Here is a 115,343-nt window from a genome sequence, read left to right as displayed (position 1 = left end):
GGTGCTTCTTCTTTGTATGCTTGTAATGCAGCTGCCAGTTTTCGACCTGCATCTTTACGATCTTTAAACATCTATTGTCCTTTAAACTCAAATTGTGCTAATGAAATAAAATTAAAATTCCATAATTCATGCCATAAACCAAGATTAATTCACCATTAAAATTTTGATATTTACGGTAAAGAAAAACTACTAAGAAAACACCAAAACCCTCAAGTATAGCTTTATAAAGCTGAGATGGATATATTATGCTGCGTTAGCGACAGCAGACTTTGCCTCTTTAGACATTGAGTATTCACTCATACTATGTCAATCTTAATGACACATGATTGTAAAATAGAGGATATTCAATGACTCACCCCTAAGTTTCTTTGTTTTAAGTAGGCATTGTGCCATCATGCTACACTAGTACCTTATAATTCAAAGAGAAAAAGTGCATTACTTGGGAGAAGTTTCTTCTGCGATGGCAGACCATTCAGAAAGATTAGCTGGAATATTTTCAAGTTCATTTTCGAGTTTGTCCCATTCCACATAATCGGTATTAAACCCGCTGACATCTGCGGCAGCTAGTTCAGCACTTTCATATTCACCAAGCAATTCTTCACCTATCCAAAGCTGATAAAGCAAATGACTTGTCTGCTGGATTTCAAAGGTTCCGATGTCTGCGTTGTAAATATATCTTTTCATGTAGTGCCTCCATAATTTTATATAAAGAACCTCTCTAAAACCTGAGAACGTACATGGTTTTTAGAGGTACCCTAAATTTATTTTAGCACAAACATAATACATTACGCTGAAAATTCGGTAAAAATACTCTTGACACCTAGTAAAGATAAAGAGTGAAGTATCCCTTTAGCTTTACAGTTTGCAAGAATCATTTGTGCAAAAACGATTTTCTATGCCGTCACTACCGCCAAAAGCGTTCCAGTCTATCGATGGCATCTGAGATTCATTCACAGTGGCATAACGGCTGACTTGAACTGTAAATTTGCGCTAGAAAATTTATTAGTTCCAAGGTTTTGTTAGGTGTTTATCTTAGCAACAAAACTTCTCTTTAGGAAACATTGTTTACTAAATATTTACCTTCATGTATCTGAGCTATAACATTTTGTTTTATCTTTGTAGATGAAGTAAGTGGGTTATAAGTCACTTGAATGATTTTTGCACCTTTTGATTTTAAGTACTCTTCAACAGCGATATTATGTGGTTCACTTCCCCAATCTTCTCCTATGACAAAAATATCAACATCTAATTTTTCACAGTTTGACACATATTCAAGTGTCTCATATGATACAACATCATCAACACATTTTAAAGCTTTTAACATCTCCATTCTCTGTTGTAAGGGGATAACAGGGATATTTCTTTTGTATGAGCCTACTACTTCATCAGAAGCGACACCTACCACAAATGTATCACCTAATGTTTTACAATATTCCAACAAAGCCAAATGACCAACATGTAACAAATCAAAAGTACCAACAGTATATACAGTCATAATTTAATCTCCTTTAGTTCATAACTAACTTGACACGCTTCTGCACAACAGAGTCATCAAAATATTATTAAAATTATCTTTTTGGATAAAACGAGAGAGCATTCACTATATGAAGTTAAATATAGTCTATGAGGTCAGTTAGTAATATGATTTAGGGTATAATACCATTATTATACTAAATAATTAGCATAATTTTAACTTATTTATTTCAAAGGACTTTTTTTAATGCCAAAAACACAACAACCAACTATTCTTTCTTATGTAAAAGACCTTCCAAACCTTTTATCACTCTCAGGATTAGCCTGTACACTACTTGCTATTTATTCTTCTATTTTAGGTTACTACTCTATCGCTATGATTGGAATGGTTTGGGCTGTTGCTTTTGATTGGGCTGATGGATTAGTGGCTAGAAAACTAAAAGGTAGAACAGAAACAGATGCTAAATTTGGTGGACAACTTGATGTTCTTATAGATATAGTAAGCTATGGCGTTACACCAGCCATTTTACTTTTAAGTTATGGACATTTTGAGCCTATATATCTCATAGGTGCTTTTATCATGGTAGCAGCAGCAGCTATTCGTCTTAGTTACTTTAGCACCTATGGATTAGCAGGTGGTACAAAATATACAGGTCTTGCTCTCGATAACAATAGTTTGATTTTAGTTTTTATATTTTTATTTGAAAGCTTTTTTACACATGAAGCTTTTTCCATAGTTCTATACATTAGTGGTGTTGGACTTGCCATTTTAAATGTATCTGAAATTAAAACACCAAAACTTTCAGGAAACCCTAGAAATGTTTATCTCTTAGGAGCTTATACTCTTGTAATAACAGCTATTTATGGCTTACAATTACTATAAAAAGTAATTAAAAAAAGGAAAAAAATGAGTAAAAAAGAAGATTTTTTAAAGATGATGGATTTTAGACATGCTTGTAAACTATTTGATGAGACTAAAAAAATAAGCAATGAAGATATGCACTATATCTTAGAAGTTGGACGAAAATCACCCAGCTCTTTTGGTATGGAAGCATGGAAGTTTTTGGTTATTACCAATGATGAATTGAGAGAAAAATTAAAACCATTTTGTTGGAATCAACCTCAAATTACAACTTGCTCACATTTAGTAGTTGTATTGGCAGGAATTGAAACTTTAAAAGTAGAGAGTGGAGTTGTTCGTTCACAGCTTATGCGTCGCAACATGCCAGAAGATAAACTAGACTCTTTTATCAAACTTTATGCCTCACATCTTAGTGATGTTTTAAATGATGATGATAAAATATATCAATGGAGTGCAAGGCAAACTTATATAGCAGCTGCAAACATGATGAGTGCTGCTGCATTTATCAAGATTGATTCTTGCCCCATAGAAGGGTTTGAAAAAGAGAATGTGGAGAAGGTTTTAGAGCTAGATACAAGCAAGTTTCAAGTAGCTATGATGCTCCCATTTGGATATAGAGTAAATAAACAGTCAAAACAATTAAGATCAGATTTCCAAAGTGTGGTAGAGTTTATAAATTAGTCAAGGTTTTTATGGCATTGAAAATTGATAGTTTGGATTAAGCATATTTTTATTAAAATAAGTTGCCCTCTCAAATTCAATTACATTAGTTCCTATATGAGGAACTAATGGAAACATCAAAGCTAAATCTTTAACTATCGTTTTTGATAAATTTAATTTTTGTTCAATGCTTCTACCCTCCATAATATTTGCAAATATATGAATAAAATTTTCTTTTTTATCTCCTGTCGAGTATTTTTTAAAACTATTTACTCTTACTTTTATATCATTTTTATTGAATAGTTTAGTAGAGATAGCTGATGTATGGACTTGTTTTATTACCTCATCTTCCGAGTGTAACTTTAAAATATTTTCTGAACAATCTATTACAAAGTGCGGCATAGTTTTACTCCTTTGTATTGGTTTATTTATGTGTCATTTAACGGGGGCGCGGGTCACTGACTCCCAAATGAAAAATTAAAATTTTTCATTTGGGTGCTCTGTGCAACCGCTTGTTATCTGGCGCTGTGCGACAGATGACCAGTGGGCGTTTAGCCCGCGCCCCCGTTATCCGGTCACGCAGTGAGCGGATAACGTTTATCGTGAGCAATAATTTTCCCGCTAGGGTAAATTATTGCTCTCCTCGTACTTGTTAGCTTTTCTAGCCAAGTATGTTCTTTCGTAACTTTTCAGCTAAAACATCTGCTTGTTCCATTAAGTCAAAAATTTCTTGTTTTACTTTTAAAAATGATTTGTACTCATTAGGTGTTTTTTCTTTTAAAAGGTCTAAATCTATTTCTTTTGCAAACTTCATTTGATATCTAGAAAGTAGTTCAATTAATTCATCTTTATCAAAATGTATCTTATCGTATTGATTAATAAATTTGTCAAATTCTTTACTACCTTTTTTAGAATTACAATTTTTACAACATGGTACCAAATTGCCAATTTGGTGCCCAAAACCTCTAAGCTCTCCATTCTTTACTAATCCAACAAGATGATCCCATGTTTCCGCTTCATTGTTACAGAATACACACTTTAAATCTTTATTTGGATTTTGCTCTAAAAACTCTAATGCTTCATTTATCTTTTTTTCATCATAATTATCACTTGGTGCGATTGCTGATGCAAATGCATGATTTATTGTTGTACGTCTTTTGCCATAAACTGAGTAAGTGTGTAAATGGCGTTTAATATCTTCTTTTTTCATAATGTTCCAATGTTAAGCTAACGTTTGAATATAGCTAATAAATTGCCGCTAGGTAATTTATTAGCTACTATGTTTTGTTAGTCTTATACAGTTTAAATAAATAGTTCCGGATTAGAATTTTTATCATAAATTGCATTAATTATCTTATTTTTAATTACACCATCTTTTTTCTTTATTTCCAAGTCAAGATATATTATTTTACCCATATTTTCAAATAATAAATTTTTTCTCATAGTGTCTAACTCATTATTTTTTAATTGAATTGAAAAATCTTTACCTGCTTTATTAATTAACCAAAATGTAGTTAAACTACGGCTTTCACTGGCACCTTTTACCCCATCAACCATATATAGTCCCTTTATATTTTCTGTTTCTATTACAGGTTTGATTTTTAGTTCTTTTGCTTGTTCAGATGTGATAACTTCTTCTTGAGTTTTTAATGTATTGTTTGGATATGAATAAAGAGGTTTATGTAATGCTTCTTGTTTTTTTCTATCAAACTTATTATTGAGTAGATTTTTTTGCATATCCTTGAAAGTACTATAAAGTTCTTTTTCTCTTTCTATATTTGCTATAGGTACTGTTACTTCAATTTTCTTTGTTTCAATATTCTCAAATGTATCAGCTAGTTTATCGATTGAAAGATAACCAGCGATAATAAGAGCTACTAATACTACTTGTGTGCCATTCATCTTTTGTACTCCTTCTTTTAATAAATCATTAAAGTTGTCAATCTTTTCAAAAGCGGTTTGAATAATATCACTTCCATCATCAATTTTAAATTTTAAGCTTAATGCTGATTTCTCTTCATCGGTTAAAAAAACTAAATTTTCTTTTCTACCTGTAATTGCTAAATAAGCATAAAAAACACTCTCTTGATATTCAGATAGCATTTCTATATATGGTGTCGTTAATTCACCTTTTAATATAGGGTCTTCATATAAAATTTTAAAATTTATCTTTTTTACTATTTCTTCAGCTGATATATCATTTTCAAGATAAGTTTTTAATAATTCTTCTATACTCTCAATCTCTTGTTTTTTCATGGACACCCTTTTAATATATTTATGTTTGTCGACTAACGGGGGCACGGGCTAAACGCCCCCGTTATCCGGTCACGCAGTGAGCGGATAACTATTTATTCAACGGACATTCTATCTAAAACAGTTTTATAAATCAAATTTAACAAACATTATATTTGCATGTTAATTATCAAAATTATTGCATTTTGTCATATTTTCGATAAATATTTTAAATAATAGCTATTATACTTAAAAATAAAATGTGTTTTTGTTCTAAAAAAAGCAAATAGTAGAACAAAGTGTTCGTTGATTTTTTGATTATTCTAATAAAAACACATTTAGTTCCTTAAAAAGGGAGGTATGTTTTGAGTGCAAAGAAAAAATTGCTTGATATCGTTCGTGAAAAAATTCGTTTTATGCATTATAGTATTTCAACCGAGAAAACTTATATACATTGGATAAAGCATTATATACTTTTTCATAACAAAAAACACCCTATAGATATGGCAAAAAAAGAAATAGAAGAGTTTCTGACCTTTTTAGCTGTTAAAAAACAGGTTAGCCCTACGACACAGAATCAAGCATTTAGTGCCATTTTATTTCTTTATAAAGAAGTGTTAGGGCTTGACACTGTAGAATGGAACATACAAGCTTTACGAGCGCAAGAGAGGAAGCATATTCCAGTTGTACTTACAAAAGAAGAAGTACAGAAAGTTTTACAAAACCTCACGGGTATCTATAAATTAGTTACAACTTTGATGTATGGATGTGGCTTACGTATGAGCGAGGTATTAAATATACGTATTAAAGATATTGATTTTGGATTTAACAAACTTTACATTTGGGATTCCAAATCATTAAAAGACAAGACTATACCTTTACCGTTAAAATTAAAAGAGGAACTTTTAGTTCAAGTACAACGAGTACAGGATATACATGTAAAAGACCTTGAAGATGGCTATGGCAGTGTTTATTTGCCTTTTGCATATGAAAAAAAGTACCCAAATGCAAAATATGAAACAAAATGGCAGTTTTTATTTCCGATGAGAAATATTTCTAAAGATCCTAGAAGTAATCTAAAAAGAAGGCACCATATCCATCCTCAAACGCTCGGACGCAATATTAAAATCGCATCGAAAAAAGCAAATCTAAATAAGCGGGTGACTTCGCATATATTTAGGCATAGTTATGCAACTCATTTATTACAGACCGGCATAGACTTAAGGTCAATTCAAGAGCTTTTAGGGCATAAATCTGTAGAAACTACTATGATTTACACGCACCACACTTTCGCTTTAGCGACGGTGGTATCGGCATTTAGTGCCAGACACGTTGTAAGCGAGATGAACAAAGCAAAACTCATAAGTCCATTAGACTTTTAAAAGGCAAAGAAAATGATAGAAAGATTTTACTTAAAAGATTACTTGAGTTTTAAAGAGACAGAATTAAATCTGCAAAGCGGATTGATTGTTTTTACTGGACCAAGTGGGAGCGGGAAATCTATACTTATGGAGTCTATTTTAGCTTCTGTGGGTGGAAGCTCTTGTGATGCTGCTTTGTGCGAGTCTTGTGTTACATGGGATATTGATGAAGAGAGTACGAGCATAGATAATGACGATGTCAATGTATTTAAGCACATCAAAAAAGAGAAATCCCGTTACTTCATAAACAATCAAAGCCTTTCCAAAAAGTCCATTTCTGCAGTTGCTTCAAATTATTTGAGGCATTTGAGTTTGAAAGATTTCAGTGATTTTGAAAATGAAAATCTGCTTGGCATTTTAGATAAGAGAGCAGGGGCGAAGTCTCAAAAAGTTGCGAAGTTAAAAGAGAGCTATCAAAAGAGCTTTTTGGAGTACCAAGAGGTAAAAAAAGAGTTACATGTAATAGCTGAGGAAGAGAGAAAAATAGTTGAACTTAAAGAGTTTGCAGCCTATGAGATAAAAAAAATACAAGATATAAATCCGACTGCCGGAGAAGATGAAGAGCTTTTGCAAATCAAAAAAGAACTTTCTAAAAAAGAAAAAGTTTTAAGCAGTATAGAGTCTGCGAGTGAAATTTTCAATTATGAGCATTTGGTTTCTTCTGCATTAGAGGCTTTGGATGAGCAGAGCAGTTTTTTTGATGATGCTATGAATGAGCTTCGAGAGATTTTTGAAAGTGCGCAAGAAAAATTTTGTGCACTTGATGAAGTTGATGTAGAAGAAGTTCTCAACCGCATAGAAGCGCTTAGCGGGCTTAAACGAAGGTATGGCAGTATAGAAGAAGCGCTGGAGTACAAAAAGCAAAAAGAGACAGAACTTGCCAAATACGAAAATATAGAAGTCGCAAAAAATGACTTACATGTAAGGTATGAAGAACTCTCTACTCTGGTACAAGAGCTTGCAAATGAACTTAGCAGCCTCAGAGCTAAAGCATTGCCTGCTTTTATAAAAGATTTGAACAGATACTTAAATAATTTATATTTACGAGATGCCAAAATTCATATCCGTAAGACTGAGTATGATATACATGGACAAGACAAGTTAGAGATAGAACTTGACGGCGTAGAACTCTCAAAAATCAGTACAGGTGAATTTAACAGGCTTCGCTTGGCAGTTCTGGCATTAAAGTCAGAGTTTATGAGCAGCAACGGCGGTGTGTTAATGCTAGATGAGATAGATGCAAACCTTAGCGGTGAGGAGTCTATGAGCGTGGCAAAAGTTTTAAAACAGCTCTCAAAACATTTTCAAATTTTTGTTATTTCTCATCAACCGCAGCTTACTTCTATGGGCGATCAGCACTTTTTGGTCTATAAAGATGGTAAAATATCAAAAACAAAAGAGCTTAGTATGGATGAACGTGTAGATGAAATAGCCAGAATAATCAGTGGTGAAAGCATCTCAAATGAAGCCAAAAAGTTTGCAAAAGAGCTGTTGGAGGCAAGTAAATGTGTTTTATAATTTCAGTTGTAGGACTGTTTTTAGCATATAATTTTTACAATGCCGGCAATATGCTTTTAGCAGGCGGTTCTGTTTTAGTATCTGCAGTTTTTATATTTTTGATGATACGAAATATATTACATGTAAAGAAAAAAAGAGAAGAAAAAAATGATAATTGATACACATATACATTTGGATGATGCAAGATATGATGAAGACTTGAATGCAGTACTAGGGCGTGCCAGAGAGGGCGGGGTCAAGCGTTTTATCATTCCCGGAGCTGATTTAAGCACTTTGGAAAAAGCCATTAGCATCGCTGAGCGTTATGATGATGTATATTTTGCAATCGGAGTGCATCCTTATGATATTGAAGGTTTTGACATAACATACTTTGAAAAGTATGTCGGGCATGAAAAGTGTGTGGCTATTGGCGAATGCGGCATGGATTATTTTCGCCTTGAAGGCAGTGATGAAGAAAAAGCACAAGAGAAAGAAACACAGGCAAAGGTTTTTGCAGATCAAATAGAATTTGCCAAAAAACACAAAAAACCTTTGATAGTCCATATTCGTAACGCTTCACATGATTCAAAAATGATACTTTTAGACCATAATGCAGGCGAAGTCGGCGGTGTTTTACACTGTTTTAATGCGGATGATGAGCTGTTGAGTCTTGCAAATGAGAATTTTTATTTTGGCATAGGCGGTGTTTTGACCTTTAAAAATGCCAAAAAGCTTGTAAATATTTTGCCCCACATACCAAAAGAGAAGCTCATTATAGAAACTGATGGACCTTATTTGACTCCTACACCACATCGCGGAGAGCGAAATGAACCGCTTTATACAACTTTTGTGGCACAAAAAATGTCAGAAATTTTAGAAATCTCAAGAGAAGAAATAGAGAAAATAACTACAAAAAATGCCCTGAAACTCTTTCATATGTCTTAATATTAGATCGGATACAACTTTTTTTAATACTATTTTAGATAAAATAGCATATATTAAAAAAAATTAAAACTAAAAAAGTTGTCTATGATTAAATATATATTAACCTTATTTTTCCCGTTATTACTTATGGCTAATTTGACGTATGAGTCAAATTATAATAAAGAGCTGGCACTGTTAGACTCGTTGGATATAGAACCCTCATTTTTATATGATCCTATTATGAACAAGATGAAAGCCAGGACATTATCAAAAAACAAACATTTTTTCAAGGCGATGGAAGAGGCATATTTGTTTATTCCTGCGATTAAAAGCACTCTTTCAAAATACAATGTTCCTCAAGAATTTCTATATCTTGCTATGGCTGAATCAAACTTTCATACAAAAGCTTACTCTCGCAAAAGAGCAGCCGGGTTATGGCAGTTTATGCCGGCAACAGGAAAACTTTTTCATTTGAAAATAGATGAGTATGTAGATGAAAGACGTGATTTAATCAAGTCAACTGAGGCAGCGGCAAAGTATCTCTCAGCACTTCATGAAAGATTTGGTAAGTGGTATTTGGCTGCCATCGCATATAACTGCGGTGGCGGTGCGCTGAACAAGGCAATCAGAAAAGCAAAAACGGATGATCTTTCTGTACTGCTTGATGCAAGAAAGCATTATATTCCAAGAGAAAGCCGTTATTATATACGAAAAATAGTTGCGTTGGCACTAATAGGCAGTGATGAGCAATACATGCTGCACAGCGAGTATGAGTACCTTTTAAACCGTGCTAATGCTTATTCCATTGCAACGATTAAACTGCCTAGAGGGGAGTCATTAACACGACTTTCAAAGCTGATTCACATTCCGCTCAAAGACCTGAAAAAGCTTAACAGACATTTGAAATATGACTTTGTTCCACCTTATTCCAAAGGCTATGATGTATATATTCCTTATATTAAACTTGCGGAATATAAACAAAAATATTACAAAGAGCCTATGCAAAACTTTTACAAGGTGCATGTAGTGAGAAATGGTGATAACCTTTCTCGCATCGGCAAAAAATACGGTGTTTCATACAAGGTTATTAAAGATTTTAATAAATTGCGAAGCAATCGTTTGAGAATCAGACAAAAATTAATCATTCCTATCGCAAAAAGAAGCAGGCATCAGAAATTTAAAAGTAAATACTATTATATGGTAAAGAGAGGAGACTCTTTAGAATCCATTGCCAGAGCACATAAAATCAGTATTAAAAATATACGCGCGCAAAACAACATTAAAGGTTCTTTAATCAGAGTCGGGGAAAGGTTGAAACTGTATGAATAAATTATTTCTTTTTTTAGTAATCGGCGCTGTTTTATTTATGAGTGGGTGTAGTACGAGAGGTTACAGCGGCTACAGACATTACAAATATTCTGAACCGACCTATTACAGTGATGACAAAAGTGTGTACAGGTCGACATATGACAAAAAAAAATATTCACATCCGACGATGCGTCCTTATGTAGTGCATGGTAAACGTTACTATCCGACAGTTGTCAGTGTCGGCGACAGGTTTCGAGGAAATGCAAGCTGGTACGGTCCTAATTTTCATGGAAAGTTTACATCTAACGGTGAAAGATACAACATGTGGGATATGACAGCTGCACATAAAACACTGCCGATGAATACAATCGTTAAAGTTATAAACAGAAGAAACGGAAAAAGTACGGTTGTACGCATTAATGACAGAGGCCCTTTCGTCTCTACAAGAATTATAGATCTCTCAAAAGCTGCAGCATCAAAAATCAACATGATAGGTACAGGAACTGCTCCTGTAACCTTAGAAGTACTTGGTTTTACAGGAAAAGGTAAAAGTAAAATTCCCAGTACACGGCAGTTGAAAAAATCACCAAAGAGTGTCGCTTTGAGTGGGTTTGCACTGCAAATTGCATCTTTTTCAAATATTAGCGGTGCAATAAAGACACAAGAAAAATACAATAATACAGACGGATACACAACAGTCATTAAAGATATGCAAGGTGCAAACGGCAGAATGTTTAAAGTCTGGCTTAAAGGCTTCAAAAGTGAACTGGAAGCAAGAGATTATAAAGCAAACGGCATATTTAAAGGTGCATTCATAGTGAGAGAGGATTGAAAATGATTACAAAAACAAGAACAACCAAAGAGACAGATATTACAGTGGCACTCGATATAAACGGTACTGGTAAAAGCAATATAGACACAGGTGTCGGCTTTTTAGACCATATGCTCGAGAGTTTTTCCAAGCACTCTTTAATTGATTTGGATATTACATGTAAAGGTGATACACATATTGATGATCACCACAGCGTTGAAGATGTCGGAATTGTTCTGGGTTCGCTGCTTGCACAGGCGATTTACCCTGTAAAAAATATGGAACGTTTCGGGAGTGCAAATATTGTTATGGATGAAGCATGTGTCTCTTGTGATTTGGACCTAAGTAATCGTCCTTTTTTGGTGTATGAGCTTAATGTCAGCGGAAAAGTAGGGCAGTTTGACACTGAACTTGTCGAAGAGTTTTTTCGTGCCTTTGCGCTCAATGCGCGAATCAGCATGCACATTATAGAATGTCGCGGTAAAAATAAGCATCACATCATCGAAGCAGCGTTTAAATCAGTTGCCGTTGCCATAAGACGTGCAACTGCAAAGAATGAAAGAGTCGGCATACCAAGCACAAAAGATGTTTTATGATTAAACTTATAGTTTTGGATGTTGATGGTTGTTTAACTGATGGTAAACTTATATACTCAGCAGACGGATTTGAAAGTAAAAATTTTAGCGTAAAAGACGGGTTAGGCATAACAACCTGGATAAAAACAGGAAACCATGTAGCCATCATTACAGGAAGAAATTCTCCTATAGTTGAAAAAAGAGCCAAAGAACTGGGTGTACAACATCTGCACCAAGGTATACGAGATAAATACAGGGTTATAAAAGAAATTGTCGAGTCACTTGGTCTAAAATTTTATGAGGTTGCTGTGATAGGGGATGATTTGAATGATTACAATATGCTTTCTCTTGCCGGTAGAAGTTTTACACCGAGTGACGGGCATAATGAAATTAAGAAACTTGTCAATACCGTACTCTCTAAGAGTGGCGGCAACGGCGCGGTAAGAGAGATGATAGATATTTTGGTCGAAGAAAATGATCAAAAAGAAGAATTTTTATCTGTATGGCTGTAAGGAGTAGGTTATTAACATCAATATATTTTTAACTTTTGTTATCAGCATTTTATTGGTAATATTTTTTATGTTTAAGCCAATGGACATAAAAAAACAGCACTTTAAAGATGTTCCTTTGTTTGAGTTGAGTGATTTTACTATGTATGAGCTCAACCCTGAAGGTTTGACTACAATACTGCTTGGCAGTAAAGGTACAAGATATGCCGACAGATACACAATCAAAGATATGGACTATACCGATAATTCAAAAAAATATATTGCCAATATGATTTCTGATTTTGGTGTATATAAAAATGAAATCGTGAAGTTAACCGGTCATGTTGTTTATGTACGGGAAGATGGGCTTACTTTTAAAAGTGAAAAAGCAACGTACAACAAAAAAACAGCAGATGTGATAAGTAATACAAAATACATTGCTTACTTGAATGATAATAATGTCATTGGAAGTTACATTAAATACAATAACATTTCTAAGAAAATTTACTCTAAAAATGTCATTGCCAAATATCAACTAAAAGAGGGAAAATAGATGAAATACCTGCTAATACTAACGTTTTTACTACAAACTGCACTCTTCTCACAAGAGCTTAAAATTAAAGCTGATGAGTTTAAGGGAGATCAAAATAAAGGTATTTCAATTTTTACCGGACATGTCAGAATCAAAAAAGTCAATGATGAGTTAAATGCTTCTAAAGTGACTGTGTATACAGATAAAAAAAATAAGCCTACAAAATTTGTAGCGGTAGGAGATACCTCTTTTAAAATACAGACAGAGCAAGGAGCACACTATAGAGGTGTTGCTCAAAAAGTCATCTATCTGCCTTTAAAAAAAGAGTATCATTTTTTTGGCAATGTGCACCTGAAACAACTTGATGACAAAAAAGAAATTTTCGGTGACGAAGTGATTTTGCAGGCAATAGACGGTAAGGCCTATGCAAAAGGTGTTGAAAAAGAGCCTGTTATTATGATATTTGATATAAAAGATGAAAAGGAAAAAAAATGATAGACATTGTTGATGCAAAGTTTATAACATCGGCTCCGAATGTCAGTGCAGCACCAGAATCTGAGGAACAGAATGAAGTAGTGTTTATGGCACGCTCAAATGTTGGAAAAAGCTCACTTCTTAATGCCTTGACAAACCATAAAGGACTGGCAAAAGTCTCTTCAACACCGGGGAAAACAAAACTTATAAACTATTTTGACGTTACTTTCTTAGATAGGGATTCTTCAGAAAAAATTGTTGCCAAATTTGTAGATTTACCTGGTTTTGGTTATGCAAAAGTTGCTAAATCTATCAAGCATGACTGGGAAAAAAATTTGACAGACTATATTTCAAACAGAGAAGAAATTAAAATTTTTATCCATCTTATAGACTGTAGGCATCCACATCTTGAGATTGATACTTCAGTGAGTGATTTTCTTTTTAGAACTGCCAGAGAAAATCAGTATATACTGCAAATTTTTACAAAGATAGACAAACTTAATCAAAAAGAGCAAAATGCACTGCGAAAAGAGTTCCCTAATGCTTTAATGGTCTCAAGTGCGAAAAAAAGAGGTATTAGTAAAATTGTCAAAGTAGTTTATGATATGTTACAAGAGAGCGTGGATGAAGATTAATTATGTAAAAGCAAAACTCTATGATATTGAAAAAATGAGAGAATTAGTGCTGCCTGAAGTGCAAAGCGGTGTTATTTTAGAAAGAAGTGAAGATGAAATTGCAACAAATATCCGTTCGTATACTTTGGCTTTTTCAGATGCACAGCTTGTTGGTTTTACGGCACTGCATATACATACAAAATACCTTGGCGAAATACGTTCACTCATTGTAAAAGAAGGCTTTCGAGGGCAAAAAATAGGAGAAACATTAGTAGGTTATGCATTGGATGAGGGTAAAACACTTGGTCTTCAAAAAGTTTTGAGTTTAACCTACAAGCAGTCTTTTTTTGAAAGACTCGGATTTGTAGAAATACCAAAAGAGTCCCTCCCCGAACATAAAATTTGGGCTGATTGTATTAAATGTAAACACTTTCCGATATGCAACGAAGTATCTCTCATCAAAAACCTATAATCCCATTCCTTTATATAATACTGTTTGTATTATATGACAGTCTGGGCAGTATTTATCCATTTTTACCACCACTGCTGGCAGTATTGTATGTGCTCTTTAGCAGGGCTCTTGACAATAATGATACTGTTTCAATTTTTCTTATTGTATTGTGTCTTGTAGTTTTTGAAGCAAATTACGGCTATATCCTTTTAAGTTCAGTTGTCTATTTTTATATAGTATACAAATTTATTATGCCAAAAATTATTCAAAACTCTAGTTGTGCTACATGTATTCGTGCTGTAACTGTTATACTTATTTATCTGGGCTTTTTCTTATTTTTAACTTTGCTGTCAAATATTTTTTTATTGCCACAACCAAGTATTAATTACTATATAATATACTATATAGTAATTGAATTCTTTTTGGTGAGTCTGTTATGAAAATAAAATTTATTATTTTTGTTTTTATATCAATCTGGCTGGCATTAATTGTGCGTGTCTTTTTTCTGGCCATTCAGTCAAACAGCTATTATTCAAGGCTTTCACTGCAAAACACCATAAAACATGAGCAGATTGCACCAGTACGGGGTGAAATAGTAGATGTGAAAAATCGACCTATAGCAATTAATAAACTTGGTTTTAAGATAGAACTAGCACCTCATTTACTGTTGAAAAAACATAAGAATGAATTTAATGATGAAATTGCTTTTTTACTCAAAGCTTTCCCTTTATTGAATAAAGAAAAAATCATTAAAAATTACAAGAAAAAAGACTCTTTTTATAATCATGATTTTATCGATGTTGTGCATTTTATACCTTATGAAAAGATGATGCCTGTTTACTCGATGCTCAATTTAAGAAAAAATATTAAAATTGTTCCTGCACCAAAAAGATACTATCCATACAAAAATATTGCTGCACATATGATAGGCTATGTTTCTCGTGCAAATCAAAAAGATATAGACAAAGATCCATTACTTGACCTTATAGGCTATACTGGTAAAACAGGTCTTGAAAAATATTATAACTCTTATTTGCAAGGGACGCCGGGAGAAAAAGAGATAAAAGTGAATGCGAACAATCAAGAGGTTGAAGAGTTAAGTTATAAAAGTCCCGATGAGGATAGAAAATTAAAACTCAATCTTGATATGGAACTGCAAAAGTATATTTCTAAACTTTTTGAAGGTAAAGTAGGCGCAATTATCATCATGAATGTTGACGGTTCTGTTTTAGCAGCAGGAAGTTACCCAAATTATGATTTAAATATATTTGTCTCAGGGATGTCATATAAAATGTATGATGAGCTCTCATCAAGCCTTGACCATCCTTTTACCAATAAAATGACGCATGGTTTATACCCTCCAGGCTCAACAATTAAACCTCTTTTAGGATTATTATATATAAGTACAGATTTAAATGAGCATTGGAGTGTTGATTGTCGTTCAAATCTAAAACTAGGCGGAAGAATTTTTAGATGCTGGAAGAAAAAAGGGCATAGACATACAGATATAACAAAAGCCATACGTGAGAGTTGTGATGACTTTTTTTATAAAGGCAGTCTTGTTTTGGGAAACAGAAAAATGAGTGCAGGGCTCAAGCGTTACGGTTTTGGAGAAAAAACAGGTGTGGATTTACCAAATGAATTTATAGGAGTTGTACCATCACGTGAGTGGAAATTAAGAAAATACCATAAAATATGGAGTATCGGAGAGACGGCCAATATGGCAATCGGGCAGGGAGATTTTCTTACAACTCCCATACAAATTGCTCGAGAAACGGCGCTTATTGCAACAGGGAAATTGCCCACACCGCATTTTATACAAATGATTGGTAATGAAAAATATAAAACTACGTATACAAATGTGCTGAACGGGATTGAGTTGAAAAAACTTCCTATTATTCAAAAAGCGATGTATGAAGTATGTAACTCTCCTCATGGAACTGCCACTAATTATTTACATTCAAAGGTCGTGTTAGCCGGTAAAACAGGTACGGCACAGGTTATCGGGATAAAGCAGGATATTAAAAAAAGAAAGCAGGAGCATGAGCTTTCCTATTATAAAAGATCACATGCATGGTTTACTACATATGGACCATATAAGCATCCTCAATATGTTGTGACGGTTATGGTTGAACATGGCGGGCATGGCGGGCATGCGGCGGGTTCTATCGTTTCTGATATATATAACAAGCTTTTAGAGCTTGGTTATATAAAGAAAAAGTAGCTTTTAAACAAACGCGTTTTGAATAAAAAGAGCTAAAATCGTAAGAAGAAATATACCACCGGCTTTATTGTAAAGTTTGTTTGCCAAAACAAAGAGCAATGCGATTGATGCTGCAGCTAAAATGAGCATATCGAATTTTGTAGCTGCAAGGTTTACGCTGAGTGGATTTAAAAGCGCTGCACCGCCTAAAACCATAGAAAAATTGGCTACATTTGAGCCTATAATATTTCCTATGCTCATCTCCGCATGGCCTTTTTTTACAGCAACAAGTGATACTACGAGTTCAGGCAAAGAGGTACCCAAAGATATTAAAAACAAACCGATAATCCATTCGCTTACATGTAAGCTTCTTGCAATATTTGTACCGCTTTCAACAACGAAATTTGCTCCGCCAATTGTTAAAACAAAACCGATTCCAAGTAATACAATACTTTTAGACCAGTTAAACTTTTCTTTTTCCAGCTCTTCGTCAATTTCAATTTCCAGCTCTTCTTTGTTACTGCCAAATAAAAATATAAGATAAGAAACCATCATAAGTAAGAATAAAGCACCGTCAATGCGGCTGATCTTTCCATCCAGTGCCATAATAAAAAAGATAACCAAAGGCACTATAACCCAGGCACTGTCTTTGGAAAAAAGGTCTCTATCTGGGTTCATTGATTTTGCTATCATGAAAACGACACCCAAAACCAAAGTAATATTAAAAATGACACTACCAACAACATTGGCAACTGCCATATCGCTTTTTCCGTGTGCCGATGCTACCATTGAAGCTGCCATTTCCGGCAGGGATGTGCCAAAAGCCACCAAAGTCGCACCAATAACAAAATGTGAAATATTAAAATGAAGAGCGATTCTTTCTGACTCTTTAATGATAAAATCAGCTCCGTAAATCAAAGCAGCCATTGCGGCTATAAATATAACGTAATCCATTATTATCCTTGCGTTCTGACTATTAAACTCTTGGGAAGGTTAAATTCATTTATGAGTCTCTCTTCTTCTTGTCGCATTTGACCATTGTCAATTTCATGATCATATCCGAGTAGATGTAAAAGTCCGTGTATAAAAAGCAGTGTAAATTCATCTTCTTGTGCATGACCTAGCTCCTTAGCTTTTGCTATAACTAAATCTTGTGACACAACAATGCTTCCAAGAGGACTCATAGGCATCTCTTCATAAGGAAAACTAAGTACATCAGTCGGCTTGTCTATATTTCTGTATTCTTTGTTGATTTGTTGTATTTCATCATTTGTAGTAACAACAAGTTCAATATCTTTGTCTGTTACGCTTGAGGCAATTTTTTGGAGTAATGTGTTGTTTACTTCAAATGAAGTTTTATTGTCAATATCTATCATAAGTGGAATTATAGCAGATGTGAAATCATCTGCCAAGCAAGAGGAGGAATTTAACCTGTAATGTTTATATTTTTTCCTACACCTGTTTTTTGTGCAGTTATTTCTTGTGATTGTTCCTGTGCATCCTCTAATACTTTAAGTACTTGCTGAGCCTGAACATCTTGTGCTTTTTTCAGAATGTCAACTTGTCCTACGCCACCGGATGAACTTTGTGTTGAAGATGATACTTCCATGATTATCTCCTTATTATCTTTATTGCAGAGTATATAACTTAATTCTTTTAGTTAAGATTAAAAAAAATATTTAGTTATGGTAAAATTTTATCATGAAAAAAGAAAATAAAACAAATAAAAAAGCCGTATGTATCATGAGTGGGGGTATGGACTCTACTTTAAGTGCTTATATGATGCAAAATGAAGGTTATGAAATCATAGCAGTTCACTTTAATTATGACCAAAGAACGCAAACAAAAGAACTTGAATGTTTTGAAAATATATGCGCGAGCTTACATGTAAAGCAAAAATATATTTTGGATTTGGACTTTTTTAAGCAACTGGGCGCTTCAGCATTAACAGATAAAACAATAGAAGTTCCGACTCAAGGCATAGAAGAGGGTGTACCCGTGACCTATGTACCTTTTAGAAACGGTATTTTTTTATCGATGGCAGCTGCAATAGCCGAAAAAGAGAGTGCCCAGATAATTAGTATCGGTGTAGTCGAAGAAGACAGCAGTGGTTATCCTGATTGCAGGGAAGAGTATATAAAAGCGATGCAAAATGCTATTAATCTAGGGACAAAAGAAGAGACAAATATAGAAATAAAAATGCCTTTGGTGCATCTCAAAAAATCTCAAATCGTGCAAGAAGCATTGAAGTTGAATGTTCCTTTGGAATTAACTTGGAGCTGCTATAAAAATGAAAAGAAAGCCTGCGGTATTTGTGACAGCTGCAGACTTCGCCTAAACGGCTTTGAAACAGCAGGTGTGACTGATCCGATTCCTTATGAATAAAACCATTACATGTAAAGAGTTAAGTGCAGAGTTAGTGTATGCTCCAAAACTCAAACACAGTTATATTAAAGTAAATCATGACTCAAGCATAGTTATAAAAACACCATATAAGCAAGAACGCTACGCAGTGGATTTTTTTCATGAAAAAGAGCTGTGGATTAGAAAACAGCTTCATAAAAATTTTCTCAATCAGCAACTACAGGTGAATTTGGAAGATGAAGTAATGATATTTGGTGAAATTTATAGTATAGACAGTAATGAGGCGGAGTATCTGCGGGCTAAACTCCATCGTCTGCGTACTAGTGAGCCAAAGAGAGTGTTGTCTGCTTATGATGATTTTTATAAATATATTTCTCATGAATATCTGCCTCAAAGAGTACAATACTTTGCAAATATAATGAATTTGGATTATAAGGTTTTAAAATTTAGAAAGATGAAAAGCAGGTGGGGGAGTTGTAGCTCTTCAAAAGAAATCACGCTTAATACGCAGCTGATGAAAGTCCAAAAAGAACTTGTTGATTATGTAGTAGTTCACGAGCTTGCACATCTTGTACATATGAACCATTCAAAACGTTTTCACGAACTGGTTGAAGCGTATTTACCTCATTCAAAAACTCTCAGAAAAAGATTAAAAGATATCCGCTTACCTGCGTAAATAATTTTTATGATATTTACTTGAAGGAGACCAAAGCATCCATCCGTTTGAGCCTATGTCTTGGGCTGCTTTTATCTGTTCTTGAATCTCTTTTCTTTTATACTCTTTTTTTGTATGTGTATAGTCTTTAAAGTATTGCAGCCAGGGTCTTATTCTATTGCTTGGCACTCTGTCTTGAATATTTTTTATACTTCTGTATATAACTTCATAAGGATGTTCTGCCGGATATTTAAAATAAAAAGAACCACTTGAAAATCCTGAGGGGTAAAGCATTGGGCAAAGGTAATCTGCATGCGCTGCTAGTGATGAAACAGTTTGCCCTATGCCGTTATCATCTTTTGACCAGCAGATGTTACCATATGTGTCAACCGATATAAATACACCATATTTTCTCAATCTTTTTTGTGCCCGGTCTAAAAAAACTTCTATGGCTTTTGTGCGATTAGGCTGATTGCATTGTTTTGAAAATTTAAGTCCCTTTTTTGCCGGAAATCTGATATAGTCAAAGTTAATTTCATCATAACCGACTTTTGCCGCTTCTTCGGCGATAGATATTGCGTAATTATGTGAGCGCTTATCAAACGGATCAACCCAGGCCATATTGTCATGATTTCTCCATATGCTGTTATTGGTGTCTCTTTTTATAGCATAATCAACATTATTGGATGCCTGAAGTTCATCTTTAAAGGTAACGATTCTGGCAATAGTATAAATATTTTTTTCTTTCATAATTTTCATGAATTTTTTAATATCTCTGTTTGTGCGTTTTTTGTAGGCACCATAGCTGTTTGCCTGCTTAAATCCTGTCCAGAATGATGTTGAGCCATATTCATTTTTCACATCGACAACAAGTGCATTTGCCTGGGTTTCATCTATGAGTTTAAGTATTTTTTTTAAGGTCCCTGAATTATTGCTTGCTCCCCAAAAAGTGAGGTAAAGCGCTTTTACCGTAATGGGAATAAGTTTTATAGTGGTTGTATTTAAATCCGATGAAAACGTATAGGGTCTGTATCCGTACGCTTTAATATGATATGTTTTTTCTTTAGAGTTTATAAAAAAAGAGCCGTTTTCATCACTTTTTATTGAGAAAGAAGAATCACTGATAATCACAGCATTGATTGGCTGTGATGTATTTGCATCAATAAGCCTGCCTTGGAAAGATGCGTATGCCAATGTCGTAAATAAAAATGTTAAGAACAGTAATTTTTTCAATAGAATCTCTTTAGATGATTTTTTGAAATACTACTATCTTTAAGCAAATAAAGAGCCTAAACTATCTGATATTTAAAAAATAACCCAAACTTGCATCACTCCACTCTTTGGAGAGCTTTAGATGTGCTTTTATTGATGCATAAACTTTCGCAAAGTCATTGTTATCAGTACTTAAATCAGTTATGACTTCTTGTAGGGCTTTTTTACCTGCTTGTGTTACATCATCGGGAAATTTTGCAAGTTTTACATCCAGGCTTTTGAGCTTTTGTAAGGCATGTATATTTTCATAATGAAATTCTGTTGCCATATTTGCATTCATTTCGCTTGATGCAACTTCAATCATTGACTGATGCTCACGTGCTAGTTTATTCCAAGTATGTTTATTGAATGTTAACTCAAGCACAGAACCGGGTTCGTGCCATCCAGAGTAATAGTAGGGCGCAACTTTATAAAAGCCCATTTTGATGTCAAGCGCAGGGCCTACCCACTCGGTCGCATCAATAACACCGCGCTCCAACGAAGTATAAATTTCTCCTGCAGGCAAAAGAATAGGGTTAACACCCATGCGTGAAAAAACTTCTCCGCCAAGACCAGGAATACGCATTTTGAGCCCCTGCATATCTGCCAAAGAATTGATGGGTTTTCTAAACCATCCGCCCATTTGAATATTTGTATTTCCGCCTAAAAACGGATGCAAGTTATACTTTGCATACTGTTTTCTCCATAAATCCATGCCTCCGCCGTAAAGCATCCATGAGTTAACTTCTTCTGCTGTAAAACCAAAAGGAATGCCGCTGTAGAGTGAAAAAGCAGAATTTTTACCCTTCCAATAATATGGCCCAGAGTGAAAAGCATCTATTTGACCGCTGGAACAAGCATCAAAGACCGCTAAAGCAGGAACAAGGACATTTTTAGGATAAATTTTGATCTCTAATGTTCCACCACTTATTTCTTTAACACGTTTTGCAAACTTTTCAACACCCGTACCCATTATAGGAAAATGTGCGGGCCAGCTTGTTGCTAGTTTTATAACTGTTTTTTTATTTTTATTAAAATGAATATTTTTTACAGTATCGCTGTGCTTTTGAGGGTGTTTTGAATAGTCTATAGCAACATGCTTGCCCTCATTACAGCCATTGAGTGCTATGGCTGCAGAAGCAACAGTTGCCGTACTTAAAAAATCTCTACGATTCATCTATTTGTCCTTATGGTTTTGTTTGTTAAAAATCCAAAGTTAATTGTGTCTGTCTGGTTAAAGGTTTTTCCAATAAAGTTTTATCTGCACCAACAATGAGGGCAAAATGAAAATTACTTGATTGCAAGATATTTTTTATTTCATCTTTGTTTTTATAAATAAAAATATTTTCATGTTCTAAAGTGCCTGCATCAAGTGACTGTTTACATGTAAAGGGAATAATATAAATAATCTTTGCCCATGTAGCCTGTTTTTGTAAAAAGCTTATTTCATTTTCTATTAAAGAGGTGCTTTTTTCAAATATTAATACCTTATCACTGGTACCAAAATCTTTTATTTCAAAGTTTTTGTTTGTAAAAACTGCTTCGAAATGGTCTATCGGTGTAAATTTTCTCAATCTGAAATTGATTTTTAAAATTTTAAACAAATAAAGCAGCTGTTCAAGATAAGGCATAAAAAATGGCGAAACAAGTTGCCTTTCATAAAATATATTGTCATATATAAAAGATGTCTCAAAAAGAGTCTGTTCAATAATATTTATATTTTGTGCCTTATTTTTTGGCAGTTCTTTAATATTTGTAAACAAATCCGTGGAAGTCAGAGCAGGACTGAACAGGACGGTAGAACCATTTTGTATACCAGACAACTCTTTAAAAATAGTCTTAATGTCACCATCTAAAGCAATAAAATTTGGTTCTGTAACAACTTGCAGAGCAAGTTTGAGTATGATTTCATCACAGGCATACACTGATATTTCTTTATTAATAAGTTCAAAACGCAGAAGACGTTTTAGGGTGTCTTCAAGATCTTTGACTTTTATCCAGGCTATTTCACTGTCTGTTATTTGTGTAGGTTTATCAAATACAACACCGTATGCACCATTAAAAATGGCATCTTTTATAGTACTTTCATCAAATGCGATAAAAAGATCACCTCTTCTTACAGCTTTTGCATCAAAAACAATGTTATTAAAACTATTTACAAAAGGAGTGTTTATTAACTCTCCATGTGTAAGTGCTAGAGTATTTTCAAGTCTCATCCAATAGGTGTGCCTGCTTTTTTAGGTTTTTCGGGTCTTATTAAACATAAACCATCTTCATCTTTAGCAGCAAGAAGCATGCCTTCACTAATCATGCCCATAAGTTTGGTAGGTTTTAGGTTCGCTACGACACATACTTGAGTATTCATTAAATCATTAGGAGAATAAAACTCTTTTATTCCTGCAACAACCTGTCTTGGACTTTCTTCGCCCAAATCAACCTGCAGTTTTAAAAGTTTTTTACTTTTTGGTACTTCTTCGGCTGCAACAACTGTCCCAACTTTTAAAGATGTTTCAAAAAACTGGCCAATCTCTATAAGATTATCATCTTCTTTTTTTGTCTCTTTTACTTTGTTGTTAGAGTTTTGCTCTTCTTTTATTGTTTCAGGTTCAGCTTTTGGAGCTTCTTGCATTAAAGGCTCTTCAACACGAGGAAAAAGAGGCGGAACTTTTTTGATATTAAATAATTTTAATAGCTTTTTATCAATGATAAGCTCTTTATAGCTTGCATTATTTATTTCAAAAGAAAGTGCATCGGCAATAATGTTCGTTGTGTTTGGCATAATAGGGTGCAGCATGACAGCAGCTTTTGCCAAGATGTTTGCAACTACAGCGACGGTAGCGAGTGCTTCATCTTTTTGGTTGTTTTTCATTTTCACCCATGGCTCATACTCTTGAATAACACCGTTACCGATTGCAAAGAGTTTCCATAGCTCTTCAAGGTATCTATGTGTTTGTAAATTTTCCATAAAGCTATCAAGAGAATTAAGAACTGTATTCATTTGAGTAATTTCTTTAGCATGATATTTTTCTACATCAACACTGTCTATCTCAAAATCAGAATATTTTCCGCTCATACCAATGATACGGTTAAGAAGATTCCCCAAATCATTAGAGAGTTCCGAGTTAATTCTATCTATAAATGCTCTTTGCGAAAAATCACCGTCTTGCCCAAAAGGAACCTCCCGTAGCATAAAGTAACGAAGATTTTCTACACCGTAGGCATCTGCAACTTCTTTTGGAGAGACGACATTCCCTTTAGATTTACTCATTTTTTCACCATCGCGTGTCCACCAGCCATGTGCACCTATATGTTTTGGCAGTTCTAAACCAAGACTCATTAAAAATGCAGGCCAGTAAATAGCATGAAAACGAAGTATATCTTTACCTACAAAGTGAATATCTGCCGGCCAATAGTTCATTTTTGCTTCATCACTGCCATATCCTAGAGCAGTAATATAGTTTAAAAGCGCATCAAGCCAAACATACATAACATGCTTGTCATCCCCAATACTTTTGGGCATTTTTACACCCCAGCTAAATGATGTACGTGTTACAGAAAGGTCGCGAAGACCACCTTTTACAAAGCTTACAACTTCATTTGCGCGAGAGCGGGGCATAATAAAATCAGGATGATTTGCATAATGCTCTAACAGCTTGTCTTCATAGTTGGAAAGTTTGAAAAAATAACTCTCTTCTTTTACTATACTGGTAGCTCTTCCGCAGTCAGGACAAAATTCACCGTCTATAAGTTGCGTCTCCGGAAAAAATGTTTCACAGCTCACACAATAGTGACCTTCGTAGAAATCTTTATAAATATCGCCTTTTGCATACATAACTTCAAAAGCTTTTTGCACACCTTTTTTATGGTCTTCATCGGTTGTACGTATAAATTTATCATAACTGATACCAAATTCATCCCAAAGGTTTTTAAAAGTTGCACTGATTTCATCTGCAAACTCTTGTGTAGGTTTACCGGCTTTTTCTGCGGACTCTTCTATTTTTTGTCCATGTTCATCCGTTCCTGTTAAAAAGAAAGTATCCTCACCTTTGAGTCTTTCATAGCGTGCCATAGTGTCTGCGATGAAAGTCGTGTAAGCATGCCCAATATGAGCCTCTCCGTTGACATAGTATATAGGTGTTGTTATGTATTTACTCAATTTGTTTTCCTGTTAAATATTTAATGTATTTTATCTAAAATGTTTTATATTGCCAATAGTATTAAAATTCAAATCCGCCTGTTTCGCCTTTTGACATACTGTTATAAACGGCTTTGATATATTCATCTCGTAATTCACAACCAAAATAGTGTTCGCATACGCTACAGCTTTTATGGCTTTTTTGTTCTTGACACGCTTGAACTTTTTGTATCATCTCATCAAGATATAATTCAAACTTATCTTTTGGCTTCTCATGCATTCTTTGCATATACCTCTTTTACTCTGTCAACTTCATATTTTGAACCAAAGAAACATGGAGAAGTGTCATGAATATGTGCATGACCAAGACTCATAAGCTCATTTTTACCATCTATGGCTTCACCACCAGATGTTTTATATACAAAGGCAAAAGGGAAAACTTCAAAAAGGCGGCGAAGTTTTCCTTTTGGTTTATCACTTGTAGCAGGGTAACTGAAGAGTCCGCCGCCTTTAAGAAGAATTTGGTGCAAATCAGGAACCATTCCACCTGAATATCGAAGACGATACCCCTCGGCAAAAAAGCCGTCTATCATGGCTTTATGGTATTTTTCCCAGTTTTGTTGTGTTCCACCTGGAGCCATAATCTTGCCTTTTTCACCAAGTCTGATTTCTTTGACAAATTCAAACTCACCAGCCTGTAAAAGATACAGTTTTGTTTTGTTTTGAGCAAAGACCATTTCAACTCGCGGACCATATACTACATAACATGCAGCTACCATTTTTTCCGTCCCAAAAGCACCTTCATAAATACCAAAAATTGAACCTACGCTAAGATTTACATCAATTAATGATGAACCATCAAGAGGATCGTAAGCTATAAAATACTTTCCGTTTGCATGTAAAACTTCTTCATGCTCTTTTTCTTCACTGGCTATCGTATTTATAGAAGAAACTTTTGAAAATTCTTCTTCAATAATCATATCACACTTAATATCAAGCTCCAGTTGTGTTTCACCCGAGCTGTTTTCCTGCTGTGAGTAACCTATGTCTTTTACGTCTATCGCATCTTTAATTCTTTTTGCACTTTTTTGAATTGCATCAAATATATCTCTCATTTATGTTCCTTTTTAAACTTTTTTTGCATTTTTCAGTATCCATGATATAACTTCATCCGTAGAATTTAAATTTAAAATATCTACCTCTTCAGGCAGCGTGTATGCACTGATGTTGACGCTTTCATCTATTGCCAGCGCATCCATATACGGAAAATAATCTTCGTCAATACTATTTCTAAATATACTTATTCGAGGCAGGGGTAAATTTTTTAATCCTTCAACGAGCAAAATATCAAAACTGTGAAACATACGTATCATTTCATCGAGCTCTGCATGACGATGTGAAAAATATGTTGTTCTACTTGGCGAAGTCACTATAACTTCAGCACCTGTATCACTAAATTTGTAACTGTCTTTACCCTGAACATCAAATCTGGCTTTATCTTTTGGATCATGCTTTATAATAGCCACTTCCAAATGATGTTCATGAATAAGTTTTCTGGCTACTTTTAGTATTAATGTTGTTTTACCGCTGTTGGACGGTCCTGTAAATGCAACTGCTAATCTTTTTTTCAATGTATGACTTTTGTTTAAATTTTAAGATATTAGACTTCCTGAATAACCTAACTATATCTCAGCATTTTATAGAGAGTTTTAATCAAGGCAGATGTTCTTCAGCGTAGCCGTAGCTACGGTGAAGGTTATCTAACGCAGAGTAAAGCTCTCTATAAATTGCCCAAAGGGAGAGATAAAAAAAGCGAACTTGCACAAAACTTTTTCTCACCGTAGCTATGGCTACGCTTTAAAAAAGTTTTATACAATTTCATCTTTTTTTCTTCCCTCTGAGATATATTTAGGTTATTCAGGAAGTCTATTATACAAAAGAAGAGTTTAATAAGATATAATTCTTTTAAAAAATAAGGCTGAAAATGAAATTTTTATTACCAATATTATTATTAATGATAACTTTTTGGGGATGTGCACAAAAAAATGCTTTTGAAAGGTTTCACATATCAGAGTCTCAAGAGTTAGCTGAAGATAATATTCAGAGCAGTAAAGTTATTAATAAAAAAGCTGAAGTTGTCGGTATCATCACAGCTGTATATTTAAACAAAATAAATCCAGAATTATATAGTGATCATGAATATTTTTATGTATATTTGTATGCTAAAAACAAAAATGATGCAATCAACTTTTCTTTAAATGGTATGCCTGCACTTTTGGCGGAAGAATTATCTGCTGAAAATGAGTTTACAGCACTGACTTCATTTAAGTCAAAATGGAATAAATATTATCTTGTCGGTTTTGCAAAGCAGCAGGGAACTTTGAACTTGAAGGTTCAAATCGGAAAAAGTTCCGCTGCATTGGTCTTTAAGCAAGACCGGTAATTTAATACAGTATAGATCGAATAATAACTATAAGTACTTGTAAGGCTATAATAATAATCAGCGGTGCAAAATCCAGACCATTGAGGTCTGTTCGTATAAATTTTCTCACAAACGCATATGCCGGGTTTGTGACTCTATAAAGAAACTGAACAATAGGATTGTATGGGTCAGGGTTCACAAAACTAAGCAGTGCTGCTATAATAATCACCCAAATATAGACATTTATCAGTCCTATGAAAATTCCGCCGATTCCTTGTATAATTTCAACTAATGCGCTCATTTGACAATCTCCTTAATATAGTTTTTAAGATATTTATATACTTCTGCAACATCAGGTCCATTCTTAGCATTTGTAAGTAAGATGCGAAGGGGTTTAGAAAAGTTTTTGCCCTTTAGTCCTGTTTCTTTCAATATATAATTTTTGAAATCATCATATTCTTCAAAATAGGGTGCATCTTTAATTGTTTTTGCCATAAGCGCAGTTTGTTCTGTAAACTCTTGGGGAATATCTCTTTTTGCAAAAATCGGTGCAACTTTTTCCTTGAGTTCTTTTGTTGTACCTGCTTCTTCCAGATAAATACGCGCAAGTTCGCCTATTTCTGCATCAGCAAAACCCACATAACGCGATAATTCTGTTGCATCAAGATTTTTTAAATGTTCTTTGTTAATGTGTTTAAGCATATCTAAATCAAAACGGGCAGGGCTTTTTGAAATTTTGTCTAAATCAAACCATTCTATTGCTTCTTTTACAGTAAATATCTCTTTTGGGGGCTTGTTTCCGATTAATATTAAATAATTTGAGATAGCCTCAGGCAAATAACCTTCTTCTAAAAGCCATTTAACACTTAATATATCATCATTTAAGATCATAGGTAAATGTGCATATTCCATTTTTTTATCATATCCAAGCTGATTCCTTACATGTACCTGTTTTGGGCTGTTGTCTATTTGGTCTTCACTCTGAATGATGAGAGAAATATCACTCAGCATATCATCAACAGCACAGGCAAAATTATAAGTAGGTGTTTTGTCTAGTCGCATTATTATAAAACTATCAACGGCATCAGGATCAAAACTAATTTCACCTTTGATGTGATCTTGAATAACAATAGGTTTTTCTGGACGTGCTATTCTAACCGTAAAAGGGGCAGTGTTGTCTATAACGAGTTCCGGCGGGAGGTTTCTGCAGGCATCATCGTAGCAATAGGCTTTTTTAGCTTCTTTTGCTTCATCACACTTTTTTTCTAACCACTCGGGTGAACAAAAACAGGCAAAAGCTTTTTTTTCATGTAAAAGCTGCAGTGCCATGGCTGAATGAAAACGAAAATTTTGACTTTGATAAATAACTTGAGAGTACTCAATGCCAAAAAGTCCTAAAATATCCAGTATTTCCTGGTCTTTGCCTTCTATATTTCTCTCTTTGTCTGTGTCTTCTATCCTGACAATTAAATCTTCATTTTTTTGTTTTGATACAATATAGTTTAAGAGAGCAACTCTTAGGTCATCTATATGCATATCACCAGTAGGGCTGGATGCAAATCTTAGCATTAATATTCCTAGGTAATTTTTTTGTAATTTTAACAAAAATTTGATTAATTATAAGCTCTAGTTTGATAAAATACAATCCTTATAATAAAGGTTTAGTAATAATGAACAAGAAAAAAGATTTTTTACGTACGATAGTTGAAAATGATTTAAAATCAGGTAAATATAAAGAGATAGTTACAAGATTTCCACCGGAACCTAATGGTTTTCCTCACATTGGACATGCGAAATCCATATCTATAAATTTTGGTATCGCTCGTGATTATAATGGTCACTGTAACCTAAGAATGGATGATACCAACCCAACCAAAGAAGACACAAAATATGTTCACGCTCTTGAAGATGCAGTAAAATGGCTTGGGTTTGACTGGGGTGAGCATCTATATTTTACTTCTGATTATTTTTCTCAGATACATGATTATGCTATCAAGCTTATCAAAATGGGTAAAGCTTATGTTGATAGTCTTTGCGAGGATGAAATACGCGAGTATCGCGGAACTGTTACGCAACCGGGTAAACGTAGTAAATTTGCACAAAGAAGTGTAGAAGAGAATCTAGATCTTTTTGAGAGAATGAAAAACGGTGAATTTAAAGATGGTGAGCATGTTTTGAGAGCAAAAATAGATATGAGTGCAGCCAATATGAAAATGAGGGATCCTCTTTTATATCGTATTAGACATGCTCATCACTTCAGAGCAGGAGATAAATGGTCAATCTATCCAATGTATGATTTTGCACACTGTTTATCTGACTATATAGAGGGCATCACACACTCAATTTGTACATTAGAGTTTGAAAATAACCGTGATATTTATGACTGGGTATTAGATACTCTTGAACTAAAACCGCCTCGTCCTTATCAGTATGAATTTGCACGACTTAATATTAACTATACAGTCATGAGTAAAAGAAAACTTTTAGAACTGGTTGAAGGTGGATATGTGAGTGGATGGGATGATCCTCGCCTTCCTACGATTGCAGGGTACAGAAGAAGAGGTTACACCCCGGAGTCCATTTTAAACTTTTGTGACCAAATCGGTATAGCAAAAGCGAACTCTGTGGTTGATGTCGCACAGCTTGAGTTTTGTATAAGAGATGGTTTAAATCCAAAAGTGCCTCGAGTTTTGTGTGTTCTTGATCCTCTTAAAGTAACGATTGAAAATTATGAAGGCTCCGAGGAGCTTGAAGCGCCATACTATCCGCATGATGTGCCAAAAGAGGGCTCAAGAAAGATACCATTCTCAAAAGAAATTTATATTGAAAAAGATGACTTTGCAGAAAACCCTCCAAAAGGTTACTTCCGTCTTACACCTGAGCAACCTGTAAGACTCAGACATGGTTATATTATTAGTTGTAAAGAGGTCATCAAAGACGAAAACGGAAATATTACAGAAATAAAAGCCGAGTATTATCCTGATTCTAAAAGCGGCGCTGAAGATACAAGCGGCATAAAGGTAAAAAGTGCGATTCAGTGGGTGAGTGTTGCAGATGCTAAAAAAGTAGAAGTACGACTCTATGACAGACTCTTTAAAAACGAAGCACCGGAAGGGATTGAAGATCTTAATCCAAACTCGCTGCAAATTATCAAAAATGCATTTATCGAACCTGCTGTCATCACTGAAAAACCTGATGAAAGATTTCAGTTTGAGAGACAAGGATATTTTTATACCGATCCGATTGATTACAGTGATGAGAATCCTGTGTTTAATAAAATCGTAGGTCTGAAAGATTCTTGGGCAAAAAAGGCAAAAACAAAGCAGACTGCACCTAAACCACAGCCTAAAAAAGTGCAAGTAGACGGTGAAGTTGCACCTATGACTGATGAGCAAAAAATATTGTTTGAAAAATATACTAATGAACTTAGGTTAAACAGCGAAGTATCGAATACTTTAGCTCGTGATAAATTTCTATCAAACTTTTTTGAAGATGCTCTGTGTGCTTTTAACTGCCCTGTCAGTATATCTAACATTGTGGTTAATGAAGTAGCTAGAGAACTAAAACAAGCACAAGCAGATGAATTGAAATTTAGTGCAGGGCACATATCGCAACTTGTAAAAATGATTGATGCTGATACTATCTCAAGTAAAATTGCAAAACAAGTGTTTGAAGAAATGGCTAAGACAGGAGAAAACCCGACACAAATAGTTAAAGCTAAAGGACTGGTGCAAATAAGTGACCCAGCTAAAATTTCTCCTATTATTGATGAAATAATTTCAAATAACCCAGACAATGTTGCCAAATTTAAAGCAGGAAATACCAAACTATTGGGCTTCTTTGTGGGACAAGTGTTAAAAAAGACAGGCGGCAAAGCAAACCCAAAAGTTGTAAATGAACTTGTTGCACAAAAGTTACAATAATTACTTCTAAAGGCTAGTGTTTAACTGGTCTTTATTTAAATCCCATCAACATTTCAGATTTGAGTTATATATTTATTTAAATGATTTTATGATTATTTTATTGTAAGAAAGTGGTGACCCCGAGGAGAATTGAACTCCTGTAACATGGATGAAAACCATGGATCCTAACCGCTAGACGACGGGGCCACATGCTCAACGTTTTGTTGAGCCGAAATTATATAGACAATATCCTTAAAAAAAGATAAAATCCATATGTTTTATTAACTATTCATAAAAACTGCGAAGAGCTCTAATAATGACAGCATTTTTAGAAATACTTTCAGCTTTTGCATTGTCATTAACTGTTTCATATAAATCTAAAGGAAGAGAGATTGAAAATGTTTTTGTTTCTATTTTTTTCTTTTTCGCTATCATAGAAACGACATTGCCTAAAAGCTCAATAATTTTTTTTGTATCAATAGGTTTTTGAATAAAGCTGTTGACACCAACTTCAATTGATTCAGAAATTTTTTCCATATCATTACTTGCAGATATAACAATAATGATTTGATTAGGATTAATCTCACGGATTTTACGAGAAAGTTCAATTCCGTCCATTCCTGACATGATGATATCCACAAATATTACATCTGGTTTCATCTGCTCATAAATCTTTAATGCTGTATCTCCGTCAAAACATGATTCTACTTTTGCAAAAAAGTTTTTAAAAGTAGAACTTAAAAGCTCATTGGTTACTTTTTCATCTTCTACAACCATCGCTGTAAGTTTTTTTGTTTGTTCGGTTAGTTGAATTAAGTCTAAATTACTCATTGTATATCCCTATATTTTAATTTGTTATATTATACACTACAAATAGTTAATAACGCTAACATTTATAAACAATATTATGAATTTGTTTTAAATTGTTCCAGCCACTCTACATCAGATTCACTATTTTTTTCTTTTTGTGTTAGCAAAGAATCTATTATACTGATGAGTGTTTCTTCATCCATAAAATTTAATAAATCAGGGTTAATTGAGGTAGGGCGTACTCCATCATAGCTGTTTAAAAGATTTTGTATATCTTTAATGAGTTGTTCTTTTTTTTCCATTTTATTTTTACTCCCAGGCTTCATCGAAGCTCATATGTTTGTTTTGTATATTGTTTACTAACTCAACTAAACCCGCTTTTTTCATCACTTGTTTTGCCTTTTTTGGCCAAGACTTTCTGTAGTTAAAAGAGTTTTTAACACCACCTATCTTGTCAATAAACCTGCTGTTTGTATTCATATTAAATAATATATTTTTATTATTATCTGCAACTAAGGTTTCAAGCCATATTTTTGCATTTTTAAAGGCTTTTATGTTTGATTTTTTACATATCCATCTTGTAGCAAAGTCATTTAAACAAGCATTGTGTGCCTGGCATCTGAGTTTTTCATTATATTTTAATAATTCAAGATTTTTAACAGTTCCTGCATATTGCATAGGTCTATAGTCTTTTTTCAAACTTTTATGGCGTTTTTTATAGTCTAAATCGGCTTTGGTGTGTTTTTTAATCTCATTTTTATCAAAGAGTATCTGCTGTTTTGATTTAGAGTAGGGTAAGGTAAGCGCCGGAAGCTCGGGGTCGCTTTTAAATGCTCCCAGACTCATAATATTTCCTGTAATTTGACAAACATAACCTCTGCCGTATCCAGATTCTAAACCGGCGATAGCCAACAGTGATGCTGCAGGAAGATTGTGTTCTTTTGATATTTTTATAGCTATTGGTGTGATTTCTTTATAAAACTTTTTGACATGGGGGTACTTTCTGTAGCTGTAAGAGCCTGCATCCAAAGAACTTATTATAAGCAGTATGCTAAGCACGATATATCGTATATTATCAGTATTATATGTTTTGGTTAACATAATGTAAATTCTCTTGAAAAATTATCTACTCTCTTGAGAGTGTTTAAGGTATAAGATAAGCCGAGTTTTGTGTGATAGCATTAATCTACTGCACATCTTGCGTTGTGCCTCTAGCGAAACAATAGCATTGTAAGACGCTAACCATTTGTTTCTTGCTGCCATGTTGGGTTTACAAGCTCTCTATATTGCTATAAAGACTGGTGGTCTCTTACACCACCTTTTCACCTTTACTACATAAAATGTAGAAGTCTAATCTCTGTTGCACTTTCCCTCGCATTACTACGGCCATTAGTTAAATGGAACACTGTCTTACAGCAGCTCGGACTTTCCTCTTGAAACTTGTTCAAGTTACTATCTCTTATACCTAATGCAATTATACTGAATTGTCATTTATTATGCCAATTTTATATATTAACAATCGTTCACATCAGATAGTTTTCATATGAACAAGTGTTCTTTTTGTTTCAGTATATATTAACGTTTGTTCATATATAATTCTATTTGTATTAACAATTGTTCATATACTAAAAAAGGAGTACAAATGCCTGAAAACAGGGATATCATCAAAAGAAGTGGAACCAAAGAGAAGATACTCAAAGTGTCAACAGCCCTCTTCTCTCAGTACGGATACAAAGGTACAAGTGTCAGAAAAATAGCATCTGAAGTAGGCATTAGAGAAAGTGCCATATATAACCATTATAAAAATAAAGAAGAGATATTTTTAGAGGTTGCAAAGAATATCTTTTCATCTCCCTTCTCTTTTAGTGATGAAGAAATACAAGAATTAGCGTTGAGAGGAAAAGCATTTTTACAAAAATATACTATGCAGTATAAGATGCTCACATTCGATAAGAGCAACGAAAATATGTTTAGGTTACTCATGATAGAGCTTATGCAAAATAAGAGCCTTAGAGAGCAGTTTATAAGCGAGTACCATGACAAAAATATTAAATTGCTCTCAGGAGCATTCTTTGTTATGATGCAAAACTCTTTAATCCGCTCTTCTGATCCAATGCTTATTGCTTATGAATTTATCAGCACCCTATTCTATATTCGACTACAAGTTACTTTATTGAGATTTGATGCGCATTCTACTAATGCACTTGCAACACAATTTGAAAAACATGTAGATTTTTTTTGGGAAAGTATAAAAATCTAATACTATAAAATATTAGATACTAATTAATATTAAATTGAGGATTAAAAAAAAGCAGTTCTCAGAAGAGACTGCTTTTTGATATAAATGCAAAAGTCAACTAATTATTTAGTTCCCATTGCATCTAGTGCATATGCTTTACCGAGTGCATATGCTTTTATATTTGCTTCATGTACTTTTTTAGGAACTTTAGAAAGCATTGTTTCTACTAAAGACTCTTCTGGAAGTACACCAGTCATTGTATTTGTAATTGCAAGAGCAACAACAGATTGAGTAATAACATTACCAACCTCTTCTTTTGCAATTGTAATAATAGGAATCTCAATAATTTCCCAAGTTTTTCTGTCTTCATCAGTTGGGTGAACAAGATTTGGATCAACAACAATTTTGTTACCTGGTCTTACACCATTTTTAAATTGGTGATAAGAAACATCTGCAACAGAAAGCATGAAATCAATCTCGCCTTCATTTGCATACGGATAACGAATTTCTTCATCATCAAGTGTAATATCAACAACTGTTGCACCACCACGCACTTGAGAAGTATAAGTAGCAGTTTTTAAACCATAACCACCATTCTTAATTTTACAAGCAGCCATAATTTCACCGGCAAGAAGAACACCTTGTCCACCAACACCAGTAAATCTTAAAGTATGTCTCATTTATAACTCCTTATATTTTTTTCTCAAAATCAGCTTGAGTGATTTTAGCACGTTGACCTTGTGCAGCCATTTGAATCTCTTTATACATATCGCAGTATTCTTCTTGTTCAACTTCTCTTAATACACCAGTTGGAAGTATATTTTCTTTTTCAACTTCATCTTCAAGAGCTTCCCATTTTTTAAGTGGTAAAGTGATGTCATCAATCCATTTCAAATTGTCCATTGCTGAAAGCATTTTATTTTTACGACCAAGATTAATGTGACAATTAGAAAGTACTTCAATAAAACTGAAACCCTTATGAGAAAAAGCTTTTACAAGAATTTTTTCTAATTTTTTAGGGTCTGTCATTGCTTCACGAGCAACAAAAGAAGCTCCTGCCCCAATTGCCAAGTTAGAAGCGTTAAAAGTCGGATCGATATTACCATTCTTTTGAGAAACAGTCCAAAAACCACGAGGTGTAGTTGGAGATGTTTGAGAGTTTGTAAGGCCATAAATAAAGTTATTGATTAAAATGAAATTCAAATCAATATTTCGACGACAACCATGAATGGTGTGATTTCCACCAATTGCAAGACCATCACCGTCTCCTGCAACAACGATTACATTTGCATGCGGCTTAGCAAGCTTAACACCTGTTGCATATGCAACAGTACGACCATGCGTTGTATGAACAGTGTTACAATCTATGTATGAAGAAAAACGGCCAGAACAACCAATACCAGATACAACACAAACATTGTCCATATCCCAACCCATTTTCTCAATAGCACGGATAGTTGCTTTTAAAATAACACCATCACCACAACCCCAACACCATAGTGTCGGCATCTTGTTTACACGTAAATATTTATCATAATTAAATGCCATTAAATCATCTCCTTAACTTTTGCTACCATTTCAGCAGGTGCTATTGGGCGACCATTTGCTTTTAGTAAAGTAGTAAAATCATTACGCTTAATAACGCGTTCAATTTCTTTTGAGTACTGACCCATATTAAGTTCAGTAACCATAATTCTGTTTTCGAATTTCTTACCAATCTCTTCTAGTCTTTTAATAGGAGATGGCCACAACATAATTGGTCTAAATAGACCAGCTTTAATACCTTCTGAACGAAGTTTTTTAACAGCTTCATAAGCACCAAGTGCTATTGAACCATAAGCGATGATACAAACATCTGCATCTTCCAAATCAACTTCTTCATAATCCGGTAAATCATCAAGTCCATTATTTTCTAAATGTACAGTGTTTATTTTACCAACTAAACGTTCAATATTGAATTCACATTGTGCAGCATCTTCTGTCGGGAAGCCTTCATCACCATGGTGAAGACCAGTAATGTGATATTTATATCCTTCAAACATAGGATTAAGTACAGCTGGTTTATTCATAGGCACATCATAAGGCTTATAATCAGACGGATTACCATGAAATTTTTCTCTATCTATAATTGAACTTTCAATCTCTTCAGTATCAGGAAGCATCGCTTTGCCATGCATGTGCCCAATTGTTTCATCTAAAAGCATAAATACAGGAGTCATATATTTTTCAGCTAAATTAAATGCACGAACACTTTGTGTATAACACTCAGTTAGTGAACCGGCACATAAAGTAATTGATGCATAATCACCATGCGTTGGGTATTGTGCTTGACCAATATCTGCTTGAGAAACACGAGTTGGAAGACCAGTTGATGGGCCACCACGCATTACATTGAAAATTACCAATGGAATTTCAGCAATAAAAGCAAGACCAATTTGTTCAGCTTTGAGTGAAATACCAGGACCTGAAGTCGCAGTATATGATTTTGTACCAGCCATAGAAGCACCAAGTGCAGCGGAAATACCGGCTATTTCATCTTCCATTTGTATTGCTGTTCCGCCAACTTTTGGTAACATATCTGAAGATACATGCATAATCTCTGATGATGGAGTAATCGGATATCCTCCAAAAAATCTAGCACCAGCTTCTACTGCAGCTTTTGCTGCAAGTTCATTACCAGTTGAAATTACTTCTCTTGCCATTATTTAGCTCCTTCTTCGTCTAAAGACATATAATTATTTGCGACAATCGCAGCTTGTCTAGCTTTTGACTCATCTGTTAGTTTAGCAAAGCCTAATCCAGCAGTTTTTAACTCTTTTCTATCAGCCACATAAATTGCAAAATCAGGACAAGACAATTCACATTCCATACATCCAATACAAGCTTCTGGATGATCAATAGAAATCATTGCTCCAAGTGTAGATGTTTTTTCATAAACCATTCCAAGTACACCTGAAGGACATACTGATACACAAATATCACATGCTTTACAGTTGCTTGTATTAACCCATACAGGTTGATCGCCTGGGTTTTCAGTTTTAAAAGTTCCCATTTATTCTCCTATTTTTAAGATACAAATTAACTTTGTATACTACTTTTTATACTCAAAGAGTATCTAAGTTTTATTAATTTTATTCTAAAATGTGCTGATGACGCTCCGTTAGTAACAAAAGTGTTACATAACGAGGCTCACACAAGCTAGAATTTCAATAACTATTTAGCAGCCAACACTTCTGCAACAGCTTTTCCAATTTCAGCAGGAGAAACAACTACTTTTACACCAGCTGCTTCTAATGCATCCATTTTTTCTTTTGCAGTTCCGGCACTTCCAGAGATAATGGCACCGGCATGCCCCATGCGTTTGCCTTTAGGAGCAGTTTGACCCGCAATAAATGCAACAACAGGTTTAGTTATTTGTTCTTTAATAAGTTTTGCAGCTTGAATTTCAAGATCCCCACCAATTTCACCAATCATAACGATTGCTTCAGTTTCTGGATCTGCTTCAAACATCGGTAAAATTTGCTTGTATGAAAGACCAATAATCGGGTCTCCACCAATACCAACTGCAGTTGTAATACCAAAACCTTCTTTAACAACTTGGTTTGCACCTTCATACGTTAATGTACCAGATTTAGAAATCAATCCGACATTTCCTTTTTTGAAAATCATACCAGGCATAATTCCGATTTTACACTCATCAGCAGTAATAATACCGGGACAGTTTGGCCCTATTGTTTTCATATTATGTTTTGTAGCATATTGTTTAGCATACATCATATCTTTAACAGGAGCACCTTCTGTAATAATTACAGCAAGTTCAATTCCAGCATCAGCAGCTTCCATTACGGCATCTGCAACAAATGCAGGTGGAACGAAAACCATAGAAACAGTAGCGCCGGTAGCATCTACTGCATCTTTAACAGTATTAAAAACCGGTTTACCAAGATGTGTCTCACCACCTTTGTTTGGCGTTACGCCGCCAACAATCTTTGTACCATAATCAATACATTGCTCAGCATGAAAAGTACCCTCTTTACCAGTAAAACCCTGAACGATAACTTTTGTATCTTTATTTACTAAAATAGACATATTTTATAACTCTCCTTTTGCTGCAGCTACTGCTTTTGCAGCACCGTCTGCTAAATCTGTTGCAGCAATAACATTAGCAATATTTGCATTTTTAAGAATTTCTGCTGCTTCTGGTGCATTTGTACCATCAAGACGAACAATAACAGGAACATGAACATCTACAAGTTTTGTAGCTTCCAAAATTCCGTTTGCAATACGGTCACAACGTACAATACCACCGAAAATATTTACAAAAATAGCTTTTACATTTGGGTTTTTCAAAATAATTTCAAAACCTTTCGCAACTGTCTCAGCATTTGCTGAACCACCAACATCAAGGAAGTTTGCAGGTGTTCCACCCATATAGTTAATAGTATCCATAGTACCCATCGCAAGGCCGGCACCATTTACCATACAACCAATCTCACCATCAAGAGCGATGTAAGAAAGACCATATTGACTCGCTTCTCTTTCATCCGGGTCTTCTTCAGATATATCTCGCATATCTTCGAGTTCAGGATGACGCCCAAGAGCTGAATCATCAAATCCCATTTTACCGTCTAGTGCAATAAAATCCCCTGCTCCGGTTTTAATCAATGGATTGATTTCAATCATTTCTGCATCTTTATCCATATAAACTTTATAAAGTTTAGAAGCAAAATCAATCATTTTACGTTGTTCGTTTTTATCTGTAATTCCAAGACCAAAAACTAATTCACGACCGTGAAATCCCTGAAATCCAATAGAAGGATCAATAGTCACTTTAATGATTTTTTCCGGAGTTTTTTCCGCAACAGTTTCAATATCCATACCGCCTTCAGTTGAAGCCATAATAATAGGCATCTCTTGTGCACGGTCAAGTACTACAGAAAGATATAACTCATCTTTAATATCTGCACCCTCTTCTATATAAACTTTTTGTACAAGTTTACCTTCTGGTCCTGTTTGGTGAGTTACAAGTGTCATTCCTAAGATTTCGCCTGCTAACTCTTTTACTTCTTCTATAGATTTTGCAAGCTTAACACCACCGCCAAGTCCGCGTCCTCCAGCATGTATTTGTGCTTTTACTACCCAAATGTTTCCACCTAATTCATGTGCAGCTTTTACTGCTTCATCTGGTGTGTTTGCCACCATACCTCTAGGTGTTGGAACACCATACTGAGCAAAAATCTGTTTTGCCTGATATTCATGTATATTCATCTATTCTCCTTGTTTTAAATTGGGGATGTTTAGGCCTTGGGCGCTATCATTTCTTCTGGTTTTACATATTCGTCAAACTGCTCAGGTGTCAAAAGACCCAGTTCAACAGCTGTTTCTTTCAATGTAGAGTTATTTGCATGCGCAGTTTTTGCAATTTTAGCTGCATTTTCATATCCAATATATGGGTTAAGAGCAGTTACAAGCATTAATGAATCATGCAGATAGTGATCTATTTTACTCTCAACAGGTTTAATACCTACAGCAGCATTGTCATTAAATGAAACGATAGAATCACTTAAAAGACGCACTGATTGTAAGAAATTGTAAGCAATAACAGGTTTAAAAACATTTAATTCAAAATTACCTTGTGAAGCTGCAAAACCGATTGTTGCATCATTACCCATAACTTGACAAGTAACCATTGTTACTGCTTCGCTTTGTGTAGGATTTACTTTACCCGGCATAATAGAACTTCCAGGTTCATTTGCAGGAATCTCAATTTCACCTAAACCACAACGTGGTCCAGAAGCCAACCATCTTACATCATTTGCGATTTTCATCATATCTGCTGCCAGCGCTTTTAGGGCACCATGAGCAAAAACAAGTGCATCATGTGAAGTAAGTGCATGAAACTTGTTTGGTGCAGTGATAAAATCATGACCAGTAAGTTCACTTAATTTTTTAGCGACTCTTTCGCCGAGCTCAGGGTGAGCATTCAATCCTGTTCCAACTGCAGTTCCGCCAAGTGCTAATTCTCGAACAGCTTCAAGTGAATCTTTAGCCATTTTTTCACATTTGTTAAGCATTTCAACCCAGCCGCTTATTTCTTGACCAAGCGTTAAAGGCGTTGCATCCTGTAAATGTGTACGACCAATTTTTACGATATCTTTAAAAGCTTCACTTTTTGCTTGAAGCGTAGCTTTAAGTTTTGCAATAGCTGGAAGCAGCTGCTCTTCAACAGCGATAACAGAAGCTACATGTAAAGCAGTTGGATATGTATCGTTTGAAGATTGAGATTTATTTACATCATCATTAGGGTGAACAAGCTTTTCTTTTGTAAAATCACCGCCAAGTATTTCAGTAGCACGATTTGCAAGCACTTCGTTGTTGTTCATATTTGATTGCGTACCTGAACCTGTTTGCCATACAACTAGAGGATAATTTCCGTCAAGTTTACCTGCTAACATATCATCAGCAGCCTGCGCAATTGCATCGGCTTTTTTAGCATCAAGTTTTCCAAGGTCTTTATTGACAAGTGCTACTGCTTTTTTCAGGTATGAAAATGCACGAGTAATTTCATATGGCATTTTTTCTTCACCGATTTTAAAGTTTTGAATACTTCTTTGTGTTTGAGCTCCCCAATAAGCATCTTGAGGTACTTCAATTTCTCCCATTGTGTCTTTTTCTATACGAGTTTTCATTATTTATTTCCCTTCAAAAAATTTATTTTTATTTAAAGTATCTATTAAATCTTGAACAGATTTACAAGATTGAGCAAACATTGCTTTTTCTTTTTCATCAAGAGTTACTTCGATGATTTTTTCAGCACCTTTGGCACCAAGCATTACAGGAACACCTGAAACAACATCACTGTAACCGTATTCACCCTCTAAACATACTGCACACGGATGAATCTGTTTTGTATCTTTAAGTATCGCATCTACCATAATTGCTGTTGATTTTGCAGGAGCATAGTATGCTGAGCCTGTTTTTAAATAACCGACTATTTCAGCACCACCATGGCGCGTTCTGTCAACAATTTCAGCTATTTCATCATTAGTAAGTACATCCGAAAGAGGAACACCTGCTACAGTAGAATAACGAGGAAGAGGCACCATGTCATCTCCATGACCGCCCATAACCGAAGCACGAATCTGTCCACCGCCATATCCAAGCTTTTCTTGAATAAATGCAGCCATTCTTGAACTGTCAAGTATTCCAGCCATTCCTATAACACGGCTTCTATCAAATCCACTCTCTTTGAGTGCTACATATGTCATAGCGTCAAGTGGGTTTGAGACCATAATTACAATTGCATTTGGAGAATACTTTGCAATACCTTCAATTACCTCTTTTGTGATTTTTGCATTTATCATCAGTAAATCATCACGGCTCATACCCGGCAGTCTTGGACTGCCTGCAGTTACTACAACGACATCACAATCAACTAAATCAGACATCTCTTCAGCAACACTTACTACAGTATGACTTCTTACAGCAGAAGCTGCCTGGGACATATCAAGAGCCTTTCCCTTTGCTACATCTATCTTATTGTCACGAAGTATAATTTCATGACATGATCCAAGCATTGCCAGAGAGTAAGCTACTGTTGCGCCAACATTACCAGCACCTACTATCCCTACTCTTTTTCCTTGACTCATATATGCTCCTTAATATTAATTACTATGATGACTAATAAGATACACTTAAACAACATGTGCGAACACATAACACTTAAGTATACTAAACATCATTGTAAGGTGTGTTAATTTCACCTTTTATATAAAGCTTTATACAGGCTGTATATAAAAAGTGAAAACTACATGCACAAAGCATGCAGTTTCAATTAATTAAAGAACTATATAGCATCAATAATTGCATTAAGTGTCGCAGATGGACGCATAGCATTTGCAGCTTTTTCATCATTTGGATGGAAATAACCGCCAATATCTTGAGGTTTTCCTTCTGCAGCTGCTAATTCAGAAAGAATTTTTTCTTCATTTTTAATAAGTTCCTCTGCTATTGGAGTGAATTTATCGGATAAAGCAGTATCAGCAGTCTCTATGCTGAGTGCCTCAGCCCAGTAACGTGCTACCCAGTAGTGAGATGCCTTGTTATCCGGTTCTCCGCATTTTCTTGAAGGTGCTTTATCATTATCAAGGTATCCTTCGTTTGCTTTATCAAGACCTTCTGTTAATGCGCCGATTTTGCTGTCTTCACTTTTTTGATACATCATTCTAAGTGACTCAGCCAGCGCCAAGAACTCACCCAGTGAATCCCAACGTAAGTGACCGCACTCTAAGAATTGTTCAACGTGTTTTGGAGCTGATCCGCCTGCACCTGTTTCAAAAAGACCGCCGCCTGCTAATAATGGAACAATTGAAAGCATTTTTGCAGATGTTCCAAGCTCTAAAATCGGGTACATGTCAGTTAAATAATCACGAAGAACATTACCAGTAACAGAAATTGTGTCTTTTCCGGCTCTTACTCTTTCGTTTGTAAATCTTGTAGCTGATGCAATATCCATAATTTTAAGGTCAAGACCTATTGTGTCATACTCATTAAGATATTTGTTTACTTTTTGAATCATTTGTGCATCATGTGCTCTCTCTTCATCTAACCAGAATACCGCAGGGTTTCCTGTAAGACGAGCTCTCTCAACTGCTAAACGAACCCAGTCTTTAATCGGGATGTCTTTTGCGCGGCTCATTCTCCAGATATCACCTTTTTCTACTTCAAAACTCATAAGCTCGCTTCCATCTTCGGCTGTTACAGTTACAGTACCGTTTTCTGCCATTTCAAAAGTAGTCGGATGAGAACCGTACTCTTCTGCTTTTTGTGCCATAAGTCCAACATTTGCCACATTACCCATAGTTGTAACATCGTATTGACCATTTTTAACACAGTCAGCTATCATCTCTTCATAAAATACACCATAAGTAGAATCAGGAATAACTGCAACACACTCTATCGCGTCACCTTTACGATTCCATTGTTTCCCGCCTTCACGAACAACGACAGGCATAGAAGCATCAATAATTACGTCATTTGGCGCATTGAAGTTTGTTGTACCTTTATCCGAGTCAACCATTGCAATTTCCGGGTTATCAGAATCAACCACTGCTTGAAAAGCCGCTTTGATTTCTACTTCTTTTGGATGACCTGCAATTTTTTTCTCTAAATCACTCATACCAAGGTTTGGATTTACTTTTAATTCTGCAAATACGTCTGCATATTTAGTAAATGCATCTTTGAAGAATACTTCAAAAGCATGACCAAACATAATAGGGTCAGAGATTTTCATCATTGTTGCTTTTAAGTGAATAGACCATAAAACACCGTTTGCTTTTGCATCATCGATTGTTTTTTGGATAAATGCACGAAGTTTTTTAGCTGACATAAATGTACCGTCTAAAATCTCAGCATCAAGCGCATCAATAATTTTAAGCTCTTTACCATTCAAGGCAATTGTAACTTTTTGAGCTTTGTCTACTGTTACAGACTTTTCATTCCCATAAAAATCACCGTCACCATTCATGTGAGCAACATAAGCTTTTGAGTTTTCAGAAAATGCTTTTAGTCTGTGTGGATGCTCTTGCGCATACTTTTTAACTGCATGTGCTGCACGTCTGTCAGAATTTCCTTCACGAAGAACAGGGTTAACTGCAGAACCAAGACATGTACTATATTTTGCTTGAGTCGCTTCTTCTTCTGCATTTGTAGGATTTTCAGGATAATTAGGAATATCATACCCTTGAGACTGAAGTTCAGCGATACAATCTTTTAATTGACCGACAGAAGCCGAAATGTTTGGAAGCTTAATAATGTTAGCTTCCGGTTTTTGTACTAATTCACCTAACTTAGCTAATTCATTTTCAGCAAGACCCATTGCCGCTAAAACTCTACCTGCCAGTGAAATATCACTAGTTACTACTTCTACACCTGCTTCTTTTGTAAAAGCATTTACGATTGGTAAAAGTGAATATGTTGCTAAAGCCGGAGCTTCATCAATTTTTGACCAAATAATTTTTGACATGTTCTGTCCTCGTGATTAATATTTTTTATTCACAAATTTCTACACTTTATGAATTTTACAATCTAAATAATAACACTAAGATAAGTAATATTGGTAAACCCGGCGAAAAGATTACACTATATTTCTATTTTGTTTCATTTTGTAGCACGCCTAATATTACGTAAATGTGTAGAATAGTTACATGCAAAATCATGCATTCCATTTTTAGATTTCATAAAATAGAGATAATTTGTTTTTTTAGGGAATATTGCAGCCTTAATCGCTTCTATGCTCACATTACACACAGGTGTGTCTGGAAGTCCTCTGTGCTTGTATGTGTTATAGGAAGTGGTGTCGTTTTTAATTCTATACGATGTTACTCTTTGATGAGAATATTTGCCGTAATTAAGTGTTCCATCCATTTGCAGTTTCATTCCTTTTTTTATTCTATTATATATAACAGAACTCACAAGAGGCATTTCGGCTGTATTGGCCGATTCTTTTTGTATTACAGAAGCTATTGCTACATATTGAAACCATTTTTTTTCATTATAGGTACCAAAAAACTTTGCAGAAAGCTCTTTCATTTTTTTATGTGAGATATTAAGTAACACCCTGATAAGTTCTTTTTCTGTAATTCCCACAGGGAGTTTATATGTATCTGGGATAAAGACGCCCTCTTTTACTGGTGCATACCTCTCAAATTCATTTTGCAGTTTCGTCCTGTTTAGATGCAAATTATTTGCAAGTTGATTTAAAAAGACATATGTGGTTTCACCAGGAATTAATGTTACATTTTGTAAGGCTGCTTTTGATGTTGTCAGTTTGTATAGAAAATCTGCTTTGGTATTACTGTTTGTCTGCATGTCTATCCATCCGCTTTGGGGGGAACCAAGAAGCCTTAATATAAAAGAATCAATTTTACAAACATCGTAATTTTTAGACTGCAATTGTGTTATAATTTTATTAATAGAACCTGCAGGAATGTAGAGAACTTTTGGTGTGTAAATAGGTTTATTAAGGTAATACATGAGAGATAAAACAATCACGAAAATTATTGCTAAAACATATGTAAGTATAGTAAGCTTTTTTACTTTCATGTTTATTCTCTTTATTGGTTTGTTTATAGTTTTACAAAACGGATTATATCTTGATAATGTTTCCATATCAAATATTCATGCAAAAAATATTTATATCAAATGGGATAACAAACTCAATGTCTCTGTGCAAGAGTTAAAAATTGATACGACAAACAGTAAAATTCAACATCATACTACCTTTAAAGAGATTAGCAAGTCGCTTAAAGTCATTTCACAAACTACAAATTGGTTTCATTCTATTGTCATCGCCAATTTACATGTAAACAATGCTTCGGGTTCATTTAAATATACAAGTGACAATCAAGGCTTTCTGGTTATTAAGTCTCCTACTTTGAATTTAGAGTCAAAGATTTATTTTAAATCGCATCTGTTAAAAGTTTCCATAGATAATTTCACAGATAAAAAAAGAGCATTGCAGGCAAAAGGCATTGTTATTTTTGATACAAATGCAAAAAAAATATATACAGAAGTAAATCTTGATATTCATAATGACACGAACCTGACTTTTTATTCTGTAGCAGATTCACAACGCCTTGTATATAATGTTCACAGCAATAAAAGTATATCTGATATATCCTACTTAATTAAAATGGCACATTTACCAAAAGAAGTTATATATTGGGCATATACCGCTATTAAGATGCAGCATTTGGATATTGAAAAATTTAATGGTTTTATGGATTATACTGATTTAGAAAATGCCTATAAAAATATCTATATCAAAGCGGTTGGAAAAAAACTCACTTATGCTTATAATCCAAAACTTGATGCCGTACATACACAGCAGACTAACCTTGAGTTTAAAAACGGTGTTTTATATATAAGACCGCAGAAGCCCTCCTCTTATGGTATGAATTTAGACAAAAGCTGGCTGAAAATAGATTTTAGCAAAAAAGAAGAACTTCTGACGCTGCATCTATTATTTGACGGCATGCTCAACAAAGATATGCTACATGTATTAAGCACCTACGACATAAAACTGCCTTTTTTACAAAGAAAAGGCAAGGTTGATACAAATCTCATTATAACAGTTAATCTGCGCACGATTAATGTTGATGCAAAAGGCGACTTTTATACAAAAAAAGCAAATTTTGATTATCTTGGTCTCAACATAGACATTTATGACACACATATACATCTTGATAATTATGATGTTGCGATAGATAAGATGAATGCACAATACAAAGATATTGCTCAAGCTGATGTACATGTAACCTTTAATGCAAAAAAATCTACCGGAATTATCAATCTTGATTTTCATAAAATACAGACGCATGATTTGTCACTTATAACAGACAAAATACCTCTGCATATTGCATACAATATTGATCCCAAACAAGATACCATTGACATTCAAAAATCTCAATGGAAATACAAAAACAAGCAAGTGACGCTCGATAAGCTTTTGGTTGATTTTGATTTAAATACTCTTAGGGCAAAAATACCTGTAACATTTTTCAAAGTCGACAAAATGGCAAATGGATATGCTAACGGAATGATTCATCTAAAAACAGCGCAAATGAATTTGGATGTAGATTTACTCAAATTAAAATACGGCGGCGTGGAGTTGTCCCAAACTGTCACGCCGTTAAAAGTAACATATAATAAGTTTTTATCAGTTTCTTCTAATGCTGATATCTATTTTAGTGTGAACGGTTCAGAATATAAAGCAAAAGATTTTTATATCAGTTTTGAGAAAGAAAGCGTTTACTTAAAGCATACGCTGCTGAAAATAAGCCAATATATCAGTACGAAGATTTATGCCAATTATGATTTTAATTCTAAAAAAGCGCATATAAGCTTGAGCGATTTTATACTAAAAAACCCAGACACAGGTGAGGTTTTGTATGAAAATAACAAAATATTGCTTGGCGGACATATTGATGGTGAAAATATTACAATTAATTCAAAAGAGCTGGATGCTACGTTTGTTTCAAGCAGTGAACAATGGAGACTGACGCTGGGTTCTCTTGCAACTATAGCAAAAAAATCACATTTTTTAGAAAAATATAAACTTAATGAGGGAGAAATCAGTTTTTATAAAAAAAGTGATGCCCTGTATACTCAGTTTAATGCAAATATACGCTACCCTTATTGTTTACTTGTTAATAAAGATAAAAAAATTACCCGCTATAGCATTTCGGGAGAGATTACCAAAGAGCATAAAATTTATCTCACTGTGAGCAAAAATATCAATGTAAAAATAAATAAAGAGATTAAAATAAAAATGCATGATACCGGCTTAAATATTGATGCAATCATTGATTTTACGAAACAAATAGTACAGTCAAGTTCAGGTAAAAGCAAATTGAAGCTTTCAATAGATGCAATAAATTCGTATCTCTATCTCGGCAACAGGAGATATGTTATTTCTGATGCGATGCATCTACAGTATTATAATAATATTTTAACAACACAGCTTATGCACGAAAAGGGTAACACAGGATTTAAACTAGAAAATAATACATTTCATTTATATGGGAAGAATTTTAATGATAAATTCATGGAAAAACTCTTTGTTTTGTCTAAATTCAGCGGTGGAAGTTTAGACTTTTCTATAGATGGTACACTTGATGATTATAAAGGTGTTTTTTACATGTATGACACTACAATGATTGACTACAAACTTTTAAATAATGTTTTGGCATTCATCAACACTGTCCCCTCTCTTGTTACTTTTTCACTGCCCGGTTACAACAAAAAAGGCTTACATGTAAAGAACGCATATGTGAAGTTTCATGCAAAAAAAGGTGTTTTTGACATTTCAGATATTTATCTTGAATCAAAAGAGATGACAATTTTGGGCAAAGGCACTGCAGATATTGAAAAAAACAGTATCGACCTGACATTGAATCTAAAAACTGATTTGGGAAGCAACTTATCAAAAGTACCTCTGGTAGGATATATTATATTCGATGGAAAAAATATATCGACTACTTTAAAGGTAACAGGAAAACTCGATGACCCAACTGTAAAAACAATGCTTGCAAAAGATATTGTCGTAGCGCCTTTAAATATTATAAAAAGAACACTTACCCTTCCGTACGAACTTATTAAAAAACTGTATTAAAAAATATTATTCATTTCTCAATACAGTTAATATATCTACTTCACTCGCTTTTTTAGCCGGATAGTAAGAAGAAGCGATGACTATACCAAAAGCGCCAAGAACGATGAAACTGAAATCCTGCAGTGTCAAGTCAAGAGGAAGCCTTGATGTTGGATAAACATCTTTAGGTAAATGTACAATATCAAAAGTGCTGAGGACCCATATGCCGCTGAGACCCAGAACAATACCGGCTAAAATCCCTGCAATACCGATAACAATTCCAAGATATAAAAAAACTTTTTTAATTTCAGATGTTGTTGCGCCCAATGAAAGCAAAAGTGCAATCTCACCTCTTCTGTTCATAACAGTCATTAAAAGAGAAGATATTATATTGATAGAAGCAATGAGAATAATAAGCATCAGTACGATAAAAAGCGATGTTTTTTCCATCTCCAAAGCAGCAAAGAAATTCACATTATCTTCCCACCAACCTTTAATTGTAACACTAATAGGTAGTTCTTTTTTAATTTTTAATATATCAGCTCTGGGGTGTTTTGAAAATATATGTATACCGTCATACTGATTGGCAGCCATATGCTCTATCGCCTGCATGGATTCTAAAGTTGTATATGCATATGCTTTGTCATACGCAGAAAGTCCTGAATCAAAAACTGACTTGACTTTGAATCGTTTAATCTTTGGAGTAACAGAGAGTCCTCCCGGTTCTACATTTGTAAATATATACATAAGCTTGTCATTTTCATGCAGATTAAACTCTTCTTTTAGACTTTTTCCTATAAGTACATCAAATTTTTTAAATGTATGCCCAGTTATAGCCTTGGCAAGGACCGAATTAACCTTAGCTTCATCTTCAAAATTGACACCGAAAAGATAACCGCCTTCGAGTTTTGAACCACTTCTTGCCATTACTGAAGATTGTATATAAGGACTAAAATACAAAGAGGGAAATTTTTCTTCCAAATCTATAAGCAGATTGTTATTTACTGCACCGTAAAATTTAGGAATTATTGTTAAAGGATAGTTCATAACGGTAAGTTTGTCTTTGAACTCTTTGTCAAACCCATTCATCAACGCCATGGCAATAAGCAACACCATAACACCCAGCGTAATACCTATAAAGGCAAGGAGCGCTGAAATAAAGATAAAAGGCTGGTCTTTGTCAAAGCGCAAAAACCTTTTTACCAGATAAGAAACTATTGACTTTTTCAAGAAGCAAAAACACCTTTTTTAGGACCGCTTTTACCGCAGCATTGTTTATACTTTTTACCACTTCCGCATGGACAAGGGTCATTTCTTGCAATTTTTTTAGTTACAACCAAGTCATCTTCAGCATCTATATCTACATTGTCATGGTGATTGAGTCGCATTAATGCTTCTTGTGCTTTTTTCTCCTCTTCTAACTGTTTGGAGATTCTAGCAGCTTCTTCTTCTGGTGATTCCATCTGGAATTGTATAATCTGCAAGGTTCTGATGGTATTGAATTTTATATCATTAATCAATTCACCAAAAAGACTGAAACTCTCTTTTTTATACTCAACCAAAGGATCTTTTTGGTTGTAAGCACGTAAACGAATACCTGTTTTCATATTATCCATCGCATATAGGTGCTCTCTCCATGCATTATCTAACTCTTTAAGATAAAACTCTTTTTCTATATCTTTTCTTGTTCCATCATCCAATACACCCATTTTTTCATCATAAGCAGTTTTTAACAGTTCTACAATTTTAGCATATAATTCTTCATACTCTAAATCGTTAAGCTCTGCTAGATCTAAATCAAAGTTTGTCTCTTCTTTAATGAGCTGTGCTAATTTTTCAAGATTAAAGTCTTCTTTATCTGCACCTGCAAATATATCTGAGAGCGCTAAAAGATTGGCAACATATTCTTCTCTAATTTCATCAACTTTTGCACCAATGTCATAATCATCACTTAAAAGTTGATTTCTGAATTTATAGACGATTTTTCTTTGCTCATTTGCAACATCATCATATTCAACAATCTGTTTACGCCCTTCATAGTGCATATTTTCAACTTTTTTCTGTGCTTTTTCAACTGCACGGGTTACCATTCTTGACTCTATGTATTCACCATCTTCAACACCAAGTCTTTCCATAATAGACTTGATTTTATCACTTCCGAATATTCGCAAAAGATTATCTTCCAGTGAAAGATAAAATTGTGTTGTTCCCGGATCACCTTGACGTCCTGAACGACCTCTTAACTGGTTGTCAATACGACGGTTCTCATGGCGCTCCGTTCCTATTATGTATAAACCGCCAAGATCTTTGACTTCTTCGCTTACTTTAATGTCAACACCGCGTCCTGCCATATTTGTCGCAATTGTTACAGCACTTTTGGCTCCGGCAGACTTAATGATTTCACCCTCTTGTGCGTGATTTTTTGCATTAAGTACTGTATGGGCAATTTTTTCACGTTTAAGCACTTCATGTAAAACTTCAGATTTTTCAATAGAAGCCGTACCTATAAGAATCGGTTGTCCTGTTTTGCTGAGTTTTTTTATAGTCTCTATAGCAGCGCCGAATTTTTCTTCTTCAGTTTTATAAATAAGGTCATTTAAATCATTTCTGGCAATTGGAATATTTGTAGGAATCGAGACAACATCCAGGTTGTAAATTTGCGCAAATTCTGTTGCTTCAGTTTCAGCAGTACCTGTCATACCTGCGAGTTTATCATACATTCTAAAGTAATTTTGAAAGGTAATGTCTGCAAGAGTCTGTGTCTCTTCTTTAATTTCAACACCCTCTTTTGCTTCGAGTGCCTGATGAAGACCCTCAGAAAAACGGCGTCCCTCGCTTAATCTTCCGGTAAACTCATCTACAATTACCACTTCACCGTCATTGACAACATAATCAACATCTTTTTCAAACAGATGATTTGCTTTTAGAGCCTGGTCAAGTGCATGCGGCAGTGAAGAATTTTCTGCACTGTAAAGATTTTCAACACCGAAAAGTTCTTCGGCTTTAGTAATACCTTCTTCTGTTATTAATACAACTTTGTCTTTTTCATCAACAGTAAAATGCTTATCTTTGTTTAACTGCAGTGCAATTTGGTTTGCACGAACGTAATCCTGCATATTTCTGTTTGTTGGACCTGAAATAATCAAAGGTGTTCTGGCTTCATCAATTAAAATAGAATCCACTTCATCTACGATAACAAAATTATGTCCACGCTGTACCATTTGATCTTTTGAGTAGCTCATATTATCGCGTAAATAGTCAAAACCGAATTCATTATTTGTACCATAAGTTATATCTGCATCATAAGCAGCTTTTTTCTCAACAGGGTCGTGCATATCCTCTAAGATCGTTCCTACACTATAACCAAGAAAGTTATAGAGTACGCCCATCTCTTTTGCATCGCGGGAGGCCAGATAATCATTGACTGTTACCAAATGAACACCCTTGCCTGTCATTGCATTAAGAGTAATTGCAAGTGTAGCCACTAAGGTTTTTCCCTCACCGGTTTTCATTTCGGCAATTCTACCCTCATGTAAAACCATACCGCCTATGAGCTGTACATCAAAATGACGCATATTTAATACACGCTTTGAGGCCTCTCTTGTTATGGCAAAAGAGTCGTACATAACATCATCTAAACTCTTTTCACCGCTTATTATACTTTCTCTCAAGTTGTTAAAAGCTTCTTTAAGTTCATCGTCACTTAAAACTTCATATTTACTTTCAAGATCATTAATCTTTTGAACTTTTTTAGTATATTTTTTTAATTCTCGGTCATTTGCAGTACCAAATACCTTACCCATGAATGCTTGTAGCATTTGCAACCTTATTATTGTTACTATATAATTTATACCAATCCCAGCTAAAAGGATGAACGTAAAACAGATATATTGTACTGGAGTACAAGGCGAAAGTTTGCAGAAGCTACTAGTAGCTTCAAGAACTTTCAACGAAGTAATCTGGTGCAATATATCTGCCCTTTGGGTAAAAGATAAGTCATCATCTGACTGCGTTAGAGAACTTTGAAGCTACTAGTAGCTCCTGCAATTCTCTGCCTTGCAGCTAATAACTTATCTTTTATTTTACATTCATCCTTTTAGCTGGGATTGGTATTACTATATAGTAATCGCTGAAATTGTTCTTATTTTATCACATTAAATCTAATAAATAGTATAAATGAATAATTTGCTATAATTTCTAAACAAAGGATACAAATGAAAAGAGTAATTTTAGCTGCATTATTGGCAACATCAGCCTATGCAACCCTAAATAATATAAATAGTTTTGAAGCTGATTTTTTACAAAATATCACAGATGATAAAGGTGTCAAAATTACATACAGCGGACATATAACAGCCTCAAAGCCACGATATGCATTATGGCAGTACCATAAACCGATTCAAAAGAGTGTTTATATTCTGCCAAATAAAATTATTGTAATTGAGCCAGATTTAGAACAGGTTATCATTAAACATCTCAATGAAAATTTTGATCTCTTTAAAATTATTCATAATGCAAAAAAGATTGATAAAAACAAATATTTGGCAAAATTTAAAAATAAAGAATACATAATAAAAATAGAAGACTCTAAAATAAAATCTATTTCCTATAAAGATGAGTTGGATAATGACATAAAAATAATGTTTAAAAATCAAGAAGAAAATAAAAAAATATCGAAAGAAAAATATATACCTCATATTCCGGATGAATATGATATTGTAACAGAGTAATAAACGGACAAAGTCCGTTTATTGCACTGTGAATTTAGTTCATTTCTGCATACAGCTAGTTAAGCTTATAATCTTTGATAAGGTTGAAGTTAAGATATTTATAGATATCATCCTCTTTACCTTCGATTTTTTTCGTTAATGCCAAATATTCTTCTTTTGTTGGAATTTTTCCAAGAAGTGAACATACGGCTGCAAGCTCTGCAGACCCAAGATAAACCTGTGCACCTTTACCTAAACGGTTGTCAAAGTTACGAGTAGATGTTGAAAATACAGTAGCGTTGTCAGCAACACGTGCTTGATTTCCCATACATAATGAACATCCAGGGATTTCAGTACGCGCACCCGCTGCACCAAAGAGTGCATAATAACCATCTTCTACAAGTTGTTTTTCATCCATTTTTGTCGGAGGACAAACCCATAAACGAGTAGGAACAGGACCTTCACCTTTTAGTACTTCACCCAATGCACGGTAGTGACCGATATTTGTCATACATGAACCGACAAATACTTCATCAATATTATGCGGACGTTTGCCATCTGCTAAGATTTCAGAAAGTGTTGCAACATCATCCGGATCATTAGGACATGCTAAAATAGGCTCTGTAATTTGATCTAAATCAATCTCAAGTACTGCAGCATATTCTGCATCATTGTCCGCTTCCATAAGCTCTGGTTTTTCTAACCACTCTTCCATTTTTGTAATACGACGACGAAGTGTTCTGTGATCTTCATACCCTGCTTCAATCATCTGATCAAGTAATACAATGTTTGATTTTAGGTATTCAATTACAGGTTCTTTGTTTAACTGTACAGTACATGCAGCAGCAGAACGTTCAGCTGAAGCATCAGAGAGTTCAAATGCCTGCTCAGCTTTAAGATCAGGCAGACCTTGAATCTCTAAAATACGTCCGGCAAAAATATTTTTCTTACCTTTTTTCTCAACTGTTAAAAGGCCCTCTTTAATTGCTTGATGGGGAATGGCATTTACAAGGTCACGCAGAGTGATACCCGGCTGCATTTCACCTTTAAATTTCACTAAAACAGACTCAGGCATCGTAAGAGGCATAGAACCAGTTACTGCTGCAAACGCAACGATTCCAGAACCACCAGGAAATGATATACCAATAGGGAAACGTGTATGGCTGTCTGCTCCGGTACCAACAGTATCAGGAAGAACCATTCTATTTAACCATGAGTGAATAACACCATCACCCGGACGAAGTGCAACACCCGAACGGTTTGCTATAAAGTCAGGTAAAGTATGGTGCATTTTTACATCAGACGGTTTTGGATATGCAGCTGTGTGACAAAATGATTGAAGTACAAAATCAGCATTAAAACCAAGTGCTGCAAGTTCTTTAATTTCATCTCTTGTCATTGGACCAGTTGTATCTTGAGAACCAACAGTACTCATTTGCGGCTCACAATACATACCAGGACGAACACCGTCAATACCACATGCATTTCCAACCATTTTTTGAGCTAAAGTATACCCTTTGCCTGTATCTTCCGGCTGATCAGCAGTTAAGAAAATATCAGTTGAACCCATACCTAAAACTGAACGGGCTTTAGTAGTCAAACCACGACCAATAATTAATGGGATACGTCCGCCTGCACGAACTTCATCAGTAATAGTGTTTGGATTTAATTTAAATGTAGCAATGCACTCACCATTTTTATGTGCTTCACCTTTATATGGATAGATATCAATAACATCACCCATTTCCATTTGTGTTACATCAAGTTCTAATGGTAATGCACCTGAATCTTCGGCAGTTGCAAAGAAAATCGGAGCAATTATTCCACCAAGGATAACACCACCTGTACGTTTGTTTGGAACACCAGGAATATCTTCACCCATATGCCACTGTACAGAGTTGATACCTGATTTACGACTAGAACCAGTTCCTACAACATCACCAACATAAGCAACAGGATGACCAAACTCTTTAAGTTTGTTAATAGTTCCTATAGGATCTTCCATTTTTGCCCCAAGCATAGAATTTGCATGAAGAGGAATATCTGAACGAGTAAACGCTTCAGAAGCCGGAGACAAGTCATCAGTATTTGTTTCACCAGGAACTTTAAATACTGTTACAGTGATTTTTTCAGGTAATTCAGATTTGTGAGTAAACCAGTCAGCATTTGCCCAAGCAGTTAAAACTTCACTCGCAGCAGTAACACCTTTTTTATGTAACTCTTCAACATCATTAAATGCATCATAAACAAGTAATGTATTTGAAAGTGCTTCAATTGCAGCTGCTACAACTTTAACATTTTTAGATGTCAATGAGTCAATCATTGGCTTAACATTGTAACCACCAAGCATAGTCCCAAGCATTTGTACAGCTTTTTCCGGCGGTATAGCAGCTACATGATGTTCTTCACCTGCTACTTCGTTTAAAAAAGCGGCTTTTACATACGCAGCATCATCCACGCCTGGAGATACACGGTTTTCCAAAAGGTCCAGCATCTCTCCAATATATTCGCCTGTTTTAATGAATTCTATAACTTCTACTGTTTGTTCTGCAGTTAAAGGTAATGAAGGTACACCAAGTGCCGCTCTTTCTTCTACGTGTGCCTTATAAGCTTCTCTAAATCCCATAATATTTCCTATTGTCAGTTTAATTTGCAGATATTATAGCCAAAAGATAAGTAATGATTTTAATGGTGTTACTTATGTAAACACTTATATTTTGTTAAATTCATTTATTGTGAAAAAAAGTAACACCTAAATATTACGCTTAGCTATTTCACCGCAAATTATTTCTCTATCGCTACCAATATAGTTGTTTTTTAACCATAAAAGATAAGAATCAGGCAATTCATTGTATGGCATGCCTTTGTATTGTCCAAAATTAATTCTTACACTGTTTTGTATATTAGCCACAGCTTCTCGTGTAGTAGCTTCTACATGTAAAGTTTGCAGCAGTCTAATAAATTCTTGATACTCTAAATTTTTTCTAATAGTAAATGTATATGTATCAAAATCAAAATATCCCTTTCTTTCACTAACAAAATGTTCAATCTCTTGAATCTGCCGTACACTTAGCATTTCCAAGTTCTCTACATGCACACTGAAAGAATTTTTGTGTTTTGTAAATGTAAAATAGGGTTTGGACATTATAAAATTTCTCTCACGCCTTTTGTATTTGGCGAGGAAAGAATACCCTCGTGTTCTAGCTGTTCTATAACCCTTGCCGAACGGTTATAACCGATTTGTAATTTTCTCTGCAGATAAGAAATAGATGTCTTTTTATCATTTAAAACAACACTTTTTGCTTCTTCAAAAAGAGGATCCAACTCTTCATAACTCTCACCGGATGCAGAGGAGTTACCGCCCTCACCATTTGTTTCTTCAATAAGAAAGCTTTTATCATAATTCGGTTCTCGTTGTGCTTTTATAAAATCTACAATTTTTTCTATCTCTTCTTCTGTTGCCCATGGAGCATGCAGACGCACCAGTGCAGGTGCGCCCGGAGGTGTAAAGAGCATGTCACCACGACCAAGTAACGATTCTGCTCCCATTTGATCTAAGATAATCTTTGAATCTATTTTTTGCCCTACTCTGTATGATATACGCGAAGGAAGATTCGCTTTTATAAGCCCTGTAACAACATCTACAGAAGGTCTTTGTGTCGCAATGATTAAGTGAATACCACAGGCACGTGACTTTTGTGCAAGTCTTGCAATGGAAAGTTCCACATCTTTACCACTTGTCATCATCAAATCAGCCAGCTCGTCAATAATAACAACAATATAAGGAAAATGCTCACCGCCCTCACGTTTTACTTTTTCATTATAGTTTTCAATATTTTTCGTTCTACTCTCTGCCATAAGTTCATAACGGCGTTCCATCTCATTAACCATATTATTGAGTGAAATTATCGCCTGTTTCGGTTTTGTAATAACAGGTGTGAGTAGATGCGGTATATCATTATATATAGAAAATTCCAGCATTTTCGGGTCAATCATTAAAAGCCGTAGCTGGTCGGGAGAATTTTTATATAAAAGTGAAAGTATCATAGCATTGATGCCAACGCTTTTCCCGCTTCCCGTAGTTCCCGCTATAAGCAAATGCGGGAGTTTCTTCAAATCTGTAACAAAAGGCTTGCCTACAATGTCCTTTCCAAGGGCTATGGTAAGCGGTGATGCAGAATTTTTAAAGAGTTTATCATCTAAGAGTTCACGCAGGTAAATAGTGTCTACTGTTTCATTTGGAATTTCTATTCCGACGACATCTTTTCCCGGAATCGGCGCTTGAATACGGATAGTTTCTGCTGAGAGTGCCATTGCCAAATCATCCTGCAAGTTGAGTATTTTACTTACCTTGACATTGGCTGCGGGTTTAAATTCAAATGTAGAGACAACAGGACCAGCATATGTACGCACAACGTCACCTTCAATTTTAAAGTGTGCCAGTTTTTCTATAAGATATCTGATTTTTTCATCTACTTCTTTTTCATCAACATTGTGTGTTGTTTTATTGGGCTTTTGTAAAAAATCCACAGAAGGCAGTTTGAAATTTTTAGGTTTTTCTACTTTCCCTTTTTCAATATTTGCCAATAGTTTTGCATTTTCTTCAAGTTCATCGACAATTACAGTATTTTTATGCTCTTTGACATCAGCGGCAATATCTAATATTGTTTTTTTGGTATCACTTTTTTCGTCTATTATACCAGTACTTTCATCTTTTGTATCAGTTTCTTTTGTATCAACTTTTTTTTCTTTTCTTAAGTATGCCGGCTTATCTATCTCTTCTTCAAGCATCGGCTCTTTTATTTCTGTTTGCACTGTAGTCTGCGTTGTGTCTGCACTCTCTTTCTCAACGGAGGCAAGAGCTACCTGCGATTTGTTTGATTTGAGTGAAGATACGAGTACATGTAAGATTTCCGAACTGCTTTTATCGAAAAGAATAACCATAGCAACGGCTGTAATCATAAACCAAAATACCCATAATCCAAAAACACCGATATATGGAGATAAAAAGTCTACAAAATCCGCACCGAACTTTCCTCTATAGTTATTTGTTACGACTAAAGCCTGTGCAATCAATGCAGAACATAAAAGTAAAAAAGAAGCAATAGTTACTTCTGCTTTTCTAAATCCAAAGGATGTATCTTTGTATAAATAATACAAAGGTGCAAGTAAAATAAACAAATAGACAAAAGAAATATATCCAAAATAGAGTTGATTATATGAAGAAAAAGTAGCACCGTAACTACCCATTAAACCTGTTGAACCAAAGAGAGTCGAAAAACCAAGATAGATTAATACACCAAAAATAATAATAAACGCAGTATCTTTCAAATTAGAGAACCTTTATAATAAATGAATTGATTTTTTATAAAGAAAGTATAGCCAAAAACGTTCCATAAAGGAACTATAAATAATTCACAAGACTTAACTGTGAAACTTTTCCTACTGTTGAGAGCATTGCCTGGTAATTCAGATTTAATTGCTGTAACTTTAGAGATGCTTCAGCAACGTCAGTATCTATTACTGATGAACGAAGGGTCATTGTGCTTATTTCAAGTAATTGAGACCTTTCTAAAGAACTTGTCAAAGTATTTGATTGTGCACCTACTGTAGAATGACTTCTTGAAATATGTGATTGCAGTTTATCAAGCATTGCTATTGCATTTTCTATCCCTTGATTTCTCATTGTACCGCTTGAGCTGTCAGGGTAAAGCTTATGATCTTCCACCGCTGTAATAGCTTCATCAAGATTTTTGAAAAAGTCAGTTTTTGGGTCAATAATTGTCAGGGCATTGTTGGCATTAAAAGACATTACAGAAGAAGGATTGGTAAAATCACCACTATTTGCATCATAGATAGCGAGTGAAGCGTTTGTACTACTTGCTGTTAAATCAGTAAATTCAATTTTACCATCGTATGAGAGTTTTGTATTTCCCACGACATTTGACTGTTTGATTGCAGCGTCATAGTCTGTTGTTGTATTTGTTGTTGCCGGCAGAGTATTGGTTGCTGCCATATTCACAACATCCATCAGTTGTTGATACGTCATTTTATCTGCATCTACTGCTGCTCTTGGAGTTTCCATATTGAATATATCATAATTTGTTGTACCACCGTCTAAGGAAAATGTAGAACCTGCACTCTTAAAATCAATCGTTGCAGTATAGCTATTTCCATTGACATCTTTTCCATTTAAATTAAAAGTAGTACCATCAAGCGTGCCTGCAGTTCCCTGAGACAAATCTGCTACTTCAGAAATTTTTGTTGCAGCAGTAGCAAATTCATTAGAATTTTTTAAAACCTGAGAAACATTTGAACTCAGAGTTGAACCATCCTTTACAAAACTTGTTCTGTCATACAACAAACCGTCAATATTGCTTATACTTGTAGCTGCCGATGCGTAAGGCGATTTTACAAACTCTTTGACATATAAATCATTCGCAGGAGGCGTTGTAGGGTTTATGATTTCAGCGAAATTTGTTTCACCGCCATCCAAGTTGCTGATTTGTCCAGCAGTTGCATATACGGCATCATTAATGTCTGCCTCATCATTTCCGTCGCTTTGATCAAAATCAACCGCTCCGACCATATGAAAATCAAGTTTTGAAGAACCCTGCAGTTTATCTTCTATGGTAATCTGCCCGTTGCTGTTTAATCCGACATTAACTATTTGAAGATTGGAAGTATTTCCATACGCCTTACCAATTCCATTTAAAAGATCATCAATTTTATCACTGTCTTTCATATCAATCTGTTTATTGAATGATGTGCCGTCACTTTTTACACCGCGAATGTAAAAATGATGTTTTTGTGTTGCAGTGTCAACAGTAGAGTCGGTATCACCCATTAAATCCCTGATAGTGTCATCCTTGGTAATTGTTGCGAAGCTACCATTTTCAGCACTTGTTGCAGTGAATTCTGGATATTTTTTACTTAAATTTTCCTGTATTACATTTGTTGTAACATTTCTTCGAGTAAGCCTGTCTTCGCCTAAAAAGAGTTCTGAGCCTGTAAGATTGTATTTTTGCGTAGAATTGGAACCTAAAAAAGAATTCATACCGGCATCATTACCGTGATAAACACCATTGTCGTCTATAGGTCGTGTATTTACAGCAGAACCGGAAAATAAAAACTGCCCGTTTATAGAAGTATTTGCAAGATTTTTAAAATGCTTTTCCAATCCTCGAAGCTCGCCGGCTATCGCATCAAGCGAATCGTCACTATGCGTCCCGTTTGCAGCATTTACAAGCAGTGTTCTCGTTCTATTCATAGAAGTTTCAAATTCATTGAGCACAACATCTGTTTGATTAGAAACTTTATAACCGCTTTCAGTACTTTTTTTAACCTGTCCAATGGTGACAAGTTCATTATCCAGTCGCATTGTTTCAGTAAAGGTTTTTACATCATCTTTTGCATATTGGATTTTTAATCCTGAAGCAATCTGTTTGTTTACATCAAAAAGTTCATTATTTATTTTTAAATTATTTGTACCATATAGGCTGTTGTAGTACATACTTGATGTTACACGCATAATATCTCTCCGCTTACAGATTATTGTCTAGTTCTTTAATATTGCTAAAAGTATAGCAATAAAAGTTCCATATATTCATATAATCGACCAAATATTATTTACTTTTAAGTAAATTATCACTATCATTTCGACTTCAACAACTGATTTAGCCAGAGTGATGGAACGGTATACATAGCGGATTCAAAATCCGCCGCCTCACGGCTTAGGGGTTCAAATCCCCTCTCTGGTACCATTTTACAGTTGTTAGTTCTCATAAATGAGAGATAATCATGTTATTTATTAAAATAATTTTTCTACTCATCTTCCCTATACTTATTTTTGCAGCAAATAATTTACAAAGTAATTATTTTATAAAAAATGATTTTATTATGCTCTCCGATATTATACATGTAAACAAAAAAGATGATAAAAAACTTTTCAATATAGACAAATATAGACATTCTAAACGAATAAAAAGAGACAAACTCCTAAAAATACTTCAAAAAAACGGTTACAGCAACTATGCCTCAAAACACAGTTATATCCAATTTACAAAACGAAGTCCTATCGACACAACACTTATACAAAACAGTATAAAAAAACTCTATACTCAAAAATATAAAACCATAAATATATCTTTAATTACTCTTGTTCCTACACGCTACCTGGATAAACTTCCTAAAAATTACAGTATACATTTTAACAAAAGAGCCCATTTGTCAAAAAAAGGTGTTTTGTATATAAAAACAGATGATAATAAAAAGATATTTTTTAATTATCAAATTCTCGCTGCCGTTTCTGTTTTAACAGCCAGAAATAACATTAAAAAAGATAGCGAACTCAGCAGTGTAAATACACGAAAAAATAGTATAATACTAAATAAATTTAGAGCAATGCCTCTGCAGGGGTTACATGTAAGCAGGTACCAGGCAAAACATAATTTAAAAGCCAATGACATTATAACTAGTAGAGATGTAATAGGTTTATATTTAGTTAAACGAGGCTCAAATGTCAACGTAAGCCTGCAAAATGCGGGAATAGATATCTTTTTCTCGGCAAAAGCGCTTCAAAATGGCAGACTCGGTGACAGTATCAGTGTTATGCAAAAAAACGACAAAAAATTAAAAGTTGTTGTGGTTGGAAGAAATAAAGCAGAGGTAAAATGAAAAAAACAAAAATAGTAGTTGCAGTCAGCGGAGCGAGCGGTGTGAATCTTGGTATAAAAATGCTTCATCTGCTTCCTGAATCTGTCGAAAAACATTTTATAATGTCGCAAAACTCCAAGACCGTACTTTCCCATGAAATGCATGATGTAACGACACATGACAATAAAAATATATCTGCTTCTATCGCTTCGGGATCTTTTGGAATTGACGCTATGATAATCGCTCCGTGTTCGATGAATACACTCGCCAAAATAGCCTGCGGAATCGCAGATAATCTCATTACACGATGTGCCGCCGTGATGATAAAAGAGCAAAAAAAGCTTATATTAGCACCAAGAGAGATGCCTTTTTCTGCTATTACTTTGGAAAATATGCACAAACTCTCAAGTCTGGGAATCATTATTGCACCGCCTGTTATGGCTTATTACTCGCAACAGCAGACTTTAGATGATATGGAAAATTTCATTATCGGTAAATGGTTTGATCTGTTGGACATTGAAAATAATTTATACCAAAGGTGGCAAATTGAAGAGTCGTAAAATCGCTTTATATCCGGGAACATTTGATCCTATAACAAACGGACACTATGACATTATAGAGCGTGCTAGGAATTTGTTTGACGAAGTCATAGTCGCAGTTGCAGAGTCAAAAGATAAAAATCCGCTGTTTACGCTTGAACAGAGAATCCATATGGCACAAATAGCCGTAAAAAATTTAAACGGAGTCCACGTAGTAGGTTTTAACAACTTAACAGTAGAACTGGCACATGAGCATAATGCAGGGGTGCTTATACGCGGGCTTCGTGCAGTGAGTGACTTTGAGTATGAACTGCAGTTGGGATATTTAAATAATTCTCTTGATGAGGAGATAGAAACCGTTTACTTGATGCCAAAACTAAAACATGCTTTTATCAGCTCTTCTATTGTAAGAAATTTATTGAAATTTAACGGCAAAACGGAGCATTTACTCCCGATTGAGGTGCAAAAAATCATAGGGAGCCTCAACTAATGTATATCGCGATTGAAGGTATTGATACAGCCGGTAAAAGTACGCAAATTGCAGCATTAAAAAAGCATTTTCCACAAGCTGTAACTACAAAAGAGCCGGGAGGCACTGAGATAGGAAAAGAGATAAGAGAAATGGTACTAAGTGCTAAAACGAAAAGTAAAAGAGCAGAATTTCTTCTTTTTCTTGCAGACCGTGCAGAACATATAAAAGAGGTTATAGAGCCGAATCTCCATAAAGTAATAATATCTGACAGAAGTGCTGTAAGCGGCGTTGCTTACGCTTTGATTCAAGAGGATATAGATACAAAAGATTTAGTTTATTTGAATGATTTTGCAACAAAAAAAATATATCCGAAAAAGATATTTTTGCTGCGCCTAACAAAAGAAGAGCTGGAATTCAGACTTTCACAAAAAGAACTTGACGGCATAGAGCTTCGAGGCAGTGAATATTTGCTTCAAATTCAAGAGAGCATCAAAAAAGCAAGCGAGCTTCTGGGCTTAACACTTATCGAAATTGATGCAACAAAACCCATAAATGAAATAACAGAAGAAATATTAAGTAATATCAACAATTAAAAAGGACTATTATATGATTAAATCACTCAGAGGCATGAACGATATACTTGATGAAAATGAGTATAAACGATTTACTTATTTTTTAGAGGTAGCAGCAGATGTTGCTAAAAAATATGGTTTTCATTATATTGAAACACCTCTTTTAGAAGAGACGGCACTTTTTAAACGCAGTGTCGGCGAGAGCAGCGATATTGTCGGTAAAGAGATGTACCAGTTTATAGACAAAGGTGAAAATGATGTTTGTCTGCGTCCTGAAGGAACTGCCGGTGTTGTACGGGCTTTTATTCAAAAAAAACTGGACAAGGCAGGCGGCATTCACAGGTTTTTTTATTATGGACCAATGTTTCGTTATGAAAGACCGCAAAAAGGACGTTTAAGAGAATTTCATCAGTTCGGTGTTGAAAGTTTCGGTGTTGCAAGCGTATATGAAGATGCAGCTATGATTATGATGGTTGCAGATATTCTTAAAAAACTCGGCATAGGGTACCGACTGCAGCTCAACTCTTTGGGTGATAACAACTGCATGCCTCAGTACCGTGATAGTCTCGTTTCATTTATAGAGAGTGTGGAAGAGCAAATATGTGAAGACTGTAAACGCAGAAAAAGTACAAATCCTATTCGCGTGCTTGATTGTAAAAATGAAAAATGCCAGTTTTTATATGAAAATGCGCCAAAACTTATAAATTCACTGTGTGAAGGCTGTGAAAGTGATTTTGACAAACTGAAAAAAATACTTGATGATAATGACATCAGTTATGAAATAGATACAAATCTTGTGCGCGGACTTGATTACTACTCAAAGACCGCTTTTGAATTTGTCAGTGATAATATCGGGAGTCAAAGTGCTATTGCCGGCGGCGGGAGATATGACAGACTTGTGGAGTTTTTAGACGGGCGCCCTACTCCTGCTGTCGGTTTTGCTATGGGAATTGAAAGACTTTTAGAGCTTATTGCAATGCCTGAAGAATCAAGAGAAGGATATTACCTCGGTGCTATGGATGAAGAAGCTGTTGACACTATTGTCTCTTTAACACATAAAAAAAGAGCAGCAGATAAAGCTGTGTGTGACTACAAAGCAAAAAACCTGAAAAACCATCTCAAAAGTGCTGACAAAGTCAATGCAAAATACTGCTGTGTCATAGGTACAAATGAGATGAATGAGGGAACTATCTGGGTAAAAAATTTGGAGAGCAAAACAGAATTAACTATTAAAAGAGAAGATTTTTAGATGAGTTTGCTTCAAGAAATGTGGAATTTTTTTATAAATTTTATTGAGTTTTTCTTGCTCGCTGCATTTCTTGGTATTTTAATGCTTTATATATATGATAAATTTGTACAAAGACAGCATGCACTTTTAATAAACTACCCCGTAATTGGACGAATGCGTTACCTTTTTGAGTCCCTTCGCGAACCTTTAAGACAATACTTTGCAGATGAGACTTTTTATGAGTCTAAAGACAAAGTGGACTGGGTTTACAAGGCGGCAAAAGATAAGCCCAATTATAAATCTTTTTCCGTTTTACAGCCTTTTTCAGGCTCCAGATTTGTTATCAAACATGCCTCTAGTGTTTTAAATGATGATGAAGTTGATAATGATACATCTGTTATATTTGGAAAAAATACAAAGCACCCATTTGTGTCAGCCACACCCATAATCCGTTCAGCCATGAGCGACGGTTCGCTCAGTCCTGAGGCAATTCGCGCCTTTAGTCTTGCCGGTATGAATTCAAACCTGACAATAAATACAGGCGAAGGTTCTTTGACATCTAATCATCTTTTTACACTTAAACCTGATTGTAGTAATGCACCCTATCTGGAAGTTGTTCAAAGCAAACCTTTAGCAGAAATAGCTTTTAAAATTGGCACCTTCTTTTTTAACCATGCCGTTGCTATAAAATGGTATAGAACCGTACTTTTAAATAAAAAAACGCAAAATACCTACATCTACGACACAGCTTCACATTCACTCTTTAGAGTAAACTGGGATGCACCTCTTGAGAGTTTTCCAAAAACTGTTCCCGATACCATTCCTAACATCATTTTTCAAATGAGTTCAGGTCTTTACGGCGTCAGAGATAAAGATGGAAAATTTGATGCACAAAAGTATCAAAAGGTAATGAAATTTTGTCGCATGACAGAGATAAAAATCGCCCAAGGTGCAAAACAGACCGGCGGGAAACTTGCCGGTGCAAAAGTAACTGCCGATATTGCATACTATCGCGGCGTCGAGGAACAAAAAGATATTTTTTCTCCAAACAGATTTCCTTATGCGGACACAACGGAACATCTGCTTGATTTTGTTGAACAACTGCAAGAACTTTCGCAAAAACCGGTTGGTTTTAAAATAGTTATTTCCGATGCTGATTCTGTCAACGAGCTGGCATCAATAATTGCACAAAGAAAAAGAGAAGGCAGAAATATTCCTGATTTTATAACAGTTGACAGCGGAGAGGGAGGCAGTGCTACGGCACCGCTGGAACTTATGGAGTCAGTCGGACTCACAACACCAAATGCTTTATATATTCTAGATATGATGCTTAAAAAACATAATTTAAGAGACAATATCAAAATAATAGCCAGTGGTAAAATACTTACACCTGATGATGTAATAATTACAATGTGTATGGGTGCAGATGCTGTTGGAATTGCACGCGGATTCATGATGAGCGGCGGATGCATTCGCGCCCGTATGTGTTCAGGTTTCGGAACACATGTGTGTCCAGTCGGCATGGCTACGCAAGACCCAAAAAAAAGAGCTTCATATCTTGTTGTTAAAGAAGGTATAGAGATAGGAAACTATCATAAAAACCTCATTAAAAGCATAAAAACAATTCTGGCGGTTATGGGTGTCAAAAGTATTAATGATTTAAATAAAAGATTGCTTACTTTTAAAAACAGAAGCGGTGAAATATATTTTGACATTGATGAGTATTTTCATCAAAAACTCAAAGTATAGGAAAATTTATGAATAATTTCGGTCTTAATATTTGGTCAAACAAAAATTTCATAATAGAAGACGGTGAAATAAAACTCAACTACAAATCAATGCCCTCTTTGCTTGAAATAGTCAGCAAGATACGGGCAGATGATCTCAAGGGACCGCTTATTTTGAGATTTCCGCATTTAATAAAAAGGCAGATTAAAACACTTTATAATTATTTTGAAAAAGCCATTGAAGAGAATAATTATAAAGGAAGTTTTAATGCTGTTTTTCCTCTCAAAGTCAATCAATTTCCTGCAGCCGTTGAAGCAATTACATCACAAGGTGCAAAATACAATTATGGGCTAGAAGCTGGAAGCAAGGCTGAACTTATCTTAGCAATGAGCAAAACACTCGATGGTGCCAACATCACTGTCAATGGTTTCAAAGATGAAGAGATGCTCACTCTTGGATTTATAGCCGCGCAAAGCGGTCACAATATAACCGTTACGATAGAAGGGCTAAATGAACTTGAAACGATTATTGAAGTTGCTGCTCAATGCAGTCTAAAAGTTCCTAATATCGGTATACGCGTCAGATTGCATAGTGCAGGCAGTGGCATCTGGGCAAAAAGCGGCGGTATGGATGCAAAATTCGGACTTACTTCCACTGAAATCATTGAAGCTGTAAATCTCTTAAAAGATGCCGGTTTAATTCAGCAACTAAAAATGATTCACTTCCATATAGGTTCACAGATGGCAGATATCGCACCGCTTAAAAAAGCACTCAGAGAAGCAGGTAATATTTATGCCGAACTTAAAAAAATGGGTGCAGAGTCGCTCTCAAGCATAAACATCGGCGGCGGACTGGCAGTCGAATATGACCAGCATGAACAATCACATGCACGTAACTACTCTATAGATGAGTTTTCAAGTTCTGTTGTCTTTTTGCTCGGTGAAATCATGAATGCAAAAAATGTTGCACATCCGGATATATTTACCGAATCAGGAAGATTTATTGTCGCTTCTCATGCTGTACTCATTACCCCTGTTTTAGAGCTTTTTACGCAGGATTACCAAGAAAAACTTTTAAATTTCAAAGAGACAAATCCTCCCCTTATTGGAGAACTTATAGAACTCAATCGGCTGTTAAACAATGCTAATTGTATTGAATACCTGCATGATGCGCTTGATCATATGGAGTCTCTTTTTACACTTTTTGATTTAGGCTATATTGATCTTCAAGACCGTTCCAATGCAGAAATTTTAGTTCATAATATTATAAAAAAAGCCCTTTACTTAAAATCAGCCAACCCTACAAATGAACTTGAACAACTGCAGATAAAACTACAGGAACGCTACTTGATAAATGCTTCAATATTTCAAAGTCTGCCTGATTATTGGGGACTTGGACAGCACTTTCCCGTTATGCCTATTCACCATTTAAATACAACACCTCTGCGTGCTGCTTCTTTGTGGGATATCACATGTGACAGCGATGGAGAGATAGGCTTTAATCCTGAAAAACCTCTCTATTTGCATGATGTAAATATAGATGAAGAGGATTACTTTCTCGCCTTTTTTAATGTCGGAGCCTATCAAGAAACTTTAGGAATGGATCATAATCTCTTTACGCATCCAAATGAATACACTATTGCAATAACGGATACAGGATACAGTATAACAAATGCAGTCGAATCCAAAACTATTTTAGACATCCTTGAATCAATCGGATATGATAAAAATGAAATATTAAATCAACTTAAAAGTAAACTCGCAAATGCTGACTTTATTACAGAAAAAGAAAAAAATGATACACTTGCACAGCTTGAAAGATTTTTGCATCAAAATGGCTACTTAAGAACAACAAACTAAGGATTATCATGGGAATATTTGCAGAAATAAAAGAAGATTTTTCAAACGCATATAAAAATGATCCTGCATTAAACTCAAAAATTGATTTTTTATTTAATTATCCTGGTGTTTGGGCAGTTGCATGGTACAGAATAGCACATAAGCTTTACAAATCAAATTTTACAAGAACAGCAAGAATTATTATGGGATTAAACCAAGTACTCACAAATATTGATATCCATCCTGCTGCGGTTATTGGTAAACGCGTTTTTATTGACCATGGTTTTGGTGTCGTCATCGGAGAAACTGCTGTCATTGAAGATGATGTGCTGATATACCAAGGTGTTACCCTCGGCGGTGTCTCTTTAACACACGGAAAACGTCATCCGACTGTACGACAAGGTGCAGTTATAGGTGCCGGCGCAAAAGTTTTAGGTAATATAGTTATAGGTGAACATGCTAAAATTGGTGCAAACTCAGTTGTTGTAAAAGAGGTTCCAGACTGTTCTACCGCTGTCGGTATTCCCGCACATATCATTGAAAAAGGAAGATGTAAAGACCCTTTTATGCACAATATGCTGCCTGATATTAACAAAGAAATGTTTGAATACCTGCTTAAAAGAGTTGCTATACTGGAGCATATTCTTGTCAAAGAGAATAAAAATCTTTTAGATCAGGATCTGGAACTTGAACATATATACGAATCTTTTATAAAATCAATGAAAAATTAATTTTTTACTCTTTTCTCAACTAATATACATAAATTTTTTAGTATAATTCTTTAAATATATCATTTAAAGGGTTTCAATGCTAGCAAAACGCATAGACAAACTATCAGAATCTATAACAATGGCAATCACTGCTCTTGCACAAGAATTAAAAGCTGAAGGGAAAGATATTCTCAGTTTTTCAGCCGGTGAACCGGATTTTGATACACCGCGTGTAATTAAAGATGCTGCTATAGATGCAATAAACAATGGATTTACAAAATATACTGCAGTTGATGGGATTCCGGTTCTGAGAGAAGCAATCGCTCATAAATTACAAAGAGATAACGATCTTACATATCAGCCAAATCAAATTATTGTAAGCAATGGAGCAAAACATTCTTTGTTTAATCTCTTTTCTACAACAATTGAAAAAGGTGACGAAGTGATTATTCCTGCACCTTACTGGGTAACCTACCCTGAACTTGTAAAGTACTTCGACGGAACAGTTGTTGAACTTCCAACAAGTGATGCTACCGCATTTAAAATCACACCTGAGCAGTTAAAAAATGCTTTGACAGAAAAAACAAAAATGCTGATATTAACAACACCGTCTAATCCAACCGGTGCAGTTTATTCAAAAGAAGAGCTTACTGCTTTAGGCGAAGTCCTTAAGGGAACAGATGTTTTAGTCGCAAGTGATGAAATGTATGAGAAGCTTATTTATGAAGGTAATTTTACTTCTGCTGCAGCCGTAAGTGAAGATATGTTTAAACGAACTATTACAATCAACGGTTTAAGTAAATCTGTAGCAATGACGGGCTGGAGATTCGGGTATATGGCTGCATATCATACTGAGATTATAAAAGCAGCAAAAAAACTGCAGTCTCAAAGTACTTCCAATATAAATACAATGACACAATATGCTGCTATTGCAGGGCTTGACGGCAGTGCAGATGAAGATATTGAAATGATGAGAAAAGAGTTTGTAAAACGCCGCGATGAAGCAGTCAAACTTTTTAACGAAGTAGACGGTTTGAGTGTTTTAAAACCTGATGGTGCTTTTTATCTCTTTGTAAACATTCAAGAAGTCAGTAACGACTCACTTACATTTGCAAAAGAACTTTTGGCAACTAAAGGTGTTGCCGTTGTTCCCGGTGTAGGTTTTGGGAGTGAAGGCTATTTCAGATTTAGTTTTGCTACCGGCATTGCCAGCATAAGAGAAGGTATAAAAAGAATTGATGCGTTCGTTGGCGAACTCAAAGCAAAGTAGGTTTTACCCTACTTTAGTTCTGATAAAGCCTTAATAACTTCATCTAAATTATCCAATGGAATATGGACTTTCCATTCAGGATTTTCTGATTCACCTGAGAGTGAAATTCCAACACTGGCAACAGTACCGCTTCCCGGACCATAAGGTTCATTGATTTTTCTTATAGATATAACACCGTTTTTCGTTCCGCTTAATGCAATTATTTTTGACATCTTGACTCCTTATTGTTTTTACTTAATAAGTCTAGCAAGTTTTGCCTGAAGTTTAAGCCATTGTCTATGTCCCATAAGAGGAAAACCGGCGTATGTTTTACCAGGCTCTTTTATGGAGCTTGTAATTCCACTTCTAGCTGCAAAAGTTGAAAATGGTGCAATCTCAAGATGTCCTGCTGTCGCTGATTGACCGCCCATAACAACATTTCTGCCAAGTTTAGAAGAACCTGCAAGTCCAACCTGTGAAACTAGAACGCTGTATTCGCCTATTTCACAGTTGTGTCCTATCTGTACAAGATTATCTATACGAACACCTTTTTTAATGACAGTAGAGCCGAATACTGCCCTGTCAATACTTGTATTGCTTCCTATTTCGACATCATCTTCTATAACAACATTCCCGTTTTGGTAAATCTTTTTATGTTCGCCTTTCTCATTTGTAGCAAACCCAAACCCGTCTGAGCCGATTACTGTATTTGCATGTATCATACAGTTATTGCCAATTTCACAATCTCTATAAACGGTAACGCTTGGGTAAATAACGGTATTATCACCGATAACAGCTTGGGCACCTATGTAAACATGCGCCAAAATTGTACAGTTCTCACCAATGACAGCACTGTTTGCTATTTCAGCTTTGGGAGAAACTTTTGAATTTTTACCGATTTTTGGCTGAGAAGGGGTATCATCTTCTATCGGCGGTGCGAAATATTTTGAAAGAATTGCCATAGACCAGTAAGGATTTTTTGTAACCAATGGTATACAGTCTGCAGGAAGTTGAGATGCAAGATTCTCAGAAATTATAACTGCTGCTGCTTTTGTATGTTCAAGGTCTTTGACATACTTAGAGTTGGAGACAAAAGAGACTTCATCCTCTTTTGCATCCTTGAGAGTATTAATACCAATAATTTCAGTATCACTACCTTCAAAATTACATTCTAAAATTGAAGCTATTTTACTCAGCTTCATATTTTTATCTCTCTAATGCGACAGCGCCGCTTCTTACTATCTCTTTTGGATTATACTTTCTAATGGCTTCAAGATAATGATCTACTCTTTTTGGCTCATCGGCAACCATTGTTATAATCACATCATTACCGACATTTACTATTTTTCCATTATATGCATTACATATTGCACTGATATCACTGATGTTTTCTGTGATTGGAAATTTCACAAGAGCCATTTCTTTTTCAACTAAATCAGCATGCTCATATACCCTTAGAACAGGAATAAGCTTGTGAAGCTGTTTTGTAATCTGCTCAATCACGCGCACAGAACCTGATGTTACAATTGTCAGACGAGAATACTTACTCTCCGGAATCGGAGCAACAGTTAAAGATGTTATGTTATAACCACGTCCGGAGAAAAGGTCGGTAATGCGAGATAAAACACTCGCTTCATTTACAACGATAACTGAAACTACTCTTCTTTCATTATTGTCATTCATTATTTACTCTCCTTTTTCTCTAACAACATCATATTGAACAAGCTTCCGCCTGACGGAACCATTGGCATAACGTTTTCAAATCTTTCAACTTTTACATCAATAAATGCAACAATATTTCTCTCAACTGCCTCTTTTAAGGCTGCATCAAATTCTTTTTTTGTAGAAACTCTGTACCCTATTCCGCCGAAAGCCTCAGCGAGTTTTACAAAATCAGGCTGTACGGAAAGATCAGTCTCACTATGGCGTTTGTCATAAAAAAGTGTCTGCCATTGACGAACCATCCCAAGAAAGTTATTATTTAAGATAATATTGATAACCGGTAGTTTTTTCTCAACCGCTGTCATTAATTCTTGGCAGTTCATTAATATAGAACCGTCACCTGTAAAGTTGATACTCGTTTTTTCAGGTACTGCAGCTTTTACACCAATAGCCGCCGGAAAGCCGAACCCCATTGTTCCAAGTCCGCCGGAGCTTATAAACTGACGGGGTCTCGTAAACGGATAAAATTGTGCAGTCCACATTTGGTGCTGTCCAACATCTGTAGAGATATTTGCATCATCGCCAAGCAATTCACCTACTCTTTTTACAACCCACTGAGGCTTGATGTTTTCACTGTCTTCATGAAATGTAAGTGGATGCAGCTGTGCAAAGTTTTCTATTGTTTCTCTCCATGGCTCATAATTGTTACTGTCTACCATAGAGCTGAGCTTGAGCATCTCATTCACAACATTTTTTATATCACCGACAATAGGATAATTAGCATGAACTAGCTTTGAAATACTTGCCGGGTCTATATCTACATGTATAACTGCCGCATTTTTAGCAAACTCGCTTAATTTTCCCGTTACGCGGTCATCAAATCTGGCACCAAGAGCAATAACCAAGTCTGTTTCACTCATCGCCATATTTGCCGCATACGAACCGTGCATGCCAAGCATACCTATGAGCAAGTCGTCATCATAAGAGAGTGTACCTCGAGCCATGAACGTTTCAACAGCAGGAATACCTGTAGTATGCACCAAATCCCTTACTTCATATGCTGCATTTGAGTTAATAATACCGCCGCCAAGATAAAACACAGGACGCTTCGCATTGGCTATGGCTTCCATTGCTTTTTTAATTTGACGAGGATTCCCTTTTACATGCGGTTTATATGTCTCTAAATCAAGCTCCACATTATAATCAAACTCTGCAATCTGTGCAGTAACATCTTTTGGAATATCTACATGTACAGGACCAGGACGACCGGTTCTTGCGATATAGAAAGCTTCTTTAAGAATACGCGGTAAATCTTTTGCATCTGTTACAAGATAATTATGCTTCGTACAAGAACGGCTGATTCCAACGGCATCAATTTCTTGAAATGCATCTGTGCCGATAAGGCTCATAGGAACCTGTCCTGATATTACAACCAAAGGAATCGAATCCATGTAAGCATCAGCTAAACCTGTTACGGCATTGGTAAATCCCGGGCCGCTTGTTATCATTGATACACCGACTTTTCCGCTGGCTTTAGAATACCCCTCTGCAGCATGAACCGCTGCCTGCTCATGGCGAGTTAAAATATGTTGAAAACTATCTTGTTTGTAAATTTCATCATAGACATTCATAATTGCTCCGCCGGGGTAGCCAAAAACTGTGTCTACACCTTCCGCAATTAAAGCTTCAATGACCATTTGTGCGCCACTAATTTGCATGAAAAGTCTCCTATAAATAATATATAATTTTAAAAATTCGCTAATTATACTTTAGGAGAACTATAATTGAGGTTAAAGTATTAATCTAAAATTGATTTTACAATCATTGAAGGCCGCCACATTGAGATAGCACCCTTTTTTAAAAGTTCAAAGTTTAATTTTGAAGCTGGATATTTTTTTTTAAAAGATTCAAAATAATCTTCAATTTGGTCCTGTAAACCAAAACTTAGTATATAATTTTTAATACCCTTTTCCAGAACAGTTTGTGGAATATTTTGTTCTAAAGCAGTTTCGAGTTGAACTATATAACACCATCCAAATATTGTTGCCAAAGAAGTATATTTTGACTCTATTTTCATATATGGCTTTAAAACCGCATATACATCCTGCACATTCCCAAGAGCAGCATATTTATTAGCCTTCATGACATCATTATTCCATTGTTGCTGCAATATTACACCATCATCTGTTTCCAGTAAATCTTCTGAAACTGCCATCATATTGTATGCAGTTGCAATATCATTATCTTGTACAGCATTAAAAAACTTTTGTTTTGTTTGTATTTCTTGAATAAGTTCTTGTGCTTCTTCGCTAAAATCACTGAAAACTTTTAATACTTGTAAAAGTTTTAAAGCAGAATGCGTATTATTTTCTTTAATGTATTTGTGTGCTTGAATATAAAGTGTGTCTCCATATGTCATCAGGGCATCATAATCAGGAAATTCTTTTAAGAAAGGATGGCGTTTAATGAGTTCGAAGCATATTTTAAACTCTTTTTGTCCAATAGCATCTTTAAGCCGTTTATAAATTTCACCTTTTGTCAATATTTCTTGAACAAATTTTGTTTTTTCACTTATACCTCTGTATGGAGCTAAAATTTCTTTAGCTTTTGGTATACCCTTTGGCTGTAAAATATATTTTTGGGCCTGAACAAATGCTTTTTTCCATCGCTCTTCAAGTGCCTGATAAATTTTTGATTCTTTATACACAGGATATGTATTTACAAGATTGTAAGCTAGTGCCAATTTTCCCTCTTTTGCAAAATTTAAGAACTTGTCAAATTCAACATAATCTTTTATTAACTTTTGAATAATTCTATTTTTTGAAGGAATATTTTTAAATTGATTAAACAACAGCATTGCCTTGTTTTTATCACCATTTTGCAGTGCTATTTTGGCCTGTTTGAAAGTATTTTTCCAAAGATTAGATATAAGCTTATATACTTTTGTATATGTTAGTATGGGATTATATTCTGCAAGTTTGTGTATCTCGGCAAAATCTTTACGTTTGAGTAGTTCTTTTAATCTCTCTTCTCCCTCATAAATATCATACTGCATTAAAAAGCCATCATCTGTCCCAACAATAAGATAATTCAGCTCTACATCAAACTCTAAAGCTGTTATTGGAGAAACCATTTTAATATATTTACCTGATATTAATTCATAAGTATTTAAATCATAAAGCAGAATATATCCCAATGTCGTACCAAGAAATAAAAACTGTTCATCCCCGCTGATACACATTTGTGTAACTTCATCATGAATACCTTCTAAACGCTGCAACACTTTGCCTGTGTAGATATCCCATATAATGGCACTTGAGTTTTTATCTACACTTACAAGTTTGTTTTTATGAAAAAAATTTAATTTTATAACAGGTGCAGAATGTGCGATTAGTTTATCTTTCGGAGACATAGTGACAAGATTAAAAAGAGAAATTTTTCTATCATAACTTGCTGTCGCAACCCAATTTGCATTTTTTGTAAATGCAATATCATTTATTGTATCAGCGTGGTGAGGAAGAGTAAAGACTAGTTTTCCACTTTTGACATCGATTGCGAAAGTTTTTCCATCATCTCCACATGAAAACATATATCTTGAAAGAGGATCAATACCTACACAAGAAGCCTCTCCATGATGCCTGTCAACTTTTGTCACCATTTGTTTGGATTGTGTATTATAAAGTCTGGATTCTCTACAGTCTGCACTTAAAGTTGCCAGATATTCTCCATTTTGACTATATGCAACAACACTGGATTTGTATCGCTCATGATTAATCCCCACCTTAAAACCGCCAAATAATTCTAAGCTGTCATGTTTAAAATATCGAACTGTTGTGTTTGCGTCAACAACTACAAGAGTATTATCGTCCAATATCTGTAGTAATACTACCGACTGTACTACACTTTTACTATTGACGAGTTTCATAAATCAATTCCTTAAATAACCCTCTTTAATGAGAGCCTTTTTAATTTCTTCTTGATGCTGCTTACCTTTTGTTTCCATATGCACAGTAACGTTTGCATCACCGTAATCCAGCGATATAGAAGTCCTGTCATAAGAAATATGAACGATATTTGCATTTAACTCTTGCAGTATTTGCGTAAAACGCATTAATGAACCCGGTTTATCAACTAATGTGACTGTGAGTTTCATTTTACGATGGGATTTTAAAAGACCTTTTTCTATAATTACAGAAAGTAAAGTGACATCCATATTCCCGCCGCTCAATACCACTGCAACATTTTTTTCCTTTAAATAATCTAACTTATGATGCAATAAAGCGGCAACACCGACAGAGCCTGCTCCTTCTACGACAAGTTTTTGTTTTTCAAGTAAAAACAGTATAGCACTCGCTATCTCCTCATCATCTACACTGATTATTTCATCTACGCATTCTAAGGCATATCCAAGCGTAATGGATGATGTATCTCGTACGGCTATTCCGTCAGCTATAGTTCTCACACTTGTTGAATCAACAGCCCTTTTTAAATCAAAAGAATTTTTAAATGCCGGAGCACCTTTGGCACTTACACCGATGACTTTTATATTTGGGTTTATCGCTTTAATCGCACTGGCCATACCTGCTATAAGGCCGCCGCCGCCGACAGGAATGAGGACAGCATCAAGTTCATTGCATTTGTCTAAAATCTCTAAGGCAACAGTACCCTGCCCGGCCATAACCTCTTCATCTTCAAAAGGGTGTACAAAAGTTAAATGATTTTTTTCGCCGTATTCTTTTGCATAAGCATAGGCTTCATCATAATTTGCTCCTGCAAGTATGACCTCTGCGCCGAAATGTTTCACACCGTCTATTTTTGTAAGCGGTGTAGATTCAGGCATAACAATAACTGCTTTTGTGTCAAATGCTGCAGCTGAGTAGGCAACGCCTTGTGCATGGTTGCCTGCACTTGCCGCAACAACACCGCATTCTCTTTGCTGCGGTGTTAAGGTAGCTATTTTATTATATGCGCCGCGAAGTTTAAAAGCACCGGTTATCTGTAAATTTTCTTTTTTCAAATAAACATTGCATCCGGCAATTTCACTGAGATAAGGAGCATGAGAAAAAGGTGTATTTACAGCCACACCCTCTATACGTTTTTGTGCATCTTTTATTTTTTGTAATGGTATCAACGGCTACGCCTGAAGATTTCTATGATCAACCATAGAACATCGATTTTGTACTACTTTCATACTCGCATCTTGTGCTTTTTTTGCAGCTTCATTATTAACGATGCCTTTTTGAGCCCAAAACACCTTCACATCACCGCGGGCAATACAAGCATCAGCAATAGCATCAAGTGCAGCAGGTTTTCTAAAAATATTAACCATATCAACTTCAAAAGGAATATCTGCTAAGGATTTATAGACTTTTTCGCCTAAAATAGTTTCACCTTTTGGGTAAACCGGCACTATTTTATAGCCATGAGCCTGAAGATATTTAGCTACTCTATGACTGTCTTTACTCTCATCAGGTGAAAGTCCTAAAACTGCAATAGTTTTAACACTCTCAAAAATTTCTTTTACTTCATCCGTATTCAAGTTTATTGTAGGAAATTCGCACTCCATGTTTACGCCTTTTTCATATTTTATCATTAATATCCGACTCTAGTTGAACTAACTTCAGTAAGGTTAGCAAGGCCGAACTCTTCTGTTGAAGAAATTATATCTAAAAATAATAAAGTCATTGATAAATTTAACATGGTATGAAAACATAAATACATAGAAAAAATTAAAAAATAAATATATTTTTATTAATATCTATACAATCAAAACATAAAATATGAACATTTAAACTCTCATCATATGCCAAAGCAACATCTAAAGATGATTGAAAATCTTTAGTTTTAGGATAAATTAAATAAATATCATTAGCATCATATTTCTTACCATAGGCATACATTTGATATAAATCTGCCTGTGACAAATCATAATTTTTACTCTCTTGATTTATCAATTTCCATTTTGTATCTAATATAATATTTTTATCAATTACAATATCAGGTTTTAATCGAAATAAATCATGAGATTCTACAAGTTTATATTGTCTGTCTTGTGTTTTAACATCTCTATCTTGATAATTTTTTTTGAAAAAATATGCAACATAAGATTCAAAGAGTAGATTCATATCAAATAAGAGAGTATAAGCCATATCATTACTTCTATAAGGCGAAAAAGAGTGATTGTTTAAAAATATACTACACCTCTATAAACATATCAGGAGTTTTTGCTTATATGCAAACATCTACATCACTCAAATCTGTTGCTTCTCCACGAGCAACGGAGCCAAATATATCAATACTTCTCTATGCCGTATTTATCGTAATTATTTTTCTTCTATTGTGCTAATAAACTTAAAACATAATCACGATTCATCATAAACTCCTATTATTTAATAATTAAATTATAGCGCATCTTTTTCTAAATTTTTTTGCATATCTTCTCTTCCCAGCATATATGCTTTATTTATATCTTTAAATGAAAATATTTTTACATTTAGAAGTTCTTCATTGCACAAGTATATATCGCACAGCTCTTTTTTAACGGCATATTTAGAGTGCCATGCTGTATGTATATTCTTTTTCAGCCAGCCCAGCATAGTTTTTGGAACCTCTTTATACTTTGGAAAAAGATTTATGCCAAGTATCGGATAATTATACTTATATAACTGTTCAACCGGGAAATTATCTACCAAACTGCCGTCTACGACTAGTGTCTCATTTACATACACAGGACAAAATATTGGTGCAATAGAACAAGACGCTAAGACTGCTTCTTTAAGGACCTTGCCCTTATTATAATAAACTGCGCTTTCATTTTTTACATCGCATGCCACAACACTTAAGGGTATGTCAAGTTCTTCAAAGCTCTCTTTATCAATAAGTTTATTGATAACTGCTGCGTTAGACTTAAGTTTAAACATATAGCCACGTCCCAAAGAGATTTGAAAAACAGAGCGAAACTCTTTTGATTGTATCACTTCCAAAATATACTCAGCACTCTTCCCACATGCCAAAGATGCACCGATTAGGGCACCAATACTTGTACCGCTTATGGCTTTAATTTGTATATTATTTTCTTGCAATACTGAAATAACACCCAAATGATAAGCCCCACGACCTGCTCCTCCTGAGAGGCACAAGCCTATCTCTTTTGGAAATTGATTATTTTTCATTTCGCATACTCCAGTATTTTAGCTATATTATTTTTTCCTGCCCGAGCCGGTACAAGGCAAAATCATACTTTAACGGGTCTGTTGGGTCAAATTTTTTTAATGTTTGTGTAAGTTCTATTGCCGCCTCTAAATCATATGTTTTTCTTTGCAGCAGTCCTAAACGCCGGCTCACATTAAATGTATGCGTATCAAGTGGCATAATCAGATCGGCTTTGTCTATCCCTTTCCATAAGCCCATATCTATATTATCATCTCTAACCATCCAACGGAGAAACATCATCCACCGCTTTAATGAACCTGCACCTTTTGTTTTTGTGCTTACCTTTGAGAGTAAAAAAGTATAGCCTCTTGAATTATGTGTATAGAGTGAGTTGAGCTTTTCAATCAGCGCATTTATGCCGTCTATGACGTTCTTTTTCTCATTATATGCACTTTGAAACACGGATTCTAATGTTTGGGTTACATGTAACCGTTTGAGCGCTATAAAAAGTGCGGAAATATCTGCACCGGTTTGAAATCTATAATAGTAATTTTGCAAAGCATTCTCTATCACGGCATCATCTTCATTTAAAAGTGAAAAATCTAAAGAGTCTAAAAATTTTACAATTTGCTTCACGTTTCCATAGGCAAAAAGCGCACAAATGAGAGCAATTACAGGGTCTTTATATCTGTGCGCCACTAAAATCGGGTCAGGTTTTTCCTGATTTATTTCACTTGAAATATTTCGTAAAGCTGCCTCTGCATCCAACAGTTTTTTAACATCCACTTATAATCCCAACTGGTACAGTTTTTTCCGCTCGCTTGAACCTGCAATGTTGAGCTGTTTTCTATATTTTGCTATGGTTCGTCTGACCATTTTTACTTTGAACTTTTCTTGAATCAAGTCTAAAAGTTTCATGTCACTCAAAGGTTTCGCTCTACTTTCTTGCTTCACAAGTCCTATAAGATACTCTTTTATGGCAGCATTACTGACATCTTCATCAATGGCGGTTGTAAAAAACTCTTTCATAGCAAGTACGCCTCTGTCACAGGCTATATATTTGTTTGCAATAGCTCGTGAAATAGTTGAAGGATTATGTCCAAACTCATCAGCGAGAGTTTTAAGCGTCAAAGGCATAATCTGTCCGCCTGTAAAAAATTCATACTGGTACTCGACTATCATCAGCCCTACTTTATACAGCGTTGCTTTTCTCATATCGAGTGCATCTACCAGACTTTTTGCCTCTTTAATTTTTTGCGTAACAAATTCATGTTCCACACCATAAGAGGTGTCAATATTTATAATAGGGTAATAAGCATCATTAAGTTTGACTTCTATCTGTTGTTCATCATTAAAGTATATCATTAAGTCAGGAACTATCTGCGCGGAATCTTCCTGATACTCGATATTTGGAGGGTTTTTAAATGTTGCAATGACATGCATCACTTCACTAAAAGATTCCTCTTTGGAATAGGCATGAATATTTTGAATATCATTAATGATTTCTACAGCCAAACTATATGCCTTGTCACTAATATTTGCATTATCAAGCTGAAACAAAAATGACTCTGCCAAATCTTTTGCACCTATACCCACCGGATCTACATGTAAGAAGCGCAGACGGATTTTTTCAAAATTTTGTATGTTTATATCATGTTCTTGACAAAAAACTTCTGTATCGCCGTCATAGTAGCCCTGTTCATCTAAATTTGCAATGACAAAAGAAGCTATCTCCTGCGATATCGGTGTCGGAAAAAGCGGCGCACCGATTTGCTCATCCAAAACATCATATAAGCTTTTGTGTTGAATAGTCAACGCTTCTATCTGTTCTGTTCTAGAGTTGCTCACCCCACGAGAAATTATTTTTTTTGGAATTCTTTTTTCAAAATCTTCTTCATAGCCTGATTTTACTTCTATGACAGGATTGGCTTCTACAAAAGGAGTCATGGCTTCGCCCAAATCCGAGAGACTTGAGTGTAAAATAGGAAGCCAATTACGCAGAGTGTTTGAGAGCTTATGCTTTGTTTCAACCCCCTGTGTCTGTCTTAATGCTCCCATATTTTCATAAACTCCTAAAGCTTGAAGCTCTCGCCGAGATAATGCGTACGAACATCTTCATTTTGTCCGATTTCATCACTGGTTCCCTGTGCAAGCAGTTCGCCTGATTTTATAACATATACCCTGTCGCACACATCAAGTGTTTCACGTACATTATGGTCTGTAATAAGCACGCCAATATCATATGATATAAGCTGGTGTATAACTTTTTGTATATCCATTACTGCGATAGGGTCAACTCCTGCAAAAGGTTCATCAAGCAATAAAAATTTTGGTTTATTCACAAGCGCACGTGCAATTTCTACCCGACGACGTTCTCCACCGCTGAGGCTGATTCCTTTTCTATATCGTATAGGCTCAATATTAAACATATCAAGGAGTTCTACTATTCTTGCCTCTTGCTCTTGCTTATCTTTTATTCCAACTTCAGCTGCAATCATCAAGTTATCTTCAACTGTCAAATCTTTAAAAATCGAAGCTTCTTGAGGTAAATAACCAATACCCTTGAGTGCCCTTTCATGCAGAGGCATACCTATCAAGTCTTCACCGTCAAAATAGACTTTGCCCTCTGTTGCTTCTACTAAGCCACATATCATATAAAAAGTTGTAGTTTTTCCTGCTCCGTTTGGACCAAGTAAGCCTACAACTTCTCCACTATGAACTTCAAGGCTTACACTTTTTACTATTTCTAAATCTTTGATTTTCTTTTTTAAATCCGCTGCTTTTAATGTGTGCATATTTTATACTCTCTTGCATCGTTTGAAATTTTTTCTATTTTTATTGTCATTGTTTGGATTCCGGCAGACAGTAAGATATCTACCAAATCATCACTACCCCACTCTATAAAATGAAGTCCCGGTTTTTCTAACTCTTCGAGCATTCCCAATGATATAAAATGTTCAAGTCCATGATTGTAAATATCATAATGAAATAGTTTGTCTCCATAGTATTGCTGCAGTGAAAATGTGGGTGATGTGACATCCTCTTTATAACCTAATTCTTTTGCTATCTTTTTCACCAAAGTTGTTTTTCCTGCAGCCAAATCACCTTTTAAGATAACAACACCATCTTTAAAATCACGGATAATATCATTTACCAAAGAGTCAAGTTCTTTCAAGTTCAGTTTATAAGCGCTTTTCATAATTTATTTGATGTTTCTATTATTTGCTTTAATTTCACTTTAGGTCTTGCATTGGCGATAGCTTCTCTTGCCATTTCCAAACCATCCTGTATATCTCGCGCCAAACCGTCAACCATTAATGATGCTGCCGTGTTGATTAGAACTATATCTCTTTGAGCCTCTGTTGCCGTGTCATCAAAAATATTTCGTAAAATATTGGCATTCACTCTTGCATCTCCACCCATTATAGCTCTCAAAGGTGCTTTTTTAATGCCGTATTCCTGCGGATCTATTATCAACTCCTGCATATCATCACCTTTTAAAAGTGAAGCATAGGTGATATCACTGATGCTTATTTCATCCATCCCTTCATTTGAACTTACAACTAAGGCTGATTTTGCGCCGTTTATTTTTAAAGCTTGGGCCATTTTTGGTACAAAAGCTTTGTCAAATACACCCAGCATCGACTTTTTTACACCGGCAGGGTTTGTTAAAGGACCCAGTATATTAAATATAGTTTTATCGGGGATACTTTTGCGCACCGGTACAATAAATTTCATGGCAGGATGATGGTTTTGTGCAAACATAAATGTAAAACTGGTCTCTTCTAAAAGTTTTGCGCTTTGTTCTATACTTAAATCAAGCCGAACGCCTAGTGCTTCAAACATATCAGCACTACCGCTTTTTGAAGTGATAGAGCGACTTCCGTGTTTTGCAACGGTTGCACCACAAGAAGCAGCAAGCAAAGCCACAGTTGAGGAGATATTAAAACTGCCTATTTTATCACCGCCCGTCCCTACAATATCTAAAGCGTTATTTCTAAGTTCATCAGAAATAGGTAAAGGAATAGCAAAACTTCGCATTACATGTGCAGCAGCTGCAATCACTGTTACAGGAGTACTCTCATCAAGCCTCATACCTTCAAGAAATTCACGCATAGTTTCATCACTCATTTCATGATTAAAAAGTGATGTAAATTTTGCTATTGCTTCATCATATGTCATGAGAGTTCCTTTATATACTGGCCTTGTAATGATTTAGGTGTTGATTTTGTTGTAGGGATTTGCAGCACTTCATACTTTTTTGATTCGTTGAGATAGTTGATTGTAACAACAGAACCCACTTCCACATTTTTACTGGCTTTGGCAACTACGCCGTTTATCTCCACTACGCCGTTACTTATCATATCTTGTGCAACGGAACGTCTTTTTGTAATATTAACCGAATTTAAAAATTTATCTATTCTCATTCTTTATCTTTTTATTTTTTAAAAAATAAGTGATTTGCTTTTTGAGGCTCAGACCAACGGGAGGATTTGTCCTCTAAAAGTTAATTACTTATTTAAAGTATAGTTTGTTTATTGTAGACAAATAAAACTGAAAATAATGTAAGAAAAGAAAAAAGTTGGAACATTTTTTGCATTATTAATTATTCTGCATCAATTTTTCAAAATCTTCTTTTAAAAGTGGCTTAGAAAAAAGATACCCTTGATACAAATCACACTCCAAATTTGCCAAAAAATCTTTTTGTTCTTGTGCTTCAACACCCTCGGCCACTATTCTAAGATTTAGGTTTTTTGAAATATCTATGATACTTTTTACTAAAGAGGCCTGTCGTTTATCATCAAGTTCTGCTATAAAAGATTTATCAATTTTCAACTCATATGCAGGAATATCACGTATATAACTTAATGATGAATATCCGGTTCCAAAATCATCTATGGAAAATTGAATATTATATTTTTTTAACTCATTAATGATACTGATCAATCTTTTTAAATCTTCTGATGTACTTGTCTCGGTGATTTCAAAAATCAGTTTTGTTTTAAAATCTGCAACATTATACTTTTCAAACAAGCGTTTCACTGTAATAGTAAAGTCCTTATTTAGAAGCTGTCTCATGCTGATATTGACAGACAACTGATGCAGGTTCATATGCATACTTTCCCATCTTTGCAGAGTTTTTATGGATTCTTCTAAAATATATTCACCCAGTTCTATGATGTAACCGGTACTCTCGGCAACCGCTATAAATACTTCAGGACTAACCATACCGAGTTGTGCACTTTTCCATCTAGCAAGGACTTCACAGCCGATAATCTTATTTTTGCAGGTTGTTTGGGGCTGGTATTGTAAAAATATTTCATTTTTTTCTATGGCAAAGTGCAGTAATCTTTCAATTTGAAGCTTCTCTTCAATAACTCTGCAAAGTTCATCATTAAAAATAATAACATCATCCCTGCCATTGTGCTTTGCCTCATACATGGCAATGTCAGCCTCTTTTAAAAAATCATTTGCATTAAGCTGAGGATTGTTTATAATACTTACACCGATACTTGCACTGATATGCAGACTGCTGTCTTCTATAAAATATGCCTCTTTTATCGTTTTTAAAATTTTGTTTGAAAACTCTTCTGCTTCAGCAAGGCACAACTCTTTGGTGTCAAACGCATCACTTAAGATACAAAATTCATCTCCACCCAGTCTGGCAACAATATTGTGATGCACAGATGATAATTTTGTCAGCCTTTGTGAAACTTCTATTAAGAGTTTGTCACCTACATCATGTCCCAACGTATCATTAATAGTTTTAAAATAATCCAAATCTATTAAGAGCAGATAGGTGTATTTATCTTTATTTTCTTTTACTGAACTAGCCAAATGTTCTATAAAGTAGCGTCGATTACCCAATCCTGTCAAATAATCATGGTAAGCCTGAAATCTGCTCTTTAGCAGATATTCATAGGTGTTTTTTGCAGCATAGAGTAAAACGATTGTTAAAACAACGGTAAAAAAGGCAAGCAGATAAGAATATATCTGCCCGATAGCTAAAAAGTAGAGTATAATAGGCAGCATCAAAGAGGCAACCGTAATTATAACAAGTCTTTTTTGGGAAGCTAAAATCGTTGATGCCACAACAGCACTGCCCAGCTGGGTAGCAATAGCAATATAATGCAGATGAATATTATCTTTGGAAATGTAATACAAAAAGATAACTGTCCATAAAGAAAAATAGACAAACATGAAATACCTTACATGTAACAGCCAGCGGTTTTTCTCTTTTATCGTCATATCAAAAGAGTATCGTTTATAAAGTTTGTATCCCCATACAGAGACCAAAACAACGATTAAAAACCATAATGTCTCTATAAATATTGATGAATATAAAAAACCCATTAAGATATAACCCGGTCCAGTACCTAGAAACAGTGCAATAACAACTAGGATTTGTTTGTGCATAAAATTATAAAAATGAATATTATCATTCATAGGTATAAAGACCTTTGCTATAAGATAAAGTAATTATATCACAACTTTAACACTTTTATAACAATTGTCTTTTTTCAGTAAGTGCCTTTACCAAAGAGTTTCGCATCGACATATATGCCTTTTGATTTTGCAATATTACTTTTTTCTCTTTTTTGTACTCTTTCTGCAACGATTCCAGCTCTTTTTGCAGATTTGCATATTGATGGAACCTGGCTTTGCTTATCATAGAGTTGAAAATCTCTCTTTTTTGATTTACCATTGTTCCTGTATGGCTTTTAATTCTTATAATGTCTCTTTTAATTTTTTTATCTTCATTTTCATCAGTTGAGAGTTCAAGAGAATCATAATTTTTTTCTAATTCAAGTTTTTGATCTTCAATATCTTTTTCAAGATTGGTTATTTTGTCATATGCCAAAGCGTTATATTCAAGCGGAGAGAGTCCTTCTACATAAAATTGAGACATCTCTTTTTTTATTTTGTTCATCTCTTTTTTAAATTTATCGAGATTTTTCTTACTTTTTGTATAGACTTTGGCGATAGAAAGCATAGAAACGACATTCCATCGTAAGCCGTCTTCTGTTTCCAAACTCGGAATTTTATATTTTTTTCCGCCGACAACTAAAATGTTTAAAGAGTAGTATTTTAAAAACTTTATTATATAGTTGTTGTTTATTGATATTTCATACAACATCAAATCTGCTATATGCTCAAAAACTTCCTTAAAATGAATCCTGAAAATATACCCTGAAAATCCTTGAAAAAAACCGTCGTTATCATCATCATACATAGCATCTAACTGCTCGGCAATTATTTGCTTTATATAAGAAAAAACATATTTTTCATATATTTCATTATTGATGGGGTGCTCTACAAAATACTTTTGAAAAAATTCTTTGGCTATAAATTGAAAAAAGTCTTTGTTCTCTTCATCTGCAAAAAATTCTTGATAAAAATCGTGTAATTCTTCTTCACTAAATCCATTATAACGACCGGCAACCGTACCTACATCTTTTTCTTTGACATCCTGCTTTGTCTTTTCATCAAATATTTTAATAAATATCTGTCCGCTTCGACTCACAACCACATCATTTTTTGACAGCTCAAACGCCTGCCTGATGACTACCTTTAAAAGTTCTTTTTCATCAATATTATCAGGTTTGTTCTTTTCTATGAAAGCATAAATTGCATCAACTAACTCTTTAGACATCAAAAGTTGATTATCTTTGCCTTTATAGTTGTACGCTATTAAATCTTCATTATCATTGATTAATTGAATTACATCATCCAGATAAGGAATTTTCATCGATAGCATACATCTCTCTTTTGTTCTTTCTTATCATTTTATCCAATAACAGTGTATAATTCAAGTATGTTAACCTTTACCTATCAAACTATGACACAAATCACAAAAATACTACAAAATACTTTCGGCACACTGCAGCAAAAAGAGATAATTGAATTTAAAGTGCTTAATCCTGACACTGTATCTTCTCTTTATAATGGAAATGTCGTTACATGTAACGGTGTAGCGCATATTTATAGAGGGTATAAAAGCTGGGTTGATTTGGCACATTTACTCAAGTGCAGAATGCTCACACCTAAAATAGTTGATGAGTATTATATAGTTATGTGTTATGAAAAACTCGACGAAGAGAGCAGCTTTCACAAAAATATCACAGACAAAGAAGAGAAATACGGAAAAGACTCTATTTTCGGACAAATTCACAAAAATGAAGAAGCCTCTTTTATTTATAGCTATATACAAGCTCTACAAAACGTACATGTAAACAAAAGAGTGCGCATTTTAAATCTCGGTGTCAACAGCGGTGATGAGTTTGAAGCCATAAAGGCCTATGCAGAGAATTTTAATGACTTGAAACTTGTCGGTATAGATTACTGTGAATCTGCCATAGCCGCAGCAAAAGAAAAATTTAAAAATATGCCCAACATATCTTTACATGTAGCCGATATAAATGAGTTAAACTCGCTTAATTTAGGAGAATTTGACCTCATCATAAGCATAGGAACACTTCAAAGTTCAAATCTTGAATATAACAAACTTTTAATGTCTCTAGTGCAAAATCAGCTTAAAAAAGATGGAGCCATGATACTCGGCTTTCCAAACTGCCGTTGGATTGACGGTGAAATGATATACGGGGCAAAGGTAAAAAACTATGCTTTTTCAGAGATGGGACTGCTTTACAAAGATGTTATGTTCGCAAAAAAATACCTGCAGCAAAAAAAGTTTCGTGTGACCGTTACAGGCAAAGATTATATCTTTGTAACGGCTACATCTATTCGTAAAAGTTAAGATGCAAAACCACTGCAGAAGCTGTCTTTTTTCACAACTATCTGTTTTTGTTTCTCTTTTCTTCTCATATCTTTTTCCACAAATATTTTTTTGCGTGTTTTAGGGTCTAACTCAGTGTAATACATCACCGCCGAATAGGTCGAAGGTGTCGGCGTAAAGACCTGAGCCTGTTCAGGGTTCATCTGCAGTTCCTCCGTTGTAAAACGCTTGAGCTCATGCATATCTTTCTCCTCACAACCAGGATGAGCAGCTATAAGATAATAAGTTAAAAACTGCTTTTTACCCGATTCTTTATTGAGTTTGTCATAAAGCTTTTTAAAATCAATAAGTGTCTGTTTCCCCGGTTTTCCCATAAGCTCAAGTACATGCTGTTGTGTATGTTCAGGAGCTACTTTCATCTGTCCCGATATATGATGTTCTACCATCTCTTTTAAGTAGCTGTATCCATGCTGTTTATCGGCTGTAATCAAGTCATATCTTACACCCGAAGCCACAAATGCCTTTCTAACACCTTCAACTTCGCGAACCTGCCTTAAAAGATTAATATTTCTTGCATGATCAACTTTCATAGTTTTACACAAATGACTTGCATCCACACAACGCTGATGATCACAGGTTCCCAGTTTCAGCTTTTTACCGCACTCATAGCCGTACATATTTGCAGTCGGTCCGCCGACATCAGAGATAATGCCCTTATAATCTTTATACTTGTTAAAATCTTTTGCCTCAGATAAAATATTTGTCTCGGAACGCGTTCTGATAGTACGTCCCTGATGCACGCCGATAGCACAAAAGTTACACTCACCCCAGCAGCCGTGATGTGTCATAATTGAGAACTTAATCGTCTCCAAGCATTTCACTTTTCCATCTTTTGCATAATAGGGATGCAACTCTCTTGTAAAAGGCAGGTTTGAGTTTGCATCCATTTCATTTTCATTCAAATAATCACAGGGAGGATTTTGAATAAGATAACGGCTGTCCACCGGCTGACAGAGTCCTTTTGCCGATATAGGGTCATTGTTATCATAAAAATCATCAAAAAGATCTATATATTTTTCTTTATCATCCAAACACTCTTGATGTGAAGGGAGTTGAGTATACTCATATACAGGCTCTTTGGATATATAACAGACCCCTCTTATATCTCTATAGTCTCTCTTTTCATCTATGGCACGGGTCAACTGTTCTAAGGCTATTTCTCCCATACCATAAATCATAACATCCGCTTTGGAATCAAACAATATAGGTTTTTTTAGTTTATTAGACCAGTAATCATAATGACTGACACGACGTAAAGATGCTTCAATTCCGCCAAGAACTAAAGGTACAGTATTTTTAAAATAACGACGGATAAGATTACAATAAACACTGAGTGCACGGTCAGGACGTTTGTTGTTTTTTCCGCCCGGTGTATAATCATCTGAGTTTCTGAACTTTTTTGTAGCCGTATAGTTACTCACCATAGAATCAACACTGCCACCGCTTACACCCCAATATAAACGCGGCTCGCCCAAACGCATAATATCATCAGGCTTATCAATGTCAGGCTGTCCTATCATCCCAACTTTGTATCCCATTTTCTCAAGCATACGTCCAACCATCGCAACGCCAATAAAGGGAGAGTCTATATAAGCATCACCGCTGACTAATATCACATCACAATAATCCCATCCTTTTGCATCCATCTCCGCACGGGTTGTCGGAAGAAAATCTTTTTCACTGAAAGTGACAGTATCTCTTTTTGGATTGTTGTGTTTGTTTTTGTTTCGTCTGCTCAAGATATGGCCTTTTGGAGATGTAAAATAGTATGCTAATAATACACTATTTATACAAAAGAAAAGATTATTTGTTATTAAGTGCCCGACCATAATAAATGTCATAATTCAATGAAGAAAGAAACCATAAGATACAAGGCGAAAATCCGTAGGAGCTACTAGTAGCTTCAAGGATTTTCAACGAAGTAGATTGTGTTTTCTTTCTTCACCCGAAGGGCAACACTTAAAAGGCTTATCTTCTTCGTTAAACTTAGGCTAACGATACTAGTATCGCCAACCAAAGTTTGCCTTAAAGCTAAACCTTTTAAGCGTTGTTGAATATGACATTTATTATGGTCAGGCACTTAACATTGAGCTAATACACTTTTGTATATACTTTGACTATGTCTAATAAAATATTGTTAGTAGAAGATGATGAAATATTATCTGAGACCTTGATTGAACTGTTAGAGAATGAAGCATTTGAAGTATTACATGTAAAGGATGGCGAAGCTGCTCTTGATGCTACTTTTGAAAACAAATTCACTTTACTGCTTTTGGATGTCAATGTTCCTTTGCTCAATGGTTTCGAGTTCTTAAAAAGTTTACGTGAAAGCGGGGATATGACACCGGCTATTTTTCTCACCTCTTTAAGCGATCTTGCTTCTTTGGCAAACGGCTTTGATGTCGGTGCGGATGACTATATTAAAAAGCCATTTGACTTCGATGAACTACTTATACGCATACATGCTCTTCTCAAAAAAGCATATCATACGTATCAAAATGAATTGCGGGTGAATAATTTTCGCTTTGTGATTGATAAAGATGAACTTTATAATAAGTCCAATTTTATAGCACTTTCCCCTTATGAATTGCAAATTACAAAACTCTTCTTTAAAAACTTAAATAAAACAGTGCAAAAAGAGCTCATTTTTGAAGAGCTTAGCGCGAATAAAGAGATGAGCGAAGGAGCATTACGCGTACATATAAACAAACTTCGTAAAATTGGGCTACCCATTACAACGATAAAAGGTATAGGATACCGTCTTGCATCATCATGAAAAACTGGCATTTTTTAAATTTTTTCTTGTTTATTTTATTAGTATTGCCTTACTAATTTTAGTCGCAGGATATTTCTATTTTGAACAGACAAAAAACCATTTTTTAAAAGAAGAAGAATTTTCACTTATTGAGTATGCAAGACATATTAAAATGGGTAATTCTTTAGATGAATATAGTAAAGATTATCATCATTCTTTTCTCCATGTACCAAAACATATTAACATTAAAAATTTTACTGCAGGAACTACAGAATTTTCAAAATTATTACCAATGAATAGAAATACAAAATATTTAAAAGTATTTAAATCAAAGAAAAGCTTTGATGAAAAACTGTGGAACCTAAAGAAAAAAATTATAGCCATGCAGTTTTTGCTTCTTCTTATTTTTGCATACATAAGTTACAAACTAGCTAAAAGTGCCTTAAAACCTTTACAAGAGAGTATAATAACGCTTGATAAATTTGCAAAAGATTTAATTCATGATTTAAATACCCCCGTAACCTCAATACAGCTCAACATGAAACTCATAGAAAAAATTCCACAACTTCAAAACAACAAAGCGCTGATCAGATTAAATAAAAGTATAAATAATATTTCAGAACTCCATGAAAATCTAACCATACTTCTCCAAGAAGAAACTTTTCAAATACAAAATCAAAATATTTGTCAAATAGTGCAAGAAGTTGTTGATGTACAAAAAGCTCTTTATCCAAATATAATTTTTCATATCCAATGTAATACGTTCAAAGCAAAAATAAATACACATGCCATGAAACAAATTTTGCAAAATATCATCTCTAATGCCTGCAAATATAACGTTTCAAATGGATATATAAAAATTTATCATAAAAACAATGCCTTATATATTGAAGATAACGGTAAAGGGATTAAAGAACCTGCAAAAATTTTTGAACGTTCCTATAGTGATGAAAACAGTAGCGGCTTAGGACTTGATATAGTTAAAAGATTGGCATACGCTATGGATATAAAAATAGTTGTTCAAAAAAACGAACCATCTGGAACTACCTTTATTTTAAGTGCTAGACCAGAATAAATGTCATTTATTCTGGTCTAGCACTTAACACTGCCATCATGAGGTTGCACAACCCAAGACATACTCCAATTCATATATATTATTGACAATATACTCAAAATCATCATAATTTTCTTCATCAGAAACTATCAGTAATTCATCGCCAATTTCCAACTTCATTCTTGAATCAGGCATTAAATATACTTCATCCCCTCTTTTAAGCAACAAAAAGACTATATGTAACAGCTCATTTCTGTCAGCACGGGATCTTCTTAAATCTGCCAGAGTTATATTTTCACCTTCTTGCAGTTCCAATGTCAGTGCATACGCATTGTCATCATTAAGCCTGGTTTCAAAGTACATCGGATTCATTCCTGTTATATTGTTGAGCATATGCACAATGACCTCTGCCCATTCATCATCTTTTTTTCTTGCTTCTTGTATAAACAAATCCGCCAAAGGTCTTGCTATATAGTTATAAGTCGCATCAGCCAATATCTTTTCAACGATATATATTTTATTGATTTTAGATGCCTGAAATATATTTAAATCATCCAGTGCATTTTCACGTGCCATTGTAAATATTTTAGGATTGAGCTGTTTTGCCTTATTTAAAATGGTAAGATTTAACAAATCATTTTGTGTCGCGGCAATGATGCAGGAACTCTCTTTGACGCCAAGTTTTAAAAGCGATTCCATATCATCATCATCCCCGAAAATAGTTGTATTTTTATCCTGTATATATTTTTGTGAATCAAAATCTTTGATTACATATTCAACACCGGCTTTTTCCAATCCCTCTTTAATGGCTTTGCCCATTCTGCCGTTGCCGTAAATAATATATTTTCCCTGCGGAAAATGATCCCGCTTTTTAAGTTTGAGTATATGCCCGTACATCCACATCTCCAAAAGCCAGATATGCGGTGCGGTAATACCGTAATAGATACGTTTTGATATAATATCAAAGGGATTTTTTACATGTTTTAAATCCATGCTTCTAAAGTGCTCAAGCTGTTGTTGGGATGTCGCTTTTACAATAATATCAAGTTTTTTATTGAGCAGTTTACTGATAGTGGCTATTTTGGAATTGACCATATCATCTTCAAATAAAGAGATAATACCTGCACAATTTTTTTGATGAATACCGGCAATTTTAAGCATTTTTTGATTTGTCGCATCCCCTACAAAAGCAGGAACATCAGGATAAAAATTTTCCAATATCAACTCATCAATTTTTTTATCATCTTTATCTAGGACAACTACTCTGTAATCTCTGCCGTTAAGTCTGTCAATAATGCTTTTTGTTATGCTGTTATAGCCGAGTATAATATAAAAAGGTTTGTTAATATGCTTAACCTGATTTCTAAAAGAGTTTGTACTCAGTGCTTTTCTTAATGCCTCATCTTGAATTAAAGAGACAATCGCACCTATGCCGTAAAACCAGCCGATAACTGTAAAATATACGGCAAAACTCACCCACATACGCTGTTCATAATTAAATGTGTAAGGCGCTTCACCAAAACCTATAGTGCTTGCCATATATGTTACAAAATAAAAAGCGTCAAAAAATGTCATTTGATAAGGATTACCGTTGTTGTCCGTGCCCGGAATAAGCACCAATCCAAGTATGGATATGGCAAAAGTTATTATAATGACTAAAAAAGGCGTTCTTAAGCGCTTAAGAACAATCCATATTATCTGTTCATTCATATTGAATTATCTTTTTGATTTAAGTGTATCGCCGATAAATAATATAACTGAAACTATATTTGCCAAGAGTGCGCCGCCCGAGAGAGAAATAATTGCCGTGATGGCTTCTGTACCGACACTGCTCATAACATACATAGCAAACGCCCAAACTGTTGCCGAGGCTATTAGCTGAATATCCGCCACAATACTTGTAGCAAGCAAAACCGCTCCAAGCTGTGTTCTGTCACCAAGTTTTAATACCGTTGCAATCAGGTTGACAATAATTGCCGCAAAAAGCTCATAAGAACTGTGTTCTATAAGTATGGTCGGATCTCCATAAAAAAAACCGAAGTTTACTGTCATTGCAAGTATAAAAAAAGAACCGGACATAATTTTGTGCATATTCATAGACGCATTCTCCAAAATGAAAAAGATACTAAATTGTACCTCTATTAAAATTAATAGTATATTTAATTAGGCTACATTTGAAATTAAACAAATACTCTGTATAATAATCTTAACAAATAAATATGAAAGATGAAACATGTTATATCCTTATGAAAATATAAAAGATTTTACACTGCCGAGCCTGTTGAAGCGTTCGATTAAACTTTATGGATCTAAAAAAGTTTTATCTAAAGTTGATCAAGAGCCTATGACATATGAGCAACTTAATGAAAATGTTCAGTCTATGATAAAGCTTTTAAAACAAAACGGTGTAAGAAAAGGGGACAAGGTCGCTCTGCTAAGTGAAAATATGCCAAATTGGGCTGTCGCCTATTTTGCCGTTACTTACTTTGGCGGAGTCATTGTTCCGATACTTCCTGATTTTCATCCTGCAGATGTGCAGCATATTATCAGACACTCAGAAGCAAAAGCTGTCTTTGTGTCGCAAAAACACCTTCAAACCATAGAAGAATTGGAAAATTCCAATATGAAGTTTGTTATAAAGCTTGATGCTTTAACAATGATAGATGACATGACAAACCATAGTTATATATCAAAATTCGCACAAAAAATGACTTCTAAAGAGTTGCCAAAACCGCATGAAGATGATATAGCTGCTCTTTTGTATACATCCGGTACAACAGGACACTCAAAAGGCGTTATGCTCTCACATAAAAACCTTGTCACCAATGCAATGAGTGCTTATAAAAATGTTACCGTTTTACCAGAAGACACGTTTTTGTCCATTTTACCCTTGGCACACACGTTTGAATGTACAGTTGGCATGATTTTACCAATACTGCATGGCTCCGATATCGTCTATATTGACAAAGTTCCGACACCCAATGTACTTATAAAAGCATTTGCAAGTGTCAAACCGACCATGATGCTCAGCGTTCCTCTTATTATTGAAAAAATATATAAAAATAAAATATTGCCAAAATTTACAGGTTCATTGATTATGAGAATGCTCTATTCCATTCCTTTTATACGAAAAATACTCAATAAAATTGCCGGTAAAAAACTTATTGAAACTTTTGGTGGAAAAATAAAATTTTTTGGTATAGGCGGGGCAGCTTTATCTCCATATGTTGAAAAGTTTTTAGCAGAAGCAGAGTTTCCATATATTGTAGGTTATGGTCTTACGGAGACATCTCCTCTTATTGCAGGCGGAAGAATCGGTTACCCAATTAAAATAGGCTCAACAGGATTACCAATGGTTGGTGTTGAAGTACAAATAAAAGACCCAAATCCAGCGAATGGTGAAGGAGAAATAATAACCAAATCTCCCAGTGTAATGCTTGGATATTATAAAGATGAAGAGCAGACAAAAGAAGTTATAAAAGGCGGTTGGTTTTATACCGGAGATTTAGGTTATATAGATGAAGACGGTTACCTGTTTATCAGCGGAAGAAGTAAAAATGTCATCATAGGACCCGGTGGAGAAAATATATACCCTGAACAGATTGAAGCAATCATTAACCAAAATGAAGCAGTGTTGGATTCTCTTGTACTCGAACAAGACGCTAAACTTGTTGCCAGAATACATTTGGATTATGAGTTGATTGATAAAATATTCAAAGCACACAATATGCCGGAGAATGAAGTAAGACAAAAGATTGCAGATTATTTAGAAAATATGCGCGTTGAGATCAATTCCCAATTGGCATCTTTTACCAAGATTCAAAAGTTTATAGAACAAATAGAACCTTTTGTAAAAACACCGACGAAAAAAATTAAAAGATATCTTTATATAGAATAAAGTACAGAGGATAACCGCATTAAAAATATAGATAAAATTCTACATAAAGATGAGTCGATTTTAATCAAAGCAGAAATATCAAATACATTTTACCTGCCAATTATAAAACTCTATGCTTTAGGGATGTTGCTTTTGCTTATAGGATACGAGTATGAAATAGGTGTTATCGGTGCGGTACTTGTCATTAGAACCTTTCTTGTTAACCTGAATGAAATCAAAGAAAAAAAATCATACAACTGCCTGCTCACACAAAAAAGGCTTATTATTTTAAAGGGTCATACAACAAAAGAGATTTTTCCCATAAATCTTGAAGAAATCAGAACAATCTATATCAAGCCAATAAGTAAAAGATTTAGTCATATTGTTGATGTAGGAACATTGGAGGTTATCACAGCTTCAGGAGGCAGGTATGTTATAAAAAATATAAAACAACCTTACCTCTATCACAAAGCTATAATTGGAGATATTGTCAACGCTTAGAATTGAGGCTGAACAAAAGGTACAACTTGTTTTTTACGGCTTAGTACACCATCTAGCCATACTTTATGATCTTGAAGTTTTATATTAAATGCGGCTTCTATTTTTGATTCATCATCACTTACAACCAAAAGTTTTGAACCCTCTTTCATAATATCTGTCAAAAGCATTAAAACAGTATGTAAACCGCCCTCTTCTTTCATTTTTTTCATATCTTCCAAAAGTTCATCTTCACGCGGTTCTAAGACTGAAATATCAACCATTTCAAGCTGTCCGATACCGACTTTTGTACCGTGCATATCAAACTCTTTATAATCACGTGTATTTAAATCACGCGCACTTGCACCTTCAACTGCAGATTTAACGATAAACATCTCCATACCAAGTTTTTTATAGTCTTTTACACCAGCAATTTCAGCCAACTCTTTGACTGCTTTTGTATCTACTTTTGTACATGTAGGCGATTTAAATATTACAGTATCACTCAGTATTGCCATCATCATCAGTCCTGCAATCTCTTTTGGTACTTCAACACCGTAGCATCTGTACATTTCATAAATTACCGTATTAGAACATCCTATAGGTCGGATCCATGCTTCAAGAGGTGTATCAGTAGTCAAATCACCAAGTTTATGATGATCGGCAATACCGATAATTGTAGCTTCGTCAATATCATCTTGAAAATGCGCTTTATCAGTAGAGTCAACTATAAAAACTCTCTCACCTGCAACTGAGGTTTTAAGTACCGGCAGTTTGCCGCCAAATTTATCTAAAATAAACTCAGTTTCAGCAGTAATTTCACCTTGACGGGCAGGAATATACTCTTCTTTTTCTACTTGATTTTTTAAATAAGATAATGAAATAGCGCCAACTATAGAATCACTATCAGGATTTTTGTGTCCAAAAACATATACAGACATAATACAGGCCTTTATTTTTTTTCGAATTATACTATACTTTTATAAACCCTACTTAAGCGAATTCAAAATTTTCAGTGATATTTTAAAAAGCTCAGCTTCACAAATTGGTTTTTTTAAATGCCCCGCGATATCAGACTTGACAGAATCCAAGTCTTTATTTTTTACCCTTGTTGAAACCAATGTAACCATAGGTGCATCCGAAATGTTTGCAATAACTTTTGATACAGCACTTTGCTCTGAGCATAAAATATCTATATCAATCAAAATCATGTCAATATGCGTCTTTTTAAGCTGTTCAATTGCTTCTTTCGCATTTGTATAAGTATATACACCAACAGCCGTATTAGCAAAACTTTTTTGCACAATATTATTTGTATGATTGTCTTTGTCAATAACCATGACATTCGCACCATCGGGCTTTATAAGTGCAAAATCGATATTATAATCCTCTTTACATGTAACCGTAGCATCATTAAGTGCGATTTCAATACTAGGCAAATATAAAGTAAATATCGAACCTTTTTGATTATTATTTTTATAAGTAATATCCCCATGCATTAGTTGAGCCATTTTTTTATTTATAGAGAGACCTAAGGCTATGTTTTCATTGCCAAATGCTTCAAATATTTTCTTTTGATTGGTGGAATCGACACCCACTCCACTATCCTCTACACTTATAGAAAGATTCAAAGAATTTTTAAGAATATTTGTTTCATCAGCGCTGATTATAACTTTTACATAACCATCTTGTGTGAATTTTATGGCATTTTGTACTAAATTTTGTACTATTTCTTTAACTTTCTTGGCATCTAAAATCAAAGAATGCGACACATTTGGATCTACCTGAATGCTTAGCTGCAATTCTTTTTTCACTGCATTATTTTTTTCTTCTTCGACAATATCTGAGATTAATTTAACAATATCCACAGCATGTTCTTCAATTTTAAAACTATTGTTTTGCATATTTGTGGATTTTAGTATTTTATTGACTAGTTCAAGCAAGTGATTCCCTGCATTGAAAATATTTTGTGCATATTGGGATGTTTGGGTATTTTGAAGTTCTTTTTTTAAAACACCGGCATTTATAATAATCTCATTAAGCGGTGTACGCAACTCTGTTTTAACATTTGACAAAAATTTCGATTTAATATCTGAGGCTTCTTTTGCAATTGTTTTAATATCATAAACACGTTTTTTTTGCTTTGCAAGTTCTTTTTCAAGCGCTTCCATTTTTTTAATTTGTTCTGATACAAAACTTTTTTTTGTATCAGTATATTTATCTTGTGTAAGTGCTGGAGCTTCTTGTTTCTTTAAAGTAGCAACCTGTTCCTGAAGCTCTTTTATTTGTATTTTATATTTATTTTTAAAAAATTTATATATATAAAATATAATGACAATATTAATAAAAATTAAACCTAAAATAATTAATTCATTATGCAGATACATATATATTCCTTTAAATAATTATAGCACTAATTCATTGTTTTGATACAACTTTAACTCTTTTGAGACCAGCAAAAAGTTTAATTTATCACCTCTCGAATTTGAAGAAAAAACATCTATTTTATTACTTCGACTCTATTTCTTCCGTGTTCTTTAGCTTCATAAAGTGCATCGTCCGCTCGCTTTATTAATGACTCTTTCGTATCATCTTCTTTAAAATGTGTCACTCCAAAACTTACAGTAACTTTTCCAACATCTTTAAAGTTGTATGATTCTATATTGTGTCTTAAACGCTCTACCAAAATTTGTGCTTCATCTGATGGAATGTCTGACTGAAGTATGATAAACTCATCCCCGCCCCAACGCGCAATCAAATCACTTTTTCTGATACTATCATGCCCAATCTTAGCAATCATTTTTAGAACATCATCACCGCAAAGATGCCCATATGTATCATTTACTTTTTTAAATTTATCTACATCAAATAAGATGACTGACAGATTTACTTTATAGCGTTTCGCCCTATCTATAGAAAATTGAAGTACTTCATCAAATCTAAGACGGTTTGAGATACCTGTCAACTTGTCAATTGCAGCTAACTCTCTAAGCTTCTCTTCCAATAACATCTGCTCGGTAACATCTTTTCCTGTTGATACAAAATAGCTTATATTACCTTTTGCATCAACAATTGGTGCAATTGCTTTGTACTCATGGTAAAGCTCACCATTTTTCTTTTTGTTTAACATATAGCTTCTGAATATATTTTTAGATAGTATAGTTGCCCATAATTCATTTCTGTAAAAGTCAATAGAGTGCCTTCCAGATTTTACAATATTTGGCTTTTTACCAATTGCCTCTTTTTTTGTAAAACCTGTTTGTTGTTCAAATGCAGAATTTACATATTCAATAACTCCGTTTCTATCTGTTATTACAACACTATCTCCACTATGCTCAATTGCACTTGAGAGCTTCAACATATCCATTTCCGTTCTTTGTCGCAAGAGTTGAAATAAAGCAATAGCAGCAAATGCGGAAACTACACCACAAAAGGAACGAAATACCTGAACCGGCACTCCGAAGTATTCTTGAAATGTTGTGTAGTTTATAATTGAAGCCATTAATATTGGTGCTTTTGGAACAACAATTCCTGCAAAAATTCCATAAAAGAAAAAAGAAAAACTCAAAATGAATAAGTAAACTTTGGCTGAGATAAGGGTTTCAATCCCTTGTGCATCTTTTTGCATAAAAAGTACATATGAGGTTAGAAAGATTCCGGGGATACCAAATAGATACCGTGCCCATACATTTCCTTCCAGATAGAGGTTGTCGCTTTGAAAAGAAAACACTGCAAACATCAGAAGAAGAGTGCCTACCACAAATTTAATATGGGTATATGATACTTTTTTTTGTTCTGAAAGAGAAATCAGCCCAAAATATAATAAAAACAGGAACGAAAGCGGTAGAATGACAAAACTAGCCATTTCAACCACTGGTGTTTTAGTCTGCTCAATGTATGCAAACATATCAATCCATTCACTTATTCCATGAATAATGCCAAACACCCCAATTAGCCAAAAATGCGCACCCAGCTTGATAAAAGCCGACATTTTAGGATACAGCAACACTGCAAGACCAAATGAAAAAAATGACAAACCATAAATAAAATATATATAAACCACTAAATAAAACCCCTCCTTTATCAGCACAATGACGGAACTATATATTTCTCATTGGTTCGTAAAAATAATAACCCTGGAACTGATCAACCTCAAATTTTTTCAAAATATCATAAATCTCTTTGTTATGCACATGTTCAGCAATTATTGTAGCATCGAGCTCATGAAAAAATGAAGCGATAGACTTTGTTAAAATAAACGCATGTGAGTCTACATCTATATTTTTAACAAGGCTTTCATCTATCTTTATATATTCAGGATTAATCTCTAAAATTTGTTTATAATTTGAATAACCACTACCAAAATCATCAATTGCAATTTTTACACCAAGTTTACGGAATTTCAAAATACTGTCTTTTAATATTTGATAATCTTGAATATTCTCACTCTCAAGAATTTCAACAATAATTCTATTACCTATTTTTTCCTCTTTTATTCTATTATAGATACTATTCATAAATGTTTTATTTTGGATATCTGTATATGACAAATTTATAGAGATAGTATGTTCATGTGTTTTAAAAGAATCAAGTACTGTATAAATCATCATACATGAAATTGCACTGTAATATTTACTTTGATGCGCAATCTCCATAAAATGGTCAGGAGAATACAACTTCTCTTCACCATTTTCTAGCTCCGCTAATCTCATTAATGCTTCATACTTGACAATATCACCATTGATGTCAACTATGGGTTGAAATACTGGAACTATACGGTTATTTTCAAGCGCTTTAATGATTTTATATTGCCACTCAATTTTTTGCTTCATTTTTTCTTTTGTATCAAGTAAGGTATTGTATACTGCATAAGATTGATGATTCTCTTTCGCGCTTTTAAGTGCCATATCAGCATGCTCAAATGAGTAATCTTGCCCTAGTGACATACCAATTGTGGCATTAATATCAATCTTTTTGTCCGCTTCAGCAAGATATACACTAAAAAGTCTTATTTGCTCTTGCAGGTTTTTAAACTCCTCCTCATACTTTTCCGTATCAATATAAGCAGCTTGATCAAGTAAAATGAATTGATCACCAGTCACATGGTAGATTTTATAAGAGAATTCATTAGCAAAACTCTTTAAAAAATTTGCAAAATCAACAATAATTTTATTGCCGGCATCAGTTCCATACAAATCATTAATACCTTGAAGATTATCAATATCAAGAAATATTAATATATTGAATTCAACTTTACTACTGTCATGCGCAGTAATATTGTTCATAAAAGAAGATAAGTTGTTAAGACCAGTTAGACTATCTATATAAACATCACCTTTGGTCTCTTCAATATTCTCTGCAGTTAAGTCTTTATACATCTTAGCTATTTTTTGATTGTGATTTGCTTCGGCAATTTTATAAAGTATTTTAGCCAACTGTTTAATATTAACCGGTTTAAGCACATAGTATTCAATCCCTGCATTAAAGAGTTCTAAAAGATACTCCGCTTCATTATACGCAGAATTGATGATAATAGCCTGATTTGGATTCTTTTGCAAGATCGCCTTTGACATCTCAATACCATTCATTTTTGGCATATTGATATCACTGATAACTAAGTCATAATTACCCTTATTATAAAGCTGTAACCCTTCTTCTCCATTATCTGCCAAATCTACTACAGGAAAAAATCTCTCTAGATATTCTTGTATCTCTACACGGATTAACTTGTCATCCTCTACATAAAGAACTTTCATATCTTCTGTAAATTCTTGGAGTTTTTTTAAATCAATCATCTGATTTTTCTTCATCATGTTTAAGTGGAACTGAGATAAGAAAGCAGGCACCTTCTTCACTGTTATATACATCTAAAATACCTTTTAGATGCCCTTGAACTATCATCTTTGACATGTAAAGTCCAAGTCCAGTACCACCTTTTTCCTCTTTAGTAGAAAAATATGGTTCAAATATTCTTAGTAATATATCTTCTGGTATTCCACCCGCATTATCACATATTTCAAATGTTGCTGTCTCTTCATCATGACTTATCTTTAAGGAGATAGTTCCATTATCCATCTCTTTTATTTTTATAATATCTTTAGCATTATTTATGATATTTATGCACACCTGAATCACTTCATTTGAAAATGTAGTGATTTCTATATCATCTTCCAATGATTGTTTTAGAATTATATTATTATTTTCTAGACTTTTTTCAACAATACTAAGAGTACCTTTAACTATTGTTGAGAGCATTTGAGTATCTGGTTTTTTGTTAGGTTTAAGAAAATCTCTAAAGTCATCTATAGTTTTTGATAAAAATGTAGTTAGCTCAACAATTTTTGCCAGTTTAGTATCAAATCGACCAGGGTCAATATCACCCATCTCTATATCTACCTGTAAGTTCTGTGCCCCCATACTAATGGCTGTGATAGGCTGTCTCCACTGATGGGCAATCATGCTGATCATATCTCCCATCGCCGCTTGGCGTGACTGAGCCAGCATAATCTCATCTTTTTGTTTGATTTCACCTTGGAGTTTATTACGTTCTGTAATGTCACGCATAAATCCTATACTATGCCACTCTCCATCAATCTGTACACCGCTAAGTATTAATGATATAGGAAACTCGTGACCTCCCTTTTTAATAGCACTAAGTTCTAAAATTTGACCAAGAACCGCTCCCTCTCCTGTGCGGGCAAATTTTTCATATGCTACTTTAGAAGCTTCATGAAAAGCTTTTGGAGCTACAATTTTGTGAAAATCTTTTCCCATTATTTCCTCTTCCTCATAGCCAAGCATATCTTTAGCTTTTGGATTCCAAAATATTAATTTACCTCTGTTGTCAAGCATAATAATCGCATCCAGTGCAGAGTTTGTAATAGCTCTAAATTTTTCTTCATTCTCTAAAAGAATTTTATTACTACTGTTTAACTGCTTTTTTATTCCTTCAATCTCTGTGACATCAGTAAATGTCACCACAGAGTGATTCGTTTCATCAAAATCTAAGGTTTTTGCTTGAATAATAAAGCGATGTACTTTATCATTATGCATCATCGAGACTTCATGTATATTAGCCGGTTTTGATAGGATATAATCCAACCACATAAGACCTTCCATAAATGGCATAAGACAACTATTCTCTTCTATAAAAAACTCACAGATACACTCATGCTTTTGTTTGAATGCTTGCAATGTATCAAAGCCTGTAAACTTCAACATTGTACGATTTACCTTAACAATATTATGACCATCAGTTACAATCATAATATTTGGAATAGCATCAATAATATCTTGAAGATAATTTTGATGAAACTCCAATTTTTTACTACTGTTTTTAAGTTCTTTTGTGCGCAAGTTTAGCTCTTGCATTAAACTGTTATTCATCTCTTTAAAAAATGGTTTTATAGCACTGAACACTAAAATTGGATATGAAAAAAGTGATAGTAAAAACGCATCAAGAGGTGCTTCAATCCATACTGAATTTAAATTGAAAAAATATAAGAAAATCATAACTAGAATTTCAACTATAGTGATGACTGATAAAAAAATAAAAAAATATTTAAAGACTATACCTTTAGAAAGTTGCATTACTTCCAATAAATTATTCATAGTAGATCCTTTGCAATTATCATAAAAACAACTTTATGATATAATGTTTTATCTTAATTTAAAGAAAAACTGTTTTCTTTTTTGTATATGAGGTTGAATATGATTACAATAAGCAAGTTAATAAAATATGCTGCAGATATAAAAGTATTATACGTAGAAGATGATAAAAATATTCAAGAGGAGATACATGATTTTTTGAGCCGTTTCTTTCCTGTAATTGATCTGGCTGATAATGGTGAAGATGGCCTTGCACTCTATAAGACCGGAACTTATGACATTGTTATAAGTGATATAAACATGCCAAAGATGAACGGTATTGAAATGGTTCATAAAATTAAAGAAATCAATGAAGAGCAAAAAATCATAATTACCTCTGCCTATAATGAACCACAATATCTCATAGAATTAATTGATAACGGAATTGATAAGTTTGTACTTAAACCATTTAATCATAAGAAATTCTTGGTAGTACTCTATAAAATAAGTGAATTTATTTATAATAAAAAACAGAACCAGATTCTTCAAAAGAAAATAGATGACAAGATCGCAGAGACACAGACGATCGTTGATATGATAGAACATGGTGTTGTTATTATAGATAAAGGCATAGTGACACAGGTAAATAAACAATTTTTAGAGATGTCAGGATATGAAAGTATGGAGTCATGCCATACGGAGGTTAAGAGTCTGCCCTCACTGTTTGAAATTCATAAAGGCTATATAGATGTTAACAGTAATGTAGAACTTACTCAGTTACTTGAATCACATGATAGTGAACTCTTTAAAGCAATAATGAAAAAAGGGCTGGAAGATAAAATATATCTTCTTAAATACAAAAAAGTAGATAATGAAGATAAGTATGTCATATCTTTTACAGATATTACCGACGAGGAACAACTTATTAACATTAACACGAAAACAGGGTTGGCAAATGTTTATGCAGCAACAGCAGATATTGAACACCGTCTTGATAATTATTTTACTTTTATTATTGACATAATAAGAATTGAGAATATTGATAAAATGGTTAAATGGTATGGTCGAGATATCAGAAACACTATAGATAAAAATGTTGCACATGTATTTAAAACCAATAAAAAAGAACTTGATGAGCATAATATTTTTGTAGCTTATTACGGGCATAATAAATTTGTTATGGTTCGGGATGAAAAGATGCATGGACTTGTAGAAAAAGTAGTAAATAAAATAAGTTTAATAAGCGTTGCAAAAGAAGATGTTAAATCAGATAAAATTAATATACTATATAAACCAGCACATCTTTCTATAGAAGTAAAAGGCGGTGAAAATATTGATGATGTAATGAAAAAAGTAAATGAAAGTTTTGAGAAGATTCTTTTATAGCATCACATAGGATAGATACTCCAAGCTGATATGTTAACCTTACATCATACTCAGAGTTTGCTAAATTTTCACTGATGCAAAAGCAGTTCTTTTTCAAGATATTCACCGGTGTAAGAACCTGTTTTTTTATGGTTTTTTGCCAACGCTTCCGGTGAGCCTTCAGCTATAATCAGCCCGCCGCCGCTGCCGCCCTCAGGGCCCATATCTATAATATAATCGGCATTTTTTATCATATCAAGGTTATGTTCGATAATGAGCATAGAGTTACCAAGTTCAACAAACTTATGCAGTACATTTGTCAGTCTGTCAACATCCGCAAAATGCAGACCCGTAGTCGGCTCATCAAGTATATACAAAGTTTTTCCCGTATCTTTGCGGCTTAACTCTTTAGAGAGTTTGATTCTTTGAGCTTCACCGCCGGAGAGTGTTACGGCATTTTGCCCCAACGTAATATATCCAAGTCCAACATCTACAAGTGTTTTCATTTTTTGGTGTATTTTAGGAATAGGTTTGAAAAATTCAAATGCTTCATCCACGCTCATAGCAAGTACATCCGCAATCGTTTTACCCTTGTAAAAAACTTCCAAAGTCTGCTGATTGTAGCGCTGTCCTTTACAGGCATCACACTTGACCATAATATCAGGCAAAAAGTGCATCTCAATCTTGTTCTCACCTTCACCCTGACACTTCTCACAGCGTCCGCCTTTAACATTAAACGAGAATCTTGATGCAGTATAGCCACGAATCTGACTCTCTTTTGTTTGCGCAAAGAGGTTGCGAATTTCATCCATAACACCTGTATAGGTTGCAGGGTTACTTCTTGGAGTTCTTCCGATTGGGCTTTGATCAAGATATATTACTTTGTCTACATGTTCTAGTCCAGTTATTTCAACACCGGCAACTTTATTGACTTTGCGTGCATGATTAAGCAGTTCTCTCGCTGTTGGCAGTAGAGTCTGCAGCATAAGTGAACTTTTTCCGCTTCCGCTAACTCCGGTGATACAGACAAAGTTATTTAGTGGAATTTTGGCACTCAAATTCTCAATATTGTTGATAGTTACATTTTTAATTTCTATCCATTTGTCTTGAGGGCGTCTGTAAAAATATTCTATTTTCTTACGACCGTAAAGATAATCAGCCGTTAAAGTTTTTGCTTTTTTAAGCTTTTCTAACGTTCCGCTAAAAACAACTTCCCCGCCGAATTTTCCCGCACCGCTGCCAATATCTACGATAAAATCGGCATTTTCTATCGTCTCTTTATCGTGTTCAACGACTATAACACTGTTGCCTTTTTCCTGTAAACTTCTTAATGTTCTGATAAGCTTTAATGTATCACGCTCATGCAGTCCAATACTTGGCTCGTCTAACACATACATAACACCGGTAAGTCCTGAGCCGATTTGCGATGCTATACGAATTCTTTGTGCCTCACCCCCGCTTATAGTTCTTGCATCACGCCCTAAGGTGATATACCCAAGTCCTACATCATAAAGAAAAAAGAGTCTCTCTTTTATCTCATTTAGTATCGGCTCGGCTATCATTCTCGATTGCGCATCAAAGTATGAAAAGTTTTCTTCATTGGCAAAAAATTCATAGGTTTTGGCTATAGGCATTTCAAGCAATTGTGCTATTTGTGTATCGGCTACTTTTACCGCCAAAGACTCTTTTTTAAGCCTGTGTCCACCACAAACATCACAAACCTTTTCACTCATATAATCAGCTAACTCTTTTTCGTCTTTTAACATATCATACGCTATACGGATGATACCCGGAAAGATTCTCTTAACTTTATGATTTTTCCACAAAAATTCCACTTCATCTATATTTCCATGCAGTATTGCTTTTTGCTGATATACCGGCAGTTCAGAATATGGCACAGTAATATCGATGTCATTATGCGCACAAAAACCTTTTAAAAATGTAAAATAGTAGCCTTTGTTAAAACCGTAAACGATTTTCACGGCACCCTTTTCAATACTTAAATCAGAATCAATAATTTTGTCAATATCAAGTGCATAGCGAATCCCTAAACCGTCACACTCACTGCAGGCTCCTTTAGGAGAGTTAAAAGAAAAGCTCAAAGGTTCGAGCGGTTCAAAACTTATTTTACAATCAAAGCAGGCGTTATGCTCAGAGTAGTGAATATGCTGAGGACAGTTTAATCCTTCATGATTGAGCACTTCTATCTCAAGCTCACCATAGCTCTCTTTGAGCGCTTTTTCAACATCTGATGCAATTCTCTCTTTGTTCTCTTCTTTGACTATAACTCTGTCTATAACGACCTTAATAGTATGCTTTTTAGTTTTTGAAAGTTCTATCTCTTCATCAAGGCGTACCATTACACCGTCAATTTGCGCTCTGACATAACCTTTATGCACAAGAGATTCAATCAAATCTGCATATGCACCTTTGTTTTCTCTCACAAGCGGTGCCATAAGCACAAGTTTTGCACCCTCTGGGAGTTTTGCAACCTCGCCGATAATGTCAGAAGCCGACATTTGAGAAATCTTTTTTCCACATTTATGGCAATACTGAATACCTACACGGGCATATAAAAGTCTAAAATAGTCATATATTTCCGTTATCGTTCCAACAGTAGAACGCGGATTTTTTGACGTTGTTTTTTGATCAATCGCAATAGCGGGTGTAAGCCCTTCTATTTTATCGACATCAGGTTTACCTACACGGTCCAAAAACTGTCTTGCATAAGAAGAGAGTGATTCCATATAGCGGCGCTGACCCTCTGCATAGAGTGTATCAAAAGCCAAGGTTGACTTACCGCTACCGCTTAAACCTGTCATAACAATAAGCTCATTTTTAGGAATTGTTAAATTAATATTTTTTAAATTATTTTCTCTTGCACCCGTGATTTTAATTACATCTTTTTTTTTCATTTATACCTCAAAAAATTCTATAGAGTAAATACAATACTATAATTAGATAAAGAACAATTAAGAGTTTTCTTTGAACAGATACATTTAAAATATGATGCTTTAAATGTACACCTGTATAAACACCTACAAGCGATGCTAAACCTATAATTATTCCGCTTTCATAATCAACATGACCATGAAGTGTATGTGATATCAATCCTGAAACAGATGAAAATACAACAAAAAACAGTCCTGCAGATGTGGCCTTTTTCAAGGGTACATGCAAAAACCCTACAAGTATAGGTACTAAAATCAAACTCCCACCTACACCAATAGCCATACTTATTGCACCTGTTACAAAGCCTATAACAAAGAGTACTGCTTTATTTATTTTTTTCTCGTGCTTATAATCATGTGTTTTCATAAAAAGGCGTAAAAGCGCAAACGTAGCAAACGTAAAAAACACCATCTCTAATGTCTTATCGCTGAAACTTGAAGTGATACTACCACTTAAAAGCGCGCCACAAAAGCCTCCAAGCCCAATAATTACAACCATTACAACATCGAGTGTGCCTTTTTTATTGTTTAAATAACTTCCATAAATGGAACTAAAAACCATCTGAACAACAGAAATGCCGATGGCGATTTTTGTCTCATATCCAAGTATTAACAGCAGCGGCACTAAAATAGTTCCGCCGCCTATACCGAAGAGTCCGGACAATAAACCGACAGAAGCACCGAGCAATATTAGTTCAATCATCTCTATCCATAACTTTTTTGGAATTATACCCCAATATAAATAATAGTTTAATTTTACTTTGTGTTTCGTTCAAGTATAATCTATGAATTAATAGACTTCTTGCAAAAAGTCTTATAAGGGTTGATTATGTTAAACAGTGTAAAAGAAGCAGCAGAAAATTTTTGTACGCATCAAATTGGGGCTTCATGCGAAATAAAAGAAGCCCCGACAGATAAGAGAACACTTATTGCTTACATAGATATACAAGCACAAGACGGGAGCAAAAATAGAATATATATTGCTTCTGACAATGATTTTATGCAAAGAGTTTCAAAACTGTTTTTAGAAGAAGATAAAAGCAATGAAAACACACTCAAAGATATGACACTCGAAACTGCCAATCTCATCGTTGGAAGTGCTAAAGTAATTGCTGAAGAATTAGGAATGCCTTACACTATAGGAACACCTCATTTTGAAAAAATCGGAATGTTTGATTTTGACTATGACGAACTCAAAGTCATTTATATAGATAATGATGAACTTATCATTGCCATTAAGGAACTAGATGTCTAATACAAAAGAATTTGATCCGAAAAAAGAGCTTTCATGGATGGATTACTCCGGTATTTTAGACATGGAAGTTGAATTTGTTGCTGATTTGGGAGAGACTGAGCTGACTGTGGCAGAAGTTTTGAAACTTGAAAAAGGTTCTATTATTGATTTGAAAAAACCCGCGGGTGAAAGTGTTGAGTCTTATGTAAACGGGCGTATTTTAGGCAAAGGTGAAGTCATGGTGTATGAAAAAAACCTTGCAATCCGTATAAATGAAGTACTTGATTCAAGTGCTGTACTCTATTACCTATCTAAAGAGAGATTATGATTAAATTTTTATTACTGTTTTTACTGCCTTTTTCCCTGTACGCTTCTAAAATTTTAAGCTATAATATTTATGAGAGAACCGACAGAGCTGATGTTATGATTACTTTCGATACACCCTACACCGGGCAGATAAAACAAAGTGTCAGCAAATCAAAAATTATACTAAAGCTTGAAGATGCGACAATAGAATCACCAAAAATCAAAAAAGTTTCTTCTCAGTACTTGCATTCCTTGACTATTACACCCATGAATAATGAAACCCTTATTGTTGCATCTATTGCGCCATCAACAAGGCTTACAGCATCCAAAACATCCGATGCTTATGGGCTTAGATTAAGATTTACTGACAAAACAGCTGTAAAGTCATCAACAGCTACTACAGCTAACGCAATACCTACAAACTCACTAAGCACATTGCCCACAAAAAAAGATGATAATATGTCTCAAAGCTATTATGTTGTTATTGCTATTTTGGTACTTGGAATTTTCATACTTTTATACATAAAGAAAAAGATGAAACCAATGCCTGCAAATACACAAACACCAAATAACTGGCTGTTTAAAAACACACAAGAATCAACTACACCGAGTAATGTCAATATGGCAGCACAAAATGTCAGTATACGATTTCAAAAAGCCATAGATGATAAGAACAGCGTTGTAATGCTTGACTTTGGCAACCAAAGTTATTTGGTTCTTATGGGTAACAGTAATATTCTACTAGATAAATTTACAGACAATAAGCCGACATCACAAAAAGAGTTTGATGAAATTTTACAAAGCAGACATGAAGATTTAGAAAACTTTTTGGGTAAATCACAAACAGAAGAAAAACAAGAGCCTCTGCAAGCCTATAAAGAAAGAGCAGCAAATATAGCTTATGAGATGCAGTAAGAAAATTATGCTACAATTGTCTTTATGAAAAACAATAATAACGAATATAAAATGCCCTTAGAATTTGTTAAAAAAGTTAAAGATACATTAACAGAAAAAGAATCACTCGAAGGTGAACTGAAATATATAGAAAAAGAGGGACATGAGATTTGGTTTCAAAATAGCATAATGCCTATACTTGATGATGATGGACAACAAATAGGAGAAGTCATAGTCAGATATGATATTACCGAGAAAAAAAAATTTCAACAAATGGCTATAACTGATCCTCTCACAAATCTGTACAACAGACGATATTTTAATAAAATACTAATACGCGAGATAAAGCGTTCTCAACGTGATAAAACACATTTGGCATTTATGATGATTGATATTGATTATTTTAAAAAATATAATGACAGTTATGGTCATAAAGCGGGTGATAATGTACTTGTAGCAGTCGCAAATACTTTAAAAAACTCTTCAAAAAGAGCAAGCGATTTTGTGTTTAGGCTCGGTGGAGAAGAATTTGCCATTTTGTTTACTACAGAAGATGAAAAAAAAGCATTTGCTTTTACCGAACTTGTCAAAAAAAATATAGAAAAACTTCAAATTCCCCATTCTAATTCACAGGTTTCAAAATATATTACTGTTTCTATTGGCTTACTAGTCGTTGATTTTAAAAATGAAATGGTGGATGAAAATGGTTTTTACACAATGGCAGATGATGCCCTCTATGAGGCCAAAGCAGCCGGAAGAAACCAGGTTACAATGCATAAAAATGAAGAATTAGATTTTTTTTGATTTTTTGGCATCTCTTTTAAATCGTTCTTTGAGTAATTTTTTTATTGTATTGACCTGAGACATATTTAACAAATAACTCTCATCCATCAGTTTATTAATATGAAAGACCTCTGTCACGGTAATTCCATAAGGGTCTTTTTTCTCTTTTACAACTTTGCTATCATTAAAGCTGTATAAATAGAGATTTTTGCGAGTTGTTTGAATATAATAAGTTACAATAATCTCATTAGAATGTTTTTTTTCTAATGCGACGACTACTCTTTGTTCTTCTGCATATTCACCCTCTTTTAGATTGAGTAAATTTTTCACATCTTTGATTGTCAGGAAGCCAATATAAAATTTATTATACAAATCATGATATCTTTGAATTTTATCATTCATTAAGAAGTTCATATCTATTACGTATTTTTTATTTGCACGTATTGTTTTTGTTATCCAGCTCATAGTATTATAATATCTAAACGGATACAGTTTTAAGGTATGTGCTTCTATCATTTTTTTAGAATTTATTTTATCTTTTGGTAAAAGTTTTTGTTTATCGAGTTTAGTGATATATTCTAAAACTTCTGCAGCAGAAAACTCTTTTGTAAACCATACTTTACAATAAGAAGGAAACTGTTTAGCGCCTGTAGCACCTTCATTTAAAATTATCAATGATTTAATTGTATAGTTTGGAAAAATAATCTCTAAAAGTGCCTTTTTCTTTCTTAGGCGGCGGCGCAGTTTCAATACTGACTTCACTAACGTCATCTCAACAAAATAAAGTTCATTGTTTTTTGTAATAAACATTGCATCAAATTCACTTATTTCACGGCTCTTTGTTCTGTAAACAATTTGCTCTTTTTCACTTATGGAGAGAGTGTTTGCATAGGCTTTACATTTACTTTGATGAAATCCTTTAAGCACAAACTTTGTTATATAGTCATTTTCCTCTGCATATCGTAAGAGTTTTTCATAAATGAAATTTTCATATACTTCTCCTTCAAAGGAGCGGTATGAACTTAGATAAGATGGATCTTGTAAGTCAATTCCTTTCTTAATTAAAGAGAGCAGATGTTTTGTATTGTAAACATAATGCAGTAAATTATCTGCAATATCTTCTTTTTCTAAATTTTTAATTGACTCAGAAATTTCTAACATTACAGTGTCATCTCGTTGTTTTTAAAAAAATCATCTATTACTGAGCGGTATGTTGCAATATCATCGATTGAATTTACTTCATTTCTTAAGGCAGATGCACCGCGATAGCCTTTAGAATAAGTATGCGTATGTTTTCTAAACATTGCAACACCGTGCTGTCCGTAAAATTCTATCATTTTATCGAAATGCTCCATGATAATTTCGTGTTTAAGACTCTGCTCAATATGTTCATTGCCTGTTTTGAGCTGATGAAATATCCATGGAGCGCCAACTGCACCTCGGCCAATCATAACACCGTCTGCACCGGTATGTTCAAGCACCCATTTGGCTTTTTCATAAGAGTCTATGTCACCATTTGCAATCACGGGAATATCTACAGCCTCTTTTATCTCTCTAATGGCATCATAATCAACAGCAGCTTTAAATTTTCCTGCACGTGTTCTTCCGTGAACCGCAATAAAGTCTGCCCCGCTGTCTTGTACAACTTTTGCAATATCAACATGCTTTTTCTCTTCAAAACCTAGTCTTATTTTCACACTGGTCATGCTTTTATTGGATGTATCTTTGATGGTTTTAATAATTTCTCCCATTAATGGAAGATCTAAAAGAAGGGAACTTCCGCTGCCGTGTCCGACAACTTTTGGGACAGGACAACCACAGTTCAGATCAATAATATCAATACCTTCCTGCTCATTTAAAATCTCAACAGCACTTCGTACTATATCAACATCAGCACCGGCAATTTGAACAGAATAAGGATCTTCCAAAGAAGATTTTTCAAGCATATGCAGAGTCTTTTGCGAACCATGAGCCAATGCATTTGAACTTAACATTTCACTCACTGTTAAATCTGCTCCAAATTTTTTCACCACACTTCTAAAAGGAAGATCAGTAAAGCCCGCTAATGGAGCTAATACATATAAAGGCTTATCAAAGGAGAGATTTTCTTTCATTATTATATGAACATGTCTATACTAAAGTTTTTACCACACTCTTTAAGTGCCCGGTAAGCTTTAAAATTTTGATATTCATTTGGCTGAGAATTATCAAGTATAGCATTGGCAGGTGCTATCATCTCTAAATCATAAAGCGTGTATAAATAAGCATCCATCGCATCTTCATCTTCATCAGATAAAATCTCAAAAAGTCTCATTCTTTGTTCAGGAATCATTCCACCTTTGGAAAGAATAGATGAAATTTCAATATAATCTTTTTTACTTAAGTCTGATTTTTTGAATAAATCAATAAGCTCTTCATTGCTTATTTCCAAAGTGTTCTCATCAGCATTAATTCTAGAAAGGATTATATGTAATGCTTCTTTTGTTAAAAAACCTTTATACTTCTTAATGCCGTTTAGTGATGCAGTTTTAACATAATCAACATAAACTTCTTTGCATAAACTGTCATCATATTTTGTACAGTTAGATAAAAGAGATTCTGCATTAATTTGATCTTTTTTATATCTATTTCTCTCATTTTGTATAACTAATTCATTGTCAGATGGTAAATTGTATGATTTTAAGTCAGCAACTTCACCATTTTTTATATCTTGAATTACTTTTAAGACTGTATTAATTTTCTCATCATCTATTTTTCCTATCATATTATCGGTCGGATATATGATGCTGTTTTGCAGTAATGTTCCCAATAGTCTATATCTATCAGTTTTGAAGCTGTAATTTCGTTCTTTTTTACCAAGATAAGCATCAACAACAGCATTAATAAGTTTTTCATAATCTTTTTCATATTTGCGTAATCTAAAATTACCTATCATTGAATAAAATGTCATATGGGCAACACTTGCAAGATACAAGATGAAAATTGGTATAATTACCCATAAAGCAATTGATAATGACGGCATAGGAATACCGAATAAGTCAATACTTATACTCTCTTGTGTTACATATGCATAAACATACCAACCCACAAGTCCTATCCAGACCAATGCAGCTATTGTGTACCTTTTAATATACATTCTTCAACCCTTTATTTAGATTTTTCTACGATTTCTCTACAGTCAATGCAATAAACAGCATGAGGTTTCACTTTTAATCTTTGAAATCCTATGTCATCTTCACACATTTCACAAATACCATAACCGCCGTTTGTGATTTTAGAAAGTGCTTTATCTATTTCACTTAATTCTTTTTTCTGCTGTTCTATTATAGCACTTTCTACCATAGAATTATTATTTGCTGAAGCGTGATCACCTTCATCATTTAAATCTGATGCATTTATTTCACTAAGCTCTGTACTTACACCATTAATATTTTTCTCAATTTGCTCTTTACGACTTAGTAATATGTCTTTAAAATAATTTAACTCACTTGCTTGCACGTATACTTCCCTTTTATTTATGATATGGATGGTTACTTAGTATAGAAAAACCTCTATATATCTGTTCTAACAAAACTACCTTGGCAATTTTATGACTCATTGTAATCTTGCCCAAACTAATTACAGCGTTACTTTGATCTAAAAAATCTTTTTCAAAACCATAAGCCCCGCCAATAAAAAATTTCACGGACATTTTATCATTTAATAGCTTACTAAACTCAAAACTGTCGATTAATTTTCCATCCGGATGCAAAGTTATACAGAAATCTTTCCCAATATAAGCTTCTAAAGCTTTGGTATATGCTTTTTGAGCAGCTTGTGGGGAAATTGTGTGTGCTTTTGTTACATCTTTTGAATAAATTTCTGTATCTTTGACTGTCGCAAATCGTGATATCATTTTTGTCAAATCTTTATATAATGGGTCATATAATGATTTTTCTTTTTTTGCGATGGAAACAATTTCTACATTCATTTAAGTAAACCGCTTCCTATAACATTATACACAGCATGCTCAAATTTATCATGCAATTTTACACCGCCTATCGCTGCTACATGATGTTTTGATTTTGCCGCAATAGTATCCAGACTTTCACCAAGAACATTTATAATATCTTTCTTTGTAGATGTATTTCTGTAAGCGCCCAGACCGATATAGTTTAAATCCATCGTGTTTGCTTTGAGTACTTCTTGTTCGTTGTGTGTTGAGATACCTAGAATTTTATCTTCTTTAATGACACTGCGCAAAATTTTAACTGCTTTAAGTACATCTTCATCAATTTTCTTTAAATCTTCCTGA

The 115,343-nt window shown here is 34.5% G+C and carries 114 protein-coding genes, 2 tRNA genes and 1 other RNA gene (2 of these 117 cut by a window edge); 43 read left to right on the top strand and 74 right to left on the bottom strand.

The window, feature by feature from the left end:
• The 4 genes from SAUT_RS05925 to SAUT_RS05915 all read right to left on the bottom strand — a co-directional run.
• Nucleotides 1-71, bottom strand: the 5' portion of a protein-coding gene (locus SAUT_RS05925; RefSeq protein WP_013326967.1) for a phosphoribosyltransferase. It extends 541 nt beyond the left edge of the window; 71 of the gene's 612 nt are visible here — the first part of the coding sequence; the start codon lies at nucleotides 69-71; its stop codon lies off the left edge, out of view.
• A 26-nt stretch (nucleotides 72-97) separates the two neighbouring features.
• Nucleotides 98-244 carry a prolipoprotein diacylglyceryl transferase family protein gene (locus SAUT_RS11265; RefSeq protein WP_281046546.1) on the bottom strand — a complete coding sequence of 49 codons (147 nt, stop codon included), beginning with the start codon at nucleotides 242-244 and terminating at the stop codon, nucleotides 98-100.
• A gap of 191 nt (nucleotides 245-435) precedes the next feature.
• On the bottom strand, nucleotides 436-684 hold the full coding sequence (locus SAUT_RS05920) for a hypothetical protein (protein WP_013326966.1): 249 nt from the start codon (nucleotides 682-684) through the stop codon (nucleotides 436-438).
• Nucleotides 685-1,051: 367 nt separating this feature from the next.
• On the bottom strand, nucleotides 1,052-1,495 hold the full coding sequence (locus SAUT_RS05915; protein WP_013326965.1) for an FAD synthase family protein: 444 nt from the start codon (nucleotides 1,493-1,495) through the stop codon (nucleotides 1,052-1,054).
• A 225-nt stretch (nucleotides 1,496-1,720) separates the two neighbouring features.
• Between SAUT_RS05915 and SAUT_RS05910 the strand changes: the two genes are divergently transcribed.
• A complete protein-coding gene (locus SAUT_RS05910; protein ID WP_013326964.1) occupies nucleotides 1,721-2,356 on the top strand; it encodes a CDP-alcohol phosphatidyltransferase family protein in 636 nt (211 codons plus the stop codon).
• A 24-nt stretch (nucleotides 2,357-2,380) separates the two neighbouring features.
• Nucleotides 2,381-3,016, top strand: coding sequence for an NAD(P)H-dependent oxidoreductase (locus SAUT_RS05905; protein WP_013326963.1), 636 nt, complete (start codon nucleotides 2,381-2,383; stop codon nucleotides 3,014-3,016).
• Between the two features lie 9 nt (nucleotides 3,017-3,025).
• On the opposite strand, the gene SAUT_RS05900 is transcribed toward SAUT_RS05905, so the two are convergent.
• The 3 genes from SAUT_RS05900 to SAUT_RS05890 all read right to left on the bottom strand — a co-directional run bounded on the left by SAUT_RS05900 (nucleotide 3,026) and on the right by SAUT_RS05890 (nucleotide 5,251).
• A complete protein-coding gene (locus SAUT_RS05900) occupies nucleotides 3,026-3,397 on the bottom strand; it encodes a 5-carboxymethyl-2-hydroxymuconate Delta-isomerase (protein WP_013326962.1) in 372 nt (123 codons plus the stop codon).
• Nucleotides 3,398-3,656: 259 nt separating this feature from the next.
• A complete protein-coding gene (locus SAUT_RS05895) occupies nucleotides 3,657-4,205 on the bottom strand; it encodes an HNH endonuclease (RefSeq protein WP_013326961.1) in 549 nt (182 codons plus the stop codon).
• A 92-nt stretch (nucleotides 4,206-4,297) separates the two neighbouring features.
• Entirely contained in the window at nucleotides 4,298-5,251 is a 954-nt protein-coding gene (locus SAUT_RS05890) for a hypothetical protein (RefSeq protein ID WP_013326960.1), read from the bottom strand.
• Between the two features lie 341 nt (nucleotides 5,252-5,592).
• Here SAUT_RS05890 and SAUT_RS05885 point away from each other — a divergent pair, with 341 nt between their 5' ends.
• From SAUT_RS05885 to mrdA, 14 genes are all read left to right on the top strand, one after another.
• Entirely contained in the window at nucleotides 5,593-6,609 is a 1,017-nt protein-coding gene (locus SAUT_RS05885) for an integron integrase (RefSeq protein ID WP_013326959.1), read from the top strand.
• Between the two features lie 12 nt (nucleotides 6,610-6,621).
• A complete protein-coding gene (locus SAUT_RS05880; protein WP_013326958.1) occupies nucleotides 6,622-8,166 on the top strand; it encodes an AAA family ATPase in 1,545 nt (514 codons plus the stop codon).
• Complete coding sequence (locus tag SAUT_RS11355) at nucleotides 8,154-8,324, top strand: hypothetical protein (protein WP_013326957.1); 171 nt, start codon at nucleotides 8,154-8,156, stop codon at nucleotides 8,322-8,324. Before SAUT_RS05880 ends, SAUT_RS11355 begins: the two co-directional genes overlap by 13 nt.
• Nucleotides 8,314-9,090, top strand: a complete 777-nt coding sequence (locus SAUT_RS05875; protein ID WP_013326956.1) for a TatD family hydrolase — start codon at nucleotides 8,314-8,316, stop codon at nucleotides 9,088-9,090. Before SAUT_RS11355 ends, SAUT_RS05875 begins: the two co-directional genes overlap by 11 nt.
• Before the next feature lie 84 nt (nucleotides 9,091-9,174).
• A complete protein-coding gene (locus SAUT_RS05870; protein WP_013326955.1) occupies nucleotides 9,175-10,398 on the top strand; it encodes a lytic transglycosylase domain-containing protein in 1,224 nt (407 codons plus the stop codon).
• Nucleotides 10,391-11,209, top strand: a complete 819-nt coding sequence (locus tag SAUT_RS05865) for a septal ring lytic transglycosylase RlpA family protein (RefSeq protein WP_013326954.1) — start codon at nucleotides 10,391-10,393, stop codon at nucleotides 11,207-11,209. Before SAUT_RS05870 ends, SAUT_RS05865 begins: the two co-directional genes overlap by 8 nt.
• Before the next feature lie 2 nt (nucleotides 11,210-11,211).
• Nucleotides 11,212-11,784, top strand: a complete 573-nt coding sequence (hisB, locus tag SAUT_RS05860; RefSeq protein ID WP_013326953.1) for an imidazoleglycerol-phosphate dehydratase HisB — start codon at nucleotides 11,212-11,214, stop codon at nucleotides 11,782-11,784.
• Complete coding sequence (locus SAUT_RS05855) at nucleotides 11,781-12,275, top strand: KdsC family phosphatase (RefSeq protein ID WP_013326952.1); 495 nt, start codon at nucleotides 11,781-11,783, stop codon at nucleotides 12,273-12,275. Before hisB ends, SAUT_RS05855 begins: the two co-directional genes overlap by 4 nt.
• 10 nt (nucleotides 12,276-12,285) lie before the next feature.
• Nucleotides 12,286-12,804 carry an LPS export ABC transporter periplasmic protein LptC gene (gene lptC / locus SAUT_RS05850; protein WP_013326951.1) on the top strand — a complete coding sequence of 173 codons (519 nt, stop codon included), beginning with the start codon at nucleotides 12,286-12,288 and terminating at the stop codon, nucleotides 12,802-12,804.
• A complete protein-coding gene (gene lptA, locus SAUT_RS05845; protein WP_013326950.1) occupies nucleotides 12,805-13,278 on the top strand; it encodes a lipopolysaccharide transport periplasmic protein LptA in 474 nt (157 codons plus the stop codon). It abuts the gene before it with no gap.
• The gene (yihA, locus tag SAUT_RS05840; RefSeq protein WP_013326949.1) at nucleotides 13,275-13,892 is read left to right on the top strand and encodes a ribosome biogenesis GTP-binding protein YihA/YsxC; all 618 of its coding nucleotides are present in this window, start codon (nucleotides 13,275-13,277) and stop codon (nucleotides 13,890-13,892) included. Before lptA ends, yihA begins: the two co-directional genes overlap by 4 nt.
• Entirely contained in the window at nucleotides 13,882-14,343 is a 462-nt protein-coding gene (locus SAUT_RS05835; RefSeq protein ID WP_013326948.1) for an N-acetyltransferase, read from the top strand. Before yihA ends, SAUT_RS05835 begins: the two co-directional genes overlap by 11 nt.
• On the top strand, nucleotides 14,310-14,762 hold the full coding sequence (locus SAUT_RS05830) for a hypothetical protein (RefSeq protein ID WP_013326947.1): 453 nt from the start codon (nucleotides 14,310-14,312) through the stop codon (nucleotides 14,760-14,762). Before SAUT_RS05835 ends, SAUT_RS05830 begins: the two co-directional genes overlap by 34 nt.
• Entirely contained in the window at nucleotides 14,759-16,546 is a 1,788-nt protein-coding gene (gene mrdA / locus SAUT_RS05825; RefSeq protein WP_013326946.1) for a penicillin-binding protein 2, read from the top strand. The genes SAUT_RS05830 and mrdA overlap by 4 nt, the downstream gene beginning before the upstream one ends.
• A 3-nt stretch (nucleotides 16,547-16,549) precedes the next feature.
• Here mrdA and SAUT_RS05820 read toward each other — a convergent pair whose 3' ends face one another.
• The 3 genes from SAUT_RS05820 to SAUT_RS05810 are packed head-to-tail and all read right to left on the bottom strand — an operon-like array spanning nucleotide 16,550 to nucleotide 18,134.
• Complete coding sequence (locus SAUT_RS05820; protein ID WP_013326945.1) at nucleotides 16,550-17,479, bottom strand: calcium/sodium antiporter; 930 nt, start codon at nucleotides 17,477-17,479, stop codon at nucleotides 16,550-16,552.
• Between the two features lie 2 nt (nucleotides 17,480-17,481).
• A complete protein-coding gene (gene ybeY, locus SAUT_RS05815) occupies nucleotides 17,482-17,901 on the bottom strand; it encodes an rRNA maturation RNase YbeY (RefSeq protein ID WP_013326944.1) in 420 nt (139 codons plus the stop codon).
• Between the two features lie 50 nt (nucleotides 17,902-17,951).
• Complete coding sequence (locus SAUT_RS05810) at nucleotides 17,952-18,134, bottom strand: hypothetical protein (RefSeq protein ID WP_013326943.1); 183 nt, start codon at nucleotides 18,132-18,134, stop codon at nucleotides 17,952-17,954.
• Nucleotides 18,135-18,226: 92 nt separating this feature from the next.
• Between SAUT_RS05810 and queC the strand changes: the two genes are divergently transcribed.
• A complete protein-coding gene (queC, locus tag SAUT_RS05805; RefSeq protein WP_013326942.1) occupies nucleotides 18,227-18,910 on the top strand; it encodes a 7-cyano-7-deazaguanine synthase QueC in 684 nt (227 codons plus the stop codon).
• Complete coding sequence (locus SAUT_RS05800; protein ID WP_013326941.1) at nucleotides 18,903-19,565, top strand: M48 family metallopeptidase; 663 nt, start codon at nucleotides 18,903-18,905, stop codon at nucleotides 19,563-19,565. The genes queC and SAUT_RS05800 overlap by 8 nt, the downstream gene beginning before the upstream one ends.
• Here the strand turns inward: SAUT_RS05800 and SAUT_RS05795 are convergent.
• From SAUT_RS05795 to mobB, 7 genes are all read right to left on the bottom strand, one after another.
• The gene (locus SAUT_RS05795; RefSeq protein WP_013326940.1) at nucleotides 19,554-20,777 is read right to left on the bottom strand and encodes a putative glycoside hydrolase; all 1,224 of its coding nucleotides are present in this window, start codon (nucleotides 20,775-20,777) and stop codon (nucleotides 19,554-19,556) included. The genes SAUT_RS05800 and SAUT_RS05795 overlap by 12 nt on opposite strands.
• A gap of 61 nt (nucleotides 20,778-20,838) precedes the next feature.
• Complete coding sequence (locus SAUT_RS05790) at nucleotides 20,839-21,972, bottom strand: TRAP transporter substrate-binding protein (RefSeq protein WP_013326939.1); 1,134 nt, start codon at nucleotides 21,970-21,972, stop codon at nucleotides 20,839-20,841.
• A 25-nt stretch (nucleotides 21,973-21,997) separates the two neighbouring features.
• On the bottom strand, nucleotides 21,998-23,011 hold the full coding sequence (locus tag SAUT_RS05785; RefSeq protein WP_013326938.1) for a hypothetical protein: 1,014 nt from the start codon (nucleotides 23,009-23,011) through the stop codon (nucleotides 21,998-22,000).
• Nucleotides 23,008-24,951, bottom strand: a complete 1,944-nt coding sequence (metG, locus tag SAUT_RS05780; protein WP_013326937.1) for a methionine--tRNA ligase — start codon at nucleotides 24,949-24,951, stop codon at nucleotides 23,008-23,010. Before metG ends, SAUT_RS05785 begins: the two co-directional genes overlap by 4 nt.
• A gap of 61 nt (nucleotides 24,952-25,012) precedes the next feature.
• A complete protein-coding gene (locus SAUT_RS05775) occupies nucleotides 25,013-25,219 on the bottom strand; it encodes a hypothetical protein (protein WP_174250631.1) in 207 nt (68 codons plus the stop codon).
• Nucleotides 25,203-26,045: a class 1 fructose-bisphosphatase gene (locus tag SAUT_RS05770; RefSeq protein WP_013326935.1), complete on the bottom strand. Its 843-nt coding sequence runs from the start codon at nucleotides 26,043-26,045 to the stop codon at nucleotides 25,203-25,205. Before SAUT_RS05770 ends, SAUT_RS05775 begins: the two co-directional genes overlap by 17 nt.
• A 12-nt stretch (nucleotides 26,046-26,057) precedes the next feature.
• A complete protein-coding gene (gene mobB, locus SAUT_RS05765) occupies nucleotides 26,058-26,561 on the bottom strand; it encodes a molybdopterin-guanine dinucleotide biosynthesis protein B (protein ID WP_013326934.1) in 504 nt (167 codons plus the stop codon).
• A 353-nt stretch (nucleotides 26,562-26,914) separates the two neighbouring features.
• On the opposite strand from mobB, the gene SAUT_RS05760 reads away from it, so the two are divergent.
• Nucleotides 26,915-27,373, top strand: coding sequence for a hypothetical protein (locus tag SAUT_RS05760; protein ID WP_013326933.1), 459 nt, complete (start codon nucleotides 26,915-26,917; stop codon nucleotides 27,371-27,373).
• Nucleotide 27,374: 1 nt separating this feature from the next.
• Here SAUT_RS05760 and SAUT_RS05755 read toward each other — a convergent pair whose 3' ends face one another.
• Nucleotides 27,375-27,653 (bottom strand): YggT family protein, encoded by a 279-nt coding sequence (locus SAUT_RS05755; RefSeq protein WP_013326932.1) that lies wholly within the window; start codon nucleotides 27,651-27,653, stop codon nucleotides 27,375-27,377.
• Nucleotides 27,650-28,921 carry a glutamate--tRNA ligase gene (gene gltX, locus SAUT_RS05750; protein WP_013326931.1) on the bottom strand — a complete coding sequence of 424 codons (1,272 nt, stop codon included), beginning with the start codon at nucleotides 28,919-28,921 and terminating at the stop codon, nucleotides 27,650-27,652. Before gltX ends, SAUT_RS05755 begins: the two co-directional genes overlap by 4 nt.
• 101 nt (nucleotides 28,922-29,022) lie before the next feature.
• On the opposite strand from gltX, the gene SAUT_RS05745 reads away from it, so the two are divergent.
• Entirely contained in the window at nucleotides 29,023-31,275 is a 2,253-nt protein-coding gene (locus SAUT_RS05745; protein ID WP_013326930.1) for a glutamine--tRNA ligase/YqeY domain fusion protein, read from the top strand.
• Between the two features lie 111 nt (nucleotides 31,276-31,386).
• Here SAUT_RS05745 and SAUT_RS05740 read toward each other — a convergent pair.
• The 5 genes from SAUT_RS05740 to rnpB all read right to left on the bottom strand — a co-directional run bounded on the left by SAUT_RS05740 (nucleotide 31,387) and on the right by rnpB (nucleotide 33,532).
• Nucleotides 31,387-31,461: transfer RNA gene (locus SAUT_RS05740), tRNA-Glu, on the bottom strand.
• Nucleotides 31,462-31,539: 78 nt separating this feature from the next.
• Nucleotides 31,540-32,085: a response regulator gene (locus tag SAUT_RS05735; RefSeq protein ID WP_013326929.1), complete on the bottom strand. Its 546-nt coding sequence runs from the start codon at nucleotides 32,083-32,085 to the stop codon at nucleotides 31,540-31,542.
• A gap of 74 nt (nucleotides 32,086-32,159) precedes the next feature.
• Nucleotides 32,160-32,366, bottom strand: coding sequence for a hypothetical protein (locus SAUT_RS05730; RefSeq protein ID WP_148218512.1), 207 nt, complete (start codon nucleotides 32,364-32,366; stop codon nucleotides 32,160-32,162).
• 7 nt (nucleotides 32,367-32,373) lie between these two features.
• Entirely contained in the window at nucleotides 32,374-33,165 is a 792-nt protein-coding gene (locus SAUT_RS05725) for a glucosaminidase domain-containing protein (RefSeq protein ID WP_013326927.1), read from the bottom strand.
• 41 nt (nucleotides 33,166-33,206) lie between these two features.
• Nucleotides 33,207-33,532, bottom strand: an RNA gene (rnpB, locus tag SAUT_RS11120) — RNase P RNA component class A.
• A 174-nt stretch (nucleotides 33,533-33,706) separates the two neighbouring features.
• Between rnpB and SAUT_RS05720 the strand changes: the two genes are divergently transcribed.
• Nucleotides 33,707-34,324, top strand: a complete 618-nt coding sequence (locus tag SAUT_RS05720) for a TetR/AcrR family transcriptional regulator (RefSeq protein WP_013326926.1) — start codon at nucleotides 33,707-33,709, stop codon at nucleotides 34,322-34,324.
• 101 nt (nucleotides 34,325-34,425) lie between these two features.
• Here the strand turns inward: SAUT_RS05720 and SAUT_RS05715 are convergent, their stop codons facing one another.
• From SAUT_RS05715 to mltG, 10 genes are all read right to left on the bottom strand, one after another.
• On the bottom strand, nucleotides 34,426-34,983 hold the full coding sequence (locus SAUT_RS05715; RefSeq protein ID WP_013326925.1) for a 2-oxoacid:acceptor oxidoreductase family protein: 558 nt from the start codon (nucleotides 34,981-34,983) through the stop codon (nucleotides 34,426-34,428).
• A gap of 10 nt (nucleotides 34,984-34,993) precedes the next feature.
• Complete coding sequence (locus SAUT_RS05710) at nucleotides 34,994-35,851, bottom strand: 2-oxoglutarate ferredoxin oxidoreductase subunit beta (protein WP_013326924.1); 858 nt, start codon at nucleotides 35,849-35,851, stop codon at nucleotides 34,994-34,996.
• Nucleotides 35,851-37,005 (bottom strand): 2-oxoglutarate synthase subunit alpha, encoded by a 1,155-nt coding sequence (locus SAUT_RS05705; protein WP_013326923.1) that lies wholly within the window; start codon nucleotides 37,003-37,005, stop codon nucleotides 35,851-35,853. The genes SAUT_RS05710 and SAUT_RS05705 overlap by 1 nt, the downstream gene beginning before the upstream one ends.
• The gene (locus SAUT_RS05700) at nucleotides 37,005-37,355 is read right to left on the bottom strand and encodes a 4Fe-4S dicluster domain-containing protein (RefSeq protein WP_013326922.1); all 351 of its coding nucleotides are present in this window, start codon (nucleotides 37,353-37,355) and stop codon (nucleotides 37,005-37,007) included. Before SAUT_RS05700 ends, SAUT_RS05705 begins: the two co-directional genes overlap by 1 nt.
• Before the next feature lie 161 nt (nucleotides 37,356-37,516).
• Nucleotides 37,517-38,392: a succinate--CoA ligase subunit alpha gene (gene sucD / locus SAUT_RS05695; RefSeq protein ID WP_013326921.1), complete on the bottom strand. Its 876-nt coding sequence runs from the start codon at nucleotides 38,390-38,392 to the stop codon at nucleotides 37,517-37,519.
• 3 nt (nucleotides 38,393-38,395) lie between these two features.
• Nucleotides 38,396-39,571 (bottom strand): ADP-forming succinate--CoA ligase subunit beta, encoded by a 1,176-nt coding sequence (gene sucC, locus SAUT_RS05690; protein WP_013326920.1) that lies wholly within the window; start codon nucleotides 39,569-39,571, stop codon nucleotides 38,396-38,398.
• A 29-nt stretch (nucleotides 39,572-39,600) separates the two neighbouring features.
• Nucleotides 39,601-40,992: a class II fumarate hydratase gene (gene fumC, locus SAUT_RS05685; RefSeq protein WP_013326919.1), complete on the bottom strand. Its 1,392-nt coding sequence runs from the start codon at nucleotides 40,990-40,992 to the stop codon at nucleotides 39,601-39,603.
• A gap of 3 nt (nucleotides 40,993-40,995) precedes the next feature.
• Complete coding sequence (gene mdh / locus SAUT_RS05680) at nucleotides 40,996-41,952, bottom strand: malate dehydrogenase (protein WP_013326918.1); 957 nt, start codon at nucleotides 41,950-41,952, stop codon at nucleotides 40,996-40,998.
• 197 nt (nucleotides 41,953-42,149) lie between these two features.
• Nucleotides 42,150-44,327, bottom strand: a complete 2,178-nt coding sequence (locus SAUT_RS05675) for an NADP-dependent isocitrate dehydrogenase (protein WP_013326917.1) — start codon at nucleotides 44,325-44,327, stop codon at nucleotides 42,150-42,152.
• A gap of 134 nt (nucleotides 44,328-44,461) precedes the next feature.
• The gene (gene mltG / locus SAUT_RS05670) at nucleotides 44,462-45,406 is read right to left on the bottom strand and encodes an endolytic transglycosylase MltG (protein WP_013326916.1); all 945 of its coding nucleotides are present in this window, start codon (nucleotides 45,404-45,406) and stop codon (nucleotides 44,462-44,464) included.
• Between mltG and SAUT_RS05665 the strand changes: the two genes are divergently transcribed.
• Nucleotides 45,336-48,476, top strand: a complete 3,141-nt coding sequence (locus tag SAUT_RS05665; RefSeq protein WP_041675169.1) for a YhdP family protein — start codon at nucleotides 45,336-45,338, stop codon at nucleotides 48,474-48,476. The two genes, mltG and SAUT_RS05665, sit on opposite strands and share 71 nt — an antisense overlap.
• Before the next feature lie 6 nt (nucleotides 48,477-48,482).
• On the opposite strand, the gene SAUT_RS05660 is transcribed toward SAUT_RS05665, so the two are convergent.
• Both SAUT_RS05660 and secA read right to left on the bottom strand, forming a co-directional pair.
• A complete protein-coding gene (locus SAUT_RS05660; protein WP_013326914.1) occupies nucleotides 48,483-49,685 on the bottom strand; it encodes an ABC transporter permease in 1,203 nt (400 codons plus the stop codon).
• Nucleotides 49,682-52,273 (bottom strand): preprotein translocase subunit SecA, encoded by a 2,592-nt coding sequence (gene secA, locus SAUT_RS05655; RefSeq protein WP_013326913.1) that lies wholly within the window; start codon nucleotides 52,271-52,273, stop codon nucleotides 49,682-49,684. The genes SAUT_RS05660 and secA overlap by 4 nt, the downstream gene beginning before the upstream one ends.
• A 396-nt stretch (nucleotides 52,274-52,669) precedes the next feature.
• On the opposite strand from secA, the gene lolA reads away from it, so the two are divergent.
• Entirely contained in the window at nucleotides 52,670-53,185 is a 516-nt protein-coding gene (lolA, locus tag SAUT_RS05650; protein ID WP_013326912.1) for a LolA-like outer membrane lipoprotein chaperone, read from the top strand.
• Between the two features lie 55 nt (nucleotides 53,186-53,240).
• Here the strand turns inward: lolA and acnB are convergent, their stop codons facing one another.
• The 4 genes from acnB to SAUT_RS05630 form a co-directional block, all read right to left on the bottom strand.
• Nucleotides 53,241-55,790, bottom strand: coding sequence for a bifunctional aconitate hydratase 2/2-methylisocitrate dehydratase (acnB, locus tag SAUT_RS05645; protein ID WP_013326911.1), 2,550 nt, complete (start codon nucleotides 55,788-55,790; stop codon nucleotides 53,241-53,243).
• A gap of 126 nt (nucleotides 55,791-55,916) precedes the next feature.
• The gene (locus SAUT_RS05640) at nucleotides 55,917-56,309 is read right to left on the bottom strand and encodes a DUF3820 family protein (RefSeq protein ID WP_013326910.1); all 393 of its coding nucleotides are present in this window, start codon (nucleotides 56,307-56,309) and stop codon (nucleotides 55,917-55,919) included.
• On the bottom strand, nucleotides 56,309-58,495 hold the full coding sequence (locus SAUT_RS05635) for an FtsK/SpoIIIE family DNA translocase (RefSeq protein ID WP_013326909.1): 2,187 nt from the start codon (nucleotides 58,493-58,495) through the stop codon (nucleotides 56,309-56,311). The genes SAUT_RS05640 and SAUT_RS05635 overlap by 1 nt, the downstream gene beginning before the upstream one ends.
• A gap of 73 nt (nucleotides 58,496-58,568) precedes the next feature.
• A complete protein-coding gene (locus SAUT_RS05630) occupies nucleotides 58,569-60,695 on the bottom strand; it encodes a flagellin N-terminal helical domain-containing protein (protein WP_013326908.1) in 2,127 nt (708 codons plus the stop codon).
• 148 nt (nucleotides 60,696-60,843) lie between these two features.
• On the opposite strand from SAUT_RS05630, the gene SAUT_RS05625 reads away from it, so the two are divergent.
• The 10 genes from SAUT_RS05625 (at nucleotide 60,844) to SAUT_RS05580 (ending at nucleotide 70,176) form a co-directional block, all read left to right on the top strand.
• Nucleotides 60,844-60,927, top strand: a tRNA-Leu gene (locus SAUT_RS05625).
• Nucleotides 60,928-60,964: 37 nt separating this feature from the next.
• Nucleotides 60,965-61,840, top strand: coding sequence for a flagellar basal body P-ring formation chaperone FlgA (gene flgA, locus SAUT_RS05620; RefSeq protein ID WP_013326907.1), 876 nt, complete (start codon nucleotides 60,965-60,967; stop codon nucleotides 61,838-61,840).
• The gene (locus tag SAUT_RS05615; RefSeq protein ID WP_013326906.1) at nucleotides 61,837-62,379 is read left to right on the top strand and encodes a UbiX family flavin prenyltransferase; all 543 of its coding nucleotides are present in this window, start codon (nucleotides 61,837-61,839) and stop codon (nucleotides 62,377-62,379) included. The genes flgA and SAUT_RS05615 overlap by 4 nt, the downstream gene beginning before the upstream one ends.
• On the top strand, nucleotides 62,366-62,848 hold the full coding sequence (gene coaD / locus SAUT_RS05610; RefSeq protein ID WP_013326905.1) for a pantetheine-phosphate adenylyltransferase: 483 nt from the start codon (nucleotides 62,366-62,368) through the stop codon (nucleotides 62,846-62,848). The genes SAUT_RS05615 and coaD overlap by 14 nt, the downstream gene beginning before the upstream one ends.
• The gene (gene tmk, locus SAUT_RS05605) at nucleotides 62,848-63,423 is read left to right on the top strand and encodes a dTMP kinase (protein ID WP_013326904.1); all 576 of its coding nucleotides are present in this window, start codon (nucleotides 62,848-62,850) and stop codon (nucleotides 63,421-63,423) included. The genes coaD and tmk overlap by 1 nt, the downstream gene beginning before the upstream one ends.
• Nucleotides 63,424-63,436: 13 nt before the next feature.
• A complete protein-coding gene (gene hisS / locus SAUT_RS05600) occupies nucleotides 63,437-64,651 on the top strand; it encodes a histidine--tRNA ligase (protein WP_013326903.1) in 1,215 nt (404 codons plus the stop codon).
• Nucleotides 64,652-66,379, top strand: a complete 1,728-nt coding sequence (locus SAUT_RS05595) for an FMN-binding glutamate synthase family protein (RefSeq protein WP_013326902.1) — start codon at nucleotides 64,652-64,654, stop codon at nucleotides 66,377-66,379.
• A gap of 8 nt (nucleotides 66,380-66,387) precedes the next feature.
• On the top strand, nucleotides 66,388-68,217 hold the full coding sequence (speA, locus tag SAUT_RS05590) for a biosynthetic arginine decarboxylase (protein WP_013326901.1): 1,830 nt from the start codon (nucleotides 66,388-66,390) through the stop codon (nucleotides 68,215-68,217).
• Between the two features lie 8 nt (nucleotides 68,218-68,225).
• Nucleotides 68,226-68,927: a serine O-acetyltransferase gene (cysE, locus tag SAUT_RS05585; RefSeq protein ID WP_013326900.1), complete on the top strand. Its 702-nt coding sequence runs from the start codon at nucleotides 68,226-68,228 to the stop codon at nucleotides 68,925-68,927.
• Nucleotides 68,928-69,003: 76 nt separating this feature from the next.
• Entirely contained in the window at nucleotides 69,004-70,176 is a 1,173-nt protein-coding gene (locus SAUT_RS05580) for a pyridoxal phosphate-dependent aminotransferase (protein ID WP_013326899.1), read from the top strand.
• 8 nt (nucleotides 70,177-70,184) lie between these two features.
• Here the strand turns inward: SAUT_RS05580 and SAUT_RS05575 are convergent, their stop codons facing one another.
• The 18 genes from SAUT_RS05575 to SAUT_RS05495 form a co-directional block, all read right to left on the bottom strand.
• Complete coding sequence (locus SAUT_RS05575; protein ID WP_013326898.1) at nucleotides 70,185-70,388, bottom strand: hypothetical protein; 204 nt, start codon at nucleotides 70,386-70,388, stop codon at nucleotides 70,185-70,187.
• Between the two features lie 18 nt (nucleotides 70,389-70,406).
• Nucleotides 70,407-71,357, bottom strand: coding sequence for a UDP-3-O-(3-hydroxymyristoyl)glucosamine N-acyltransferase (gene lpxD / locus SAUT_RS05570; RefSeq protein ID WP_013326897.1), 951 nt, complete (start codon nucleotides 71,355-71,357; stop codon nucleotides 70,407-70,409).
• A gap of 4 nt (nucleotides 71,358-71,361) precedes the next feature.
• Nucleotides 71,362-71,838 (bottom strand): acetolactate synthase small subunit, encoded by a 477-nt coding sequence (gene ilvN / locus SAUT_RS05565; protein WP_013326896.1) that lies wholly within the window; start codon nucleotides 71,836-71,838, stop codon nucleotides 71,362-71,364.
• On the bottom strand, nucleotides 71,838-73,535 hold the full coding sequence (locus tag SAUT_RS05560) for an acetolactate synthase large subunit (RefSeq protein ID WP_013326895.1): 1,698 nt from the start codon (nucleotides 73,533-73,535) through the stop codon (nucleotides 71,838-71,840). Before SAUT_RS05560 ends, ilvN begins: the two co-directional genes overlap by 1 nt.
• A gap of 80 nt (nucleotides 73,536-73,615) precedes the next feature.
• Nucleotides 73,616-75,742 (bottom strand): WD40 repeat domain-containing protein, encoded by a 2,127-nt coding sequence (locus SAUT_RS05555; RefSeq protein ID WP_013326894.1) that lies wholly within the window; start codon nucleotides 75,740-75,742, stop codon nucleotides 73,616-73,618.
• Between the two features lie 3 nt (nucleotides 75,743-75,745).
• A complete protein-coding gene (gene ilvA, locus SAUT_RS05550; protein ID WP_013326893.1) occupies nucleotides 75,746-76,948 on the bottom strand; it encodes a threonine ammonia-lyase in 1,203 nt (400 codons plus the stop codon).
• Between the two features lie 3 nt (nucleotides 76,949-76,951).
• Nucleotides 76,952-77,383 carry a CoA-binding protein gene (locus tag SAUT_RS05545; RefSeq protein ID WP_013326892.1) on the bottom strand — a complete coding sequence of 144 codons (432 nt, stop codon included), beginning with the start codon at nucleotides 77,381-77,383 and terminating at the stop codon, nucleotides 76,952-76,954.
• Nucleotides 77,384-77,546: 163 nt separating this feature from the next.
• The gene (locus tag SAUT_RS05540) at nucleotides 77,547-78,011 is read right to left on the bottom strand and encodes a 5-methylcytosine restriction system specificity protein McrC (RefSeq protein ID WP_083778303.1); all 465 of its coding nucleotides are present in this window, start codon (nucleotides 78,009-78,011) and stop codon (nucleotides 77,547-77,549) included.
• A 34-nt stretch (nucleotides 78,012-78,045) separates the two neighbouring features.
• The gene (locus SAUT_RS11645) at nucleotides 78,046-78,114 is read right to left on the bottom strand and encodes a nucleotidyltransferase domain-containing protein (protein ID WP_083778325.1); all 69 of its coding nucleotides are present in this window, start codon (nucleotides 78,112-78,114) and stop codon (nucleotides 78,046-78,048) included.
• Between the two features lie 104 nt (nucleotides 78,115-78,218).
• Entirely contained in the window at nucleotides 78,219-78,989 is a 771-nt protein-coding gene (locus SAUT_RS05535) for a patatin-like phospholipase family protein (RefSeq protein WP_013326891.1), read from the bottom strand.
• A 22-nt stretch (nucleotides 78,990-79,011) separates the two neighbouring features.
• Nucleotides 79,012-79,755, bottom strand: coding sequence for a TIGR02757 family protein (locus tag SAUT_RS05530; RefSeq protein ID WP_013326890.1), 744 nt, complete (start codon nucleotides 79,753-79,755; stop codon nucleotides 79,012-79,014).
• Nucleotides 79,756-81,027, bottom strand: a complete 1,272-nt coding sequence (locus tag SAUT_RS05525) for an RNA polymerase factor sigma-54 (protein WP_013326889.1) — start codon at nucleotides 81,025-81,027, stop codon at nucleotides 79,756-79,758.
• A gap of 14 nt (nucleotides 81,028-81,041) precedes the next feature.
• Nucleotides 81,042-81,764 carry an LPS export ABC transporter ATP-binding protein gene (gene lptB / locus SAUT_RS05520; protein ID WP_013326888.1) on the bottom strand — a complete coding sequence of 241 codons (723 nt, stop codon included), beginning with the start codon at nucleotides 81,762-81,764 and terminating at the stop codon, nucleotides 81,042-81,044.
• Nucleotides 81,752-82,168 (bottom strand): tRNA (adenosine(37)-N6)-threonylcarbamoyltransferase complex ATPase subunit type 1 TsaE, encoded by a 417-nt coding sequence (gene tsaE, locus SAUT_RS05515; protein WP_013326887.1) that lies wholly within the window; start codon nucleotides 82,166-82,168, stop codon nucleotides 81,752-81,754. Before tsaE ends, lptB begins: the two co-directional genes overlap by 13 nt.
• Nucleotides 82,165-83,151, bottom strand: coding sequence for an anthranilate phosphoribosyltransferase (trpD, locus tag SAUT_RS05510; RefSeq protein ID WP_013326886.1), 987 nt, complete (start codon nucleotides 83,149-83,151; stop codon nucleotides 82,165-82,167). The genes tsaE and trpD overlap by 4 nt, the downstream gene beginning before the upstream one ends.
• Nucleotides 83,148-83,396 carry an RNA-binding S4 domain-containing protein gene (locus tag SAUT_RS05505; protein ID WP_013326885.1) on the bottom strand — a complete coding sequence of 83 codons (249 nt, stop codon included), beginning with the start codon at nucleotides 83,394-83,396 and terminating at the stop codon, nucleotides 83,148-83,150. Before SAUT_RS05505 ends, trpD begins: the two co-directional genes overlap by 4 nt.
• A gap of 175 nt (nucleotides 83,397-83,571) precedes the next feature.
• Nucleotides 83,572-85,416, bottom strand: coding sequence for a putative bifunctional diguanylate cyclase/phosphodiesterase (locus tag SAUT_RS05500; protein WP_013326884.1), 1,845 nt, complete (start codon nucleotides 85,414-85,416; stop codon nucleotides 83,572-83,574).
• A 55-nt stretch (nucleotides 85,417-85,471) separates the two neighbouring features.
• A complete protein-coding gene (locus SAUT_RS05495; RefSeq protein WP_041675427.1) occupies nucleotides 85,472-86,719 on the bottom strand; it encodes a hypothetical protein in 1,248 nt (415 codons plus the stop codon).
• Between the two features lie 66 nt (nucleotides 86,720-86,785).
• Between SAUT_RS05495 and SAUT_RS05490 the strand changes: the two genes are divergently transcribed.
• Entirely contained in the window at nucleotides 86,786-87,727 is a 942-nt protein-coding gene (locus SAUT_RS05490; protein ID WP_013326882.1) for a class I SAM-dependent methyltransferase, read from the top strand.
• On the opposite strand, the gene SAUT_RS05485 is transcribed toward SAUT_RS05490, so the two are convergent.
• Nucleotides 87,724-89,607, bottom strand: a complete 1,884-nt coding sequence (locus SAUT_RS05485) for a YgiQ family radical SAM protein (RefSeq protein WP_013326881.1) — start codon at nucleotides 89,605-89,607, stop codon at nucleotides 87,724-87,726. The genes SAUT_RS05490 and SAUT_RS05485 overlap by 4 nt on opposite strands.
• Nucleotides 89,608-89,885: 278 nt before the next feature.
• On the opposite strand from SAUT_RS05485, the gene SAUT_RS05480 reads away from it, so the two are divergent.
• Both SAUT_RS05480 and SAUT_RS05475 read left to right on the top strand, forming a co-directional pair.
• Entirely contained in the window at nucleotides 89,886-90,542 is a 657-nt protein-coding gene (locus SAUT_RS05480) for a response regulator transcription factor (RefSeq protein WP_013326880.1), read from the top strand.
• Nucleotides 90,529-91,596, top strand: coding sequence for a sensor histidine kinase (locus tag SAUT_RS05475; RefSeq protein ID WP_013326879.1), 1,068 nt, complete (start codon nucleotides 90,529-90,531; stop codon nucleotides 91,594-91,596). The genes SAUT_RS05480 and SAUT_RS05475 overlap by 14 nt, the downstream gene beginning before the upstream one ends.
• A gap of 36 nt (nucleotides 91,597-91,632) precedes the next feature.
• Here the strand turns inward: SAUT_RS05475 and SAUT_RS05470 are convergent, their stop codons facing one another.
• Complete coding sequence (locus tag SAUT_RS05470) at nucleotides 91,633-93,285, bottom strand: potassium channel family protein (RefSeq protein ID WP_013326878.1); 1,653 nt, start codon at nucleotides 93,283-93,285, stop codon at nucleotides 91,633-91,635.
• Between the two features lie 6 nt (nucleotides 93,286-93,291).
• Nucleotides 93,292-93,672, bottom strand: coding sequence for a DUF6394 family protein (locus tag SAUT_RS05465; protein ID WP_013326877.1), 381 nt, complete (start codon nucleotides 93,670-93,672; stop codon nucleotides 93,292-93,294).
• A 136-nt stretch (nucleotides 93,673-93,808) separates the two neighbouring features.
• On the opposite strand from SAUT_RS05465, the gene SAUT_RS05460 reads away from it, so the two are divergent.
• Nucleotides 93,809-95,473 carry an AMP-binding protein gene (locus SAUT_RS05460; RefSeq protein ID WP_013326876.1) on the top strand — a complete coding sequence of 555 codons (1,665 nt, stop codon included), beginning with the start codon at nucleotides 93,809-93,811 and terminating at the stop codon, nucleotides 95,471-95,473.
• Nucleotides 95,474-95,596: 123 nt separating this feature from the next.
• The gene (locus SAUT_RS05455; RefSeq protein ID WP_245534126.1) at nucleotides 95,597-95,953 is read left to right on the top strand and encodes a hypothetical protein; all 357 of its coding nucleotides are present in this window, start codon (nucleotides 95,597-95,599) and stop codon (nucleotides 95,951-95,953) included.
• On the opposite strand, the gene SAUT_RS05450 is transcribed toward SAUT_RS05455, so the two are convergent.
• The 5 genes from SAUT_RS05450 to SAUT_RS11060 all read right to left on the bottom strand — a co-directional run bounded on the left by SAUT_RS05450 (nucleotide 95,950) and on the right by SAUT_RS11060 (nucleotide 103,540).
• A complete protein-coding gene (locus SAUT_RS05450) occupies nucleotides 95,950-96,870 on the bottom strand; it encodes a manganese-dependent inorganic pyrophosphatase (protein WP_013326874.1) in 921 nt (306 codons plus the stop codon). The two genes, SAUT_RS05455 and SAUT_RS05450, sit on opposite strands and share 4 nt — an antisense overlap.
• Nucleotides 96,871-96,918: 48 nt before the next feature.
• Nucleotides 96,919-98,316: a sensor histidine kinase gene (locus SAUT_RS05445; RefSeq protein WP_013326873.1), complete on the bottom strand. Its 1,398-nt coding sequence runs from the start codon at nucleotides 98,314-98,316 to the stop codon at nucleotides 96,919-96,921.
• A gap of 113 nt (nucleotides 98,317-98,429) precedes the next feature.
• Entirely contained in the window at nucleotides 98,430-99,992 is a 1,563-nt protein-coding gene (locus SAUT_RS11065; RefSeq protein WP_013326872.1) for a sensor domain-containing diguanylate cyclase, read from the bottom strand.
• A gap of 37 nt (nucleotides 99,993-100,029) precedes the next feature.
• A complete protein-coding gene (locus tag SAUT_RS05435; protein ID WP_013326871.1) occupies nucleotides 100,030-101,724 on the bottom strand; it encodes an EAL domain-containing response regulator in 1,695 nt (564 codons plus the stop codon).
• A complete protein-coding gene (locus SAUT_RS11060; protein WP_013326870.1) occupies nucleotides 101,717-103,540 on the bottom strand; it encodes a PAS domain-containing sensor histidine kinase in 1,824 nt (607 codons plus the stop codon). The genes SAUT_RS05435 and SAUT_RS11060 overlap by 8 nt, the downstream gene beginning before the upstream one ends.
• Before the next feature lie 99 nt (nucleotides 103,541-103,639).
• Between SAUT_RS11060 and SAUT_RS05425 the strand changes: the two genes are divergently transcribed.
• Nucleotides 103,640-104,902: a response regulator gene (locus SAUT_RS05425; RefSeq protein WP_013326869.1), complete on the top strand. Its 1,263-nt coding sequence runs from the start codon at nucleotides 103,640-103,642 to the stop codon at nucleotides 104,900-104,902.
• A 68-nt stretch (nucleotides 104,903-104,970) separates the two neighbouring features.
• Here the strand turns inward: SAUT_RS05425 and uvrA are convergent, their stop codons facing one another.
• Nucleotides 104,971-107,796: an excinuclease ABC subunit UvrA gene (gene uvrA / locus SAUT_RS05420; RefSeq protein WP_013326868.1), complete on the bottom strand. Its 2,826-nt coding sequence runs from the start codon at nucleotides 107,794-107,796 to the stop codon at nucleotides 104,971-104,973.
• A gap of 7 nt (nucleotides 107,797-107,803) precedes the next feature.
• The gene (locus SAUT_RS05415; RefSeq protein ID WP_013326867.1) at nucleotides 107,804-108,535 is read right to left on the bottom strand and encodes a sulfite exporter TauE/SafE family protein; all 732 of its coding nucleotides are present in this window, start codon (nucleotides 108,533-108,535) and stop codon (nucleotides 107,804-107,806) included.
• Nucleotides 108,536-108,661: 126 nt separating this feature from the next.
• On the opposite strand from SAUT_RS05415, the gene SAUT_RS05410 reads away from it, so the two are divergent.
• Genes SAUT_RS05410 through SAUT_RS05395 form a run of 4 tightly spaced genes read left to right on the top strand, consistent with a single transcriptional unit; the run spans nucleotide 108,662 to nucleotide 111,070 of the window.
• The gene (locus SAUT_RS05410) at nucleotides 108,662-109,087 is read left to right on the top strand and encodes a chemotaxis protein CheX (protein ID WP_013326866.1); all 426 of its coding nucleotides are present in this window, start codon (nucleotides 108,662-108,664) and stop codon (nucleotides 109,085-109,087) included.
• Nucleotides 109,080-109,394, top strand: coding sequence for a flagellar motor switch protein FliN (gene fliN / locus SAUT_RS05405; protein ID WP_013326865.1), 315 nt, complete (start codon nucleotides 109,080-109,082; stop codon nucleotides 109,392-109,394). The genes SAUT_RS05410 and fliN overlap by 8 nt, the downstream gene beginning before the upstream one ends.
• Complete coding sequence (locus SAUT_RS05400; protein ID WP_013326864.1) at nucleotides 109,391-110,287, top strand: hypothetical protein; 897 nt, start codon at nucleotides 109,391-109,393, stop codon at nucleotides 110,285-110,287. The genes fliN and SAUT_RS05400 overlap by 4 nt, the downstream gene beginning before the upstream one ends.
• 24 nt (nucleotides 110,288-110,311) lie before the next feature.
• A complete protein-coding gene (locus SAUT_RS05395; protein WP_013326863.1) occupies nucleotides 110,312-111,070 on the top strand; it encodes a sensor domain-containing diguanylate cyclase in 759 nt (252 codons plus the stop codon).
• On the opposite strand, the gene SAUT_RS05390 is transcribed toward SAUT_RS05395, so the two are convergent.
• The 6 genes in view from SAUT_RS05390 to SAUT_RS05365 are tightly spaced (at most 13 nt apart) and all read right to left on the bottom strand, a layout consistent with a single transcriptional unit that may run on beyond the window.
• Nucleotides 111,056-112,210: a hypothetical protein gene (locus SAUT_RS05390; protein WP_013326862.1), complete on the bottom strand. Its 1,155-nt coding sequence runs from the start codon at nucleotides 112,208-112,210 to the stop codon at nucleotides 111,056-111,058. The genes SAUT_RS05395 and SAUT_RS05390 overlap by 15 nt on opposite strands.
• Nucleotides 112,210-113,163: a tRNA dihydrouridine synthase DusB gene (dusB, locus tag SAUT_RS05385; RefSeq protein WP_013326861.1), complete on the bottom strand. Its 954-nt coding sequence runs from the start codon at nucleotides 113,161-113,163 to the stop codon at nucleotides 112,210-112,212. Before dusB ends, SAUT_RS05390 begins: the two co-directional genes overlap by 1 nt.
• A gap of 2 nt (nucleotides 113,164-113,165) precedes the next feature.
• Nucleotides 113,166-114,185: a hypothetical protein gene (locus SAUT_RS05380; RefSeq protein ID WP_013326860.1), complete on the bottom strand. Its 1,020-nt coding sequence runs from the start codon at nucleotides 114,183-114,185 to the stop codon at nucleotides 113,166-113,168.
• Nucleotides 114,186-114,196: 11 nt separating this feature from the next.
• The gene (gene dksA, locus SAUT_RS05375) at nucleotides 114,197-114,547 is read right to left on the bottom strand and encodes an RNA polymerase-binding protein DksA (protein WP_013326859.1); all 351 of its coding nucleotides are present in this window, start codon (nucleotides 114,545-114,547) and stop codon (nucleotides 114,197-114,199) included.
• Between the two features lie 13 nt (nucleotides 114,548-114,560).
• A complete protein-coding gene (locus SAUT_RS05370; protein WP_013326858.1) occupies nucleotides 114,561-115,019 on the bottom strand; it encodes a 23S rRNA (pseudouridine(1915)-N(3))-methyltransferase RlmH in 459 nt (152 codons plus the stop codon).
• Nucleotides 115,016-115,343 carry the 3' portion of a thiamine phosphate synthase gene (locus SAUT_RS05365; RefSeq protein WP_013326857.1) on the bottom strand. 236 nt of this gene lie beyond the right edge of the window, so only the last 328 of its 564 coding nucleotides appear in the window; the start codon falls outside the window, past its right edge; it ends in the stop codon at nucleotides 115,016-115,018. Before SAUT_RS05365 ends, SAUT_RS05370 begins: the two co-directional genes overlap by 4 nt.

This window comes from Sulfurimonas autotrophica DSM 16294, from assembly GCF_000147355.1.
GTDB lineage: Bacteria > Campylobacterota > Campylobacteria > Campylobacterales > Sulfurimonadaceae > Sulfurimonas > Sulfurimonas autotrophica.
This window is presented reverse-complemented; position numbering and strand designations above follow the sequence as displayed.

What these genes read in the sequence shown, in the direction of transcription:
- SAUT_RS05920 (WP_013326966.1), bottom strand. Translation starts at nt 684, where the DNA reads ATGAAAAGATATATTTACAACGCAGACATCGGAACCTTTGAAATCCAG.
- SAUT_RS05915 (WP_013326965.1), bottom strand. Translation starts at nt 1,495, where the DNA reads ATGACTGTATATACTGTTGGTACTTTTGATTTGTTACATGTTGGTCAT.
- SAUT_RS05910 (WP_013326964.1), top strand. Translation starts at nt 1,721, where the DNA reads ATGCCAAAAACACAACAACCAACTATTCTTTCTTATGTAAAAGACCTT.
- SAUT_RS05905 (WP_013326963.1), top strand. Translation starts at nt 2,381, where the DNA reads ATGAGTAAAAAAGAAGATTTTTTAAAGATGATGGATTTTAGACATGCT.
- SAUT_RS05900 (WP_013326962.1), bottom strand. Translation starts at nt 3,397, where the DNA reads ATGCCGCACTTTGTAATAGATTGTTCAGAAAATATTTTAAAGTTACAC.
- SAUT_RS05895 (WP_013326961.1), bottom strand. Translation starts at nt 4,205, where the DNA reads ATGAAAAAAGAAGATATTAAACGCCATTTACACACTTACTCAGTTTAT.
- SAUT_RS05890 (WP_013326960.1), bottom strand. Translation starts at nt 5,251, where the DNA reads ATGAAAAAACAAGAGATTGAGAGTATAGAAGAATTATTAAAAACTTAT.
- SAUT_RS05880 (WP_013326958.1), top strand. Translation starts at nt 6,622, where the DNA reads ATGATAGAAAGATTTTACTTAAAAGATTACTTGAGTTTTAAAGAGACA.
- SAUT_RS11355 (WP_013326957.1), top strand. Translation starts at nt 8,154, where the DNA reads ATGTGTTTTATAATTTCAGTTGTAGGACTGTTTTTAGCATATAATTTT.
- SAUT_RS05875 (WP_013326956.1), top strand. Translation starts at nt 8,314, where the DNA reads ATGATAATTGATACACATATACATTTGGATGATGCAAGATATGATGAA.
- SAUT_RS05870 (WP_013326955.1), top strand. Translation starts at nt 9,175, where the DNA reads ATGATTAAATATATATTAACCTTATTTTTCCCGTTATTACTTATGGCT.
- SAUT_RS05865 (WP_013326954.1), top strand. Translation starts at nt 10,391, where the DNA reads ATGAATAAATTATTTCTTTTTTTAGTAATCGGCGCTGTTTTATTTATG.
- hisB (WP_013326953.1), top strand. Translation starts at nt 11,212, where the DNA reads ATGATTACAAAAACAAGAACAACCAAAGAGACAGATATTACAGTGGCA.
- SAUT_RS05855 (WP_013326952.1), top strand. Translation starts at nt 11,781, where the DNA reads ATGATTAAACTTATAGTTTTGGATGTTGATGGTTGTTTAACTGATGGT.
- lptA (WP_013326950.1), top strand. Translation starts at nt 12,805, where the DNA reads ATGAAATACCTGCTAATACTAACGTTTTTACTACAAACTGCACTCTTC.
- yihA (WP_013326949.1), top strand. Translation starts at nt 13,275, where the DNA reads ATGATAGACATTGTTGATGCAAAGTTTATAACATCGGCTCCGAATGTC.
- SAUT_RS05835 (WP_013326948.1), top strand. Translation starts at nt 13,882, where the DNA reads ATGAAGATTAATTATGTAAAAGCAAAACTCTATGATATTGAAAAAATG.
- SAUT_RS05830 (WP_013326947.1), top strand. Translation starts at nt 14,310, where the DNA reads ATGCAACGAAGTATCTCTCATCAAAAACCTATAATCCCATTCCTTTAT.
- mrdA (WP_013326946.1), top strand. Translation starts at nt 14,759, where the DNA reads ATGAAAATAAAATTTATTATTTTTGTTTTTATATCAATCTGGCTGGCA.
- SAUT_RS05820 (WP_013326945.1), bottom strand. Translation starts at nt 17,479, where the DNA reads ATGGATTACGTTATATTTATAGCCGCAATGGCTGCTTTGATTTACGGA.
- ybeY (WP_013326944.1), bottom strand. Translation starts at nt 17,901, where the DNA reads ATGATAGATATTGACAATAAAACTTCATTTGAAGTAAACAACACATTA.
- SAUT_RS05810 (WP_013326943.1), bottom strand. Translation starts at nt 18,134, where the DNA reads ATGGAAGTATCATCTTCAACACAAAGTTCATCCGGTGGCGTAGGACAA.
- queC (WP_013326942.1), top strand. Translation starts at nt 18,227, where the DNA reads ATGAAAAAAGAAAATAAAACAAATAAAAAAGCCGTATGTATCATGAGT.
- SAUT_RS05800 (WP_013326941.1), top strand. Translation starts at nt 18,903, where the DNA reads ATGAATAAAACCATTACATGTAAAGAGTTAAGTGCAGAGTTAGTGTAT.
- SAUT_RS05790 (WP_013326939.1), bottom strand. Translation starts at nt 21,972, where the DNA reads ATGAATCGTAGAGATTTTTTAAGTACGGCAACTGTTGCTTCTGCAGCC.
- SAUT_RS05785 (WP_013326938.1), bottom strand. Translation starts at nt 23,011, where the DNA reads ATGAGACTTGAAAATACTCTAGCACTTACACATGGAGAGTTAATAAAC.
- SAUT_RS05775 (WP_174250631.1), bottom strand. Translation starts at nt 25,219, where the DNA reads ATGCAAAGAATGCATGAGAAGCCAAAAGATAAGTTTGAATTATATCTT.
- SAUT_RS05770 (WP_013326935.1), bottom strand. Translation starts at nt 26,045, where the DNA reads ATGAGAGATATATTTGATGCAATTCAAAAAAGTGCAAAAAGAATTAAA.
- SAUT_RS05760 (WP_013326933.1), top strand. Translation starts at nt 26,915, where the DNA reads ATGAAATTTTTATTACCAATATTATTATTAATGATAACTTTTTGGGGA.
- SAUT_RS05755 (WP_013326932.1), bottom strand. Translation starts at nt 27,653, where the DNA reads ATGAGCGCATTAGTTGAAATTATACAAGGAATCGGCGGAATTTTCATA.
- gltX (WP_013326931.1), bottom strand. Translation starts at nt 28,921, where the DNA reads ATGCTAAGATTTGCATCCAGCCCTACTGGTGATATGCATATAGATGAC.
- SAUT_RS05745 (WP_013326930.1), top strand. Translation starts at nt 29,023, where the DNA reads ATGAACAAGAAAAAAGATTTTTTACGTACGATAGTTGAAAATGATTTA.
- SAUT_RS05735 (WP_013326929.1), bottom strand. Translation starts at nt 32,085, where the DNA reads ATGAGTAATTTAGACTTAATTCAACTAACCGAACAAACAAAAAAACTT.
- SAUT_RS05730 (WP_148218512.1), bottom strand. Translation starts at nt 32,366, where the DNA reads ATGGAAAAAAAAGAACAACTCATTAAAGATATACAAAATCTTTTAAAC.
- SAUT_RS05725 (WP_013326927.1), bottom strand. Translation starts at nt 33,165, where the DNA reads ATGTTAACCAAAACATATAATACTGATAATATACGATATATCGTGCTT.
- SAUT_RS05720 (WP_013326926.1), top strand. Translation starts at nt 33,707, where the DNA reads ATGCCTGAAAACAGGGATATCATCAAAAGAAGTGGAACCAAAGAGAAG.
- SAUT_RS05715 (WP_013326925.1), bottom strand. Translation starts at nt 34,983, where the DNA reads ATGAGACATACTTTAAGATTTACTGGTGTTGGTGGACAAGGTGTTCTT.
- SAUT_RS05710 (WP_013326924.1), bottom strand. Translation starts at nt 35,851, where the DNA reads ATGGCATTTAATTATGATAAATATTTACGTGTAAACAAGATGCCGACA.
- SAUT_RS05705 (WP_013326923.1), bottom strand. Translation starts at nt 37,005, where the DNA reads ATGGCAAGAGAAGTAATTTCAACTGGTAATGAACTTGCAGCAAAAGCT.
- SAUT_RS05700 (WP_013326922.1), bottom strand. Translation starts at nt 37,355, where the DNA reads ATGGGAACTTTTAAAACTGAAAACCCAGGCGATCAACCTGTATGGGTT.
- sucD (WP_013326921.1), bottom strand. Translation starts at nt 38,392, where the DNA reads ATGTCTATTTTAGTAAATAAAGATACAAAAGTTATCGTTCAGGGTTTT.
- sucC (WP_013326920.1), bottom strand. Translation starts at nt 39,571, where the DNA reads ATGAATATACATGAATATCAGGCAAAACAGATTTTTGCTCAGTATGGT.
- fumC (WP_013326919.1), bottom strand. Translation starts at nt 40,992, where the DNA reads ATGAAAACTCGTATAGAAAAAGACACAATGGGAGAAATTGAAGTACCT.
- mdh (WP_013326918.1), bottom strand. Translation starts at nt 41,952, where the DNA reads ATGAGTCAAGGAAAAAGAGTAGGGATAGTAGGTGCTGGTAATGTTGGC.
- SAUT_RS05675 (WP_013326917.1), bottom strand. Translation starts at nt 44,327, where the DNA reads ATGTCAAAAATTATTTGGTCAAAAATTGATGAAGCTCCGGCTTTAGCA.
- SAUT_RS05665 (WP_041675169.1), top strand. Translation starts at nt 45,336, where the DNA reads ATGAGAGATAAAACAATCACGAAAATTATTGCTAAAACATATGTAAGT.
- mltG (WP_013326916.1), bottom strand. Translation starts at nt 45,406, where the DNA reads ATGAAAGTAAAAAAGCTTACTATACTTACATATGTTTTAGCAATAATT.
- secA (WP_013326913.1), bottom strand. Translation starts at nt 52,273, where the DNA reads ATGCTACAAGCATTCATGGGTAAGGTATTTGGTACTGCAAATGACCGA.
- lolA (WP_013326912.1), top strand. Translation starts at nt 52,670, where the DNA reads ATGAAAAGAGTAATTTTAGCTGCATTATTGGCAACATCAGCCTATGCA.
- acnB (WP_013326911.1), bottom strand. Translation starts at nt 55,790, where the DNA reads ATGGGATTTAGAGAAGCTTATAAGGCACACGTAGAAGAAAGAGCGGCA.
- SAUT_RS05640 (WP_013326910.1), bottom strand. Translation starts at nt 56,309, where the DNA reads ATGTCCAAACCCTATTTTACATTTACAAAACACAAAAATTCTTTCAGT.
- SAUT_RS05630 (WP_013326908.1), bottom strand. Translation starts at nt 60,695, where the DNA reads ATGCGTGTAACATCAAGTATGTACTACAACAGCCTATATGGTACAAAT.
- flgA (WP_013326907.1), top strand. Translation starts at nt 60,965, where the DNA reads ATGTTATTTATTAAAATAATTTTTCTACTCATCTTCCCTATACTTATT.
- SAUT_RS05615 (WP_013326906.1), top strand. Translation starts at nt 61,837, where the DNA reads ATGAAAAAAACAAAAATAGTAGTTGCAGTCAGCGGAGCGAGCGGTGTG.
- tmk (WP_013326904.1), top strand. Translation starts at nt 62,848, where the DNA reads ATGTATATCGCGATTGAAGGTATTGATACAGCCGGTAAAAGTACGCAA.
- hisS (WP_013326903.1), top strand. Translation starts at nt 63,437, where the DNA reads ATGATTAAATCACTCAGAGGCATGAACGATATACTTGATGAAAATGAG.
- SAUT_RS05595 (WP_013326902.1), top strand. Translation starts at nt 64,652, where the DNA reads ATGAGTTTGCTTCAAGAAATGTGGAATTTTTTTATAAATTTTATTGAG.
- speA (WP_013326901.1), top strand. Translation starts at nt 66,388, where the DNA reads ATGAATAATTTCGGTCTTAATATTTGGTCAAACAAAAATTTCATAATA.
- cysE (WP_013326900.1), top strand. Translation starts at nt 68,226, where the DNA reads ATGGGAATATTTGCAGAAATAAAAGAAGATTTTTCAAACGCATATAAA.
- SAUT_RS05580 (WP_013326899.1), top strand. Translation starts at nt 69,004, where the DNA reads ATGCTAGCAAAACGCATAGACAAACTATCAGAATCTATAACAATGGCA.
- SAUT_RS05575 (WP_013326898.1), bottom strand. Translation starts at nt 70,388, where the DNA reads ATGTCAAAAATAATTGCATTAAGCGGAACGAAAAACGGTGTTATATCT.
- lpxD (WP_013326897.1), bottom strand. Translation starts at nt 71,357, where the DNA reads ATGAAGCTGAGTAAAATAGCTTCAATTTTAGAATGTAATTTTGAAGGT.
- ilvN (WP_013326896.1), bottom strand. Translation starts at nt 71,838, where the DNA reads ATGAATGACAATAATGAAAGAAGAGTAGTTTCAGTTATCGTTGTAAAT.
- SAUT_RS05560 (WP_013326895.1), bottom strand. Translation starts at nt 73,535, where the DNA reads ATGCAAATTAGTGGCGCACAAATGGTCATTGAAGCTTTAATTGCGGAA.
- SAUT_RS05555 (WP_013326894.1), bottom strand. Translation starts at nt 75,742, where the DNA reads ATGAAACTCGTCAATAGTAAAAGTGTAGTACAGTCGGTAGTATTACTA.
- SAUT_RS05545 (WP_013326892.1), bottom strand. Translation starts at nt 77,383, where the DNA reads ATGGAGTGCGAATTTCCTACAATAAACTTGAATACGGATGAAGTAAAA.
- SAUT_RS05535 (WP_013326891.1), bottom strand. Translation starts at nt 78,989, where the DNA reads ATGAAAAATAATCAATTTCCAAAAGAGATAGGCTTGTGCCTCTCAGGA.
- SAUT_RS05525 (WP_013326889.1), bottom strand. Translation starts at nt 81,027, where the DNA reads ATGGGAGCATTAAGACAGACACAGGGGGTTGAAACAAAGCATAAGCTC.
- lptB (WP_013326888.1), bottom strand. Translation starts at nt 81,764, where the DNA reads ATGCACACATTAAAAGCAGCGGATTTAAAAAAGAAAATCAAAGATTTA.
- tsaE (WP_013326887.1), bottom strand. Translation starts at nt 82,168, where the DNA reads ATGAAAAGCGCTTATAAACTGAACTTGAAAGAACTTGACTCTTTGGTA.
- trpD (WP_013326886.1), bottom strand. Translation starts at nt 83,151, where the DNA reads ATGACATATGATGAAGCAATAGCAAAATTTACATCACTTTTTAATCAT.
- SAUT_RS05505 (WP_013326885.1), bottom strand. Translation starts at nt 83,396, where the DNA reads ATGAGAATAGATAAATTTTTAAATTCGGTTAATATTACAAAAAGACGT.
- SAUT_RS05500 (WP_013326884.1), bottom strand. Translation starts at nt 85,416, where the DNA reads ATGAATGATAATATTCATTTTTATAATTTTATGCACAAACAAATCCTA.
- SAUT_RS05495 (WP_041675427.1), bottom strand. Translation starts at nt 86,719, where the DNA reads ATGAAAATTCCTTATCTGGATGATGTAATTCAATTAATCAATGATAAT.
- SAUT_RS05490 (WP_013326882.1), top strand. Translation starts at nt 86,786, where the DNA reads ATGTTAACCTTTACCTATCAAACTATGACACAAATCACAAAAATACTA.
- SAUT_RS05485 (WP_013326881.1), bottom strand. Translation starts at nt 89,607, where the DNA reads ATGACATTTATTATGGTCGGGCACTTAATAACAAATAATCTTTTCTTT.
- SAUT_RS05480 (WP_013326880.1), top strand. Translation starts at nt 89,886, where the DNA reads ATGTCTAATAAAATATTGTTAGTAGAAGATGATGAAATATTATCTGAG.
- SAUT_RS05470 (WP_013326878.1), bottom strand. Translation starts at nt 93,285, where the DNA reads ATGAATGAACAGATAATATGGATTGTTCTTAAGCGCTTAAGAACGCCT.
- SAUT_RS05465 (WP_013326877.1), bottom strand. Translation starts at nt 93,672, where the DNA reads ATGAATATGCACAAAATTATGTCCGGTTCTTTTTTTATACTTGCAATG.
- SAUT_RS05460 (WP_013326876.1), top strand. Translation starts at nt 93,809, where the DNA reads ATGTTATATCCTTATGAAAATATAAAAGATTTTACACTGCCGAGCCTG.
- SAUT_RS05455 (WP_245534126.1), top strand. Translation starts at nt 95,597, where the DNA reads ATGTTGCTTTTGCTTATAGGATACGAGTATGAAATAGGTGTTATCGGT.
- SAUT_RS05450 (WP_013326874.1), bottom strand. Translation starts at nt 96,870, where the DNA reads ATGTCTGTATATGTTTTTGGACACAAAAATCCTGATAGTGATTCTATA.
- SAUT_RS05445 (WP_013326873.1), bottom strand. Translation starts at nt 98,316, where the DNA reads ATGTATCTGCATAATGAATTAATTATTTTAGGTTTAATTTTTATTAAT.
- SAUT_RS05435 (WP_013326871.1), bottom strand. Translation starts at nt 101,724, where the DNA reads ATGATTGATTTAAAAAAACTCCAAGAATTTACAGAAGATATGAAAGTT.
- SAUT_RS11060 (WP_013326870.1), bottom strand. Translation starts at nt 103,540, where the DNA reads ATGAATAATTTATTGGAAGTAATGCAACTTTCTAAAGGTATAGTCTTT.
- SAUT_RS05425 (WP_013326869.1), top strand. Translation starts at nt 103,640, where the DNA reads ATGATTACAATAAGCAAGTTAATAAAATATGCTGCAGATATAAAAGTA.
- uvrA (WP_013326868.1), bottom strand. Translation starts at nt 107,796, where the DNA reads ATGAAAAAAAAAGATGTAATTAAAATCACGGGTGCAAGAGAAAATAAT.
- SAUT_RS05415 (WP_013326867.1), bottom strand. Translation starts at nt 108,535, where the DNA reads ATGATTGAACTAATATTGCTCGGTGCTTCTGTCGGTTTATTGTCCGGA.
- SAUT_RS05410 (WP_013326866.1), top strand. Translation starts at nt 108,662, where the DNA reads ATGTTAAACAGTGTAAAAGAAGCAGCAGAAAATTTTTGTACGCATCAA.
- fliN (WP_013326865.1), top strand. Translation starts at nt 109,080, where the DNA reads ATGTCTAATACAAAAGAATTTGATCCGAAAAAAGAGCTTTCATGGATG.
- SAUT_RS05400 (WP_013326864.1), top strand. Translation starts at nt 109,391, where the DNA reads ATGATTAAATTTTTATTACTGTTTTTACTGCCTTTTTCCCTGTACGCT.
- SAUT_RS05395 (WP_013326863.1), top strand. Translation starts at nt 110,312, where the DNA reads ATGAAAAACAATAATAACGAATATAAAATGCCCTTAGAATTTGTTAAA.
- SAUT_RS05390 (WP_013326862.1), bottom strand. Translation starts at nt 112,210, where the DNA reads ATGTTAGAAATTTCTGAGTCAATTAAAAATTTAGAAAAAGAAGATATT.
- dusB (WP_013326861.1), bottom strand. Translation starts at nt 113,163, where the DNA reads ATGAAAGAAAATCTCTCCTTTGATAAGCCTTTATATGTATTAGCTCCA.
- SAUT_RS05380 (WP_013326860.1), bottom strand. Translation starts at nt 114,185, where the DNA reads ATGTATATTAAAAGGTACACAATAGCTGCATTGGTCTGGATAGGACTT.
- SAUT_RS05370 (WP_013326858.1), bottom strand. Translation starts at nt 115,019, where the DNA reads ATGAATGTAGAAATTGTTTCCATCGCAAAAAAAGAAAAATCATTATAT.